This window comes from Kitasatospora sp. NPDC004289 (assembly GCF_053602875.1).
The window spans coordinates 1-96,989 of the sequence record NZ_JBSGEL010000031.1; the positions used below are offsets into that span (position 1 = coordinate 1).

The window sequence follows — 96,989 nt, forward strand, 5'->3', positions numbered from 1 at the left end:
TTTTTATCGGTGTGTCTGTCGGGTGGGGGGGGGGGGGGCGGGCCCCCCCCCCCCCCCGGGGCCCCCCCCCCCCCCCGGGGGGGCCCCCGCCGGGGAGGCCACGCGCCGAAGCGGCCGCCGAAGCGCCCGCCAGGGCTCCGACCCGGCCGGCGCCGGCCCAACCAGGGTGGGACCGGGAATCCCTGGCACCCCGTCAGCCGAGCCGCGATCATGGACCGCATGGACATGGACCGCCGCGAACTCGCCGACTTCCTCCGCCGCTGCCGTGAGCGGATCAACCCGCAGGACGTCGGTCTGCCGGCCGGCTCCCGGCGCCGCACCCCCGGGCTGCGGCGCGAGGAGGTCGTCCAGCTCGCCGGGATGTCCGCCGACTACTACATCCGGCTGGAGCAGGCCCGCAGCCCGCAGCCCTCGCCGCAGATCCTCGCCTCGCTGGCCCGGGCGCTGCGGCTGAGCGAGGACGAGCGCGACCACCTCTACCTGCTGGCCGGCCAGCGGCCGCCGGCCGGGCGCCAGTACGGCACCTTCATCCAGCCCGGGCTGCTCTACCTGCTCGACCAGCTCAAGGAGACCCCGGCCCAACTGCTCAGCGACCTGGGTGACGTGCTGGCCCAGAACGACATGGCCAGCGCCCTCTTCGGCACCGTCTGCTCGATCCGGGAGGACCAGCGGAACGTGGTCTGGCGCTGGTTCACCGACCCCACCGTCCGGGCCGCCTACCCGGCCGACGAGCACGACCGGCTCGGCCGGGTGCACGTCGCCGACCTGCGGGCGGCGGTGGCCCGCCGGGCCGGGGACGCGGCCTCGACCGCGCTGGTGCAGCGGCTCTCCGAGGCCAGCGAGGAGTTCCGCGAGCTCTGGGAGCTGCACGAGGTGGCCGTCCGGCGCACCAGCCGGATGCGGGTCGACCACCCGGCCATCGGGCCGATCAACCTCGACTGCCAGACCCTGCTCACACCCGGCGAGGACCAGCGACTGCTGATCTTCACGCCGCCGCCCGGAACGGCGGACATCAACCACCTGGAACTGCTGCGGGTGGTGGGGACGGAGCGGTTCAGCCCCGCCGGGTGACCCCGCGGCACCCTGCACGCCGTCACCGTCACCGTCGGCGCCATGAGCGGGGGTGGGGGTGCCGTGCACAGGGGCACCACGGGCGGTGGCGCCGGATCCCCGGGTGACGGCGTGCAGGGTGTCGCGGGTGCCGAGGACCGCGACGGCTCCGGCCCGGTCGGTGCGCAGGACGGTGGCCCCCAGTGCGGCGAGCTGGGCCACGGTCCGGGCCGACGGGTGGCCGTACGGGTTGCCCTCGCCGCAGGAGATCAGGGCCAGGCGGGGGTGCAGGGCGGCGGCCAACTCCCAGTCCTGATGGGCCGATCCGTGGTGCGCCACCTTGAGGACGTCCACCCGGGGCAGCTCGGCTCGGGCTCGCAGGGCGGCCTGGGCGGGCGGTTCGAGATCGCCGAGCAGGGCGATCCGCAGGGCCTCGGGCGGTTCGCCGACGGTGGCGAGCAGGGCGATGCTGGCGTTGTTCGCCCCCGGCGTGGCCGGGGTCAACGGCTCGACGGGCCAGAGCAGCTGCCAGGAGAGGCCGGGAGCAGCGGTGCGCCGCTCGTCCTGCCGTGCGGTCAGCACGGGCACCTGCGCGGCGGCGGCCCAGGCCAGCACCCGGGCCCGCTCGCCCGGCGGCGAGTCCAGGGTGGTCACCTGGAGGGCACCGACCGAGCGACCGCGCAGCACGCCCGGGAGCCCCTCGGCGTGATCCGCGTGGTAGTGACTGAGGATCAGCAACGGGACGGCCGTGACGCCGAGTTGGCGGAGGCACCGGTCGGCGGCCGTGGGATCGGGCCCGGCGTCCACCACCACCGCACTTCCGGGCTGTCCCGGCACCGGCAAGACGGTCATGTCGCCTTGTCCCACGTCGCACATGACGAAGCGCCAGCCCTCCGGGGGCCAGCCGGTGGCCATCCGCACCAGGGACGGCGGCCGGAGCAGGGCGAGCAGCAGAGCGGGCAGGAGCACCGCCGCGAGCAGGGTGCGGGGGCGGCTGCGGTGGCCGAACGGGCGGGCCGCCCAGACCAGGGCCAGTGTCGCCACCGCCAGCAGCAGGGACCCGAACAGGCCACCGGGCCAGTCGAGTTGGGCTCCCGGGAGGGCGGCGCCCCGCCGGGCCACGGCGGCCAGCCAGCCGGTCGGCACCGCGGCGAGGTCGGCCAGGAAGCGGGCCGGCGCCGGGGCCAGCGGTGCGAGGACGAGGGTCGCGAAGCCGAGCAGGGTGGCCGGTGCCACCGCCGCCTCGGCCAGCAGGTTGCACGGGATCGCGACCAGGCTGATCCGGGGCGCCAGCAGGATGGTGGCGGGGGCGCAGAGCGCCTGCGCCGCGGCGGTGGCGCCGACGGCCCCGGCCAGCCGCTCGGGCCAGCCCCGGGCCCGGAGCGCGGCCGTCCAGCGCGGGCCGAGGGTGAGCAGGCCGAGGGTGGCGAGCACGGAGAACAGGAAGCCGAAGGAGCGCGCCAGGTACGGGTCGACCAGCAGCAGGACCAGAACGGCGGAGGCGAGCGCGGGCAGCGCCTGCCGGGGGCGGCCGGTGGCCAGGGCGAGCAGGCCGACCAGACCGGTGGCGGCGGCCCGCAGGACGCTCGGCTCGGGTCGGCAGACCGTCACGAAGGCCAGCGTCAGGACGGCTCCGAGCAGGGCGGTGGTGCGCAGCGGGAGGCCGACGAGCCCGGCCAGCCCGCCCCGGCCGGAGGTGCTCACGGCGGCCGAGGCCCCGGTCAGGACGGCCAGCACGATGGCCAGGTTCGCTCCCGAAACGGCGGTCAGATGGCCGAGGTCGGTGGCCCGGAACGCCTCCACGAGCTCCGGCGGCAGCCGGGTGGTGTCGCCGACCACCAGGCCCGGGAGCAGCCCCCGGGCGTCGGTGGGCAGATGGTCGCTGGCGTCCCGCAGCCCGGCCCGCAACCGGGCCGCCACCCGCTGGGCGGCGCCGGGCCCCTCCAACAGCTGCGGCCGGCCCTGCACCACCAGGGCGGCCGCCGTGCTGCGGTACCCCTCGGCGGCGGGCAGCACCCTGGCCTGGGTGCGCAGCCGGGTGGACGGGACCACCTGCTGCCAGCCCCCGGCGTCCTGGGCGCGGACGATCAGGGTGACGGGGGTTCGGGTGCGGGTGCCGTCGGCCCGGTCGACGGTGGCCTCGACGACCAACAGGGCCTGGCCGGGCGTGGTGCCCCGGGCGTGTGAGGAGCGGGGCTCGGGATCGCCCGTCACCGTGAGCTCGACCGCGGTCAGGACGGGCGGGACGGCGGCGGAGGGGACGTGGCCCGGGTCGGCGGGAGCTGACGGGGCGTCCGTCGCGGCGGGCCCGGCCGCCCTGGCGGCCAGGGCGGGGATCGGACCGCGCTGGAGGTCGGCCGTGTGCAGGGTGGTGACGGCGGCCGCGGCCCCGGCGGCCAGCAGGACGGCGGCGAGCAGGGCACCGGCCCGGCGCGGGCTGCGCAGCGCGAGGACTGCGGCTCCGGCCAGGAGGAGTGCTCCCCCGAGCAGGTACGGCCGGTGGTCCGGACCGAGGCCCAGCACGGTGGCGGTGACCGCCCAGACCACCGCGGTGGGGAGCAGCAGGCGCAGATCGGGCGGCGGTGCGGCGGACTCCGTGGCGGTGCGGCGGGTGAGGGCGGCGGTTGTGGTGCTGGGCATCGGTTCACCTCCTCTGCCGGTGACGGTCAGTCAGCTGGGCTCGGCTGGTTGTGGGGGTGGCCGGCCGCACGCGGGCGGGCGGGCTCAGAGCGTGAGCAGGGCACGGAGGTCGGCGAACTTCCGCTCGCCGATCCCGCTGACCTCGCGCAGCTGGTCCAGGGAGCGGAACGGGCCGTGCTCCTGACGGTGCTGCAGGATCCGCTGGGCCAGGGTCGGGCCGACCCCGGGCAGGGCGTCCAGCTGCTCACGGGTGGCCTGGTTGATGCTGAGCGGGCCGACGGCGGGGGTGGCTCCCCCGGCCGGAAGACCGGCGCCGGCCGGGGCGCCGCCGACCAGGATCTGCTCGCCGTCGGTGAGCACCCGCGCCAGGTTGAGCCCGTCGGTCACGGTGTCCGGCAGCGGGCCGCCGGCCGAGGTGAGGGCATCCGCCACCCGGGCCCCGCTGGGCAGCGTACGGAGGCCGGGCCGGCGGACCTTGCCGGCGACGTCGACCACCACGGTCGGGCCCGTCGGCGGAGTAGGCGCCCCCGCACCCGACCCCGTACCCGACCCCGCGCCCGGCCGGACCGAGGACGGTGCGGAGGCGGCGACGACCGCTGCCACCGCAGGGACGGCGACCCGGCCGGGACGGCCGAGCCAGAAGTGCTGCACGGCGTAGCCGACGGCCAGCAGGAGCAGCACGGTCAGCCCGGCCACCGCCCGCCGGTCGAACAGCAGGACCCCCGGGAGCCGACGCCCGACCGCACCGGCGGCCCCGGGCGCGGCACCCTCCGGCCCGGCGCGCGGGCGCCCCTGACGCCCCGTCGCCCCACCTTCCCCTACGAGACCGCCCTCCCCCACCACCCTGCCGCCCCCGGCTGCCTCGCCCTCCCCTGGCGGCCCACCGCGCACGGACGCCGCCGACCGGGACGGCAGGGGCGTGTCCCAGGCTTCGGACCACACCGCCGTCGGAGAGTCCGCCCGCTCCTCCTCGGGATGCGGCCCCGGGGGCAGGAAGAGGTGGGCCACCCGGCCACGGACGGTCTCGGTGGTCTCGCGTCGGCGGGCCGCGCCCGGCGTCATCGTTCTCATGGCCAGGACCGTAGGCGCGGCCGCCGACCCCGTTGAGAGAGCGTCACCAGCCTGTGGAAAACCCGGGGTTGTGGACAACCGGGTTCCCTCGAACGAGGGAGTTTCAGCGCGGCGCGACCACCACTGCGAGCAGTCCGGGCCCGACGTGGGCACCGATCACCGCCCCCACCTCCAGCACCGTCAGCTCGCGCAGCCCGGGCACCCGGGCCCGGAGCCGCTCCGCCAGGGGCTCGGCCCGGTCGGCCGCGGCGAGGTGGTGCACGGTGATGTCCACCTCGTCCGCACCCGCGCGCTCCACGGCGATCTCCTCCAGCCGCGCGATCGCCCGCGAGGCCGTGCGGACCTTCTCCAAGGGCTCGATCCGGCCGCCCGACAGGTGCAGCAGCGGCTTGACGGAGAGCGCGGAGCCGAGCAGGGCCTGCGCCGCACCGATCCGGCCGCCCCGACGCAGGTACTCCAGGGTGTCCACGTAGAAGAATCCGCTGGTCCGCGCGGCCCGCCCGGAGGCCGCCGCGACCACCGCCGCGAGGTCGTCGGCCACATTCCCGGACGCCCCGGCCACGCCGGCCACCCCGGCCTCGCCCGCCGCCCCGGACGCCCCGTCCTGCAGCGCCGCGATCGCCTCCGCCGCCGCCAGCACCACGTGCCCGAGTGCCATCCCGACCAGTCGGCTGTCCACCACCTCCACCGGTAGCGGAGCCTCGGCGGCCGCCAGCCGGGCCGCCTCGACGGTGCCGGAGAGCTCGGCGGAGATGTGCACGGAGACGACGGCCTCGAAGCCCGCCTCGGCCGCCGCCCGGTAGGCCTCGGCGAAGGTCTCGGGGCTGGGCCGGGAGGTGGTGACGCGCTGCTTGGCCCGCAGGGCCTCGGCGACGTCCTTCGGGGAGATCTCCACGCCGTCCGCGAGCACCTCGTCCCCGACCACCACGCTCAGCGGGACCACCGCGATCCGGTGCCGGTCGACCGCCTCCTCGGGGAGGTAGGCCGTGGAGTCGGTCAGGAGGGCGATGCGGCGGGACATGAGGCGGAGGTTACTCCCCCCTCCCCGCCACGGACACCCGGGGGACGTCCGAACCCCTGGAGAGGGCCGCCGCGGAGGTCAGGACTTCCGCAGACGCTGTGTCAGGTCGACCGCCAGCCCGAGCAACTGCTCGGCGGTGGCCGGCCGGTCGTTGCTGATCGCCTTCCGCTCCGTCCCGGCCGCCTTGGCCGCCCCCGCCGCCCCGGCCGTCCCAGCAGAGGAGGCAGAGCGAGCCGAGGCCCCCGAGGACGGCCCTGCCGCATCCCAGTGCCGCAGCGCACCCGCCTCGGTCTCGCACTCGTCCGCGAGCCGCGCCAGCTCGTCGTCGGCGAAGCGCTGCATCCGGTCCTGGGCCGCCCACCGCATCGACTCGGCGGCGTGCGTGATCCGCTCGGCCCGCTCCCGCAGCGCGGGCAGCTTGTCGGCCACCCGCCCGGCGTCGGGCTCCAGCTCCAGCGCCTTCAACTCGCCGTCGAGCTCGGCCGCGTGGGCGTCCAGCCTGGTCAACAGCTGCAGGGACTCGGCGAGTTGGGAGTCCTCGGCGAGGCCGGCCGCGAGCACCTTGCGGGTGGAGTCGAGGGCGGTGCGCAGCGCGAGCCGGACGGCCGAGATCTGGCCAGGCGCCCCGGGCTTGGCGAAGGTCTTGGCCTTCAAGGTCGCGTTCTCGATGGCCCGTCGGGCGTTGGCCTCCTGCTGGGAGAGCTTCCGGGCGGCGGCCTTGCCGGCCTTCACCGCACCGACCGTGATCATGATCAGCAGCGCGACCACGAAGAGCACACCGAGGCCGACCACCACGCCGAGCGCGTCCATCACGAGCCACCTTCCGGGAGACCGACCGAGGGCTCCACAGTAACCGCACGGGTTGCCGTGGAGCCCTCGTCGTAGGGGTCCGTGAGGAGAGATCAGGGACAGCTCAGGGAAACCCCGAGGACCGGCCCCGATGGATCGTCAGCGTCAGCCGGTGACGATGTTGACCAGCTTCGGCGCCCGCGCGATCACCTTGCGCACCGGGGCGTCCCCGATCGCCGCGACCACGGCCGGGTCGGCCAGCGCCAGCGCCTCCAGCTCCGCGTCGGTGATGGCCGGGGCCACCTCCAGCCGGGCCCGGACCTTGCCCTTGATCTGGACCACGCAGGTGACGGTCTCGTCCACCACGTAGGCCGGGTCGGCCACCGGGTAGTCGACGTACGCCAGCGAGCCCTCGTGGCCCAGGCGGCGCCACAGCTCCTCGGCGATGTGCGGGGCCAGCGGGGCGATCATCAGCACCTGCTGCTCGGCCACCTGACGGGGCGTCGAGCCGCGCTTGACCAGGTGGTTGTTCAGCTCGATGGCCTTGGCCACCGCGGTGTTGAACCGCAGGCCCGCCATGTCGCCGCGGATGCCGTCGATGGTCTTGTGCAGCACCCGCAGGGTGGCCTCGTCGGCCTCCTCCTCGGTGACCACCAGCTCGCCGGTGGTCTCCGAGACGATGTTGCGCCACAGGCGCTGCAGGAAGCGGTACGAGCCGATCACCGCGCGGGTGTCCCACGGGCGGGAGACGTCCAGCGGGCCCATCGACATCTCGTACAGGCGCAGGGTGTCCGCGCCGTACTCGTCGGCGAAGTCGTCCGGTGCGATGGCGTTCTTCAGGGACTTGCCCATCTTGCCCGCCTCGCGGCGGACCTTCTCGCCCTCCCAGAAGAACTCGCCGTCGATCTCCTCGACCTCGGCCGCCGGCACCGGGAAGTCCCGGGCGTCGCGGTAGACGTCGGCGGTGATCATGCCCTGGTTGAACAGCTTGTGGAACGGCTCGACCGAGGAGACGTGGCCCAGGTCGTGCAGCACCTTGTGCCAGAAGCGCGCGTACAGCAGGTGCAGCACCGCGTGCTCGGCACCGCCGACGTACAGGTCGGCGCCGCCGCCCGGCTTCTGCTCGGTCGGGCCCAGCCAGTACTGCTCGTTGGCCGGGTCGACGACCTTCTCGCCGTTGGACGGGTCGATGTAGCGCAGCTCGTACCAGCAGGAACCCGCCCAGTTGGGCATGGTGTTGGTCTCGCGGCGGTACTTCTTCGGGCCGTCGCCCAGGTCCAGCTCGACGTTGACCCACTCCTCGTTCCGCGACAGCGGGGTCTTCGGCGAGGAGGTCGAGTCGTACGGGTCGTAGGTGTGCGGCGAGTAGTCCTCCACCTCGGGGACCTCGACCGGCAGCATCGACTCGGGCAGCGCGTGCATCACGCCGTCCTCGTCGTAGACGATCGGGAAGGGCTCGCCCCAGTACCGCTGGCGGCTGAACAGCCAGTCGCGCAGGCGGTAGTTGACGGTGCCCTCGCCGATGCCGCGCTCGGTCAGCCAGGCGGTGACGGCGGCCTTGGCCTCGACCACCGACAGGCCGTCCAGCGACAGGTCGCCGTGGGCGGAGTTGACGATCACCGAGTCGTAGCTGTCGAAGGACTCGTCCCACTCGGCCGGGTCCTCGGAGCGGCCGTCGGTGGGGCGCACCACGCAGCGCATCGGCAGGTCGAAGGCGCGGGCGAAGGCGAAGTCGCGGGAGTCGTGCGCCGGGACGGCCATGATCGCGCCGGTGCCGTAACCCATCAGCACGTAGTCGGCGATGAACACCGGGACCAGCGCGCCGCTGACCGGGTTGGTCGCGTAGGCACCGGTGAAGACGCCGGTCTTCACCTTGGCGTCGACCTGGCGCTCGACGTCGGACTTGGCGGCGGCCTCGGCCCGGTACTTGGCGACGGCCTCGGCGGGGGTGGCCGCGCCGCCCTTCCAGTCCTCGTGGGTGCCGGCCGGCCAGGCGTCCGGGACGATGCCGTCGACCAGCTCGTGCTCGGGCGCCAGCACCATGTAGGTGGCGCCGAACAGCGTGTCGGGGCGGGTGGTGAAGACGGTGATCTTGTCGCCGTCGATGCCGAACTCGACCCGGGCGCCCTCGGAGCGGCCGATCCAGTTGCGCTGCTGCAGCTTGATCGCCTCGGGCCAGTCCAGCAGGTCCAGGTCGGCGATCAGGCGGTCGGAGTACGCGGTGATCCGCATCATCCACTGGCGCAGGTTGGACTTGAAGACCGGGAAGTTGCCGCGCTCGGACTTGCCGTCGGCGGTGACCTCCTCGTTGGCCAGCACGGTGCCCAGGCCGGGGCACCAGTTGACCGGCACCTCCTTGGAGTACGCCAGCCGGTACTCGCCCAGCAGCTCGTCCCGCTCCGTGCCGGACAGCGACGCCCAGGCACGGCCACCCGGGACCTCGCGCTCGCCGGACTCGAACTGCGCGACCAGCTCGGCGATCGGACGGGCCTTCGCGGCCGCCTCGTCGTACCACGAGTCGAAGATCTGCAGGAAGATCCACTGGGTCCAGCGGTAGTACTCCGGGTCGATCGTGGCGATCGAGCGGCGGGAGTCGTGGCCCAGACCCAGGCGGCGCAGCTGGCGGCGCATGTTGTCCATGGCCGCCTCGGTGGTGATCCGGGGGTGCTGGCCGGTGGCGACGGCGTGCTGCTCGGCGGGCAGGCCGAAGGCGTCGTAGCCCAGGGTGTGCAGCACGTTGTGGCCGGTCATCCGCTGGTAGCGGGCGAACACGTCGGTGGCGATGTAGCCCAGCGGGTGGCCCACGTGCAGGCCCGCGCCCGAGGGGTACGGGAACATGTCCATGATGAAGCTGTGCGGCTTGGCGACCACGTCACCGGCCGACGGGTCGGCCAGGGTGCCGGCCGGGTTGGGGGCGTCGAACGTCCCCTCCTTCTCCCAGACGTCCTGCCAGCGGGACTCGATCTCGGCGGCCAGCGCGGCGCCGTAGCGGTAAGGCTCGGTGGCGGCGGCCTCGGCCGCGGCGGGGGTCGTCTCGCTCATGGTCCTTCGGGCTCCATCTGGGTCTCAGTGCGCGAACGGCGCGAACAGCCGGCTTCGGAAAACAAAAAAGCCCCTCGCAGGAGGGGACGCCACGCCGACTCCGGCCCTCGGGCCGACTCTGGTCAGCGCGGCCGGCTAAGAAGCAGGCGCACGGTTCGCATGGCCAACAGGGTACCGCACCGCCCAAGGGCGGCTGTCAAGGTATTCGCGGACGCTCCTGAGCACCCCTCGACCCACCGGAGGCCCGCTCAGGCCCGCCGAGGAACCCGTCACAGGCCCCTGGAGCACCCCTCAGGCCCGCTGGTCGAACTCCCGCAGCGCCCGCGCCACCCGGTCCGACTGCATGCCGGCCGCCAGCCGCCGGGCACCGTCGGCGGTGCGGGCCGCCTCCTCGTGGTCCCCGGTCCGGCGGTAGGACCCGGCCAGACGGACCATCAGCAGCGCCTTCGCCCGGGCCCGTTCGGGCGCCAGCACCGCCACCGCCCCGGCCAGCAGCCGCTGCGCCTGCTCGTGGTCGCCGAGGAAGAGGTGCGCCTCGCCGACCATCCCCTCCAGGTCGGCCCGCTCCTGGACCTGCCCCGGCTCCTCCTCCAGCGCCCGGAAGGCCCGCTCGGCCACCGCCTCGGCGCTGATCTGCTCGCCCTTGCGGCCGTGCGCGCGGGCGATCCGGCCGAGCTGGAGCGCCCGCTCACGGGGCGTCAGCACCTCGTCGGCGGCGCGCAGCGCGGTGGAGAGCATGGCGACCGGGTCCAGGCCCCGCCCGCCGGACGCGTAGGTGGCCTGCACCGCCAGGCAGCCGACCACGCTGACCCCGAGCCGCGGGTCCCCGCTGACGTGCGCGGCGCGCAGCGCGGCGACGAAGGCCCGCTGGGCGGCCGCGTCGTTGCCCAGGTCGTAGCTGGCCCAGCCGACCAGCCGGGCGGTGCGGCTGGCCGCCCCGTACAGCTCCCGGCCGAGCGCCTCGTCGTACGCGCCCAGCTCCAGCAGCTTGCCGATCACGTCCAGCTCGGCCCTGGCCAGGGTGAGGATCAGGCCGCCGCCGTACGCCCGCTCCAGTCGCTGCTGGCTCTCGTAGCCGAGCCGCAGGTCGGCCAGCTGCTCGGCGGCTATCCTCAGCGCGCCCTCGCCGCCGGTCAGTTCGGGCGGCGGCGAGGCCCAGTCCTTGGCGGCCTGGAGGAGCTCGTCGCCGCGGAACAGGTCGGTCAGCCGGACCGGGCCGGATTCGGCCCCGGCCTCGCGGAGCGCGGTCTGCGCGGTGTCGGCCGTCCACGGGTCGGTGAGCAGGCGGGGCGAGAGCGTCTTGGCTCCCCGGCCGCTGCCCATCCGGCCCCAGAGCTGTTCGTAGGTGACCGCGATGCCGAGCGCCCCGCCGAGCACCTCGCAGACCGTCTGGTCGTGCGGGCTGCGCGGCACCATGCCGCGGTCCCGCCACTTGTAGGGCGCGGTGGAGCTGATCGCCAGGCCGGCCGGGAGCACCGCGCTGACCTCGCGGGCCAGCCGCTCCGGGTTCCAGCCGAGCTGGTGCAGGATGCGCGCCAGCTCCTCGTTGCGTCTGCGCTCCAGGTCGGCCATGGCCCAGACGGTACCGGGCCGGTGTGGAGGTCGCGCCGCGATCGGGTAAACGGAAGAGGGCCCCTCCCGATCCCGGGAGGGGCCCTCTTCCTTCTGTGGAGCTACGGAGAATTGAACTCCGGACCTCTTGCATGCCATGCAAGCGCTCTACCAACTGAGCTACAGCCCCGCGTCTTTCCGGCGTTTCCCCCGGCGACACCCGTAACTTTACACGCTCTCCGGCCCAGTCCCAAAACGCTTTGCCGGGGGGCCACCGGAGCACGCAGAAGGCCGCCTCCCGGAGGGAGACGGCCTTCGTGTCGTTGTGGAGCTACGGAGAATTGAACTCCGGACCTCTTGCATGCCATGCAAGCGCTCTACCAACTGAGCTACAGCCCCGCGTGCCGCACGGACCTGACGGACCGTTCGATGCGGAGTGGAGCTACGGGGAATTGAACCCCGGACCTCTTGCATGCCATGCAAGCGCTCTACCAACTGAGCTACAGCCCCGCACCCGGAGGACTTCCCGCCTTCCTTCCGGTCGGCGTTCTTTCCTGCGAACGAGGAAGACTCTAGCTGGTCAGGGCCGGAACTGCGAAATCCGGCCCGGTCCGGGGCCCCTGCCTCAGGTCTCGTCGCCGATGACCGGCTGCGGCAGCGTGCCCGCGTTGTGCTCCAGCAGGCGCCAGCCGCGCACGCCCGGGCCGAGCACCGACCAACAGCAGTTGGAGAGCCCGCCGAACCGCTCCCACTGGGCCGGCTCCAGCTCGAGCAGCCGCCCGAGCATGGTGCGGATGGTGCCGCCGTGGCTGACCACCACCAGGGTGCCGTCCTCGGGCAGCTTCTCCACCGCCGCCAGCACCACCGGGACGGACCGGTCGGCCACCTCGGTGCTCAGCTCGCCGCCGCCGCGGCGGACCGGCTCGCCCATCGCCCAGGCCTGGTACTCCTCGGGGAAGCGCGCCTGGATCTCACTGTTCGTCAGGCCCTGCCACTGGCCCGCGTAGGTCTCCCGCAGGCCCTCGTGGTGGTCCACCGTCAGGCCGGTGACCTTGGAGAGCTCGGCGGCGGTGCGCCGGGCCCGCTTCAGGTCGGAGGAGATCAGCAGGTCGGGCTTGAGCCCGGCCAGCAGCTTGGCCGCCCGCTGCGCCTGGAAGACGCCCTGGTCGGTCAGCTCGATGTCGGTGCTGCCCTGGAAGCGGTTCTCGAGGTTCCAGGAGGTCTGGCCGTGCCGCCAGAAGACGATGCGCGGGCCCCGCGCCTTGCCGCTCAGCTCTCGTCCTCGGTGACCTCGGCGGCCTCGGCGTCACCGGTGGCGTTGCCGGCCAGGTCGGTCAGCACGCTCTCGGGCCGGTTGCGGGTGGCCAGCGCGTCCTCCGGGATGGGCAGCTCGGGGCAGTCCTTCCAGAGGCGGTCCAGCGAGTAGAAGGAGCGCTCCTCGGAGTGCTGGACGTGCACCACGATGTCCAGGTAGTCCAGCAGGATCCAGCGGCCCTCGCGCTCGCCCTCGCGGCGGACCGGCTTGATGTCCAGCTGCTCGCGCAGCTGGTCCTCGATCTCCTCGGCGATGGACTTCACCTGGCGGTCGTTGGCGGCCGAGGCGATCAGGAAGGCGTCGGTGATCGACAGCACCTCGCTGACGTCGAAGGCGATGATGTCGTGGGCCAGCTTGTCGGCGGCCGCCTGGGCGGCGACGTTGATCAGGTTCTGGCTGTGCTCGGTGGCAGTCACGTTGTACTTCCGGTCGGCTGTCTGGGATTCGCCTTCCAGGATCTCACGAACCGCCGCCGCCCCCGTGGGATAACCGGGGGCGGCGGCGGACCGCTACTGCTTGGGGGCCGTGAAGTCCTTGCCCAGCACGACCACCACGTCGGCGTTCTGGGTGCCGGTGACCTTCTTCACCGCGTCCTCCTTGAAGCCCAGCGCGGTGGCGAGCGACTTGGCGGCGGCCTGCTTGGCGTCGTCGGTGTAGCGGACCTCACTGGCCGGCTGGACCGGCGCCTTGGCCCCGGTCGGCAGCACCTCCAGGCCGCCGTTGGTGACCTGGATCGCGGCGGTGGTGGCGGCGTCGTCGCTGCCGCTGGCGTTGAGGATGCTGACCCGGGTGGTGGCGTCGGCCGCCTTGGCCTTGCTCACCGTGCCGCCCAGCACCTCCTTCACCTGGGCGCCGGCGGTGGCCTCGTCCAGGGTGCCGTCGGGCTGCACCTTGAGGGTGGAGACGGTCAGCTTGCCGCTCTGGTCGAGCTTGGCCAGCTGGGCCAGCACCCCGCCCAGGGCGGCCTCGGGCAGCGAGGGGTCGAGCACCGAACCGACCCGGCGGACGGTGTCCTGAGCGTCCTTCAGCTCGGTCGGCATCACCTTCAGCACCGCGTCCATGACCTGGCCGAAGCGGGCCAGCTGGGCCTCGGTGGCCTCGCCGGGCGCCTGGTAGGTGGCGTACGCGACGGCGGCCGGGCCGCTCAGCGTGACGTTCTTCCCGGCCGGGGCCAGCTCCTTGCCGTTGGCGTCCTTCACCACGGCGTTGGTGTCCACCTTGATGGAGCCGAGCTGGGCCACCATCCGGTCCAGGTACGGGGTGTCGAGGCGCCACGTCCCGGCGACCGGGGCGCCGAGCACGGTGGCCAGGCCCTCCCGGGTGGCGGCCGCGCCGAGCACGTCCATCGACTTGCCGAGCGGCTCGGTGGCGGAGTCACCGGTGCTGGGCAGCTTGAGGACGTCCGGCAGCAGCAGCACGCTGGCCTTCTGGCCGGACTGGTCGTTGACCAGCAGCGCGGTGGAGACCTTGCCCTGACGGTCCTTCAGGTGGAGCACGTTGACGGTCCGGCCGCCGGCCGCCTTGGCCGCGGCGCTGGAGCCGCCCAGGTCGCCCTTCCACCACAGGTAGCCCGCCGTGCCGCCGCCGGCCAGGGCCAGCACCAGCAGGGCGCCGATCGCCCGGGTGCGCAGCTTGCGGCGGCGCTCGTCCCGGCGCTCGGTGCGGGACTCGGCGAACTTCAGCCAGTCGATGACGTCCTCGGCCTGGTCCACCTCCTCGTCCACGAAGGTGAACTCACCCGTCGGGTAGTCCCGGTCGGCCTTGGGCGCGCCGGGCTTGGACGTCGCGGGCTGCGGCGCGGCGGGGCGGGCGGCGGCGGGCCGGGGCGCGACGGGCGGCGGCGCGGGCACGGGCTCGGGCTGCTGCGGCACCACGGGCGGCGGCGGGGCCACCGGCTGGACGGGGGCCGGCTGCTGCTGGGGCGGCTGGGCCTGCTGGTAGTACTGCTGCTGCTGGTACGGGTCCTGGACGTACGCCTGCTGCTGCCCGTAGCCGTCGTAGTACTGGGGCTGCTGCGGCTGCTGGGGCTGCTGGTAGTACTGCTGCTGGTACGGGTCCTGGACGTACGCCTGCTGCTGCTCCGGCTGGACGTACTGCGGCTGGCCGTAGGCGTCGTAGTAGACCTGCGGCTGCTGCTGGTACGGGTCCTGCGGGTACCACTCCTGCTGCCCGCCGCCCTGCTGCTCACCCGTCACGCCGTACCCCCTCGCGCGTACAGCTCCCGCTTGTGGATGTACCGGACGACACCGTCCGGGACGAGGTACCAGACCGGTGCGCCCTTGGCGACCCGGACCCGGCAGTCGGTGGAGGAGATGGCCAGTGCGGGCACCTCGACCAGGGAGACGCCGCCGGCCGGCAGGCCGGCGTCGGAGAGTATGTGGCCGGGCCGGGTGCAGCCGATGAAGTGGGCGAGCTCGAACAGCTCGTCGGAGGAGCGCCAGGAGATGATCTGGGCCAGCGCGTCGGCTCCGGTGATGAAGAACAGGTCCGCGTCGGGGTGCTGGGCCCGCAGGTCGCGCAGGGTGTCCACGGTGTAGGTGGGGCCCTCGCGGTCGATGTCGATCCGGCTGACCGAGAACTGCGGGTTCTCGGCGGTGGCGATGACCGTCATCAGGTAGCGGTCCTCGGCCGGGGTGACGTGCCGGTCGCTCTTCTGCCACGGTTGCCCGGTCGGCACGAAGACCACCTCGTCCAGGTGGAACGCGCTCGCCACCTCGCTCGCGGCGACCAGGTGCCCGTGGTGGATCGGGTCGAAGGTGCCGCCCATCACGCCGAGGCGCTTGCGTGCCCGCTCACCGGCGGCCTTGGCCTGCTGTCCCATGCCGCCACACCTTACGCGAAGCCCGTCGCGGCCGGGCAAGCCCGCCCGGCCGCGCGGAGCGCGCTGCCGCGGCTCAGCGGTCGCGGTTGAAGCGGGTGGTGATGTAGAGGAGGAGGAGCAGGATGAACAGGCCCGCGCCGCCGGTCAGGTACGGGCTCAGGCTCTCGTGGTTGCCGCCCTCGCTGCCGCCTTCGGCCAGCTGGGTCAGGAGGGGCAGTGCGATGTGGCTCATGGTCGGCAGGACCTTCTCGAGTCGGTGAGGGGGCCAGTGCGCGGGCCGGGGGCGGCCCACCGGCTCATCGTACGGGGCCCCTACGCGCAACCGCGCGCCGCCCCACCGCGTCTGACGCCTCGGCAGGAGGTCTCCGGCCGGGCGGACGGGAGGTCAGTTGTTCCGGTTGGCCCGGGCGATCGCCCAGCCGATCAGGCCGACGCCGACCACGCTGACCACCAGGATGATGCGCAGGAACAGGCCCGGGCCCGACTCGTTGGAGATCGGCGCGGCCAGCTGGGCAAGGGTGGCGGGGTTCATCGGGGGGTCTCTCCTCGGTCCGGGCGGCTCGACCCTCAGGGTAGACCCGCTTACGGCGCGGGACGGACGGCGGCCCCGGCGTAGGGTGGCCGACGGGGACGAGTACACGCAGACGGACGTTGGACCGACAGCAAGCGGGGGCCGGGCGAGAGCCGGTGCCGGCGACGACCCAGGAGGTACTCAGCAGATGACCGACATGACCAAGGACAGCACGCCGGACCGCCGCCGCCAGCGCTTCCCCGGGATCTCCACCCGGGCCTGGGAGCACCCGGCCGACCGGTCCGCCCTGGTCGCGCTCCGCAAGCTCACCGGCTTCGACGACGTGCTGAAGAAGCTGGCCGGACTGGTCTCCGAGCGCAGCGTCCGGCTGATGTTCCTGGCCACCGCGGTGAAGACCTCGGAGCGCCAGTTCCCCGAGCTGCACGCGATGGTGCGGGACGCGGCCTACGTGCTGGACCTGGACAAGGTGCCGGACCTGTACGTCACCCAGGACCCGACCGTGAACGCGATGTGCATCGGGATGGACACCCCGATCATCGTGCTCACCACCGGGCTGGTCGAGCTGCTGGACGCCGAGGAGCTGCGGGCCGTGATCGGCCACGAGGTCGGGCACGCGATGTCCGGCCACGCGGTCTACCGGACCATGCTGCTGATCCTCACCAACGTGGCCACCCGGATCGCCTGGATCCCGCTCGGGAACCTGGCCATCACCGCCGTGATCACCGCGCTCAAGGAGTGGTTCCGCAAGGCCGAACTCTCCTGCGACCGGGCCGGTCTGCTGGCCGGTCAGGACCTGCAGGCCTCGATGCGCGGGCTGATGAAGCTGGCCGGCGGCCACCACCTGGCCGAGATGAACGTGGACGCCTTCCTGGAGCAGGCCGAGGAGTACGAGAAGGCGGGCGACCTGCGGGACGGCGTCATCAAGCTGCTCCAGGTGCTGCCGCAGACCCACCCCTTCGCGGTCGTGCGGGCGGCCCAGCTGAAGAAGTGGTCGGAGAGCGACGAGTACCGCTCGATCCTGGCCGGGGCCTACCCGCGCCGGGCCGACGACCCGGACACCTCGGTCGGCGAGCAGTGGAAGGCGGCCGCCGAGTCGTACTCCAAGTCGGTCAAGGAGAGCAAGGACCCGCTGATGGGCCTGCTGCGGGACGTGGCCGGCGGCGTCGGCACGGTCGGCGGCAAGCTCCGGGACACCTTCACCGGCAAGCCCACCGCCGCCGGCGGCGCGGAGCGCTCCGACGGCGAGTGAACGCCCGGGCCCGGGGGCCGTCCGCCCCCGGGCCCGTCACCGCTTGAGCGGGGCGCAGAGCGTCCAGGCCGGCTGGGCGTGGTCGCCCGGATCGGTCGCCGGGGGCGGGACGGAGCCGCCTAGCAGCGGCTGGAGGTGGGCCGCCAGCCGGGTGCCGCAGGCGGTCGGCCCGGCCTGGAGCACCGAGTCCACGACCCGGACCCGGGAGGCGGCCAGGTCCGCCCGGTCCAGCTCGAAGCGGAGCGCCCGGCGGACGGTGTGCAGGGTGACCGGGCCGGAGGGCTCGTCCGCCGCGCGCAGCGCGTAGACGAAGGTGTGGTCGGTGCCGATCTCCAGCGTCCCGGCGTCCGCCTCGTCCACCCGCATCGCGCCGACGGCCTTGACCGTCTCGGTGGCCAGCGCCACCTCGGCCGGGTCGAAGCGGACCAGCCAGCCGGTCGCGGCGTGGTGCTGGTCGTCGCTGGGGGTGGCCAGGCTCTGGTCGAACTGGTCCTGCTCCCCCGCGGTGAGCAGCCGGCGGACCGCCTCGGTGCCGCCCCGGCCCGTCAGCACCGCCGGGTCGAGGGCCGAGACGGTCAGGTACTTCTCGACCACGGCCAGCGCCCGGGATACCTCGGCCTTGGTGAAGTGGGCGGTGGCCGAACCCCCGGGCGCGGCCAGCCCGGCCGCGCCGTCCCGGTAGTCGGCGGACAGCCCGGCGAACGGGGCCTGCCGGTCCGCCACCGGGGTGACGGCCGAACTCGGCACCAGGGCCACCAGGCTGACGGTCAGTTGGTTCCCGGTCGGCTGGGTCGCCCGGGGCTGCGGGGTGGAGAGCCCGAAGTACACCGCGGCCGCGAAGGCCACCACGATCACCAGCATCAGGGCCAGCGCCTGGCGGGGCAGGCTCCCCACCAGCCCGCGCCGGCGGACCGCCGACCGCCCGTACCCGCCGCCCATCCGCTCCCGGGCCGAGAGCTCCTGGATCCGGGCAGCCCGGACGAACGATTCGTCGAAGACGACGGACCGGTACTCGTCCTCGTTACCTGAACCACCGTCGGGCACACCCTCCGGAGGTTCGAGCGGGTCACCCATGATTCAAGGGTAGAGCGGGCGTTCGCGCGCCACGAGGGTCCGTGCGCAACTTCTTCGCGCCGGACGGCGAGGACGGGGCCGGACGGGATCAGCCGGTCAGCGAGACCGCCCTCGGCGGAGCCGGTACGGGGATGTCCGAGGGGCTGCTGGTGCCCGTCTCCGGGCGCCCCGCCGGGGCCTCCACGCCACCGGTGCCCCGGTAGATCGCGGCCACCGCGACGGCCACCACGCTGACGCCCATCACCACCGCGAGCACCCAGGCGATCGGCCGGTGCCAGCGCTGCTGGGCCACCGAACGGGCGGCCCCGGCCCGGCCCGGGTCGAAGCCGTCGGACCGCCAGCGGGAACGGCGGGCGGGGCGCGCGGGGGGAGCCCACGGGTCCCAGTAGCGCCGGTCGTCGTCCAGGCCGGCCGGATGCGGACGGAGCTCCAGCGGGAGCCCGCCGGCCTCCGGCAGCTCAGGGCCGCGCCCCAGGGTCAGCGTCTCGGGCTCGAACCTGGCCTCGGCGGCGGCCAGTCGCCGCTCCTCGGCACTCGGCTCGTGCACGGCGGCGGACCGGATGAATGCCTCGTCAAGGACCACGGTGGCGAACTCCTCGTCCGCTCCGCCGTGGTCGGCGCCGTCCGGGAACGGCGAGCCCCCCTGGTTCTCGGCCATGGCTTCAATGTATTACCGGCCGGGGGATTTGTCTGTGGCTATTCGCAGTTCGGGCGTCACGGACGGCCACGGCTGCGGCCGTCCGTGACGAGACGTCAGCCGTTGGCACCGCCCACGGTCGGAGTAGCCTCGCCCCGCACGTGCCCGTCACCGGTGACGACGTACTTGGTCGAGGTCAGCTCCGGCAGCCCCATCGGGCCGCGCGCGTGCAGCTTCTGGGTCGAGATGCCGATCTCGGCGCCGAAACCGAACTCACCCCCGTCGGTGAACCGCGTCGACGCGTTGACCGCCACCGTGGTGGAGTCCACCAGCTGGGTGAACCGGCGCGCCGCCGCCTGCGAGGTGGTCACGATCGCCTCGGTGTGGCCGGAGGACCAGCGCCGGATGTGCGCCACCGCCGCGTCCAGCGAGTCCACCACGGCGGCCGCGATGTCGTAGGAGAGGTACTCCGCTTCCCAGTCCTCCTCGGTGGCCGGCACCGCCGTCACCGCGGTGCCCTCGGCCGCCTTCAGCACCGCGTCGTCGCCGTGCACGGTGACGCCCGCCTCGGCCAGGGCGGCGAGGGCGAGCGGGAGGAAGGCGTCCGCCACGTCGCGGTGGACCAGCAGGGTCTCGGCGGAGTTGCAGACGCTGACCCGCTGGGCCTTGGAGTTGAGCAGGATGCCGACCGCCATCGCCAGGTCGGTCTCGGCGTCCACGTACACGTGGCAGTTGCCGGTGCCGGTCTCGATCACCGGGACGGTGGAGCCCTCCACCACGGTGCGGATCAGCGAGGCGCCGCCGCGCGGGATCAGCACGTCCACCAGACCGCGGGCCCGCATCAACTCCTGCACGGAGTCGCGGCTCTCGCCCGGGACGAGCTGGATCACGTCGGCGGGCAGGCCGGTGCTCTCCACCGCGTCGCGCAGGACCTCGGTGAGGGCGGTGTTGGAACGGTACGCGGAGGCCGAGCCGCGGAGCAGGACGGCGTTGCCGGACTTCAGGCAGAGGGCGGCGGCGTCCACCGTGACGTTCGGGCGGGCCTCGTAGATGATGCCCACCACGCCGAGCGGGACGCGGACCTGACGGACGTCCAGACCGTTCGGGAGCGTGTACCCGCGGACCACCTCGCCGACCGGGTCGGGCAGGCCCACCACACTGCGCACGTCGGCGGCGATGGCGGCGATCCGCTCGTCGGTGAGGGTCAGGCGGTCGATCACCGACTCGGCGGTGCCGGCCTCACGGGCGCGGGCGACGTCCTCGGCGTTGGCCGCGGTGATCTCCGCGCTGCGCGCGGTCAGGGCGTCGGCGATCGCCAGCAGCGCGGCGTCCTTCGCACGGCGCGGCAGTGGGGCGAGGACGGCGGCCGCCTCGCGTGCACGGCGCGCGACGGCGAGGACGGGGCTGGTGGTCTGGTCGCTGGTCATGGCGCAAGGGTAGCGACTGCCGTCACCGGGCCCGCCCGCCTTTCGAGCGGTGAGACGGACGCGACCGGGAGCGCGGGTTGCGCCCCGCAGGGGCGCGAGGAACTGCGCGCGGGGGAACGGCAGCACGTGCAACTGGCTGACGGCGGTTCAGTTGCAGGTGAGCCGCCTTCCGACTCGCGCAGTTCCCCGCGCCCCAGCGGCGCAGCCAGTACCAGCAGCCGCTACCAGGGATGCACTCCGCCGAGGTTGGGCGGGGGTCCGCCGAAGCCTTCGGCGATGCGTTTGTGGTAGGTGGGGCGGTCGATGACCTCGAGGCCGACGATCTCCCAGGGCGGGAGGTTGGCGGTGCTCTTGTGCTCGCCCCACAGGCGCAGGGCGATGGCCGCCGCGTCGTGCAGGTCGCGGGCCTGCTCCCAGTAGCGGATCTCCGCGTGGTCCGCCGCGTAACGGGCCGTCAGGAAGAAGGAGTGGTCGTGCGCCAGCTTCTCCAGCCCGGCGCGGAGCTCGGCGAGCGGGGTGACCCGCCCGGCGACGCTGAGCACGATGTGCCAGAGGCGGGCCTCGGGCGGCTCCGGCTCCTCGGTGCGCTCGGCCGCACCGGGCCGCAGGCGTCGTACGGGCGAACGCTGCTCGGCCACCCGTGCGGCGGCCTCGTCGCTGCCGCTCTCCCCTGCCCCGCCGTCGATGCTGGTCAGTCTCCGTCCCACCGGCGGCCTCCTGTTCGGCGACGTCGTGTCACGGCCGCCGCTGCGGCCCCCGGGCCCGGCCCGTCAGCCACGCAGGATGACCAGGTCGTCCCGGTGGACGACCTCGCGTTCGTACGCGGCACCGAGCTCCTGGGCCAGCTCCTTGGTGGACCGGCCGAGCAGACGGGGCAACTCCCTCGCATCAAAGTTGACCAGTCCACGGGCGACGATGTGGCCGTTTTCGCCAAGAAGGTCCACCGGATCACCCGCGGAGAACTCCCCGTCCACCCGGGTGACCCCGGCGGGCAACAGGGACTTGCCGCCCGAGACCACGGCCTCGACGGCACCGGGGTCGAGCTGGAGGGCGCCGCGCGGGGTGGAGGCGTGCTCCAGCCAGAGCAGGCGGTCGGCGGAGCGGCTGCCGGTGCGCAGGAAGAGGGTGCCGGTCTGACGGCCCGCCAGGGCGTCGGCGGCGTGCCGGGCGGCGGTGAGGACGACCGGGATCCCGGCGCCGGTGGCGATCCGGGCCGCCTCGACCTTGGTGACCATGCCGCCGGTGCCGACGCCGGCCTTGCCGGCGCTGCCGATCTCGATGCCGGCCAGGTCCCCGGGGCCGGCCACCTGCTCGATCCGGCTGGTGCCGGGCTTGCTGGGGTCGCCGTCGTAGAGGCCGTCCACGTCGGAGAGCAGGACCAGCAGGTCGGCCCGGACCAGGTGGGCGACCAGGGCGGCGAGGCGGTCGTTGTCGCCGAACTTGATCTCGGCGGTGGCGACGGTGTCGTTCTCGTTGACGATCGGCATCGCGCCCATCGCCAGCAGCTGGTCGAGGGTGCGGTAGGCGTTGCGGTAGTGGGCCCGGCGGCTGGCGTCCTCGGCGGTCAGCAGCACCTGGCCGACCCGCAGGCCGTAGCGGGCGAAGGAGGCGGTGTAGCGGGCCACCAGGAGGCCCTGGCCGACGCTGGCGGCGGCCTGCTGGCGGGCCAGGTCCTTGGGGCGCTTCTCCAGGCCGAGCGGGGCCAGGCCGGCCGCGATGGCGCCGGAGGAGACCAGCACGATCTCGGGGGCGTCGGGGCGGGTGCGGACCTTGGCGAGGGCGTCCACCAGGGCGTCCACCCGGTCGGCGTCCAGGCCGCCGGCCGCCGTGGTGAGCGAGGAGGAACCGACCTTGACGACGATCCTGCGTGCGGTGAGCACTTCCTGACGCAGTGTCCGGTCCGTCATCTGGCTGCCCTCCGCACGTGGTTCGACGGAGCGTAATCTACGCGATCACGACGGGGCCCCCGCACGCGATGTCACCCTGTGGGACGCGCGTGCGGGGGCCCTGACGGGACGTCAGTCCTCGTCGGAGTCCAGCTCCGGGCGCTTGCTGGAGAGCGCCTCGAAGGCGAGGTACTCCTCCTCCGCCGCGTCCCGGCCCTTCAGCTTGGCCCGGCGGCGGTCCACGGCCGGACGCTGGGTCTCCATCCGGTGGTCCTCGCCACGGCGGCCGAGCATCTCGGCGCCGGCGGCCATGGTGGGCTCCCAGTCGAAGACCACGGCGTTCTCGTCGGGCCCGATGATGACGGTGTCGCCCTCCTGGGCGCCGACCTTCCAGAGCCTGTCCTCGACGCCGAGGCGGGCCAGGCGGTCGGCCAGGTAGCCGACGGCCTCGTCGTTGGTGAAGTCGGTCTGGCGGACCCAGCGCTCGGGCTTGGAGCCGCGCACGCGGTAGGCGCCGTCCTCCTCCTCGACGGTGAAACCGGCGTCGTCCACCGCGGTCGGGCGGATGACGATCCGGGTGGGCTCCTCGACCGGCTTGGCCGCGCGGGCCTCGGCGACGATCTGGGCCATCGCGAAGCTCAGCTCGCGCAGGCCCTTGCGGGAGGCCGCGGAGACCTCGAAGACGCGGTAGCCGCGCTCCTCCAGGGAGGCCCGGGTGAGGTCGGCGATGTCCTGGCCGTCCGGCACGTCGGTCTTGTTGAGGGCGACCAGCCGCGGCCGGTCCTCCAGGCCGCCGTACTGGGCCAGCTCCTCCTCGATGGTCTCCAGGTCGGTGAGCGGGTCCCGGCCGGGCTCCAGGGTGGCGCAGTCCAGCACGTGCACCAGGACCGAGCAGCGCTCCACGTGGCGGAGGAACTCCAGGCCCAGGCCGCGGCCCTGGCTGGCGCCGGGGATCAGGCCGGGGACGTCGGCGACGGTGTAGACCGTCTCGCCGGCGGTGACCACGCCGAGGTTGGGGATCAGGGTGGTGAAGGGGTAGTCCGCGATCTTCGGGCGGGCCGCCGAGAGCACCGCGATCAGCGAGGACTTGCCGGCGCTCGGGTAGCCGACCAGGGCGACGTCGGCGACGGACTTGAGCTCCATCACGATGTCGCGGGCGTCACCGGGCTCGCCGAGCAGCGCGAAGCCGGGCGCCTTGCGGCGGGACGAGGCGAGCGCCGCGTTCCCCAGGCCGCCGCGGCCGCCGGCCGCGGCGACGAAGCTGGTGCCGTGGCCGACCAGGTCGGCGAGCACGTTGCCCTTCTTGTCCATCACCACGGTGCCGTCGGGCACCAGCAGCTCGAGGTCGCCGCCGGTGGCGCCGCTGCGGTGGCCGCCCGCGCCGGGCTTGCCGTTGGCGGCCTTGCGCTTGGGCGAGTGGTGGTACTCGAGCAGGGTGGTGACCTGGGCGTCGACGGTCAGGATGACGCTGCCGCCCTCACCGCCGTTGCCGCCGTCGGGTCCGCCGAGGGGCTTGAACTTCTCCCGGTGCACGGAGGCGCAGCCGTGGCCTCCGTTACCCGCGGCGACGTGCAGTTCGACGCGGTCCACGAAGGTGGTCATGAGGTGTGCCTCCAGCTATGGGGAAAAACAGTTGTCTGCTTCAAAGCATGGAGGGTGGACCGGATAATTCCGGTCCACCCTCCACGGAATCCGACGAGATGTCAGATTCAGGCCTCGACGGCCACGATGTTGACGACCTTGCGGCCGCGACGGTTGCCGAACTGGACCGCACCGGCGGTCAGCGCGAACAGGGTGTCGTCGCCACCGCGACCGACGCCCGCACCCGGGTGGAAGTGGGTGCCGCGCTGGCGGACGAGGATCTCGCCGGCGCTGACGACCTGGCCGCCGAAGCGCTTGACGCCGAGGCGCTGGGCGTTCGAGTCACGGCCGTTGCGGGTAGAGCTTGCGCCCTTCTTGTGTGCCATCTCGCTATCCCCTTACTTGCTGACGGAGTCGATGCTGGTGATCCGCACAGCGGTGTGCTGCTGGCGGTGGCCCTGGCGGCGACGGTAACCGGTCTTGTTCTTGTAGCGCAGGATGACGATCTTCTCGCCCTTGGTCTGGTCGACCACCTCGGCGTGAGCCTTCACGCCGGCGAGCACCCACGGGTCGGAGGTGACGGCGTCACCGTCGACGACCAGGATGGTCGAGAGCTCCACCGAGTCACCCGGCTTGGCGTCAACACGGTCAATCTCCAGCACGTCGCCGACGGCGACCTTGTGCTGGCGGCCGCCTGCGCGAACGATCGCGTACATGCGGTACCCCATTTCTAACTCGGTCGGAAACTCTCGATGCCAGCGCCTGGGTACGGACACAGGCGCCTCCCCCGGACCGGAGCCCGGGAGGTGATGTGCTCGGGAGCGTGGCGTAGACACGCCGAGGGTCAAGAATACGGACGGTCCACCACTTGGGCAAACCGGCCCCTACCGGGCCGGGGCGGTCGCGAACGACCGCCCCGGCACCAGGGCTTACTCGGCCGCCGAATCACCCTCGGCGGCCGCGGCCTTCTTGGCCGCCGCGCTGGTCCGCTTGGTGGCGGTCTTGCGGGCGGTGGTCTTCTTGGCCGCGGCGGCGGTGGTCTTCTTCGCTGCCGTGGTCTTCTTCGCGGCGGTCTTGCGGGCCGCGCGCTTCTTGGGCGCCGGCGCCTCCTCCTCGGCCGGGGCCTCGGGCTCGGCGGCCTCCGCGACGGGGGCCTCCTCGACCGGCGCCTCGGCGACCGGCTCGGTGGCGACCGGCTCGGCGACGACCTCGACGGTCTCGGCGACCGGCTCGGCCACCTCGACTGCCGGGGCCTCCGCAGCGGGCGCCCCGGCGGCCGACAGCGCGGCCTCCATGGCGGCCTCGGCGCGGGCCTGCAGCACCACGATCTCCGCACCGCCGGGGGTGCCCGCCGGAGCGGTCGCCTTCCGGACGGCCCGGCGGCGGGTGCGCCCGGCCGGAGCGGCCGGAGCGGCCGGGATCTCCACCAGGTCGACCGCCGGAGCGGCCACGGCCACCGGCTCCTCCTCGCGGAGGGTCACCAGGGGCTCCTCGCGGAGGGTGACCAGCGGCTCCTCGCGGAGCGTCACGATCACCGGCTCCTCCTCGACCGCGATCTCCAACTGCTCGCCGCCGGAGACGATTTCGAGGTCGTCGTGCTCGTGCTCGTGGGTCTCGACCGCCTGCGGCTCCTCGGCCGCGGCGCCGCCCTTGCCCCGGCGACGGCGCTTGGAGCCGCCCGCGGCGGCCTCACCGGCCGTGCCGACCGGGCCACCGCCGCCGCCCTGGGAGGTGGGCTGCTCCATGTGCACGATGACGCCGCGCCCGTTGCAGTGCACGCAGGGCTCGGAGAAGGACTCCAGCAGGCCCTGGCCGACCCGCTTGCGGGTCATCTGCACCAGGCCCAGCGAGGTGACCTCGGCCACCTGGTGCTTGGTCCGGTCCCGGCCGAGGCACTCCAGCAGGCGGCGCAGCACCAGGTCGCGGTTGGACTCCAGCACCATGTCGATGAAGTCGATCACGATGATGCCGCCGAGGTCGCGCAGCCGGAGCTGACGGACGATCTCCTCGGCCGCCTCGATGTTGTTCCGGGTGACGGTCTCCTCGAGGTTGCCGCCCTGGCCGACGAACTTGCCGGTGTTGACGTCGACCACGACCATCGCCTCGGTCCGGTCGATCACCAGCGAACCGCCGCTGGGCAGCCAGACCTTGCGGTCCAGCGCCTTCATCAGCTGCTCGTCGATCCGGTAGGTGGCGAACACGTCCACGTCGGAGGTCCACCGCTGCAGACGCTCCGTCAGGTCGGGCGCCACGTTGGAGACGTACTCGTGGATGGTGCTCCAGGCCTCGGCGCCGGAGACGATGACCTTGGAGAAGTCCTCGTTGAAGATGTCGCGGACGACCCGGACGGTCATGTCCGGCTCGCCGTAGAGCAGCGCCGGGGCGTTGCCGGAGGCGGCCTTCTTCTGGATCTCCTCCCACTGCGCCTGCAGGCGCTGCACGTCACGGGTCAGCTCGTCCTCGCTGGCGCCCTCGGCGGCGGTGCGCACGATCACGCCCGCGTCGTCCGGGACGATCTTCTTGAGGATCTGCTTGAGACGGGCGCGCTCGTTCTCCGGCAGCTTGCGGGAGATGCCGGTCATCGAGCCCTCGGGCACGTAGACCAGGTAGCGGCCGGGCAGCGAGATCTGGCTGGTCAGGCGGGCGCCCTTGTGGCCGATCGGGTCCTTGGAGACCTGCACCAGGACGGACTGGCCGGACTTGAGCACCGACTCGATCCGGCGCGGGCCGCCGTGGCCCATGGCACCGAAGTTGACCTCACCGGCGTAGAGCACCGCGTTGCGGCCCTTGCCGATGTCGACGAAGGCGGCCTCCATCGACGGCAGCACGTTCTGGACCTTGCCCAGGTAGACGTTGCCGACGTACGAGGTGGCCTGCTCCTTGTTGACGTAGTGCTCGACCAGCACGTTGTCCTCGAGCACGCCGATCTGGGTGCGCTGGCCGTTCTGACGGACCACCATGACCCGCTCGACCGACTCGCGGCGGGCCAGGAACTCGGCCTCGGTGATGATCGGCACCCGGCGGCGGCCCAGCTCGCGGCCCTCGCGGCGGCGCTGCTTCTTGGCCTCCAGGCGGGTGGAGCCCTTGATGGACTGCACCTCGTCCGGGTCGAACGACGGCTCGGCGGAGCGGCGGCGCGGCTCGCGCACCTTGACCACGGTGCGGACGCCGTCCTCGGTGGTCTCGGCGGCCGGCTCGGCGCCCGCCTCACCGCTGCGGCGGCGACGGCGGCGACGGCGGCGCGAGGAGGCCAGGCCACCGGCCAGGTCGTCGTCCTCGTCGCCCTCGGCGTCGGCGTCGGCCTCCTCCTCGGCGGCCGGCTCCTCGGCGGTCAGCTCGGTGGCCTCCGGCTCCTCGGCCTCACCGCGGCGGCGGCGACGGCCACCGCGACGGCGACGGCGGGACGGACGGTCGTCCTCCCACTCGTCCTGCTGCTCCTGGGGCGCCGTCAGCTCGGCGGGCTCCTCCTCGGCCGGGGCCTCGACCTGGACCGGCTCCTGACGGGCCGTCTCCTGCCGCACCGGCTCCTGACGGACCGGCTCGGGGCGGGCCTGCTCGCGGCGCGGCTGGGTCTGCACCCGGACCGCGCGGCGGTCGCGACGGCGGCGGCCGACGCCGCTGTACTCGTACTCGTCCTCCTCGGACTTCACGGTCACCGGGGCGGCCGGGGCCGCCGTGACGACGACGGCCTCCGGGACGGCGGCCGCGACGGCCGCGGGCTTCTCCGGGGCGACGTAGGGGGCGGGCTCCTGGAAGACCGGGGCCTGGAAGATCGCGGTGGACGGGCGGACCGCACGGCGGCGGGCGCGCGGCGGGGCGGCGTCCTCGACCACCGGCTGCGGCTCGGGCTCGACGACCGGGGCCTCGGCGACGGTCTCCTCGACCGCCTCCGGCTCCTCCTCCGGAGCCACCTCGGCGGCCGGCTCCACGACGGTCTCCTCGACCACCGGGGCGGCCTCGACCACGCGGCGGCGGCGGGTGCGGCGGGCCGGGGCGGCGGGCTCCTCGGCCACCGGCTCGGCGGCGGCCTCGGCCGGAGCCTCGACGGCGGCGGGCACGGCGGCCACGACTGCCTCGGCGGTCAGCGGCTCGGCGGCCGGCTTGGCCTCGGCGCGCTTGCGGGTGCGGCGGGCCTTGGGCTTCTCCTCGGCCACCGGCTCGGCGGCGGGGGCCTCGGCCGGGGCCTCGACCGCGGCGGGCTCGGTGGTGACCACCGGGGTGGCCTCCGGCGCACCGGCCGGGGACTCGGCGCGCTTGCGGGTGCGGCGGGCCCGGACCGGCTTCGCCTCGGCGACCGGCTCGGCCTGCTCGACCGCGGGGGCCTCGTGCGTCTCGGCCGGCAGCACCGTCTCGGCGGCCTCGGCGGCGGCGCCCTGCGGGGTGCCCGCCGGGCGGGACACGGCGCGGCGGCGACGACGCGGCGGGGCGGCGTCGGCCTCGGGCGCGTTCTGCTGTTCGCTGTTCTCGTTATCGAGCATGCGGGTGGATCTCCCGTCAGGCCCCCGGGCTCCGCATCCGGGCACGTCGCGACGCCGCCGGGCCGGCCGGGCCGCGGGTTCGCGGGCCCGACCGCCTGGGCGTCGCCGTGCGGACGCGAGGCCGCACAGGGGCTCGTAGTCTCGCTCGGCGCCCCGCACGGTGCGGGGTGTCGAAAGTCTTCTGGTACCGACCAGTCTTCTGTGGTTGTCCGGCCTGCGCCGTTGCCCCGTCCCGGATGGCTGCCGGAGGGGTCCTCGGGCCCACCACCCATCCGGGGTGGCGGGCCACAAGGGGCTGGCCTGCGTCGACGCCCGCCCCCCTGGGGAGCCGTGGCGGCCCGGAGCGGCAAGGCCCGGAAGCCGGGCCTGCCCTCCTCCCGCCAGGCGGACGCAGGTGCGCGCGGCCCGGCGGCCTCTAGCCGGCCGGGGCCGCGGCGCGGTCGAGCGCCAGCGGGTCGGTCACCGTGCCGGTCTCTGCGTCGAGCGGCCCCTGCGCCAGCCTGGTCACCTCAGCGGGGACCGGCGGCGCCAGGTCGGCCGTCGCACGGAGACCGGACAGAACGTCGTCGGGTCGTACGGCGGGTGTGGCGTGTCGTACTACCAGCCGCAGTATCGCACAGGGTCCGGCGCTACGAACATCGCGCGTACCGTCCGTACCGGTGTTGTTACCGTCGCCCACCTGCGGCGCAAGGAGCTCCAGCGCGGCCACCGCGCCGCGCGCGTCGAAGACCCGGATGCCGTTCTTCGTCTGGCGTTCGACCTCGACCCGCTCCTCGGCCAGGAACAGGGCGATCGCGCGGGCCGCCTCCTCGTCGGTGACCCGGTCCAGCCGGACCTTCCACTCGGAGGCCTCCAGGCGCTCCACGAAGTGCGGCGTGCGCACCTCGACGGCGTCGATCACGTCCAGGCCGGGCGGCAGCGACTCGTCGAGCTGCGCGCGCAGCGCCTCCGGGTCGCGGGCCTCGGCGAGGCCGATCTCCAGGTACTCCGCCTCGCTGGCCACCCCGGTCGGGGCGGCGTTGGCGTACGAGACCTTGGGGTGCGGGGTGAAACCCGCCGAATAGGCCATCGGGACCGCCGAACGGCGGAGCGCGCGCTCGAACGCCCGCTGGAAGTCACGGTGGCTGGTGAAGCGCAGACGGCCGCGCTTGGTGTAGCGGAGACGGATGCGCTGCACCGTCGGCGCGGGCGGCGGACCGTCGGGCGTGCGGCGTGCCAGGGCGCTCAGTCCTTAGTCAGTGGGTCGGGCCGGCCGCTCGCGTGATGGGCTCCGGCCGGACTTCTGTCAGCGTCAAGGGTACGGCCTGTGCCGCCCACCAGCGCCCGCCTGGCCTCCCGGGCCGCCTCCCGGACGGAGGACCAGGCCCGGCGCAGCTCGTCCTTGACGGGCCACCAGACCTCCTGGCGCACCCAGCGGCAGGGCCGCAGCACCGCGAACCGCCACAGCCGCCCGGCCAACCTCCAGGCCTGGCCCAGCAGTTGACCGACCGTCCGGAGCACCGGGGACAGCAGCACCCGCCAGAGCCATCCCAGCGGAATCACCAGCAGGTACCGCAGCAGCACGCCGAGGGCCCGGCCGAGGGCGTTCAGGACCGTGAGCAGACCGCGCAGCAGCCGGACCAGTCCGCGCAGGCAGGCGGCCAGCACCTCCACCAGCCCGTGCCAGATCGGGGTGAGCACCGAGCGCAGGAGCCAGCGGAGCGGGGCCGCCACCAAGGTCCGCCCGGTCCAGGCCACCGCGCGGCCGAGCAGGACCAGCCCGGCCCGGACGCCCCGGGCGGACAGCACCAGCCCGGCCCACAGGGCCCGGCCGAGCGGGGCCAGCACCGACTTCCCGAACCACTCCAGCGGGACCAGGAGCCCCCAGTACAGCAGCCAGGCCAGCGGCAGCAGCACACCGTTCCGGCCGAGCCAGAGCAGCCCCCGGCCACCGGCGACCAGCGCGGCGCCGAGCGCGAACAGCGCGACCACCAGGCCGCGCCCGGACGGACGGAGCACCCGGCGGCCGACCCAGCCGCCCGGCCGGACCAGCAGGGTCGCCCCGAGCCACCGCGCCGCGGCCGCCAGGGCCCGCCCACCCCGGACCAGCCCGTGGCCGGTCGCCACCAGAGCGGCCAGCAGCGCCCGCCCGACCGGGGCCAGCACCCGGGTGCCGAACCACAGCAGCGGGCGCAGCAGCAGCGTCCCGACCAGCCAGCCGATCGCCCGGCCCGCCGCCGTCAGGCACCACGCCACGCCCCGCGCGAACGGGCGCAGCACGTACGCGTCCAGCTGCCGGACGGTCCACGCCACGGCGCGTCCCACGGCCACCAGCCCGCGCCACAGCACCCGCAGCACGGCCGCCACGGCACGCCCGACCGGCGTCAGCAGGTACGCGTACAGCGCCTTGCCGGTCCAGCCGAGGGCGCGCCCGACCGGAGCGATCAGGTAGCTGTGGACCGCCCGGCCGGCCGAGGCCAGCGCGCGCGAGGCGGCGCGCCAGGCCAGCACCAGCAGCTCCCAGACGAAGCGGACCGGCACCACCACCGCGAACGCGAGGATCCTGGCGGGTATCCGCACCACCGCGACCAGGCAGCCCTCGGCCGGTCTGTCGTGCTCGTCCATGAACGGGCTCCCCCCGTGAAACGACCTGACGGTCCCTTCCGTGCAGCACGCACGGGAGGGACCGCCGGGTTCCTTGCCTGTGTTACGAGTTGACGACCGTGAGCGGCAGCAGCTTCTTGCCGGTGGGGCCGATCTGGATGTGGGTGTCCATCTGGGGGCAGACGCCGCAGTCGAAGCACGGGGTCCAACGGCAGTCGTCGACCTCGACCTCCTCCAGCGCGTCCTGCCAGTCCTCCCAGAGCCAGTCCTTGTCGAGGCCGCTGTCCAGGTGGTCCCAGGGCAGCACCTCCTCGTAGGTGCGCTCGCGGGTGGTGTACCAGTCCACGTCGACGCCGGTGCCGGCCAGGCCCTTCTCGGCGGCCGCCATCCAGCGGTCGAAGGAGAAGTGCTCGCGCCAGCCGTCGAAGCGGCCGCCGTCCTCGTAGACGGCGCGGATCACGGCGCCGATGCGGCGGTCACCGCGGGAGAGCAGGCCCTCGATGATGCCGGGCTTGCCGTCGTGGTAGCGGAAGCCGATGTTCTTGCCGTACTTGCGGTCGCCGCGGATCGAGTCGCGCAGCTTGGCCAGGCGGGCGTCGGTGGCCTCGGCGGAGAGCTGCGGGGCCCACTGGAACGGGGTGTGCGGCTTGGGCACGAAGCCACCGATGGAGACGGTGCAGCGGATGTCGTTCTGGCCGGTGACCTCGCGGCCCTTCTGGATCACGTTCTTGGCCATCACGCCGATCTGGAGCACGTCCTCGTCGGTCTCGGTGGGCAGGCCGCACATGAAGTACAGCTTCACCTGGCGCCAGCCGTTGCCGTACGCGGTGGAGACCGTACGGATCAGGTCCTCCTCCGAGACCATCTTGTTGATGACCTTGCGGATGCGCTCGGAGCCGCCCTCGGGGGCGAAGGTGAGGCCGGAGCGGCGACCGTTGCGGGTCAGCTCGTTGGCCAGGTCGATGTTGAAGGCGTCGACCCGGGTGGAGGGCAGCGAAAGGCCGATCTTGTCCTCGGTGTAGCGGTCGGCCAGGCCCTTGGCGATCTCGCCGATCTCGGTGTGGTCGGCGGAGGAGAGCGACAGCAGGCCGACCTCCTCGAAGCCGGTGGCCTTGAGGCCGCGCTCCACCATCTCGCCGATGCCGGTGATGCTTCGCTCCCGCACTGGGCGCGTGATCATGCCGGCCTGGCAGAAGCGGCAGCCGCGGGTGCAGCCGCGGAAGATCTCGACGGACATCCGCTCGTGCACCGTCTCGGCGAGCGGGACCAGCGGCTGCTTGGGGTACGGCCACTCGTCCAGGTCCATGACGGTGTGCTTGGAGACGCGCCACGGCACGCCCTCGCGGTTGGCCACCACGCGGGCGATCCGGCCGTCCTCCAGGTACTCCACGTCGTAGAACCGCGGCACGTAGAAGGCGCCGGTGCGGGCCAGCCGGAGCAGCACCTCGTCACGGCCGCCGGGGCGGCCCTCGGCCTTCCAGGCCCGGATGATCTCGTTCATGTCGAGCACGGCCTGCTCGCCGTCGCCGACCACCGCGACGTCGATGAAGTCCGCGATCGGCTCCGGGTTGAACGCCGCGTGGCCGCCGGCCAGGACGATCGGGTCGTCCAGGCCGCGGTCGGCCGCGAGCATCGGGATCCCGGCCAGGTCGAGCGCGGTCAGCATGTTGGTGTAGCCGAGCTCGGTGGAGAACGACAGGCCGAACACGTCGAAGGCGCGCACCGGGCGGTGGGCGTCGACCGTGAACTGCGGGACGCCGTGCTCGCGCATCAGCTTCTCGAGGTCCGGCCAGACGCTGTAGGTGCGCTCGGCGAGCACGCCCTCGCGCTCGTTGAGCACCTCGTACAGGATCATGACGCCCTGGTTGGGCAGGCCGACCTCGTAGGCGTCCGGGTACATCAGGGCCCAGCGGACGTCCGCCGAATCCCAGTCCTTGACGGTCGAGTTGAGCTCGCCGCCGACGTACTGGATCGGCTTCTGGACGTGCGGGAGGAGGGCCTCCAGGCGTGGGAAGACCGATTCGACTGACATGCGGTGAGCCCTTTGCGACGCGGAACGGGGTGACCCTTCAGGGTAGCCGAACCCGGATGCGTCAAGTTCCGCGCACGGAGTCGGTCAGATCCCTATCGGCCGCTGGGTGCGGACGCACTGGAGCAGGCCGACGCCGATCCAGACCGCGAACATCGAGGAGCCGCCGTAGGAGACGAACGGCAGCGGGATGCCCGCCACCGGCATGATGCCGAGGTTCATCCCGATGTTCTCGAAGGCCTGGAAGGCCAGCCAGGTGATCACGCCGGCCGACACGATCGTGCCGAACAGGTCGGTGGCCTGCCGGGCGATCTTGCAGGCCCGCCAGAGCACCACGCCGAGCAGCAGGATCAGCCCGAGCGCGCCGACGAAGCCGAGCTCCTCGCCGGCCACCGTGAAGACGAAGTCGGTCTGCTGCTCGGGGACGAACTGACCGGTGGTCTGGGTGCCCTTGAACAGGCCCATCCCGGTCAGACCGCCGGAGCCGATCGCGATCCGGGCCTGGGCGGTGTTGTAGCCCACACCGGCCGGGTCGAGCGCGGGGTTGGCGAAGGCGGCGAAGCGGTCGATCTGGTACTTGCTCAGCACGCCGAGCTGCCAGATCGCCACCGCCCCGCCGACGCCGGCGGTGATCAGGCCGAAGACCCACTTGTTGGCGGCGCCGGAGGCCAGCAGGATGCCCATGATCGCGACGCCCATCACCATCACCGAGCCGAGGTCCGGCATCAGCATGACGACCGCCATCGGGACGGCGGCCAGGCCGAGCGCCATCAGCACCGAGCGGTCCGAGGGGAAGGCCCGCTCCCCCGCGTCGACCTGGGCGGACAGCACCAGGGCCATCACCAGCACGATCGCCAGCTTGGCGAACTCGGCGGGCTGGATGGAGAAGCCGCCGCCGAACTGGATCCAGGCCTTGGCGCCGTTGATGGTGGAGCCGAGCGGGGTGAGCACGGCCATCAGCATCAGCAGGGTGATGACGTAGACGAAGGGCACGGCGGTGCGCAGGCGCCGACTCCCTATCAACACCACCACCACGAACAGGCCGAGACCGATCGCCAGGTTGGTGAGGTGACGGTAGAGGAAGTACTGCGGGTCCCCGTGGGTCAGCGAGTCGCGGCCCCGGGTCGCCGACCAGATCAGCAGCGAGGAGCCCAGCGAGAGCACCAGCGCGGCCAGGATCATCAGCCAGTCCAGCCGCCGCAGCGGGGAGTCCTTGGCCAGCGCCTTGCCGACCGCGCCGCGCCGCGGCGGGAACCCGTAGGAGCTGTAGGAGGTCATCAGCGGGTCCTCCGGACGGTCGGCTCCAGTGCGGGGAGGGCGAGCATCAGGGGCACCGTCGGCGGGGTCTTCGGCGCCGGGTCGAGGAAGGTCGCACCGGGCTCGAAGGAGACCGGCTTCACGGCGGTGCCGTCCGGGTTGAACTTGGGCAGCTCGCCCTGCGGCTTGGTGAGCAGGGCCTTGCCGGTGTCGATGTTGCCCTTGTCGTCCACGCCGTAGATGGCCTGGTAGATGCGGCGGACGGCGTCACCGGAGGCGCCGGAGCCGGTACCGGCCTGACTCATCGTCATGACCACCGCGTAGTCGCGGCTGTAGGTGGTCAGGTAGGAGGTGGTCTGCTTGCCGAAGACCTCGGCGGTGCCGGTCTTGGCGTGCAGCTCGATCTTGCCCTGCGGCCAGCCCGCGCCGGTGAACTTCCAGGCGGCGGAGCCCTGCTCGACGACGCCCTTGGTGGCCTCGTCGATGTACTGCAGGGTGCGGGCGTCGGTGGGGATCTTCCCGTCCTCGTGCGGGGCGATCTCCCGGACCAGGGTGCCGTCCGGGGCGACCACGGCCTTGGCCACGGTCGGCCGGTAGAGCGTGCCGCCGTTGGACAGCGCGGCGTAGATCCGGGCCATCTGGAGCGGCGTCACCAGGGTGTCGCCCTGGCCGATGGAGTAGTTGACCGCGTCACCGGCGCGCATCTGGTAGCCGTCGGCGCAGTTCTCCTTGGCCACCAGGGTGCCGTAGTCGTTGCCGCCGGACTGCGCCTGCTTGCACCAGGCGTCCTTGTTGGCGTCGTAGTACTCCTGCTTCCACTGGCGGTCCGGGATCCGGCCGGCCGCCTCGCTGGGCAGGTCGATGCCGGTCTTGGCGCCGAGGCCGAACTGCTTGGCGGTCTTGTAGAACCAGTCCTTGGCGTCCTTCTTCGGCTTGATCCCGCCGTCGGCCATCCACTGGTCGTAGGCCAGGCCGTAGAAGACCGTGTCGCAGGAGACCTCCAGGGCGCGGGCCAGGCTGATCGAGCCGTAGCCCTTGCTCTCGAAGTTCTTGAACTCGCGGCCGCCGAAGGTCAGCGAGCTGGGGCAGGCGTAGTTGCCGCTGAGCGAGTAGCCGGCCTGGGCGGCGGCCGCGGTGGAGACCACCTTGAAGGTGGAGCCGGGGGCGGACTGACCCTGTATGGCCCGGTTCAGCAGCGGGTAGTTGGACTCCTTGCTGGTGAGGGCCTGGTAGTCCTTGCCGGCGATGCCGCCGACCCAGAGGTTGGGGTCGTAGGTCGGGGCACTGGCCATGGCGACGATCCGGCCCGTGTGCACGTCCATCACCACGGCCGCACCGGAGTCGGCCTCGTAGTTGCGGTGGGTGTCCTTGTCGACCACCTTGCGGGCGTCGACCATGGCCTGGGCGAGGTTGTCCTCGACGGCCTTCTGCACCCGGGCGTCGATCGAGGTGACCAGGTTGTTGCCGGGCTGGGCCGGGGTCTTGCCGGCGCTGCCGATCACCCGGCCGAGGTTGTCCACCTCCAGCCGGTCGATGCCGGTGGTGCCGCGCAGGTCGTTGTCGTAGACGGACTCCAGGCCGGCCCGGCCGATCTGGTCGACGGGCAGGCGGCGCTCCCGGCCGGGCTTGTCCTTGGTCTTCTGCACCTCGTCGTCGGTGACGGGCGAGAGGTAGCCGAGCACCTGGGCCAGGTTGGCGCCCTCGACGCCGGTGTAGCGGCGCAGCGAGGTGGGCTGGGCGGTGACGCCGGGGAAGTCCTCGCGGCGTTCCATTATCTGCATCGCCTGCTGGGTGGTGGCCGCCTTGGTGACCGGGATCGGCTGGTACGGCGAGCCGTTCCAGCACGGCTGCGGCGTCTTGGCGTCGCAGAGCCGGACCTTGTCCTGGACGTCCTTGGCGGGCATCCCGAGCACGTCCGCGAGCCGGGCCAGCACGGCCTTGCCGCGGTCCTTCTGCTGGAGCAGCTCGGTACGGCTGACCGAGACCACCAGCTTGGCCTCGTTGCCGGCCAGGATGCGGCCGGAGGCGTCCAGGATCTCGCCGCGGACGGTCGGCTCGACCACCTCGCGGATGTGGTTGCCGGCCGCCTTCTCGGTGTACTCCTTGCCGGTGCGGATCTGGAGGTACCAGAGCCGCCCGCCGAGGGTGGCGAGCAGGGACAGCACCAGGACCTGGAGCACGATCAGACGGATCGTCACCCGCGGGGTGCGGCCGGTCTCCGGGATGTTGGTCACGGGTGGTCGCTCCTCACGGGCGCTTGGCGAGGCCGGGGATCCGCCGCTTCTTGCCGTAGCCCGGCAGTGCGGAGACCTCCCGGGTGGTCTTGTAGCGGGAGAGGGTGCCCAGGCCCGAGCTGTTGCCGTCCTCGGACTCGGTGATCACCGGGGCGCCGTCGAAGCGGCGGGCCAGGGCCATCACGGCGGGCACCACGAAGGGGGCCAGCAGCACGTCGTAGAGCAGCGCGCTGAACACCAGGCCGGTCAGGCCGACGTGCCGGGCCGCGGTGTCGCCGACCAGGGCACCGACCATCGCGTACAGCAGGGTGGAGGCGACCGCGGCGACCGCGACCACCAGCAGCGCGCTGAGCGCCGAGCGCTGGCGGCTGCCCTCGGGGCGGAGCAGGCCGGCCGCGTAGCCGAGCAGGCAGAGCACCAAGGCGTAGCGGCCGACGGCGTGGTCGGACGGCGGGGCCAGGTCGGCCAGCAGACCGGCCGCGAAGCCAATCACGCTGCCGCTGGTCGGGCCGTAGACCAGGGCGAGGCCGACCACCACCAGGAGCATCAGGTCCGGTGTGGCACCGGGCAGTTGGAGCCGTCCGAGCACGCTGACCTGGACCACCAGGGCCAGCATCAGCAGGACGGCGGGAAGCACGATCCGGTTGATCCGCATGGTCAGTTCCCCCCTGCGGTCGGGTTGGCGGGCTGGGCCGGCGGCAGCACGGCGTCGCGCGGGTCGGTGCGCGGCGGGACGACCACCACGCCGACCAGGTCGAGGCGGGTGAACTGCACGTACGGCTCGACCAGCACGGTCTTGGTGAGCTGGCCGGGGGTGGCCTCGACCTCGACCACCTTGCCGACCGGGACGCCGGGCACGAACGGGCGGCCGCTCTGCGAGCCGAAGGTGACCAGCCGGTCCCCCGGCTTGACCTGGGCCTTGCCGTTAAGCAGCGAGACCTTCATCGGGCCGGTGCCCTGGCCGTTGGCGAAGCCGATCTCGCCGCTGCCCTCCAGCCGGGTACCGGCGCTGAAGCCGGGGTCCGAGGCGAGCAGCACGGTGGCGGTGGTCGGCGCGATGGTGGTGATCCGGCCGACCAGGCCCTGGCCGTTGATCACGGTCATGTCCCGGGTCAGGCCGTCGTCGCTGCCGGCGTCGATGGTGATGGTCCAGGAGAAGGCCTGGGCCGCGCCGATCGCGATCACCTGGGCGGCCTTGACGGTGTATCCGCCGTTGCCCGCGGTGCGCAGCAGCTCGTCCAGCTGCTTGGTGCGGCCCGAGGCGGTGTCCGAGGAGGCGACCCGCTGGCGCAGCTCGGTGTTCTCCCGGGTGATCTGGTCCAGCCGGGCCTGGTGGGTGCCGGCGTCCCGGACGGCGCGGACGGTGCCCGCGACCGGGTCGACGGCACCGGCGGCCGCCCGCTCGACCGGGCCGAGCGCGCTCGCCGCGAACCGTCGGGCACCGCTGAGCGGAGAGCCCTCGCCGCCCTTGATGTCCACGGTGATCAGCGCGAACGCGACCGCCACCAGCAGGACGAGCAGTAGTCGGCTCTCTCGTGTGTCCCTCACGGTGCGGGAGCTGCCCTTCGGTGCCGGGCCCCCGGCCGCTGTGGACGGCTGAGGGCCCCTCAGTTGACTTGTCTGTTCGGATGCTTAACGACGGGGCTGGGCGTCGAGTACCTGCTGGAGCGCCTCGAACTCCTCGACGCACTTGCCGGAGCCGAGCGCGACCGAGTCCAGCGGGTTCTCCGCGATGTGGATCGGCATGCCGGTCTCCCGGCGCAGCCGCTCGTCCATGCCGCGCAGCAGGGCACCGCCGCCGGTGAGCACGATGCCGCGGTCCATCACGTCGCCCGCCAGCTCCGGCGGGCACTGGTCCAGGGTGGTCTTCACCGCGTCGATGATGGAGTTGACCGGCTCGTCGATCGCCTCGCGCACCTCGGCCGCGGAGATCACCACGGTCTTCGGCAGCCCGCTGACCAGGTCGCGGCCGCGGATCTCGGCGTGCTCGTCCTTCTCCCCTTCGAGGGCGAAGGCGGAGCCGATGCTCATCTTGATCTGCTCGGCGGAGCGCTCGCCCAGCAGGAGGCTGTACTCCTTCTTGATGTGCTGGACGATCGCGTTGTCCAGCTCGTCCCCGGCCACCCGGATGGACTGCGCGGTGACGATCCCGCCCAGCGAGATCACCGCGACCTCGGTGGTGCCGCCGCCGATGTCCACCACCATGTTGCCGGTGGCCTCGTGCACCGGGAGCCCGGCGCCGATCGCGGCCGCCATCGGCTCCTCGATGATGTGCACCTGGCGCGCGCCGGCCTGGGCGCTGGCCTCGATCACGGCGCGGCGCTCCACTCCGGTGATGCCGGAGGGCACGCAGACCACGACGCGCGGGCGGGCCAGGTAGCGGCGGCGGTGGATCTTCAGGATGAAGTACCGCAGCATCCGCTCGGTGATCTCGAAGTCGGCGATCACGCCGTCCTTCAGCGGGCGGATGGCGACGATGTTGCCCGGCGTGCGGCCGATCATCTTCTTCGCCTCGGAGCCCACCGCGAGGATGCCGCCGGTGTTGGTGTTCACCGCGACCACCGAGGGCTCGTTGAGCACGATTCCCTTGCCCCGGACGTAAACCAGCGTGTTGGCCGTGCCGAGGTCGATCGCCATGTCACGGCCGATGAACGACAGGTTGTTGCCCATGGGGTGTGTGGTGCCTTCCCGAGCTCGGATGCAGATGGCGGGGAGATGGGGGTGGGTGACGGCCGACGGCCGTACCGGGCCCGCGAATTGTGCTCCATCGTAGCCACGCCGGTCGTCACGGACTGCTCGGACTGCGAGGTACGGGATGCCGCCCATTCTCCGGCGGCCCGACGGCATCTCCGAGGATTGGGACGCCGTGTCGGGGCTCCGAGTTCCGTATATGAGGATCAAACGCCGATATTCACCCGACCGGTCCCGAGGGGGCCGGGACCGGTCGGGTGATGACCGTCCGTCAGGCGTGGGACGGGAAGAAGATCTTGATCTCGCGCTCGGCCGAGGCCTCGGAGTCGGAGGCGTGGATCAGGTTCTCGCGGGTGATGGTGGCGAAGTCACCGCGGATGGTGCCGGGGCCGGCCTGCAGCGGGTCGGTCGCGCCGGCGAGGGCCCGGACGCCCGGGATCACGTTCTCGCCCTGGACGATCAGGGCGATGGACGGGCCCGAGGTCATGAACTCCAGCAGCGGCTCGTAGAAGGGGCGGCCGACGTGCTCGGCGTAGTGCTCCTCCAGCGTCGCGCGGTCGAAGGTCCGCAGCTCGACGGCGGCGAGCCGCCAGCCGGCCTTGCGCTCGATCCGGCTGATGATCTCGCCGGCCAGGCCGCGCTTGACGGCGTCGGGCTTGAGCAGGACGAGAGTGCGCTGGGACACGGTACGGCTCCTGGGGACTAGGCGTCGGTCACCCAGCAGGTTACCTTGCGTGAACGTTCGCCAGATGGCCGGAGGGTGACCGCCCGGGGGAACGTGCGGCCGGGGGCGCGAGGAACTGCGCGCAGGGGAACGGCAGCACGTGCAACTGGCTGACGGAGCCTCAGTTGCAGGTGAGCCGCCTTCCGACTCGCGCAGTTCCCCGCGCCCCCGGGTCGCTGCCCTACCGAGCGTCAGCCGTCAAGCCGCGCGGGCCGCCTTGATCTCGTCGATCTTGCGGCCGTAGTGGACCGAGCACCACCAGAGGCCGGCGAAGACGACGCCGAGGCCGAACATGGTGGGGAGGATGAAGCCGCTGAGGATCAGTCCGATCTGCAGGGCCCAGCCGACCGCCACCGCGCCGGGGCGGGTGATCGCTCCGCAGAGCAGCACGCAGAGCAGCATCGCGACCCCGCTCACCGCCCAGACGGTGCCCGTCCCGACGTCGGAGAGCTGCATCGCGACCAGCGCCGCGAACATGATCAGCAGTGCCTCGCCGATCAGGGTGGAGGAGCAGAGGGTCCGCACGTCACTTCCTCCCGAGCAGGATGCGGGCCTCGCCGATGGTGATCACCGAGCCGGTGACGATGACGCCGGCGCCGCCGAGGTCCTCCTCCTCGGCCGCCGTGATCGCCGCCTCGATCGCGTCGTCGAGCCGGGGCTCGACCCGGACCCGGTCCTCGCCGAAGATCTCCACCGCGATCGCGGCGAGCTGGTCGACGGGGGTGGCGCGGTGGGTGGAGTTCTCGGTGATGACCACCTCGGCCAGGATCGGCTCGAAGGCTTCCAGGAAGCCGGAGGCGTCCTTGTCGCCGCTGGTGGCGATGACGCCGACCAGCTTGGAGAAGCCGAAGGACTCGCGGATCGCCTCGACGCTGGCCTGCGCGCCGTGCGGGTTGTGCGCGGCGTCCAGGATGACGGTGGGGCTGCGCCGGATGACCTCCAGGCGGCCGGGCGAGGAGACGCCGGAGAAGCCCTGGCGGACCTTGTCGATGTCGAGCCGGTCGCCGCCGGACTTGCCGCCGACGCCGAAGAAGGCCTCGACCGCGCAGAGCGCGAGCGCCGCGTTGTGGGCCTGGTAGGCGCCGTGCAGCGGAATGAAGATGTCCTCGTACTCGGCGCCGCCGATCCCACGGATCGTCACCATCTGCCCACCGACGGCCACCTCACGGCGGATCACGCCGAACTCCATGCCCTCGCGGGCCACGGTGGCGTCCACCTCGACGGCGCGGCGCAGGATCGCCTCGGCGGCGTCCAGCGGCTGCTGGGAGACCACGGCCAGGCCGCCGGTCTTGATGATGCCGGCCTTCTGGGTGCCGATCTCGCCGGTGGTGTTGCCGAGGCGGTCGGTGTGGTCCAGGCCGATGGGGGTGATGACGGAGACGGCGGCGTCGATGACGTTGGTGGCGTCCCAGGTGCCGCCCATGCCGACCTCGACCACCGCGACGTCGATCGGGGCGTCCGCGAAGGCCGCGTAGGCCATGCCGGTGAGCACCTCGAAGAAGGACATCGCGATGGGCTGCTGCTGGTCGACCATCTCGACGTAGGGCTCGATGTCCCGGTAGGTCTCGATGAACTTGTCGACGCTGATCGGCGCGCCGTCCAGGCTGATCCGCTCGGTCACCGACTCGACGTGCGGGCTGGTGTAGCGGCCGGTGCGCAGCTCGAAGGTGTTGAGCAGCTGCTCGATCATCCGGGCGGTGGAGGTCTTGCCGTTGGTCCCGGTGATGTGGATCGCCGGATAGGCCCGCTGGGGCTGCCCGAGGATGTCCATCAGCGCCCGCATCCGGTCGAGCGAGGGCTCGATCTTGTTCTCCGGCCAGCGCTTGGAGAGGGCGGTCTCGATCTCGCGCAGCTCGCCGTGGTGGTCGGCGGCGTCCGGGTTGCCGGGGCGGATCGTGTACGGGTTCTGCGGGGCCTTGTCGCTCACGCGGACAGTGTACGGAGCCCACACGGAGCTCGGAGCGGGTGAGGCCGGTCACCTTGCAAACATTTAGCAAAGTTGATGGTTACAGTGGAAAACTATGGCGGCCAATGATGATCACCATGGATTCGTAGTCGATCATCCGTTTGGAGCCCACCTTTGGACGTCCTGCGCTCCTTCTTCCTCGCCCACGAGGCCCAGGTGCTGTGGACCGCCCACCTCCTCTCCCTGGTGCTGCTGGCCTACATGGTCCTGGTCTTCGGCCGGTTCCTGCTCTACTGGGCCGGCTCCGCGCACGCCTTCCGGCGCAACCGCCCGGCCGAGCCGGGCGACCCGGGGGCGTTCGCGTGGCACCTGGTGATCCCCTGCCGGGACGAGGAGGCCGTGGTCCGGCAGACCCTGGACGGGCTGCGCCGCAGCGCGCCCGAGGCGCACCTGTGGGTGGTCGACGACGACAGCGAGGACCGCACCCGGGAGCTGGTGCTGGAGGCCGCCGGGCAGGACCCGCGGATCCACCTGGTGCAGCGCCGCCGGCCGGACGCCCGGATCGGCAAGGGCGCCGCGCTGAACGCGGCCTACCGGCAGATCACCGCCTGGCTGCCGGAGGGCACCGACCACGAGCGGGTGGTGCTCGGCGTGGTGGACGCGGACGGCGAACTGGAGCCCGGGGCGCTGGCGATGGTCGCCACCGACAAGGCGATGGGCCGTCAGGACACCGGCGCGGTGCAGATCGGCGTCCGGATGCGCAACGCCGACGACGAGCGCCCGCTGCCCGGCCGCGGCCGGATCGCCAACGGCTTCGCCCGCTACCTGGTGCGGATGCAGGACGTCGAGTTCCAGGCCAGCAACGCCGGGATGCAGCTGCTGCGCCGCCGCACCGGAAGCGTCGGCCTCGGCGGGAACGGCCAGTTCGTCCGGCTCTCCGCGCTGGACGCGCTGGCCGGGGACGAGCAGGCTCCGTGGCCCGAGCGGGCACTGCTGGAGGACTACGAGTCCGGCCTCGAACTGCGGCTGGCCGGCTACCGGCTGACGCACGTCCACGAGACCCGGGTCTCCCAGGAGGGCCTGGTCTCCGGCCGGCGCTTCCTCACCCAGCGGACCCGCTGGGCGCAGGGCAACATGCAGTGCCTGCGCTACACCTGGCGGGTCCTCAGGTCGCGGCACTACGGGCCCGCCGGCAAGGCCGAGGTGCTCTACACCTTCCTGCAGCCGGTGGTCGCCGTGCTGCTGGTGCTGCTCTTCCCGGTCTCGCTGGGCATCTCGCTGGCCACCCGGGTCTTCTACCCGGCGGACGCGCTGGCCTTCGAGGAGCGGTTCGGCCCGTGGATGGCGCTGGCCTTCCTGGTCGCCGCCCTGCCGCTGGTGCTCTGGGGCCTGTCCTACCGCCGCACCGCGTACCCCGACCGCAGCCGGCTGACCGGGCTGCTCTGGGGCATCGGCCTCTGGCTGTACACGTACCACATCTTCCTGGTGGCCACCCGGGCCGCCGTCCGGCTGCTGCTCGGCCGCAACGGCTGGGCCAAGACCCGGCGCAACGCCGAACGCACCGCCGCCGGCGCCCCCACCGCACTCGAAGCCTGACCGGCTCCATCCCGAACGGACCCCCCGTGACCACCTGCTCCCCCTCCCCCGCCCGGATCGCCGTCGTCCTCGGCACCCGCCCCGAGCTGGTCAAGCTCGCCCCGCTGATCCACGAGCTCGGACCGACGGCCCGCCTGGTGCACACCGGGCAGCACTGGGACGAGGCCATGTCCGGCCAGTTCCTGCGCGAACTCGACCTGCCCGAACCCGAATTGCTCTCCGGCGTGGGCGGCCGCCCGCGGGCCGGCCAGGTGGCCGCCGCGCTGGCCCAGCTGGAGACCGCGTTCACCGCCGAGCGCCCGGGCGCCGTGGTGGTGCAGGGCGACACCAACGCCACCCTGGCCGGGGCGCTGGCCGCCAACGCGCTGGGCATCCCGCTGGTGCACGTGGAGGCCGGGCTGCGCAGCCGCGACCGCGCGATGCCGGAGGAGCACAACCGGGTGATGGTCGACCACATCGCCGACCTGCTCTGCGCGGCCACCGAGGAGAACGCCGCCAACCTGCGCGCCGAGTCGGTCACCGGCGAGGCGATCGAGCTGACCGGCAACACCGTGGTCGAGGTGGTGGAGCGTCAGCTCCCGGACGCCGCGGCGCGGGCCGCACTGCTGGCCCGGTACGGCCTGACCGAGGACGCCTACGTGCTGGCCACCGTGCACCGGCCGGAGAACACCGACACCGCCGAGGCGCTCGGCGCCGTCCTCACCGAGCTGGACCGGATCGCCGCCGCCGGCACCGCCGTGCTCCTCCCGATGCACCCGCGCACCCGGTCCGCCGTGGAGCGCTTCGGCCTGGCGGCACTGCTGGCCCGGCTGACCGTCACCGAGCCGGTCGGGTACGGGGACTTCCTCGGCCTGGCCCGGCACGCCGCGCTGCTGGTCTCCGACTCGGGCGGGGTCCAGGAGGAGTGCACCGTGCTCAAGCGGCCGCTGCTGGTGGTCCGCCGCTCCACCGAGCGCCCCGAGGCGGTGGACGCGGGCTTCGCCGCCCTGGTGCCGCCCGGCCCGGAGCTCGGCACCCTGGCCGCCGCCTGGCTGGCCGACACCCCCGAGCGGCTGGCCCGGCTGGCCTCGACCCCGAGCCCGTACGGCGACGGCCTGGCCAGCGAGCGGATCGCCCGGCTCACCCTGGCGCTGGCCGGGCCCTTGACAGCCTGAGTGGTCTACTCCACCGTGTGTCCCACGTCACTGGTCCAGACCGGTGACCACTCCCTGCACTGCTCCGCACCATCCTCACTCCCCCACACGGAGATGGCATGCGCGCAAGAAGCACGGTGAACATCCTCCTGACCGCCCTGGTCGCCACGGCGCTCGCGGTGATCGGCCTGCTGCTGAGCTCCCCGGGCGCCCGGGCGGCGGACGTGGACCTGATCGTCAACGGCGGGCTGGAGAGCGGCGACCACCTCGCCCCGTGGAGCTGCTCCGCGGGGCAGGGTGCGACCGGCCAGACGCACAGCGGCAGTTACGCCCTGAAGGCCACCCCCTCGGCGGGCGACAACGCCCAGTGCACCCAACGGGTGACGGTCAAGCCCTCCTCCACCTACGTGCTGACCGCGTGGGTGAACGGGCCGTACGTCTACCTCGGCGCCACCGGCACCGGCTCCACCGACCCCAGCACCTGGACCAACTCGACCAGTTGGACCAAGCTCAGCACCACCTTCACCACCGGTGCCTCGACCACCTCGGTCACCGTCTACCTGCACGGCTGGTACGGCCAGGGCGCCTACCTCGCCGACGACATCTCACTGGTCGGTCCGGGCACCCCCTCGCCCAGCCCGTCCACCTCGGTCAGCCAGAGCCCCAGCCCCAGCCCGAGCACCTCGGCGAGCCCCAGCACCTCGGCCAGCCCCAGCCCCAGCCCCTCGCCCAGCGGTTCGCAGCCGCCCAACAAGCACCTGCTGACCGGCTACTGGCAGAACTTCGACAACGGCGCCACCGTCCAGCGGATCAGCGACGTGCCGGCCGCGTACGACATCATCGCGGTCTCCTTCGCCGACGCCACCGGCACGCCGGGCGGCATCTCCTTCACCCTCGACCCGGCACTGTCGAGCAAGCTCGGCGGGTACACCGCCGCGCAGTTCAAGGCCGACGTCGCCGCCAAGCGGGCGGCCGGCAAGAAGGTGATCGTCTCGGTCGGCGGCCAGAACGGCACGGTGGCGGTGAACAGTTCGTCCTCCGCGACCACCTTCGCCAACACCGCCGCCGCGGTGATCCAGGAGTACGGCTTCGACGGGATCGACATCGACCTCGAGAACGGGGTGAGCGCCACCTACATGGGCCAGGCACTGCACTCGCTGGCCGGCAAGGTCGGCAGCGGCTTCGTGCTGACCATGGCCCCGCAGACCATCGACATGCAGTCCACCGGCGCGGAGTACTTCAAGCTGGCGCTGAACGTGAAGGACATCCTCACCATCGTCAACATGCAGTACTACAACTCCGGCGCGATGCTCGGCTGCGACGGCCAGGTGTACTCGCAGGGCACCGTCAACTTCCTCACCGCGCTGGCCTGCATCCAGCTCAAGGGCGGCCTGGCACCGCGTCAGGTGGGCCTCGGCGTGCCGGCCTCGACCAGCGCGGCGGGCGGCGGCTACGTCAGCCCGAGCGTGGTCAACGCGGCGCTGGACTGCCTGGCCGCCGGCACCAACTGCGGCACCTTCAAGCCCGACACCAAGTGGCCCGGCATCGGCGGCGCGATGACCTGGTCGACCAACTGGGACGCCAAGGCGGGCGGCGGCATCGCCACCACCGTCGGCGGCCACCTGCACGCGATGCCGTAACCGGGGCGGCGTCAGCCCTGGCGCGGGATGCCCGTCCGGGCCCCGTGCCGGTGCCGCAGCTCGGTGACGATCTCGGTGAGCTCCCCCTCCGGCAGGAAGGGGAGCATCATCGCGACCGCCTGGAGCAGCCCGCCGAGCAGGAAGGTGGTGTCGGGGGTGGCGGCCACCAGGGCCCGGACGGTGACCACGTCCCCGGCATCCACCGCCTCCAACAGCTCGGCCACACCGACGAGTTCCTCCTCGGTGTCGACCTCGGAGGTGTCCTCGGGGGCCCGACGGGCGAGCGCGCGGAGCACCCGGTCGGCCACCTGCGGGGCGTACGCCTTGCGGACCGCCTCGGCGGCGATCCACGCCAGCAGGGTGGTCACCTCGCCCTCGGCGTTCTCCGCGAGCAGCAGCTCCAGCTCGTGGTCGAAGGCGAGTTGGTTGCCGTGCCGGAACGCGAGCAGGAGGGTGGCCGCCCTGGCTTTCGCCTCGGTCACCTGCTCCGTCGGCAATTCGTCGGCCAACTCCCTGGTCACCACCACGCCGTGCCCTCCCGTCAGTCGACTACCTCGCCTCGGAACACCCACTTACCGTACACAGTCGAACTGCAAACACCGCTTAACCCGCGCGCAAAACAAGCAGACCCGATCGGCCTACGCCATTTAAGGAATTCACTCAGGCACTCACCGCGAAGGTGCGGCGCAGCTCCTCGACCTCCTCGACGCACTTGCCGGAACCGACCACGACGCAGTCCAGCGGATTCTCCGCGACCCGCACCGGCAGGCCGGTCTCCCGGGCGATCCGCCGGTCCAGCCCGCGCAGCAGCGCGCCGCCGCCGGTCAGCACGATGCCCTGGCCCATCACGTCCCCGGCCAGCTCCGGCGGGCAGCGGTCCAGGGTGCGCTTCACCTCGGCGACGATCTCGGCCACCGGCTCCTCCACCGCCCCGCGGACCTGAGCCGCCGTCACCAGGGCGGTCCGGGGCAGCCCGAGCACCGTGTCCCGGCCGCGCACCTCCAGCTCGGACGGGCCCTCGAAGACCTCGTCCTCCTCGGCCGAGCCGATCGCCAGCTTGACCTCCTCGGCGGTGCGCTCGCCGATCAGCAGGCCGTGGTCCTTCTTCACCTGCTTGACGATCACCTCGTCCATCCGGTCCCCGGCCACCCGGATCGAGCCGGCCGCCACCATGCCGCCCATCGAGACCACGGCCACCTCGGTGGTGCCGCCGCCGATGTCCACCACCATCGAGCCGGTGGGCTCCTGCACCGGCAGTCCGGCCCCGATCGCGGCCGCCATCGGCTCCTGGATCAGGTGCACCGAGCGGGCCCCGGCACTGCCGACCGCCTCGATCACGGCGCGCCGCTCCACCCCGGTGATGCCGCTGGGGACGCAGACCACCACCCGGGGCCTGGCCCGGAACCAGCGGCCGCCGGACCCGGTGGCCTTGGCCATCAGGTGGCGCAGCAGGTGCCGGGTGCCCTCGAAGTCGGCTATCACGCCGTCCTGGAGGGGCCGGGAGGCGACCACGTCCTCCGGGGTGCGGCCGAGGGTCCGCTTGGCCTCGGCCCCGACGCTGAGCACCTCCCCGGTCTTCCGGTCCACCGCGATCACCGAGGGCTCGTTCAGCACGATTCCCTTGCCGCGGAGGTAGACCAGGGTGTTGGCCGTTCCGAGGTCGATCCCGATGTCCTGCCCACGCCCCTGCCGGGTACCCGTCATTGGCCGCCGCCTTCCCGCATTCCGAACTCTTCGTGCACGTCCGCCGCCGACCAGCGTACGTGAGGGAATTCGGCCGAACGGGTTGCCCGGGGGGACGCAATCCGACGGGCAATCAGTTCCCCTGCGGGAAAAGACGGAGCCCGGAAACGCCCGAGGGCCGCACCTCCGCCGGAAGCGGGGGTGCGGCCCTCGGGTGGTGCGGCGTCAGCTCGCGGGCAGCGAGGCCAGCTGAGCGGTGATCCGGACGATGTCGGCCTCGGCGGCCTCCTGACGACCCTTGATCTTGGCCACCACGTCGTCCGGCGCCTTGGCGAGGAAGCCCTCGTTGCCGAGCTTGGCGGCGCACTGCGCCTTCTCCTTCTCGGCGGCGGCCAGGTCCTTGGCGAGGCGCTTGCGCTCGGCCGCCACGTCGATGGTGCCGGAGAGGTCGAGCGCCACCGTGGCCCCGGCCACCGGCAGCGAGGCGGTGGCCGAGAAGCCCTCCTCGGGCGCGGTCAGCCGCAGCAGCGAGCGGATCGCGTCCTCGTGGGCGGTCAGCGCGGTGCCGTCCAGGTCGACCGTGGCGGGGACCTTCTGACCCGGCTTCAGGCCCTGGTCGGAGCGGAACCGGCGGACCTCGGTGACCACCTGCTGGAGCAGCGCCACCTCGGCCTCGGCGGCCGCGTCGCGGCGGGACGGGTCGGCCTTCGGCCACTCGGCCACCACCAGCGACTCGGCGCCGGTGAGGGTGGTCCAGAGCGCGTCGGTGACGAACGGCACGATCGGGTGCAGCAGGCGCAGCGTCACGTCCAGCACCTCGCCGAGCACCCGGCGGGCCGCGTCGGCCTGCGGGCCGCCCTTGGCCAGGGTGGTCTTGGAGAGCTCGACGTACCAGTCGAAGACCTCGTCCCAGGCGAAGTGGAACAGCGCGTCCGAGAGCTTGGCGAACTGGTAGTCCTCGTACAGCGCGTCGACCTCGGCGGTGACGGCCTGGAGCCGGGAGAGGATCCAGCGGTCGACCGCGGTCATCTCCTCCGGGGCGGGCAGCGGCCCGTCCACGGTAGCGCCGTTCATCAGCGCGAAGCGGGTGGCGTTCCAGATCTTGTTGCAGAAGTTCCGCGAGCCCTTGACCCAGTCCTCGCCGATCGGCACGTCGGCGCCCGGGTTGGCGCCGCCGGCCAGGGTGAAGCGGACCGCGTCGGCGCCGTAGGCGTCCATCCAGTCCAGCGGGTCGACGGCGTTCGGGTTCGACTTCGACATCTTCTTGCCGAACTCGTCACGGACCAGACCGGTCAGCGCGATGGTGTGGAACGGCGCCTGACCGTCCATCGCGTACAGGCCGAACATCATCATCCGGGCGACCCAGAAGAAGATGATGTCGTGGCCGGTCAGCAGGACGTCGGTCGGGTAGAACTTCTCCAGGTCCGGGGTCTGCTCCGGCCAGCCCAGCGTGGAGAACGGCCACAGGCCGGAGGAGAACCAGGTGTCCAGGACGTCCGGGTCCTGGTGCCAGCCCTCGCCGGCGGGCGGCTGCTCGTCGGGGCCGACGCAGATGACCTCGCCGTCCGGGCCGTACCAGACCGGGATGCGGTGACCCCACCAGAGCTGGCGCGAGATGCACCAGTCGTACATGTTGTCGACCCAGTCGAAGTAGCGGCGCTCCATCTCCTTCGGGTGGATCTGGACCCGGCCGTCGCGGACGGCGTCGCCGGCGGCCTGCGCCAGCGGGTCGACCTTGACCCACCACTGCAGCGACAGGCGCGGCTCGACGATGGTGTGGCAGCGGGAGCAGTGGCCGACCGCGTGCATGTACGGGCGCTTCTCGGCGACGATCCGGCCCTGCTCGCGCAGCGCGCCGACCACGGCCGAGCGGGCCTCCAGCCGGTCCAGGCCGAGGAAGGGGCCGTGCACGGTGATGACGCCGTGGTCGTCCATCACGGTGAGGTTCGGCAGGCCGTGGCGCTGGCCGATGGCGAAGTCGTTGGGGTCGTGCGCCGGGGTCACCTTGACGGCGCCGGTGCCGAACTCCGGGTCGACGTGCTCGTCCGCGACGACCGGGATCTCACGGTCCGTCAGCGGCAGCTTGACGGTGCGGCCGATCAGGTGGGCGTAGCGCTCGTCGGACGGGTGGACGGCCACCGCGGTGTCGCCCAGCAGGGTCTCGGCGCGGGTGGTGGCGACCACGATCGAGTCGTCCCCGTCGCCGTAGCGGATCGAGACCAGCTCGCCGGCCTCGTCCTCGTGCTCCACCTCGATGTCGGAGAGCGCGGTGAGGCAGCGCGGGCACCAGTTGATGATGCGCTCGGCGCGGTAGATCAGACCGTCGTCGAAGAGCTTCTTGAAGATGGTCTGGACGGCCTTGGAGAGGCCCTCGTCCATGGTGAAGCGCTCGCGGGACCAGTCCACGCCGTCGCCGAGGCGGCGCATCTGGCCGAGGATCTTGCCGCCGTAGTTCTCCTTCCACTCCCAGACCTTCTCGACGAAGGCCTCGCGGCCCAGGTCGTGGCGGGAGAGGCCGGACTCGGCGAGCTGCTGCTCGACCTTGTTCTGGGTGGCGATGCCGGCGTGGTCCATGCCCGGCAGCCAGAGCGACTCGTAGCCCTGCATCCGCTTGCGGCGGGTCAGGGCGTCCATCAGGGTGTGCTGGAAGGCGTGGCCCAGGTGCAGCGCACCGGTGACGTTCGGCGGCGGGATGACGATGGTGTAGGCGGGCTTGTCGCTCTTCGCGTCGGCGGTGAAGTAACCGCGCTCCACCCAGCGCTCGTACAGCTCGCCCTCTACCTCCGCCGGGGCGTAGGTCGTCGGGAGGGTGGCTGCGTTGTCCCCGTCGAAGGTGCCGGGGCGCTGGTTCGTGGTGTCGGTCACGACGCACAGTTTACGTAAACCGGGAGACCGCTCACGACCGCCTTTCCGCCCGGCACCCGGACGGGGGGCGGCGAACACCCATGCGGTACCGTGCCCTACTCACCGTTGGAACGCCGCCGGGGGCGGCGATAGGGGGAGTACTGATGTACGGACCACCGCAGGACCAGCCGCAGCAACCGTACGGCCAGCCTCCGCAGTTCGGCGCACCGCAGCCCCCCTACGGTCAGCCGCAGGCACAGCCGCAGCCCCCGTACGGCCAGCCCGCCCCGCCTCCGCCGCCCGGCTACGGCTACCCGCAGGCGCCCCAACAGCAGCCTCCCGCACCGCAGTTCGGCGCACCGCAGCCCCCGTACGGCCAGCCCCAGCCGCAGCCCCAGGGGTACGGCTACCCGCAGGCGCAGCCGCAGCCCCAGCCCTACGGCCAGCCCGGCTACGGGCAGCCGCAGTTCGGCCAGCCGGTGCCGGCCCCGCCGAAGAACAACGCCCCCGCCATCGTGATCGGCGTCCTGGTCGGCGCCCTGGTGCTCGGCGGTGGCGGCTACGCGGCCTGGAAGGCCACCCAGGACGACACCACGACCTCCTCCTCCACCGGCGGCTCCTCGGGCGGCAGCTCCGGCAGCTCCGGCAGCTCCGGCAGCTCCGGCAAGAGCTCGGCCGGCAAGTACAAGCTGGCCGCCCCGCCGACCCTGCCCGGCGGCTACGTGCTGAAGTCCAGCAAGGACGCCCCGGCCGGCTCGGCGGTGGCCGGCGCCAGCTACGAGGGCGGCCTGCTGGCCAGCTACAACAAGGGCAAGGACCTGATGGACACCATCACCATCGGCGGCTCCTGGGGCAAGGTCGACAACCCCAAGGAGATCATCAAGCAGGTCAACACCCAGATGACCACCACCGGCAAGCTCAGCTGGAAGACCCCGCTGGCGGAGGTCCCGGCCGAGGACACCAAGGACAAGGGCGGCTACCTGTCCTGCGGCGTGGCCACCGCCAGCACCGTGGACATCCCGATCTGCGTCTGGGCGAACCACTCCGGCTTCGGCTCGGTGACCTTCAGCAAGCTCAGCCTGACCGGCTCCACCAGCGCGATCAGCCCGTCCGAGGCCGCCTCGCAGAGCCGCGGCATCCGGGACGCCATGATGGCCCCCAAGTAGGCACCCCGCGCACGGCGGAGACAAGCGGCGGCCCCCGTCCTCACCGAGGAGGACGGGGGCCGCCGTGTCGTGACCGGGCGTCAGGCGCTCTTGTCGCGCCGCTCGCGCTTGATCATGTCGCGCGGGACCAGCGTCGGGATGGCGTGCTTGGAGACCACGTCACCGGTGACCACCACGCGGGCGACGTCCTGACGGGACGGCACCTCGTACATCACCGACATCAGCACCTCCTCCATGATGGCCCGCAGGCCACGGGCGCCGGTGCCGCGCAGGATCGCCTGGTCCGCGATGGCCTCCAGCGCGTCGCGGCTGAACTCCAGCTCCACGCCGTCGAGTTCGAAGAGCTTGCGGTACTGCTTCACCAGCGCGTTCTTCGGCTCGGTGAGGATCTGCAGCAGCGCCTCGCGGTCGAGGTTGTGCACGCTGGTGATCACCGGGAGGCGGCCGATGAACTCGGGGATCATGCCGAACTTGACCAAGTCCTCCGGCATCACCTGGCGGAAGTGGTCACTGGCGTCCGACTCGCGCTTGGATCGGATCGTGGCCCCGAAGCCGATGCCCTTGGCACCGGCCCGGCCCTCGATGATCCGCTCCAGGCCGGCGAACGCACCGCCGACGATGAACAGGACGTTGGTGGTGTCGATCTGGATGAACTCCTGGTGCGGGTGCTTGCGCCCGCCCTGCGGCGGCACGCTCGCGGTGGTGCCCTCCAGGATCTTCAGCAGCGCCTGCTGCACGCCCTCGCCGGAGACGTCCCGGGTGATCGACGGGTTCTCGCTCTTGCGGGCCACCTTGTCGATCTCGTCGATGTAGATGATCCCGGTCTCGGCCTTCTTGACGTCGTAGTCGGCCGCCTGGATGAGCTTCAGCAGGATGTTCTCGACGTCCTCGCCGACGTAGCCCGCCTCGGTCAGGGCGGTGGCGTCGGCGATCGCGAACGGCACGTTCAGCATCCGGGCCAGCGTCTGCGCCAGCAGGGTCTTGCCGGAGCCCGTCGGGCCCAGCAGCAGGATGTTGGACTTGGCCAGCTCGATCGCGTCCTCGCGGCCGTTCCCACCGCTGCGCCCGGCCTCGCCGGCCTGGACGCGCTTGTAGTGGTTGTAGACCGCGACCGAGAGCGACTTCTTGGCGATGTCCTGGCCGACCACGTACTGGTCGAGGAACTCGTAGATCTCGCGGGGCTTCGGGAGCTCCTCGAACCGCACCTCGGAGGTCTCGGCGAGCTCCTCCTCGATGATCTCGTTGCACAGGTCGATGCACTCGTCGCAGATGTACACGCCTGGCCCGGCGATGAGCTTCTTCACCTGCTTCTGGGACTTGCCGCAGAACGAGCACTTGAGCAGGTCGCCACCGTCTCCGATGCGTGCCACGAGGTGCTTCCCCTTCGCCAGGGGCCCCGCGGGGGTCCGGGGCCTGGTGCTGTGAGGCGATCCTGACCGCGCAGCGGCGGCCGGTCTCGCTAATCCGACGGTACTCTGCCGAGCCGGTAATTCCGCCGTCTTCGACAGGTCTGCCGTACGCCCTGGGCGAATTGATACCGAACAGATGCCGTCGAAGGAAGGGGCGGGACACGGCGGACCGCCGTGCCCCGCCCCAGGAGCCACAGGGGGCTCAGGAGGTCAGCGAGGACTTCCGGGTGGAGATGATCTGGTCGATCAGGCCGTACTCGAGGGCCTCCTCGGCCGTAAGGATCTTGTCCCGCTCGATGTCGTCGCGGACCTGCTCGACCGGCTTGTTGGAGTGCTTGGAGAGCATCTCCTCCAGCTGCTCGCGCATCCGGAAGATCTCCTTGGCCTGGATCTCCAGGTCGGAGACCTGGCCGCGGCCGGTCTCGGTGTACGGCTGGTGGATCAGGATGCGGGCGTTCGGCAGTGCCATCCGCTTGCCGGGGGTGCCCGCGGCCAGCAGCACGGCCGCCGCGGAGGCCGCCTGGCCCATGCAGACGGTGGTGATGTCCGGCTTCACGTACTGCATGGTGTCGTAGATCGCGGTGAGCGCCGTGAAGGAGCCGCCGGGCGAGTTGATGTACATCTGGATCTCGCGGTCCGGGTCCATCGACTCCAGGCAGAGCAGCTGCGCCATGATGTCGTTGGCCGAGACGTCGTCCACCTGGGAGCCGAGGAAGATGATGCGCTCCTCGAACAGCTTGGCGTACGGGTCGTACTCGCGGATGCCCTGCGAGGTGCGCTCGACGAAGCGCGGAACGATGTAACGGCCCTCGGCCCGGGGGGCGGTGAGCTCGGTGCGCGCGTTGTACATGGGGGGTGTGTCCTCCGAAGCGTGACGGTCGGTTGGGTCTGGCTGCCGGTGCCGGATCAGGCGCCGGTGCCGCCGCCGCCGGGAACGTCCGCGGCGCTGTGCATGATCGAGTCGATCAGGCCGTACTCCTTGGCCTCCTCCGGGGTGAACCAGCGGTCCCGGTCGGAGTCCGCGGTGACCCGCTCGAAGGACTGGCCGCTGTGCGCGGCGATCAGCTCGGACATCCGCTTCTTGGTGCGGAGCAGCTGCTCGGCCTGGATCTTGATGTCGGTGGCGGAGCCGCCGAGGCCGGCCGAGGGCTGGTGCATCAGGATGTTGGCGTTCGGCAGCGAGAAGCGCTTGCCCTTGGCACCGGCCGTCAGCAGGAACTGGCCCATCGAGGCCGCCATGCCCATCGCGATGGTGACCACGTCGTTCTTGATGTACTGCATGGTGTCGTAGATCGCCATGCCCGCCGTGATCGAGCCGCCCGGCGAGTTGATGTACAGGTAGATGTCCTTCTCCGGGTCCGCGGCCAGGAGGAGGAGCTGGGCGGTGATCTTGTTGGCGATGTCGTCGTCGACCTGCTGGCCGAGGAAGATGATGCGCTCGTTGAGCAGCCGGTTGTAGACCTGGTCCCCCAGGCCGCCGAGCACGTCACCAGCGGCGGCGTGCGGCGCCATCAGGCCAGGCATCTGCATCTGCGGGAACGTCACTTAGCCACCTGCTCAGTCGAATTGTCGCTGTCTATGGACCCTAACGCGCAGGCCCCTCCTCCGAATCCCCCGCGCGGAACTGTTCGCTGTGAGCGCAGGGTCCGGAAGCGGTTACGGGAACGGCCCGGACCCCCCTGACGGGGTGTCCGGGCCGTTCTCTGACCGTGGGTCAGACCGTGGTGCGGGAAGCGCCGGAGGCTCAGGCCTCGGTGGTCTCCGCCGACTCCTCGGTCTCCTCGTCGTCCTCGAAGGAGACGACCTCACCGTTGGTGTCGGTGACCTTGGCCTGCTCGACGACCAGGGCCAGCGCCTTGCCCCGGGCGACCTCGCCGACCAGCAGCGGGACCTGGTTGGCCTGGACGACCTGCTGGGCGAACTGGTCCGGGGTCATGCCGGAGCCGGCCGCGCGGCGGACCAGGTGCTCGGTGAGCTCGTCCTGGTTGACGCCCAGCTTCTCCTTGTCGACGATCTCGTCGAGCACGAACTGGGTCTTGATGCCCTTCTTGGCCTGCTCCTCGGTCTCCTTGGAGTAGTCCTCGAGGGACTTGTCCTGGGTGGCGAGGTAGGTCTCGAGGGTGAGGCCCATCGGCTCGAGCTGGTGGTGCTCGAGGTTGTGCTTGCGGGTCTCGACCTCGTCCTTGAGGAGCTTCTCCGGGTACTCCATCTCGACCAGCTTCAGCAGCTCGTCGAGGACCCGCTCCTGGGCCTGGGTGGCCTGGTCGAACTCACGCATGCGCTCCAGGCGCTTGCGGGAGTCGGCCTTCAGGTCCTCCAGGGTGTCGAACTCGCTCGCCAGCTGCGCGAACTCGTCGTCCAGCTCCGGGAGTTCCTTCTCCTGGACGGTGGTGACGGTGACGGTCACCTCGGAGCTCTTGCCGGCCTGGGTGCCGCCCTTGAGCTCGGTGGTGAAGGTCTTGGTCTCGCCGGCCGAGAGGCCGACGACGGCCTCGTCGATGCCGTCCAGCAGGCGGCCCGAGCCGATCTCGTAGCTGACGCCGGTGGCGGTGCCGTCCTCCGGCACCTCACCGTCGACCTTGGCCTCCAGGTCGACGATCACGACGTCGCCCTCGGCGGCGGCGCGCTCGACGTCCTTGACCGAGGAGAAGCGCTCGCGCAGCTGCTCCAGGGACTTCTCCACGTCGGCGTCCTCGACCACGATCGGGTCGACGGTCACCTCGATGCCGGCGAAGTCGGGCAGGGTGATCTCCGGGCGGACGTCGACCTCGGCCACGAAGGTGAGGTCACCACCGTCGGCCAGGTTCTCGACGCCCTGGATGTCGGTGATCTCGGGCTGGCCGAGGACCTCGATCTTGCCCTCGTCGACGGCCTGCGTGTAGAAGCGCGGCAGCGCGTCGTTGACGGCCTCCTCCAGCACGGCGGCGCGACCGAAGCGCTGGTCGATCACCTTGGCCGGAATCTTGCCCTTGCGGAAGCCCGGGACAGAGACCTGCGAGTTGATCTTCTTGTAGGCCGCGTCGAGGCTCGGCTTGAGCTCCTCGAAAGGCACCTCGACGGTGAGTCGAACCCGGGTCGGGTTCAGAGTCTCGACGGCGCTCTTCACGGTTGGGTCTCCTATGGGCTTGCGGTCAGGTTGTCTCCGCCGTTGCCGGCCGGCGGGCCGGGCGCGGTGCGGGCGAGACGGGCGATGGGCGGTTGGAGCTGCATCTCCCGTACAAGGGGGTGGACGGTGAGCTTGACTCCTCGCCCTCGGGCGGTTGACCTGCACGGATCTGCGCAGGGACTACCGCCAGCCGCCCATCCTACCGGTAGCACGAAAGGCGGACGCCAGGGTGCTGCCACACGGATGACGGGACCCCGCGCGAGGACCCCCGGACGGCCCCCGGGACGCCAACAGGGCCCCGCCTTCGGACGAGACCCTGCCGCACTGTCGGGGTGGCCGGATTCGAACCGACGGCCTTCCGCTCCCAAAGCGGACGCGCTACCAAACTGCGCCACACCCCGTGGTGCCGAGAGGAAGCGTACACGCCACCCCACACCCCCACGGCCGTTCCCACGGGCGGCCGTTGACGGTCCCGGCGGGCGGCCCCGACGTGCCGGAGCGTCAAAGCGGTGTGCGAGCAGGCGACCCGACCAGGTACGCTGACCCTGTCCTCGGGACCGCAGCACGCGGCCACGGGGCGTCCTGTGCGGGTGTAGCTCAATGGTAGAGCCCCAGTCTTCCAAACTGGTCACGCGAGTTCGATTCTCGTCACCCGCTCCGCGAAAGGCTCCGGCCCCCGGTCACTGACCGGGGGCCGGAGCCTTTCTGACGTCGTCTCAGTCTTCTCAGACGTTGACGCCGTGGGCGCGCAGGTACGCGACCGGGTCGACGTCGGAGCCGTAGGAGGCGCCGGTGCGGACCTCGAAGTGCAGGTGCGGGCCGGTCACGTTGCCGGTGGCACCCGAGAGGCCGATCTGCTGGCCGGCCGAGACGGTCTGGCCGGCCGAGACGCCGATCGAGGAGAGGTGGGCGTACTCGGAGTACTTGCCGTCCGCGTGACGGATGACGACCTCGTTGCCGTAGGCGCCGCCGTTGCCGGCCTTGACCACGGTGCCCGAGGTGATGGCCTTCACACTGGTGCCGGTGGAGGCGCGGAAGTCCACACCGGTGTGGTAGCCGCTGGACCAGCTGGAGCCGGAGGCGTGGTACGCGGTGGAGGTGCCGCCGCTGACCGGGGCCACGTAACCGCCGGAGGCGACGGTGGTGGAGGTCTCAGCCTTGGGCGCGGCGGCCTTCGGGGCGGCGGCCTTGGGCGCGGCGGCCTTCGGAGCCGCGGCCTGCGGGGCGGCGGCCTTGGGGGTCGCGGCCTTCGGGGCCGGGGTGGAGGCCTTGGAGCGCGAGGCCTTGGTGGTGTCCGCGGACTCGGTGCTCTTGGACTGCTGCTGCGGGGCCGGGGTCTGGGCCGGCGCCGGGGCGGCGACCGCTGCCGTACCCGCGAGCGAGAGGTTCTGGCCCGGGTAGATCAGGTTCGGGTTGCCGCCGATGACGGACCGGTTGTCCTGGTAGAGCTTCTGCCAGCCGCCCTCGACCTGCTGGGCGGAGGCGATCTTCGAGAGGGTGTCGCCGCTGACGACCTGGTAGGCCTTGGCCTCGGCGGCCGGGGCGGCGGCCGGAGCCTGGGCGGGCGCGGCGGCCGGGGCGGACTCGGCCACCACGGCGGTGACGGCGGCGGCCTCGGGGGCGGCGGCCGGGGTGTGGCTCTGGTGCGCGCTGGCGGCGCTGACCGGGACGGCGAACGCGGCGCCGACCACACCGGTGGCGACCGCGATGCGGGTCAGACGGGACAGCTGGACGCGACGGTGCTTGCCCATGGGGCTTTCCTCTCCGACGCCTGTGAGGTGAGCTGTCGGGTTCGGGCTGGAGATGCCCGGCCGCTGGCGCGGCTTCACCCCTAGCCGGACCGGCGTACCGGTACGGCGACTTACCTGTGGGTCCCCCACTCCTGCCATGGCTGTGCTTGTTCGAGGCTCCGGATGGTGGCAGGACTCGGCGTTCCACCCGGTGGGCCCGTCCGGTCGATCCGCCGGACTGGATCCGCAGCTAAGCCCATCGCCCCGGCCGCTGGCAACCCCGGGTTGAACGATCAACGACGATCGGGCGGGACCAAAGTCACTCCGGGCCGGGGACTTCGGCCCTTGGCGGCCATGATCGCTGACCCTGGGCCGATCCTCCGTGCACGCAGGGTGTCGAATGCGACGGTCCGGGTACGGCCCTGCGCGCTCCGTCGGCAGGCGCCGTGACACCGGTCACGCCAGGCCGATACGCTCGCCGTTCGAGGTTCCCGTTCGAGAACAGAGCGCCGCCGTCCGGGCGGCACCGAGGAGATCCGCCCGTGCCCCACGAGGAGCGGCTGGCCGTCATCCGACGCGGAGTGGTCCGCGAGATGGCCCGCCTGGGCCTGGAGTTCACCGTGGACGGTGCGGTGGTCCGGGGGCCCGGCACCACCGCCGTGGCGGTCCGCGACCACGCCGAGCGGGGCACCACCGGCCACGTCGACCTCGGCTACGTCCTCCAGCTCGGCCGGGGCGACGGTCCGGTGGTCTGGGACTGCGCGGCGGGCTTCGGCGGCGACGACGCCGAGCAGCTCGACAACGCGGTGATGATCTGGGCCGGCACCACCGCCACCGCCGTGCTCCAACTCCTGGACGGCGGGCACGCGTTCAGCACTCCCGAGTTCCCCGGCTGGCGGGTGGTGCAGAGCCCGGCGGCCACCTTCGGCACCGGCTCGGAGCTGCTCGCCGACTGGCTCGCGGAGCAGCACTCCTCCCCCGCGCTGGCCGCCGCCGTGCTGCCGGAGCTGGTGCCCGGCCAGGTCAACGGCGTGAAGCTGTTCTTCGGCGGCAAGGCCGGCCACGACGTGGCCGAGGTGCGGGTGAACGGCCGGGTCAGCAGCGCGGCCTCGCGGGCCCTGCGCGCACAGGACTGGCCGCGCGGCGAACGGCTCTGCTGGGCGCGGCTGTTCCTGGTGTTCGCGCCCGAGCCCGAGGCACCGCCGGAGCGCGCGGCGGCGCCCGCACCACCGCGCGGAAGACTCGCGCGCTGGTGGCGGGGACGGCGCTGACCCACCGTCAGGCGGGCCCGCGACCGGACGCCTCCCGGCCGGGCTGGCCGGGGTGGCGGCTGCTCAGCTGGCGACCGAGGAGATGGTCTGCGCGAGCTGGCTGAGGAAGTCCTGGATCGGCTTGGCCGCCGTGGACTGGCTCAGCATGAAGCCGAAGAGCGCGGCGATGATGGCATGGCTGGTCTTCAACTGCTTGTTGCGGATGAAGATCACGCAGATGATGCCGAACAGGACCAGGGCTGAGACGGAGAAGGCCACCCGGACTCACTTCCTCTTTCTACGTAGCGAGTTTCGTGGCGGGCCCAATCCCCCGAGCAATCCCCCGGACCCCCCGAGAACCGACCGTCCCACCCGGACTCAGTGTGGTCGTTCGTGCGGACTGCGTAAAGGACTTGCCGTGAGCAGGCCCCGAAGATCCTGCGATGTGAGACGAATTTCCGCCGACCGAGACGATAGCCGAGCAGGCCTGACGGTCCGTCGGCAGGGCCGCCCCAACTGGCACTTGGCGGCTCCGGGCGGTCCTAGATCCACTTTCCGGACTATGCCCCAGGAATGGCCGAAGATCGGCGTCGGGACTTGACAGTCGGTCAGCCCCGCCAGAGCAGCAGGACCGCGCGGTCGTCGTTGACGTCCTTGGCCACCGACTCGATGAGCTTCACCGCCGAGCCGCGGCCGCCGAGTTGGGCGAACGGGGCGCCCCCGACCAGCCGGTCCGCCTCGCCCATCAGCCGGTCCATGCCCTCGGTGAGGTCACGGCCGGGCACCTCCACCATGCCGTCGGTGCAGAGCATCAGCACGTCGCCGCGGTCCAACCGGCCGCGCACGCCCTCGAACTTGGCGCCGTCGTACACCCCGAGCAGCCCGCCCTCGGGGGCCTCCATCACGTCCCAGCGGCCGGTGCCGGCGTGCCGCTGCATGCCGGGCAGGTGGCCGGCCGAGAGCAGCTCGTACTCGCCGGTGTCCAGGTCGAGCACCAGGTGGACGGCGGTGGCGAAGCCCTCGTCCCAGTCCTGGCGGAGCAGGTAGCCGTTGGCCGCGGGCAGGAACTCGTGCGCCGGGAGCGAGCCCAGCAGGCCGCCGAACGCACCGGAGAGCAGCAGGGCGCGCGAACCGGCGTCCATGCCCTTGCCGGAGACGTCCGCCAGCACCACCTCCAGCACCCGGCGGCCCGGCCCGGTGCGGGCCGCCACCACGAAGTCGCCCGAGAAGGACTGGCCGCCGGCCGGGCGCAGCGCCATGTCCGCCGACCAGCCCTCGGGCAGCGGGGGCACCCGGCTCTGCACCCGCAGCCGCTCGCGCAGGTCGAACAGCATCGAGCCGCCGCCCCGCCAGGGCACCCCGACCCGGCTGCGGAACTGGGCGAGCAGCAGACCGGCCACCCCGACCGCACCGACCACCAGCGCGGCACCGGGGGTCACGCCGAAGACGTAGGTGTCCGGGTGGTCGCTGGCCACCCGCTCCCCGGTGTGGATCAGCGACTCGGTGGAGAGCCCGAGCGCGGCGGCCGCGTAGAGCAGCACCAGGGTGCCCGGCCGCAGCAGCAGCGCCCCGGCCAGGATCGGCAGCACCAGTGCGGTGGGCGGGGCCCAGGCCGGGATCAGCACGTTGAGCAGCACCAGCAGCGGGACGGCGGCGAACAGCACCCCGAAGGCCAGCCAGTCGGCGGCGTCCCCGCGGAAGTGGTCCACGGCGGTCCGGCGCAGCACTCGGCGGGCCCGGTACAGCCTGCCGCGCAACCGGGCCGTCCACGGGCCGTCGGCCGCCGCTGCGGCCTGGCCCGTGCCAGTCGTCCGGGGCTCGGAGCCCGGCGTGCTGCCAGCCATGGGCCTTGACCTTATCCACCGGCACCCGGTGCCGTCGACGGGTGGGGCGGCGCCGGGCGCGTTCACGGGTGAGGGTTCAGCGGGTTTCGGCCGTGCGGACGGTGTGGGTCCGGTGTGGGCCCGGCGGGCACGCGACGGCGGCGCGGCGGCGGCGCGAAGGGGACCCCCGTCGAATGTCGGTCGCGCACGACGGATGCTCGGTGATAGCTCTTGGCATATGACCGCACACCGTACGACTTCTGACGACATGCCAGGTGACGCCCTGGACTTCCGCCCGCTCGCCGCCGAGGACTGGGACCGCTGGTACCGGAACCTGGAGGTGGCCTTCGGCGGGTCCGAGGACTTCCCCGAGGACCGGGAGCTGTGGCGGGAGCTGACCGAACTGGACCGCTCGGTCGGGGTCTGGGACGGCGACCACCCGGTGGGCGGCGCCAGCGCGTTCAGCTTCCGGATGGCCGTCCCCGGCGGTGCCGTGGTCCCGGCCGCCGGCGTCACCATGGTCGGCGTGCTGCCCACCCACCGGCGGCGGGGCGTCCTCAGCAGGCTGATGCGCGACCAGCTCGACGAGGTCCGGCGGCGCGGCGAGGCACTGGCGGTGCTGACCGCCTCGGAGTCGCTCATCTACGGACGCTTCGGCTACGGCCTCGGCACCTGGCGGATGGGGGTCACCGTGCCCCGACGGGTCGGGCTGCGGGCCCCGGTGGACCGTTCGGTACGGCTGCGGTTGGTGGCACCGGAGTCGGTGGTGGCGGCCTGCGAGGAGCTGTACGCGGAACTGGTCCCGCACCGGCCCGGCATGCTGGCCCGTCAGCCCGGCTGGGAGAAGCTGCCGTTGAAGGACCCCGCCGGCGGGCGGGAGGGCGCCTCGCCGCTGCAGTGCGTGGTGGCCGAGGACCGGGCGAGCGGGCAGCTGCTGGGCTACGCCCGGTACGCCGTCGCGATGGACTGGAACGTCTCGGACATCGCCGACGGCACCGTCCGGGTCCGCGACCTGGAGGCCCGGACGCCGGGCGTCCGCGCGGCGCTGGTCGAGTTCCTGCTGGGCCTGGACCTGACCGGGCGGGTGCGGTTCCGCAGCCGCCCGGTGGACGACGCGCTGCTGCACCTGGTGGACGATCCGCGGCGGCTGGAGCCGCAGTTGGTCGACTCGATGTACGTGCGGCTGGTGGAGCTCGGGGCGGCGCTGGAGCAGCGCGGGTACGCGGCGCCGGTGGACGTGGTGCTGGAGGTGTCCGACGCGTTCTGTCCGTGGAACGCCGGGCGGTGGCGGCTGCACTCGGACGGGCCCGGCAAGGGCGCGAGCTGCGTCCGCACCGAGGCGGCGGCCGACCTGGCGCTCGACGTCCGGGAGTTGGGGGCGGCCTACCTCGGCGGCGTCCGGCTCACGGCGCTGGCCGCGGCGGGCCTGGTCTCCGAACTGCGGGACGGCGCCCTGACCGAGGCGACGCGGGCCTTCGCCTCGGACGTCGCCCCCTGGCTGCCGCACGGCTTCTAGCGGGCACCGGAAGGCAGCGACCCAGGGGCGCGAGGAACTGCGCGAATCGGAAGGCGGCTCACCGGCAACTGAAGCTCCGTCAGCCAGTTGCCGGTGCTGCCGTTCCCCTGCGCGCAGTTCCCCGCGCCCCCGGTGTGACCACTCTCGTCAGCCAGGTGCGCCGATCAGCCCTGGGGGTGGTGGGCCGGGATCGGGGGGAGTTCGCCGGTGGTCTCGTAGTCGGCGAGCATCTCGATGCGGCGGGTGTGGCGCTCGGCGCCGCTGTAGGGGGTGTTGAGGAAGACCTCGACGAAGCGGGTGGACTCCTCGACGGTGTGCATCCGGCCGCCGATGCTGATGACGTTGGCGTTGTTGTGCTCGCGGCCGAGCTCGGCGGTCTGCTCGCTCCAGGCGAGCGCCGCGCGCACGCCCTTCACCTTGTTGGCGGCGATCGCCTCGCCGTTGCCCGAGCCGCCGATGACGACGCCGAGCGCCTCGGGGTCGGCGGCGGTCCGCTCGGCCGCCCGGAGGCAGAACGGCGGGTAGTCGTCCTCGGCGTCGTAGACGTGCGGGCCGCAGTCGACCGGCTCGTGGCCGTTCTCCTGGAGCCACTTCACGAGGTGGTTCTTGAGGTCGTATCCGGCATGGTCGGAACCCAGGTACACGCGCATGCGTAAGAGTGTGGCATGCGCGTGTGCCCGGGCCGCCGCCGGTCCGCCGGCTCAGGAGTCGCGTCGCAGCAGCTTCCAGGCCAGCGGCAGCGCGCCCATGGCCAGCAGGACCTTCAGGCCGTCGCCCACCAGGTAGGGGTAGAGCCCGAGTTCGGCCGCGCGGGCCAGCGGGACGCCGAGCGAGAGGGCCAGGTACGGGACGCCGACGGCGTAGATGGCGAGGCTGCCGAGGACCATCGCGCCGGCGGTGCGCAGCGGGCTGCGGTCCGCGCCGCGGCGGGCCAGGGCGCCGACCAGTGCGGCGGCCAGCACGAAGCCGATCACGTAACCGAGGCTGGGCATGGCGAAGCCCGAGCTGCCCTCGGCGAACCAGGGCATGCCCGCCATGCCGGCCAGCAGGTAGAGGCCGAGCGAGGCGACGCCGCGGCGGGTGCCGAGCGCGGTGCCGACCAGCAGGGCGGCGAAGGTCTGGCCGGTGACGGGCACGGGAGAACCGGGGACCGGGACGGAGAGCTGGGCGGCCAGGCCGGTGAGGGCGGCGCCGCCGGCGACCAGGGCGAGCTCGCGGGCCTGGGCGCCGAGACGGGTGGCGGCCTGCGGGAGCAGGTCGGCGAGGACCGGGGTGCGGCCGGGGAGGGTGGTGGCGGTGGCCATCGGCGGGCTCCTGTCACTGAGGTGGGGTGATCACTTAGGAACCTATGCCGACGGAACGGCGCGGACCGGCGTCGGAACCGGCCAAGGGTGGACGGTGGTGCTTGTCGGAACCGTCCTGACTACGACGATCGGTGTAGGCGTTCGCTCACTTTCGGTCAGGAAGATGTCCGGATCGCGGTCTTCGGGGCGCGCGTATTGGCATGTCCAGAAGACCTACCGAATAGTGGACGGATCGTCCCGTAATCCGTACACACGTCTGGACCCACCCTGATGCCCACCCCCTCCTCCCCGCCGACGGTGGAGCCCACCGAGTCCGGCTCGGGCGCCACGCCGACCGGCCAGCTCTCGCACGGCCTGAAGCAGCGTCACCTCTCGATGATCGCGCTCGGCGGAGTGATCGGCGCCGGGCTCTTCGTCGGCTCGGGCGCGGGCATCGCGGCCGCCGGCCCCTCCATCGTGCTGGCCTTCGCGCTCTCCGGCCTGCTGGTCATGCTGGTCATGCGGATGCTCGGCGAGATGTCCGCCGCCCGCCCGGCCAGCGGCTCCTTCTCGGTGCACGCCGAGCGGGAGATCGGCCCCTGGGCCGGACTGACGGTCGGTTGGATGTTCTGGACGCTGCTGTGCGTCGGCGTCGCGGTCGAGGCGATCGGCGCCGCCGGGATCATGGTCAAGTGGTTCCCCGGCTCGCCCAGCTGGGTCTGGGTCGCGCTCTTCATGGCCTTCTTCTGCGCCACCAACCTGGCCGCGGTGAAGAACTTCGGCGAGTTCGAGTTCTGGTTCGCCGCCGTCAAGGTGCTGGCGATCACCGCCTTCCTGGTGATCGGCGTGCTCGCCATCTGCGGCCTGCTGCCCGGCACTTCGGCCCCCGGCACCGCCAACCTCACCGGCCAGGGCGGCTTCTTCCCGAACGGCGCCAGCGGCCTGGTCACCGGCCTGCTCGCCTCGGTCTTCGCCTACGGCGGCCTGGAGACCGTCACCATCGCCGCCGCCGAGTCCGAGGACCCCCGGCGCAGCGTGGCCACCGCGGTGCGCACCGCGATGTGGCGGATCGCCCTCTTCTACGTCGGCTCGATGGCGGTCATCGTCACGCTGGTGCCGTGGAACGACCCCGAGGTGGTCGCCAGCGGCCCGTACGTCGCGGTGCTCGACGCGATCGGCTTCCCGGCGGCCGGGCAGGTCATGAACGTGGTGGTGCTGATCGCCCTGCTGTCGGCCATGAACGCCAACATCTACGGGGCCTCGCGGATGGTGTTCTCGCTGGTGCAGCGCGGGCAGGGGCCCAAGGCGCTGGCCCGGGTGCACGGCGGGGTGCCGCGGATCGCGGTGCTGGCCTCGTCCGCGTTCGGGTTCTTCGCGGTGCTGCTCAGCTTCTGGTGGCCGGAGACGATCTTCGCCTGGCTGCTGAACATGGTCGGCGCGGCGGTGCTCGTGGTGTGGGGGTTCATCGCGGTGGCGCAGCTGCGGATGCGGCGCCGGCTGGAGCGGGAGGCCCCGGAGCTGCTCACCGTCCGGATGTGGGCCTTCCCGTACCTGACCTGGGTCGCCCTCGCGGGGGTCGTCGCGGTGCTCGGCCTGATGACCCTGGACGCCGACAACCGCACCCAGCTCTACTTCACGGCCGGCCTCGCGGTGGTCCTCTCGGTCATCGGCCTGGTGAAGCAACGGACGACCGCGCGGTAGTACGTGATGCCGGGGGCGCGGGGAACTGCGCGAACCGGGAGGCGGCCCACCTGCAACTGACTCACCGTCAGCCAGTTGCAGGTGCTGCCTTTCCAGCCCGCGCAGTTCCCCGCGCCCCTGGGGCCTTCGGCCCTGGGGCACGCGGCTCCGGGGCCGGAGGCCCCAGGGCGTGCAGCGGTTACTCGAAGGACGGGCCTGCGGTGCGGGTGCGCTTGATCTCGTAGAAGCCCGGGGTGGCGGCGACCAGGACGGTGCCGTCCCAGAGGCGGGCGGCGGCCTCGCCGCGGGGGGTGGGGGTGACCACCGGGCCGAAGAAGGCGACGCGGTCGCCGTCGGGGCCGTCGACGGCGATGACCGGGGTGCCGACGTCCTCGCCGACCAGGCCGATGCCCTCCGCGTGGGAGGCCCGCAGGGCGTTGTCGTACTCGGTGGAGTCGGCGGCGTCGGCCAGCTCCGCCGGGAGGCCGGCGGCGAGCAGGGCGGCCTCGATGGTGGCGCGCTCGTTGGGCAGGCCCTGGTTGTGGAAGCGGGTGCCCATCTCGGTGTAGAGGGGGCCGAGGACCTTGTCGCCGTGCTGCTGGGCGGCGGCGATCAGGACGCGGACCGGGCCCCAGGCCTTGTCCAGGAACTCGCGGTACTGCTCGGGGAGGTCGCGGCCCTCGTTGAGGACGGCGAGGCTCATCACGTGCCAGCGGGTCTCGACCGGGCGGAGCTGCTCCACCTCGAGCATCCAGCGGGAGGTCATCCAGGCCCAGGGGCAGCCCGGGTCGAACCAGAAGTCGGCGATCTTCTTGGAGTCGGCGGTCGTCACGGAGGCATCCTTCGCGGGTTCGGGGGCAGTTCCAACCTGACGCAACACGACGGGGTACCTCACTGATTCCGCCAGTCTGTGCAATGGCACAGCGGCGCGGCCGTGAAAGGATGCCCCCGGGGACGACCCCCCACCCTCACCGTACGAGCGAGACAAAGGAGTACCGCCCGTGCCGGGCAAGAACCTGAGCCGCGAGGAAGCCCAGCAGCGGGCCGCGATCCTCTCCGTGGACGGCTACCGCGTCCACCTCGATGTCACCTCCGCCGTCGACCCGGCGGCCGCGACCTTCCGGTCCACCTCCACCATCGCCTTCCGGTGCTCCGAGCCCGGTGCGGCGAGCTTCGCCGACCTGCTGGCGCCGGCGGTCCGCTCCGTCACCCTGAACGGGACCGCGCTGGACCCGGCCGAGGTCTTCGACGGGACCCGGGTGCGACTGGCGGGGCTGGCCGCCGAGAACCTGCTGGTGGTGGAGGCGGACTGCGCCTACAGCCGCACCGGCGAGGGCCTGCACCGCTTCGTCGACCCGGTGGACGGCGAGACGTACCTCTACACGCACTACGAGCCGGCCGACGCCCGGCGGGTGTTCGCCAACTTCGAACAGCCCGACCTGAAGGCCCCGTTCACCTTCACGGTGACCGCCCCGGCCGCCTGGGACGTGTACGCCAACGCGGTGCACACCGAGGTCACCGAGGACGGTGCCGCGCGCACCTGGGAGTTCGCGCCGACCCGGCCGATCTCCACCTACCTGACCGCCGTGGTGGCCGGGCCGTACCACGTCGAACGGGACCACTACAGCCGGGAGTTGAAGGACGGCTCGACGCTGGAGATCCCGCTCGCGGCCACCTGCCGCAAGTCGCTGGCCAAGTACTTCGACGCGGACGAGATCTTCACCGTCACCAAGCAGGGCCTGGACTTCTTCCACACCGAGTTCGACTACCCGTACCCGTTCGGGAAGTACGACCAGTGCTTCGTGCCGGAGTACAACATCGGCGCGATGGAGAACCCGGGCTGCGTGACCTTCCGGGAGGAGTTCGTCTTCCGGTCGAAGGTCACCGAGGCCGCGTACGAGGGCCGGGCCAACGTCATCCTGCACGAGATGGCGCACATGTGGTTCGGCGACCTGGTCACCATGAAGTGGTGGGACGACCTCTGGCTGAAGGAGTCCTTCGCGGACTTCATGGGCTCCTACGGCCTGATCGGCGCGGGCACCAAGTACACCGCCGCCTGGATCACCTTCGCCAACCGGCGCAAGGCCTGGGCGTACCGGCAGGACCAGTTCCCGACCACCCACCCGATCACGGCCGACATCCGTGACCTGGAGGACGCCAAGCTCAACTTCGACGGCATCACCTACGCCAAGGGCGCCTCGGTGCTCAAACAGCTGGTGGCGTACGTCGGCGCGGACGCCTTCTTCGAGGGCGCCCGCCAGTACTTCAAGCGGCACGCCTTCGGGAACACGGTGCTGGACGACCTGCTGGTGGCGCTGGAGGAGACCAGCGGACGGGACCTCAGGTCCTGGGCCGCCGCCTGGCTGCAGACCTCCGGGGTGAACGTCCTCACCCCGCAGCTGACCGTGGACGCCGAGGGCCGGATCACCGAGCTGGCCGTGCTCCAGGACGGCGAGCCGTCCCGCCCGCACCGGATCGCGGTCGGCCTCTACGAGCGCGACACCGACGGCGCGCTGGTGCGCACCGAGCGGGTCGAGCTGGACGTCACCGGCGCCCGCACCGTGGTGGACAGGCTGGCCGGCAAGCCGCGCCCGGCGCTGGTGCTGCTGAACGACGACGACCTGACGTACTGCAAGGTCCGCTTCGACGACCGCTCGCTGGCCACCCTGCGCGAGGGCCTGGGCGAGATCTCCGCGCCGCTGAGCCGGGCCCTGGCCTGGTCCGCGGTCTGGAACCTGACCCGGGACGGGCTGATGCCGACCCGCGACTACCTGGACCTGGTGGACCGCTTCGCCGGGACCGAGTCGGACATCGGCGTGCTGCAGTCGCTGCACCAGCAGTCCCGGGCGGCGCTCGACCTGTACGCCGCGCCGGAGCACCGGGGCGAGGGCGAGCGTCTGCTGGCCGCCTGCGCGCTGCGCGAGCTGCGCGCCGCCGAGCCGGGCAGTGACCACCAGCTGGCCTGGGCCCGCTTCCTGGCGCAGACCGCCGACGGGGCCGAGCACCTGCAGCTGATCGAGGGCCTGCTGGCCGGCAGCGCCCGGATCGACGGGCTGACGGTGGACCAGGAGCTGCGCTGGTCGCTCTGGTTGGCGCTGGCCTCGGCCGGCCGGGCCACCGCGGAGCAGCTCGACGGCGAGCTGGAGCTGGACAACACCGCCAGCGGCCGCCAGCACCTGACGCACTGTCTGGCCGCGCTGCCCACCCCGGGGGCCAAGGCCACCGCGTGGGCCGCCGTGATGGACTCCGACGAGCTGCCCAACGCCCTGGTCGAGGCCCAGATCGCGGGCTTCGCGCAGGCCGGGCAGCGGGAGCTGACCGCCGGGTACGCCGCCCCCTACTTCGAGGTGATCGAGGAGGTCTGGGCGCAGCGCTCGATCGAGATCGCGATGCGGATCGTGAGCGGCTTCTTCCCGCGCTTCCAGACCGACGAGGCCACCCTGGCCGCGACCGACGCCTGGCTGGCCGGGCACCCGCAGGCCGCTCCGGCGCTGCGCCGCCTGGTCCTGGAGTGCCGGGACGACCTGGCCCGCGCCCTGCGGGCGCAGGCCGCCGACCGGGCCTAGCCGCTGGGGCTGTCTCCTCGGCGGGGTCAGATCGGGCCGCGTCGTCGGGGTGCGTGGCTCGGCGCCGCCGAGGAGGGAGTCCATGCGGAGCATCGGCGACCGACGAGAAGGTGGCGAGGTGCGTGCCCCGGCGACGCGGCCCTGGCCCTGTCGAGGAGACAGCCCCGAGCACGCCGAGGGGCCCGGTCCTTCCCGGACCGGGCCCCTCGGGTGTCGTTCGCGACTACTTCAGGGTGGCCGAGGTCAGACCGGCCTGCACCTGGCGCTGGAAGGAGAGGTACACCACCAGCACCGGCAGCATGGCGATCGTCATGCCGGCGAACAGGGCCGGGGCGTCGCTCTTGTAGCCGGACTGCAGGGCCAGGTTGACCAGGCCCTGGGCCAGCATCGAGTGGTCGGCCTCACCGGCGGTGGTGGGCTGCATCAGGGTGACCGGAAGGATGTACTGGTTCCACTGGCCCAGGATGTTGAAGATGCCGACGCTGATCAGGCCCGGCTTCGCCATCGGCACCATGACCTGGAAGAACGCCCGGGTGTGCGAGCAGCCGTCCAGCATCGCGGCCTCGTGCACCGCGCCCGGCAGGGTGCGGAAGAACGAGTACATGAAGAACACGGTGAACGGCAGCGAGTACGCGACGTACACCAGGATCAGGCCGGCGTAGCTGTTCAGGCCCAGGTACGGCGAGATCTCGCCGAGGTTGCGGACCATGAAGAACAGCGGCACCAGGGCCAGGTAGACCGGGAACATCGAGCCGGCCACGAAGAAGTAGTAGATGACCCGGTTGCCCTTGAACTCGTACCGGGCCAGCACGTAGGCGGCCATCGAGCCGAGCAGCATGGTCAGGGTGACCGAGCCCGCCAGCACGATCAGCGTGTTCACGAAGAACCCGCCGATGCCCTTCTCCCAGGCCCGGCCGAAGGCGTCGAAGCCGAAGGACTCGGGCCAGCTCCAGGCGGAGCCGTTGATCTGGGCGTCGGTCTTGAAGGAGCCGAGCACCACCCAGGCCAGCGGCAGGACGATCAGGACCGCCCAGACGGCCAGGAAGCCGTGCGAGAAGACGTTGAGGACACCGCCCTCCTCGCCGAAGCGCTTGCCGCGGTCCGGGGCGGCCTGGCCGCCGGTGCGGGTCTGACCGGGAACCTTCGCGGTCTTGTCGAGAGTCGCCATCACAGGTCCCCGCTCAGTACTCGATCTTGTCGCGCTTGGTGGCCCAGAGCGAGACGACGGTCAGGATCAGCGTGAAGAAGAAGATCACCACGCCCATGGCGCAGGCGTAGCCCGCTTCGCCGTTGCGCAGGAAGCTGCGCATCAGGTAGGTCGAGATCAGCTCGGAGTGGTGGTCGGGGCCACCGCCGAAGTAGGCGCCGGGGGTGATCGAGGCGACCAGGGCGAAGGCGTCCATGGCGACGATCGCCAGGTAGACCCAGGCGGTCTGGACCGTCTCCCAGAGCAGCGGGAGGGTGATCCGGAAGAAGGTCTGACCGCGCTTGGCGCCGTCCAGCAGGGCGGCCTCGTAGATGTCCTTCGGGATGGACTGCATGGAGGCCGAGAACAGCACCAGGTAGAAGCCGACGCCGGACCAGACCAGCACCGCGAGCACGCACCACATGACCATGTCCGGGTCGGACAGCCACTGCACCGGGTCGGTGGCGGTGGCCAGGCCCAGCTTGATCAGGATGCCGTTGGCCAGGCCGCTCTGGTCGGTGCGGTAGACCGCGCCCCAGAGCACCGCGAGGATCGCGATGGAGAGCACCTGCGGGAAGAAGAAGACCACCTTGTAGAAGCCGGCCCCCTTCACGCCCTGGACGCCGCCGGTGCCGCCCTTGCCACCGACGTTGAGCATGAAGGCGAAGAACAGCGCGATCAGGATCGTCACGACGGGCAGCAGCACCAGCAGCATCAGGTTGTGCCACAGGGCGTTGCCGAAGACCTCATCACCGAAGAGCTTCGTGTAGTTGTCCAGGCCGACGAAGTTCATCTCCTGGCTCGCCCCTGACCAGTCGGTCAGGGAGTATCCGAAGGTCTGCGCGTACGGCCAGAGCACGAGGCCCACGTACAGCAGGATCGGAAGAAAGAGGAACCCCACGATGAAGGGGTACTTGCCGTGACGCATGGTCACTTCTCCTGTCCGTCAGGCGGACGCCCCGGGGGCGGTTCGGGTCCCCCGGGGCGCTGTGGTGATACCGACCGGTCAGGCGGTCTTGTTCTTGGTGGCCGACTCCTTGGCGCGCTTGATCCACTCCGCCGGAGTGATGCGCTTGGCCATCAGCTCGCCCGAGGCGTTCTGCAGGTCCTCGTCGAACTTGGAGGCGGTGTTCGGGTACTGGAAGTTGAAGGTGTTGTCGCCGGCGGCCTTCAGCGCGACCACGGTCGAGGCGGTGCCCGGCTTGAGCTTGACCTCGGGGCCGACGCCGTCCTTGAGGCAGGTGAGGCTGTTGGCGGTCTGGGCGAAACTCGCCGAGGCCTCCTTGGTCAGCATCTTGCGCAGGAACTCCAGGCCACCGGCCACGTTCTTGGCCTTGGACGGGACGATGAAGGGCTCACCGGAACCGGCGCGCATGGCCTCGAAGGGCAGCTTGTCGCCCGGCAGCGACGGCATCGTCAGGAACTTCATGTCGAAGTCGGCCGGGGTGGTCGGCAGCTGCTCGTTCTCCAGCCAGGAGCCGGAGGGGATGAAGGCGGCCTTGTACTGGTTCCACGCGGTCTGCGACTCGGTGTGGGTCATGCCGTTGGTGCCGGGGAGCAGGAAGTCCTTGTCGACGATCTGGAAGAACGCGTCGACCACGGTCTTGACGGCCGGGTCGTCCCAGGCGGCGGCGTCGAGGGCGTCGATCCGCTTCATGAGGTCCAGGCCGCCCTGCTTGGCGATCATGTCCATCATGACGACGTTGATGTAGTACGGGTACTTGCCCTGGTGGGCGACCGGGGCGATGCCCTTGGCCTTGATCTGCTCGCACAGGGTGATGAACTCGGCCCAGGTCTTCGGGGCGGTCCAGCCGTTGTCCTTGAAGAGCTTGCCGGAGTACCAGAAGCCCCAGACGGTGTAGACGTAGGACAGGTTGTAGACCTTGCCCTTGACCGTGCCGGACTCGATGGTGCCGGGCATCAGCACGTCGCGGATCTTCTTCGACGGGTCGTCGATGTACGGCGAGTCCAGCAGCGGGGCCAGGTCGGTGAGCTGGTTGGACTCGGCGAGGACGTCCAGCTTCATCTGCTTGGCGCCCGAGTCGTCGATGACGTCCGGCGGGGAGCCGGCGTTGAAGCGCGGCTGCAGCTTGCCGGTGATGTCCTTGTCGGCCTGGTGGTTGATCTTGGCGCCCGGGAACTGCTTCGAGTACATCGCCTCGAAGGCCTTGGCGTACTCGTTGCCGTAACCACCGTCGAAGATGAAGACCTCGAGGCCGTCGGCCTCCTTGACGCCGAACGGGTTCTTGGCGTCGGACAGGTTGAAGCCGCCGGCCGCCTTGGCGCCCTTGTCGGCGCTGCCGCCGGTGCCACCGGCACAGGCGGTGAGCAGCGAGCCGCTGCCTGCCGCGAGCACGGCCACCGCGGCGGCGCGCTTGAACAGATCACGACGGTTGTACTCGGTTGCAGAGCCCATGAGTGCCCTAACCCCTCGGTGTCCAGAAGATGCGTGCAGGAGCTGACGGACCGTCAATTCCTGTCGGGTGAGGCGCGCCTAGCGGCCAAGGGGCCGGTCAGAGGCGGTTTCCGTGATGCGCAAAGGTATAGTCCACTGTTCATCTGGCGGCAATAGCCGGACTGCCCGATGTGACTCGTGGGAGCCAAAGCGTTGTCGGCGGTGCAGCATGTGCAATGTGCAGGGAGCCTGCATATTTGCCCGGTAACCCCGTCGGCAAGCAGAAATCTAGCGCGCTTGTGTTCGTTTGAACATAGAAATGCGCAGCTTCGCGCATCACAGAACAGTGACGCGCGAAGCCGCGCAGATGGGCATCCGGACCCGGGATGACGCTACGTCAGTACTTCATGCCCTTGTCAAGGGCCTTCACCAGAGTGCCCTGGGCGTCGTCGTGGTCCAGCGCCCAGGCCATCACGCCGCCCAGGCCGGTGAGCCGGGAGTAGGCGGCCTTGGCGGTCAGCACCTCGGGGGTGTCGAAGGTGTAGAAGGTGTTCCCGTCGTACTTCCAGCTGACGCCCGAGCGCCAGTCGGTGTGCACGGCGCCCGGCAGGCCCTTCAGGTCCTTGTACGCCACGTCGCCGCCGGAGGCGGTGGCGGGCTGGAACAGGCCGTCGCCCTTGGGGCCGGGCTGCACCCCGGTCCAGGTGTGCGAGTAGAACGGCACCCCGACCACCGTCTGCCGGGCCGGCAGGCCCTTGTCGAGGTAGTGCCGGACGGCCTTGTCCGCGCTGCGCTGGACCGGCGCGGGGTCGCCCTTCACCGCGAACAGCGGGGCCTGGTTGTTGGTCGGCCCCTTGCCCTCCCACGGACCGTGCAGGTCGTAGGTCATCAGGTTCAGCCAGTCCACCGACTTGGCCACCTGCGGCAGCTCCAGCCGGTCGGCCACCTTGTCGTTGGCCGCGACGGCCGCGGTGAGCAGGTAGTGCTTGCGGGACTTCTTTCCCAGCTCGTCCAGCTGGCGCCGGAACTCGGCCATCAGCAGGGTGAAGTTGCGGCCGTCCTCGGGGCGCGAGACGTTCCCCGGGTCGCCGTCGCCGCCCGGGTACTCCCAGTCGATGTCGATGCCGTCGAAGACGCCCAGGCCCGAGCCCGGGCCGCCCTCGGCGGAGCCCAGCTGCGGCAGGTTCCCCCTGACGTAGAGGTCCAGGCAGGAGGAGACGAAGGCCTTGCGCGAGGCGTCGGTCAGCGCGGCGTCCGAGAAGTACTTGGACCAGGTCCAGCCGCCGAGCGAGATCACGGCCTTCAGCTGGGGGTTCTTGGCCTTGAGCTTGCGCAGCTGGTTGAACGAGCCCTTGAGCGGCTGGGCGTCCGCGTCGGCCACCCCGTCCACCGACTCCTCGGCGCCGACCGGGCGCTGGTAGTCCGCCCAGGCGTCGCCGACGCCGGCCTCGTTGGCCTCGAAGCACTTGCCCTCGGCGCTGACGTTGCCGAAGGCGTAGTTGACGACGGTGAGCTTGCCGGCCTGGCCGGAGGTCTGGACGTTCTTGAACGAGAAGCCGGAGTAGACGCCCCACTGGGTGAAGTAGCCGACCCGCTGGCCCTTCAGCTGCGGTGTGCGGTCCGCGTCGTGGGCGTACGCGGCGGTGGGGGCGAGGACGGCGGCCGCCGTGACGGCCGCGAGCAGTGCAGAGGTTCGCCTGGGCATATGGGGGACCCAATCTCTGAAACAGCGTCAAATGGTCTGGACCAAGTGCTGCTTGAGAGGTGTAGTCCATTGCGGGCGAACGCACAAGGGGCCCGGACCGCGCGTGCGGTCCGGGCCCCTCGCGTTCAGCTTCGTCAGCCGTTGATCAGGCTACGGAGGACGTACTGCAGGATGCCGCCGTTGCGGTAGTAGTCCGCCTCACCGGGGGTGTCGATGCGGACGACCGCGTCGAACTCCACGTCCCCGGCCTTGACCTTGACGGTCTTCGGGGTGCGGCCCTCGTTGAGCTCGGTCACACCGGTGAAGGAGAAGGTCTCCTCGCCGGTGAGGCCGAGGGACTCGGCGTTCTGGCCCTCCGGGAACTGCAGCGGGAGGACGCCCATGCCGATCAGGTTCGAGCGGTGGATGCGCTCGTAGGACTCGGCGATGACGGCCTTGACGCCGAGCAGCGCGGTGCCCTTGGCGGCCCAGTCGCGGGACGAGCCCGAGCCGTACTCCTTGCCCGCCAGGACGACCAGCGGGATGCCGGCGGCCTGGTAGTTCTGCGAGGCGTCGTAGATGAACGACACCGGCGCGTCGGCCTGGGTGAAGTCGCGGGTGTAGCCGCCCTCGGTGCCCTCGGCGATCTGGTTCCGCAGGCGGATGTTGGCGAAGGTGCCGCGGATCATCACCTCGTGGTTGCCACGGCGGGAACCGTACGAGTTGAAGTCGCGCTTCTCCACGCCGTTCTCGGTGAGGTACTGCGCGGCCGGGGTGCCCGGCTTGATGTTGCCGGCCGGGGAGATGTGGTCGGTGGTGACCGAGTCGCCCAGCTTGGCCAGGACGCGGGCGCCGGCGATGTCGCTCACCGGGCTCGGGGTCTTGGCCATGCCCTCGAAGTACGGGGGCTTGCGGACGTAGGTGGACTCGGCGTCCCACTCGAAGGTGTTGCCGGTCGGGACCGGGAGCGACTGCCAGCGGTGGTCGCCGGCGAAGACGTCCTGGTAGCCGTTGGCGAACATCTCCTCGTCGATGGAGCCGGCGACGGTGTCGGCGACCTCCTGCTCGGACGGCCAGATGTCGGCGAGGAAGACGTCGTTGCCGTCGGCGTCCTGGCCCAGCGCGTCGCGGGTGATGTCGACGTTCATGTTGCCGGCGAGGGCGTAGGCGACCACCAGCGGCGGGGAGGCCAGGTAGTTCATCTTGACGTCCGGGTTGATCCGGCCCTCGAAGTTGCGGTTGCCCGAGAGCACCGAGACGACCGCGAGGTCGGACTCGTTCACCGCGGCGGAGACCTCCTCGGGCAGCGGGCCCGAGTTGCCGATGCAGGTGACGCAGCCGTAGCCGACCAGGTTGAAGCCCAGCTTCTCCATGTAGGGGAGGACGCCGGCCTTCTCGTAGTAGTCCATGACGACCTTGGACCCGGGGGCCAGGGTGGTCTTGACCCACGGCTTGACCGTGAGGCCCTTCTCGACGGCCTTCTTCGCCAGCAGGGCGGCGCCCAGCATGACGGAGGGGTTCGAGGTGTTGGTGCAGGAGGTGATCGAGGCGATCACGACCGCGCCGTTGTCGATCTGGTACTCGGACCCGTCGGGGGCGGTCACCGCGGTCGGCTTGCTGGCCTCGGCGGAGTACGCCGGGAGGGCCTCGGCGAACTTGCCGGCGGCCTCGGCCAGGATCACGCGGTCCTGCGGGCGCTTCGGGCCGGAGATCGACGGGACGACGGTGGAGACGTCCAGCTCGAGGTACTCGGAGTAGACCGGCTCGTGGGCCGGGTTGTGCCAGAGGCCCTGCTCCTTGGCGTACGCCTCGACCAGGGCGAGCTGCTGCTCGTCGCGGCCGGTGAGCTTCAGGTAGTTGATGGTCTCGGCGTCGATCGGGAAGATCGCACAGGTCGAGCCGAACTCCGGCGACATGTTGCCGATGGTGGCGCGGTTGGCCAGCGGGATGGAGCCGATGCCGTCGCCGTAGAACTCGACGAACTTGCCGACCACACCGTGCTTGCGCAGCATCTCGGTGATGGTGAGCACCAGGTCGGTGGCGGTGGTGCCGGCCGGCAGCTCGCCGGTCAGCTTGAAGCCGACCACGCGCGGGATCAGCATGGAGACCGGCTGGCCGAGCATCGCGGCCTCGGCCTCGATGCCGCCGACGCCCCAGCCCAGCACGCCCAGGCCGTTGACCATGGTGGTGTGCGAGTCGGTGCCGACGCAGGTGTCGGGGTACGCCTGGCCGCCGCGGACCATGACAGTGCGGGCCAGGTGCTCGATGTTGACCTGGTGCACGATGCCGGTGCCGGGCGGGACGACCTTGAACTCGTCGAACGCGGTCTGGCCCCAGCGCAGGAACTGGTAGCGCTCCTTGTTGCGGCCGTACTCGATCTCGACGTTCTGGACGAAGGCGTCCGGGGTGCCGAACTTGTCCGCGATGACGGAGTGGTCGATGACCAGCTCGGCCGGGGCGAGCGGGTTGATCTTCGCCGGGTCGCCGCCCAGCTCCTTCACGGCCTCGCGCATGGTGGCCAGGTCGACCACGCAGGGCACGCCGGTGAAGTCCTGCATGATCACGCGGGCCGGGGTGAACTGGATCTCCTGGCTCGGCTGGGCGTTCTCGTCCCAGTTGCCGAGCGCGCGGATGTGGTCGGCGGTGATGTTCGCGCCGTCCTCCGTGCGGAGCAGGTTCTCCAGCAGGACCTTGAGGCTGTACGGCAGCCGCTCGGAACCCTCGACGGCGGAGAGCTTGAAGATCTCGTACGACTCGTCGCCCACCTGCAGCGAGCTGCGGGCGTCGAAGCTGTTCGCGGACACGACTGACTCCTTCTGGTCCTTCTGGATCCACCCGGTGGTAAGGTGACCCTAACTTGGGCCTGGCCGCCACCTTGGGAGGCGTACGCCTCTCGGCAAGTATCTTGACGTCAAGATAGACCCTAGCGCGGAGTTATCTCGATGTCGAGATAAACCATAGTGCATGGGTGCGCCGTCTCCACGTCAGGCATGCCCCTATCTGACAGCCGTCCTTGAGCACCTGTCCAAAGTTCCGCTCGGACCGCCCTCACACAACATCAGGTCACCTTCGCCGGAGCCGTAACGCGGCCCGGGCGCTCGCGCGTCTGGGTATCGGCTGCCTCGCACCGGGCGGGGCCGGTACGGGGGAGGCGCCTTGCTCGGGAGCAGCCGGCGGTCCGAGAAGAGACTGCGGGAGTTCGAGGAGTTCGCCCAGCACAGGGGCGGCGCGCTGTTCCGCACCGCGTTGCTGCTCTGCGGCGACTGGCACCTCGCGGAGGACCTGACCCAGACCGCGCTGGCGCGCATCCACGCCTCCTGGGGCCGGGTCCGCCGGGCCGACTCCCCCGAGGCGTACGCGCGCAGCGTCCTGATGCGCTGCTTCCTGTCGCACCGTCGGCTCAAGCGGTCCGGCGAACGGCCCTCGCTCGGCGAGCTGCCCGAACCGCCCGCCGCACCGGACGGCGACCCGGCCCTGCGGGTCACCCTCCTCGCCGCCCTGGCCCAACTCCCGCCGCGGGACCGCGCCGTGCTGGTGCTCCGGTACTGGGAGGACCGCAGCGTCGAGGAGACCGCCGCCGAGCTGCAGCTCCGGCCGGGCGCCGTCCGCAGCCAGTGCCTGCGGGCGCTGGGGCGACTGCGCACCGCGCTCGGGCCGCTCGACCAGCTCTCCGCGCCGTGAACCGGGGCGTCGACCGGGACGTCAGCCGGGGCGGCGGCAGCCGTGTCCGCACCGCATTCGACCAGTCCGATCCGAGGGGATGTCAGATGGAACCGAAGGACGTGCAGAAGGTGTTCGGCGACGCGGTGGGGGACGCCGCGCCGGACCTGGGGCCGCTGATCGCCGGGGCGGCGCGGGAAGGGGCGGCGCTCCGGAGGCGGCGGGCCTTCGGGGTGGCCGGCGCCACGGCGGTCGTGGCGGTGTTGGCCGTCGGCGGGGCGCTGACCGTCACCCCGGGGCCGGGCGAGCCCGCCGACGGAACCCGCGTGGCGTTGACGGCGGCCAGTGGCAGTACCCCGGCGACCGCCACCGGACAGGTCCCGCTCACCGGACAGGCGGCCGTCCTGAACCTGGCCCGGCTGCTCCCCGTCGCACTGACGCACGGCGACTACACCGGGCGGGACCTCCTGCCCGGCACGGCCCAGCCCGAGGCCCGCGGGGAGCTCACCGTCCGGACCGACGCGGGCACCGCCCGGATCGGGATGACCCTGACCCCGGACTTCTCCCCCACCGCCGGGAAGCCGGGGGTGCCGGGTACCGACGGCGACATCTTCGACTGTGCGAACCGTGGGCCCCAGCTCGTCTGCCGGAGCTCCACCCGGCCGGACGGCAGCCGGCTGCTGGTGTGGGAGAGCCGGGTCGGTGAGGACGTGCAGCGTGGCGCCGACCTGCTGCGCGCCGACCGCGTGCGGGTTTCCGCATCCAGCAACAGCGTGATGGACCGTCAGCGGGAGAAGCGGCTCGCGGGACCGCCGATGAGTCTGGAGCAGTTGGAGGCGGTCGTGCTCAGCCCGTCCTGGACCACCACGATCAGCGCGGAGCAGGCCGCGCGGGCGGCCGCCGAGATCAAGGTGTACACCGACGGCCGGGCGACCCTCGCCCCGAAGGCCGGCTGAGGCCCTCCCGCCCGGGGGCGTCGGCGGGCCCCTCGTACGGGTGACTTCGGCGGGTCCCGGTGAGTGCGGGGCGGCGCGGAGCGGGATCACCTGGCAGCTTGGGGGCGGACGTCCGCCCCGAGAGCCGAGAGGCCCCGCCATGCCCGCCGCCCCCGCCCTGGCCGCGCTCGCGCTGCTGCCCGCCACCGTCCTGCCGTGCACCACGGTGGAGGCGGCCTTCGACCGGCCGGACGGGATCGTGCCCGCCACCGCCGTGAGCTTCGCGCCGGAGGCCGTGCCCTACGGCGCCGCCGTGCGGGTGGTGGTGGAGCGCGCCGGCGGCACCACCACCGTGTCCGTGGAGGTGGACGGGCTGACGCCCGGTCACACCTATCCCGTGCACGCGCACGTGCGGGGCTGCGGCACCGTGCCCGGCGACGCGGGCCCGCACTACCAGGACCGGGCCGACCCGGTGCAGCCCTCCACCGACCCGGCCTACGCCAACGACCGCAACGAGCTCTGGCTCACCCTGCGCACCGACGACCACGGCCGGGCGGCGGCCCGCTCCACCGTGGCCTGGGAGTTCCGCCCGGGCGGGGCCGGGTCGCTGGTGCTGCACGCCGGGCAGGACGGGCAGGGGCACTCGCTGGCGCAGCGGGTGGGCTGCGTCAACGTGGACTTCTGACGCTCCCCACCCGCCTGCCCTTCTGCCCGCCTGCCCTTCTGCCCTGCCGCCCGTCCTGCCGCCCGTCCCGAAAGGGCGTCAGGAGCCGAGGGTGGCCACCAGGACGGCCTTGATGGTGTGGAGGCGGTTCTCCGACTGGTCGAAGATCACCGAGTGGTGGGACTCGAAGACCTCGTCGGTGACCTCCAGCTCGGACATGCCGGTGGCCGCGTGGATCTGCCGGCCGACCTCGGTGCCCAGGTCGTGGAAGGCCGGGAGGCAGTGCAGGAACTTGACCTTCGGGTTCCCGGTGGCCTTGATGGTGTCCATCGAGACCTGGTACGGCTTCAGCAGCTCGACCCGCTCGGCCCAGACCTCCTTGGGCTCGCCCATCGAGACCCAGACGTCGGTGTAGAGGAAGTCGGCCCCGGCCACGCCCGCCGCCACGTCCTCGGTGAGGGTGATCCGGGCCCCGCTGGCCCCGGCCAGCTCCCGGGCCGCCTGCTGCACCTCCTCACTCGGCCAGAGCTGCTTGGGCGCGACGATCCGGATGTCCATCCCGAGCAGGGCGCCGGTGACGAGCAGGGAGTTCCCCATGTTGAAGCGGGCGTCACCGAGGTAGACCAGGGTGGTCCGCTCCAGCGGCTCGGTGGTGTGCTCGGTGATGGTCAGCACGTCGGCCAGCGCCTGGGTCGGGTGCCACTCGTCGGTCAGGCCGTTCCACACCGGGACGCCGGCGAACTCGGCCAGCTCCTCGACCAGCACCTGGCCGTGGCCCCGGTACTGGATGCCGTCGAACATCCGGCCCAGCACCCGGGCGGTGTCCTTGATCGACTCCTTGTGGCCGAGCTGCGAGCCGGAGGGGTCGAGGTAGGTAGTGGTGGCCCCCTGGTCGTGGGCGGCCACCTCGAAGGCGCAACGGGTGCGGGTGGAGGTCTTCTCGAAGACCAGCGCGATGTTCTTGCCGACCAGGCGGCGCTGCTCCGTCCCCGCGTACTTGGCGGCCTTGAGCTGGGCGGACAGGTCGATCAGGAAGCGGAACTCCTGAGCGGTGAAGTCCAGCTCCTTGAGGAAGTGCCGGTTACGGAGGTTGAAGGCCATGCCGGGCTCCTGGGTTGCTGCGGGGACAGTGAGATGGGAAGTGTATACGACTCCCTGAATTTCTATGCATCGATGGAGAGGTGAGTCCGGGCCGGGGCCACCACCCGTGACGGCGGTGGCCCCGACGGACCGTCAGAGCCGGGGGTCGACCGGCTCCGACTCCAGCGCGAGGACGGCGAAGACCGCCTCGTGCACCCGCCAGAGCGGCTCCCCCGCCGCCAGGCGGTCCAGCGCCTCCAGGCCGAGCGCGTACTCGCGCAGGGCCAGCGAGCGCTTGTGGCCGAGCGAGCGCTGACGCAGCTGGTCGAGGTGCTCGGTGTAGTCCGGGCCGTAGATGATCCGCAGGTACTCCCGGCCGCGGACCTTGACGCCGGGCTGGACCAGGCGGCCGCCACCGGCGGTCTCCCCCGGGCCGGCCCCGGCGTCCTCGGTCCGCTGCCCGTCCTCGGCCCGCTGCCCGTCCTCGTCCGCGCGGGGGCGGCCGTCGCCGCGGACCAGGGAGGCCAGCGGCTTCACCACCATGCCCTCGCCGCCGGCGGCGGTCAGCTCCTCCCACCAGGCGGTGCCGGCCGCGACCGAGGCCTCGTCGGCGGTGTCCACCAGCAGACGGCCGGTGTGCCGCAGGACCGGGGCGTCCTGGTCGTCCGCCTCGACCAGGCGGTCGATCCAGGCCAGGTGCCGGTCGTGCGGGAGGGTGGCGAGGTTGGCCCCCTCCGCCGCCAGCACCTGGAAGGGGGCCAGCCGCAGACCGGTGAGCCCCTCCGTCGGCCAGCAGTAGCGGCGGTAGGACTCGACGAAGGCCTCGGCGTCCGCCGCGCGCCGCCGCTGACGGGCGGTCAGCCCGGCCAGCGGCAGGCCACGGGCCTCCCCCGCCTCCAGGGCGGCGATCACCTGCGGCAGCGCCGAACCGGCGGCCGCGCCGACTGCCGCGTACTGACGGCGCAGCAGCTCGACGGCCTTGAGCGACCAGGGCATCAGCTCGGCGTCCAGCAGCAGCCAGTCGGTCGCCAGCTCCTCGAACAGCCCGGCCCGCTCGGCCGCCGTGCGCAGGCGGTCGAGCACCGCGCCGGTCAGCTCCTCGTCGGCCAGGAAGGCCCGGCCCGTCCTGGTCCAGATCGCGCCGGGGCCCTCGACCCCGAAGCGCTTCTCCAGCGCCGCCCCGTCCCGGGCGAGCAGCACCACGGCCCGCGAGCCCATGTGCTTCTCCTCGCAGACCACCTGCCGGACGCCGGCCGAGCGGTAGGCGGCGAAGGCCTCGTCGGGGTGCTCCAGGTAGCCCTCCCGGCGGGAGGTGGCGACCGGTGCCATGGTCGGCGGCAGGTAGGCGAGCAGCCGCGGGTCGAGCGCGAAGCGGCTCATCACCTCCAGTGCGGCGGCCGCGTTCTCCTCCCGGACCGAGACCCGGCCGTGGTGGGCGGTCTCCACCACCCGACGGCCCGTCACGTCCGCCAGGTCGAGCGGGCGTCCCTCCCGGGCGCCCGGGGCGTCGGTGCGCATCGGGCGCACCGGGGCGTACCACTCCTGCTCGGCCGGGACGGAGACGACCTCCCGCTCCGGGTAGCGCAGCGCGGTCAGGCTGCCGCCGAAGACGCAGCCGGTGTCCAGGCAGATGGTGTTGTTGAGGAAGCTCGCGGTCGGCACCGGGGTGTGGCCGTAGACCACCAGAGCCTTGCCCCGGTACTCCTCCGCCCACGGGTAGCGGACCGGCAGGCCGTACTCGTCGGTCTCGCCGGTGGTGTCGCCGTACAGGGCGTGCGAGCGGACCCGGCCGGAGTTGCGGCCGTGGTACTTCTCCGGCAGACCGGCGTGGCAGACCACCAGCCGGCCCTCGTCCAGCAGGTAGTGGCTGACCAGGCCGCGCATGAAGGCCCGCGCCTCGGCGCGGAACTCCTCGGTCTCCTCCGCCAGCTGGTCGATGCTCTCCTGGAGGCCGTAGGAGACGGTGACCTTGCGGCCGTCCATCCAGCGGCCGAGCTTGTTCTCGTGGTTGCCGGGCACGCAGAGCGCGTGGCCCGCGCCGACCATGCCCATCACCAGGCGGAGCACGCCCGGGCTGTCCGGGCCGCGGTCGACCAGGTCGCCGACGAAGACGGCGGTCCGGTCCTCGGGGTGGACGGCGTCCACCGGGCGGCCCTGCCCGTCCCGGGAGAGCCGGTAGCCGAGGGTGGTGAGCAGGGTCTCCAGCTCGGAGCGGCAGCCGTGGACGTCACCGATGACGTCGAACGGGCCGCTGAGGTGCCGCAGGTCGTTGTAGCGCTTCTCGGTGCGGATCTCGGCCGCCTCGACCTCCGCCTCGCCGCGCAGGACGTGCACCTTGCGGAAGCCCTCGCGCTCCAGCCCGCGCAGCGAGCGGCGCAGCTCGCGCTGCTGACGGGGGATCACGTGCGCGGGCAGCTGCCGGTCCGGGCGGGTGCGGTTGCGCTCGGCGCAGACGCCCTCCGGCACGTCCAGCACGATGGCGATCGGCAGGACGTCGTGGTCCCGGGCGATCTTGATCAGCTGGCGGCGCGCCTCGGCCTGGACGTTGGTGGCGTCCACCACGGTGCGGCGGCCGGCCGCCAGCCGCTTGCCGACGATGTAGTGGAGCACGTCGAAGGCGTCGGCCGAGGCGGACTGGTCGTTCTCGTCGTCGGCGACCAGACCCCGGCAGAAGTCCGAGGAGACCACCTCGGTCGGGCGGAAGTGGCGGCGGGCGAAGGTCGACTTGCCGGAGCCACTGGAGCCGATCAGGACCACCAGCGAGACGTCGGTGACCGGGAGGGAGCGGACGCGCGGCTGCTCGTCATCGGGGGTGTCGGTGCGGTTCTGGGTGGTCATCAGGCAGCGCTCCTCTCGTGGGAGTCGGTGGTGGTCGGTGCGGCGTCGTCGCGGCGGAACAGGGCGAGCTGGGTCGGCGCGCCGACCTCCTCGTCCAGCGGACCCACCGGGCGGACGGTGACGGTGTACCCGTAGTCGGCGGCCACCCTCCCGGCCCAGGCCAGGAACTCCGCCCTGTCCCACTCGAAGCGGTGGTCGGCGTGCCGGACGTGGCCGGCCGGCAGCGTCTCCCAGCGGACGTTGTACTCGACGTTCGGCGTGGTCACCACGACCGCGCCGGGGCGGGCCGCGCCGAACACCGCGTACTCCAGCGCGGGCAGCCGGGGCAGGTCGAGGTGCTCGATCACCTCGGAGAGGACCGCCGCGTCGTAGCCCTTCAGCCGGGCGTCGGTGTAGGTGAGCGCGCCCTGGACCAGCCCGACCCGGGCGGCCTGACGCTCCGACATCCGGTCCAGCCGGAGCTTGCGGGCCGCCGCCGACAGGGCACGGGAGGACACGTCCACCCCGAGCACCTCGGTGACCGCCGGGTCCTTGAGCAGCTCGGCCACCAACTCGCCCTGGCCGCAGCCGAGGTCGAGCACCCGGGCCGCACCGGTCTCGCGCAGGGCGGCCAGGATCGCCTCCCTGCGCAGCACCGCCAGGCCGACCGGCTTGGCGCTCTCCTCCGGCGAACCCGAAACCTCGGAGGCGTCTGCGGTGCCGGCCCCCTCCGGGCCGTCGTCCACCGCGTTGTCGAGCTCCTCCGCCTCGCGGTCGTCCGCCTCGGCCAGCCGGGCCAGCTCCAGGCGCTCCATCGCCATCCTGGTCAGCGACCAGCGGCGGGCCAGGTACCGACGGGTGATCAGGCCGAGCTCCGGGTGGGCCCCGAGCCAGCCCTCGCCCGCCGCGAGCAGCTTGTCCACCTCGTCGGGAGCGACCCAGTAGTGCTTCGAGCCGTCCAGCACCGGCAGCAGCACGTACAGCTGCTGGAGCGCGTCGGCCAGCCGCAGCTCCGCCGTCAGCTCCACCCGGACGTAGCGGGACGCGCCCCACTCCGGGAAGGCCTCGTCCAGCGGGACCGCCTCCGCCTCGACCTGCCAGCCGAGCGGCTCGAACAGGCGGCGCACCATGGCCGGGCCACCGCCCTCGCCCGCGCCGTTGGCCGGCACGGCGGGCAGCGCGATCCGCAGCGGCCGGGGCTGCTCGGCCAGGCCGGGGCGCAGCTCGCAGACGCCCTTCATCGCCGTCCGGAAGACCGTGCGCAGCGCGACCGCGAGCAGCGAGGAGGCGGCGTAGGGGCGGTCGTTGACGTACTGGGCCAGGGCGAAGTCGGGCGACCCCGAGCGGCCCTTGCCGCGGCCCTTGCGGACCAGCGCGACCGGGTCGACGTCCAGCAGCATCACCGCCGTGCACGACCGCTCGCCCGCTTCTGGGTAGAAGACGTGGGCCTCGCCGTGCGACGTCGAGAACTGCTGCACCTTGTCGGGGTGCTTGTGGAGCAGAAAGCCCAGGTCGGAAGCCGGGCGTTCGGCCGTTCCTGTGGTGGAGATCGAGATGAACACCCGTCCGAGTATCGCCGAGGCCCGGCCGGGCCGACACCGGGTTTTCCCCGGTGACCAGCGGGGACGCACGACCTGTCCGGTCGGTGAGCGTGTTCGTCAGGGCGGGGGGCGATTCGTTAACGTGCTCGATGTGACTGCTGAAACCTCCACCCTCGCAAGCGGTGCCCTCGCCGTCGGTCTGGCGACCGTCGCCGAGGACGGCACCATCCTCGACACCTGGTACCCGGCCCCGGAGCTGGCCGACGCCCCCGGCCCGTCCGGGACCGTCCGGCTGACCGCCGAGGAGGCCGACACCGCCCTCGGCCAGGGCGCGGCCGAGGCGCTGCGCACCGACGCCCGCCGCGGCGTCGAGGTGATCGCGGTGCGCACCACCATCTCCTCGCTGGACGAGAAGCCGGTGGACGCGCACGACGCGTACCTGCGCCTGCACCTGCTGAGCCACCGTCTGGTCAAGCCGCACGGCCAGAACCTGGACGGCATCTTCGGCCTGCTGGCCAACGTCGCCTGGACCAGCATCGGCCCGGTGCCGGTGGACCTGGTCGAGCGCGCCCGGCTCGCCGTCCGCGCGCAGGGCGGGCAGCTGGCCGTGTACGGGATCGACAAGTTCCCCCGGATGACCGACTACGTGGCGCCGAGCGGCGTCCGGATCGCCCACGCGGACCGTGTCCGCCTCGGCGCGCACCTGGCCGTCGGCACCACCGTGATGCACGAGGGCTTCGTCAACTTCAACGCCGGCACCCTGGGCACCTCGATGGTGGAGGGCCGGATCAGCGCGGGCGTCGTGGTCGGCGACCACAGCGACATCGGCGGCGGCGCCTCGATCATGGGCACCCTGTCGGGCGGCGGCAAGCAGGTCGTCTCGGTCGGCGAGCGCTGCCTGCTCGGCGCCAACGCCGGCATCGGCATCTCGCTGGGCAGCGACTGCGTGGTGGAGGCCGGTCTGTACGTGACCGCCGGCACCCGCGTCACCACCCCGGACGGCAAGGTCGCCAAGGCGGTCGAGCTCTCCGGCCAGGACAACCTGCTGTTCCGTCGCAACTCGCAGACCGGTGCGGTCGAGGTGATCGCGCGGTCCGGCTCGTGGGGCGGCCTCAACGCCGAGCTGCACGCGCACAACTGACCTCCGGTCAGGATCGGCCGCCGACGGGCGCGGCACCGGGACTCCCGGTGCCGCGCCCGCGTCGTCCCCGAGCGCGTCGTTCCCGACCTCGCCGTCCCCGACCCCGGCAGCCGGCCCCCGGTAGCCGAGCGGCGGGCCCGGCCGCAAACCGGGATCACCCCTGGGGCTGACCGCGGGCGGGTGTTGGACCTCTACGAGTGGTCTGCGGTGACCGGGCTCCGGCCGGGTTCGTTGGACCCGCGGGGCCGCTTGCCCGAGCGGTGGCCCCGCCACCGACATCCGTCGGGTCACACCGCACTACCGAGCTGAAGGGGTCCGCTCATGTCCGAGCCCTGGTCCGAGGCACCCACCGCACCACAGCAGACCACGCCCGCCCCGGCCGCAGCGCCGATGAGCCTGCTGGAGCAGATGCAGCGGCTGCTGGCCGACCTGAACGCCGACCTCGCCGGACTGGACGCCGATCTGCAGTCCTCCGCCGACCGCGCCGAGGCCCGCCGCCGACCGGACGACCTCTCGACGGACGCCGCCGCCCGGGGCTGACCGTCGCGCGCCGCGACCGGCGGCCCCAGCGGTACGACCAAGGTCGGCACCCCCTGGCTCCCCGTCGGTCCGGCCCCGCCGTCCCCCGCCGGACCACCGATCGCGCGCACCGGGCCGGGCTCCGACTCCGACACCAGCTCCGACGCCAGCTCCGGCTCCGACGCCGCCCCTGGCTCCGGCACCTCCCCCGGGGACACCGCGCCCGTGGCCACCGCGTCCACCGGACCGGCCGCACCCACCCCCACCGGGCCCGAGGACTCCGGCATCCGGCGACGGACCGCCCGGAGCAGCTCGGCCACCGTGTCCTTGCACTCGGCCCCGGCGTCCACCCCGTCGATGCAGCGCCAGTAGAGGCCCTCCTCGTCCGCCCCGCAGGCCAGCACCACCAGCGCCTCGGCCATCTCGTGGAGCAGCAGCGCCAGCTCGGTGAGCACCGGCCCCGCCTCGCCCAGTTCGTCCAGCCGGGAGGCCCGCCCGTTCCCTCCCCAGTCCGCCCGGTGCCACTCCTGGTCCCCGCCCGACTGGTCCCCTCCCGAACGGTCCCCGCCGGCCCGGGCACCGCCCTCGGCCGGCCCCGGCAGCTCCAGGCAGCCGACCGCGTGCGCGCCGGCATCGCAGAGCAGCTGCCCGAGCGGGGCCAGCTCGCCGTCCCCCTGGCCGGCGATGCCGGCCCCGACCGCCTCGGTGAGCAGGGCCGCCTGCCAGGCCTCCGCCAGCACGTCCGGCACGCTCCTGGCCTCCGCCAGGGCGTGCCGAGTGGTCTTGATCAATCGCAGCGCGTCCATCCCGGCCGCTCCCCTCGCTCACGTGGGACCGCACCGCCGTGGCTGACGGTGCGTCACGCGGCAAGACTGCGACGGGCGGCGGCCACACGGCCGGAAGTCGCCCGGCCCTGTGGACAACCGCCCCCTGTGGACAACGCGTGTCACCCGCACGAGCGACCACGAGCGTCCACGGGCGACCACGGGCGGCCTCGGGCCCCCGCGCTCAGACCGGGAAGCGGACCTCGTTGCGCTCGATCTTCGCCGCGAGCGCGGCCGCCGGATCCACGCCGACGGCGCTGCAGAACTGGAGCAGGTAGGCGAGCACATCGGCCACCTCGTCCCGGACCCGGTGCGCGCGCTCCGGCTCGGCCATCACCGTCTCGGCCTGTTCGGGCGTCAACCACTGGAAGATCTCCAGCAGTTCGCCCGCCTCCACGGTGAGCGCGGCGGCCAGGTTCTTCGGGGTGTGGAAGGGCCCCCAGCCCCGCGCCGCCGCGAAGTCGGCGAGCCGCTGCTGGAGCTCGTCCAGGGTGTTGTCGGTCGTCATGCGAACAGGTCTACCCCATCGCCGCCGCGTCGGCGCCGCCGCGGGCCGACTGCGCGGGCACCCGGGCCGCCTCCGGCCGGAGCACGCTGTGTCCGCTGGCCGGATCCCGCCGGCACTCGACGAGCGACACCTCCTCGCCCGCCTCCCGGGCCGGGCCCGGGTCCTGCACCGCGGCGAGCAGCCTGACGTCCTCCTTGGCACACACCTCCTTGGCCAGCCGCAGCAGCGCGACCACCTGCTCGGGCGCCAGACCCGCCGACAGGTCCTCCGCCAGCACGGTGAGCTGACGGTGCGCCGACGGCACCTCGCCCGCCGGGTCCACGTCCAGCACTCCGGCGCCGGTGAGCAGCACGGCGGCGAAGGCCAGCAGCCGCAGCATGCCGTCGGAGGCCTGGTCGGCGCTGGTCCGGCCGAGCACCCCCTCGTCGAAGACGGCCATCAGCTCCTCCCGGGAGTCCGGGCCGCGGCGGCTGACGTCCAGGCCCAGCAGCGGGTGCGGGGCGGCCTGCTGGACGGCCTTCAGCAGCCGCCCGTACCGGCGGGTGCACTCCTGCCGGATCCGCGCCAGGACGGCGGAGACGTTGGCGGCCGTGCCGAGCAGCCGTGCCTCGGGCTCGTACCCGGACCAGTCCCGCATCAGCGCGGGCACCGGGTGCATCGGGAACACCTCGCGCAGGGCGGTGAGCAGCTGCTCCGCGGCGGCCAGCACCCTGCGCTCGCCGGCCGAGGACCCGGCCACCCGGAGCGGGATCTGAGCGGTGATCAGGCTCTCGCTGGGGAACGGCGCCCGGATGTCGCCCTGCCGGGTGTCGTTGTGCCAGGTGACGTTGACCTTGCCGTGCGCCACGTCCTGCTCCCCGGTCTCCACCAGGGTCCGCCCCGCGCAGGTCAGCCACTCCCGGGCGACCCGGACCGGCCCGTCGGTGCGGACCACCAGCTCCAGGCGGATCGGGCCGTCGGCGGAGCGGACGGTGCAGCCCAGGATGATCGCGTTCCGGCCGTGCGGGACGCAGCCCAGCATGCCGCCCCTGATCGGCAGCGCGAGCGGGCCGGAGGCGCAGCCGGTGCCGTCCAACGAGGGGCCGATCGGTTCGCCGAGGGCGAGCCGGGAGAGGGCGGCCAGCGCGTCCAGCGCGTTCGACTTGCCGACCCCGGACGGCCCGTGCAGCACCGTCAGCGGGGCGAGCGGCAGGGTGGTGCGGCGGTACGACTTGAAGGAGGTGAGGCGCAGCTCCTCCACCGTGGGGCGGAGCACGGGGCGGACGGCGGGTGTCGGGAGAACGTCGCTGGTCACCCGGGGGACGTTAGCCGTCGGCCGGCGCACAGAAACGTGCCTGCTCCGGAGGTTCATCCCAACGGGTCCGCCGCGCGGGACGGGCGTCGGTCCGTGATATGCGCAGGCCGGAGGGGGTGCCGACGGTGCCGACGTGACAGCGGTGACAGCGGTGACGGGCCGTCAGGAGCGGAAGCGGCGGAAGCCGTCAGCGGTAGGTGGTGAGCAGCACCGAGCCGGTCACCTCGACCGGGTCCGGCAGCCCGGCCAGGGCGGCGGCGAGCTCCTCCCGGTCGGTGTGCCAGGCGTTCGGGCCCATCGCCACCACGGCCTCCGCCTCCGCCCGCCCGAGCCGGAGGGTGAACTCGACCTCGGTGCGGTCGGTGCGGGTGAACCAGGGGCTGAGCTTCTCCTCGGTGCGGCGTTCCTTCTCCTCGTCCACCGAGAGGAGGCCCAACGCGGCCACCAGCTCCCCGAGGTGACGGGAGGTCGGGGTGACCAGCAGCAGCCGGCCGCCGGGCCGGAGCACCCGGCGCATCTCGGGGCCGTTGCGCGGCGCGAAGACGTTGAGCAGCAGCTCGGCGGACCGGTCCTGGAGCGGAAGGGGGCGCCAGGCATCGCAGACCAGCGCGCCGATCCGCGGGTGCGCCTTGGCCGCGCGCCGCAGGGCGTACTTGGAGATGTCGAGCGCCGCGCCCACCCCGCCGGCCCGTTCCAGCACGTGCGCCAGGTAGTGCCCGGTGCCCGCGCCGAGGTCGGCGATCAGGCCGTCGACCGGCCCCTCCCCGGCGGCGGCCACCGCCAGCGCGTCCGCGATCGGCCGGTAGTGCCCGGCCGACAGGAACCCGCTCCGGGCGGCGACCATCTCGGCGGTGTCGCCCGTGCCGGTGTGCGCGTCACCGGCCAGCAGGCTGACGTAGCCCTGCTTGGCCTGGTCGAAGCCGTGCCCCGACGCACAGCGCAGGGTCCGCCCGTCCAGGGCGAGCGGCCGGGCGCAGTGCGGGCAGGCCAGGTACTGCTCGATGTCCTGCAGCAACGTCGGTGGTCCTCGCCGGTCCGGGGGTGGGCCACCAGCTTACTGAGGGCTCAGTCGGCTTCGCCCTCGCCGTCGTCGTCGCCGCTGACCTCTTCGTCCTCGGGGTCCTCGACGATCCAGCCGGCCAGCCGCTCGGAGACGCCGCTGACGCTCAGCTTGCCCTCCCGGATCGCCCGGGCCAGGCTGCGCACCTCGCGCGCGGTGGTGGCCACGTTGCAGCCGCTGGCCACCAGGTAGGAGTACGCGACGGCGGTCGCGAACAGTTCGTTGGTCCGCTCCAGCGCGGGGACGCGGATCAGCTGGTGCATCAGGGCCGCGGCGCGGTCCTGCGGTTCGGGGTAGACGGTGATGTCGAATATCTCGGCCTGGTGCCGGGCGACGGCGGCGAGCAGGGATCCGTAGTCGGTCACCTGGGGGTCGCCCGGGGTGTACTGCTCGGCGGTCATGAGCAGCCAGGACAGGTCTACCTCAAGTTTCAACGGCGCACGTCCTGGAGCTCGGAGCCGGCGAACTCGGCGAGGAAGGCGCTCTCGTACTCCTTCATGAACTGGGCCGCGGTGTCGACGAACAGCCGACCGGCCTCGCCCATGTCCTGGCGCACGAGCCGTTCGATGTACTGGTTCATGCTGATCCCCTGCTGCTCGGCCCGCTCGCGGGCGATCTCGGCGGTCGTGGCATCCACCCTGACGTTCAGCTGCTTCTTGGTCATGCTTCACGCTAGCGCCGATGTGCTAGCACAACAAGGGCGCATTCCGGCCGCCTCACTCCTGTACCCGCGCGCGGGGCGCTTACCCCCTCCGACGGACCGGCCGCTCCGCTCAGGGCATCGGCAGGTCGTGTCCGCCGACCCGGCAGCACCACACCGCCCGACCGTCCGTCAGTCCCGGGTGCAGGCCCGCCCCGTGGTCCCGGCAGACCGGCCAGACCCTCAGGTGGACGTGGGCGACGAAGGTCTGGACGGCGTCCGCGACGGTTACCTTCGCCTCCTCCAGGCCCAGCGCGCGGACCTGCTCGCCGAACAGGCCGACCGAGCCGATCGGGTCGAAGTCGCACTCCGCCTCGACCTCCGGCCGCAGGTCGTCGAGCGGGAGCCCGAGGTCCCGCTCGGCCGCCGCGCGCAGTGCCGCCAGGGCGGTTTCGGCCAGCGCGGCGCGGCGCTCCAGCATCAGCTCGGGCAGGTACGGCGGCGCGACCTCACCGTGCGCGTCCCGGACGGCGCGCAGCCAGGCCAGCGCGTCGTCGGACAGCCAGGCCGGGTCCAGGTCCAGCTCCGGTTCCCCGGCGAGCACGGCCAGCCAGGTGTGGAAGGGGTCGTTCCCGCTCGTCGTCACGCCGGGCAACGCTAACGGGGGTCAGTGCGGGTCGCCCTCGATTTTCCCGGCCAGGGCCCGGGCAGTGGGCGGGAGTTCGCGCCACTGCCGGGTGAGCAGGACGAGCGCGAGGGCCAGGTAGACGTAGCTGAGGACCAGCCGGTCGTTCTCGCCGGGGAGGACGAACTGCACCACGAACAGCGCGAAGAGCAGGCCCGCCTTCCACGGCAGGAAGCGCAGGTCCAGCAGCAGGACGACGGCCAGCACGGTCTGGGCCGCCGTCAGCAGCACCTCGTCCACCTGACGCTCCACCAGCGGGAGCGCCCAGCTGCCGCCGCCCGCCGCGTAGGCGAGCGGGAGGCAGGCGATCAGCAGGGTCCACTGGTTGACCTTGCTGGAGAGCAGGGCGCCGAGCCCGTCGTCGCCGCGCAGCCGCCAGGCGAAGACCACCGCGACGATCAGCTCGGGGGCCTCCGAGGCCAGCGGGGCCAGCCACTGCACCAGCAGGAAGCGGTCGATGCCGAGCGAGGCGCCGGCGTCGACCAGCGAGGTGGCGAAGGGCTCGGCGCAGGCGAAGACCACGGCGGCCGCGACCGCGAACACCAGCACCGTGGTGGGACGCCTGCGCCGGGCCGGGAGGGCGGCCAACCGGGCCGGGACGCCGATCAGTTCCTCCTCGTCCGTCTCGCTGCAGCGGCCGATCCGGTAGAGGTAGCAGGCGTACCAGACGATCAGCACGACGCCGACCAGCCAGGAGATCTCCCTGGTCAGCGGCATCAGGAAGGCGAAGACGGCGGCCGCACCGAGGAACGCGACGTCGATCCGGCGGTGTTCGCGCAGGCTCACGCCGGGGCGCACGCCCGCCCGCCGGGCCGCGAAGTACGCGGCGAGCGCCACCATCGGCCACCCCACGCCGACCAGCAGCCGGTTCGCGCCGGTCATGTTGGCTGCGGCGTAGGCGGCGTACTCCGGCTTGGAGCCCGCCGTGTACGCGAACCAGAGGTCCACGGCGTACTCGGGCAGGACAGCGATGAACGCCAGCAGCGCCAGCGCCAGCGGCCCCGCGATGTCGGCCCGGGCGGTCTCGGCCGCCCACATCAGCAGCAGCGCGGCCGAGAGCACCCCGAGCCCGAACAGCACCATCCCGGGCACCGGATCCAGGTGCACCCCGGCCAGCCGCAGCACCACCGCGGGGGCGGCCCCGAGGACAACGGCACCACGGGCGGCGGCTCGCCGGTCACCGTTCCATCCGCCCCGCGGACCGGGCCAGACCGTCGGCCGCCGCGCCGCAGCGAGCGGCCAGTTCGGTGATCCGCTCCCGGAACGCCTCCGCCTGCGGGCCCTCCCAGCCCAGTGCGGCGACGGCCTTCAGCAGCCGCTCCTCGTGCTCGCGCAGGGTGGTGGCGTGCAGGCGCAGCCCGGCGACCGGCGCGGACGGCTGCGGACGGCGGGCGGCGGGGAACTCGGTCACGGTCGGCTCCAGGGGGCGAAGGCGTTGGTCACGCCGTCGAGGGCGTCGGCGAGTTCGGGGTGGTGCCGGAGCAGGACCGTCACCATGGTGCTGCGGTCGATCCAGCGCAGGCCCTCGGGGGTGTAGACCTCGGGGCGGTAGTCGGTGGTGAAGAAGCGGTCGCTCTTCAGCCGCCGGCTGGCCATCAGCACGAAGATCCGGAACAGCGAGTCGCTGAAGCCGAATCCGGCCGGGCGCGGCTCGGCGAGGTTCCCGACCAGGGTGTCCACCAGGTCCAGCCGGCCCTGGTACACCTCCTCCAGCAGCTTGCTGTCGGCCTGGTGACCGCCCGTCAGCTCCTCGAAGGAGGTGACGGGGCGCTTGCGCAGCATCTGCCGGTAGGCGTTGTAGCGCGGGATGCCGCGCTCGCGGTCGCGCAGCACGTCCACCGTCCCGAGGTCCAGGTGCTCCCCGGTGAGCCGGGCGAGGTCGCGCAGCCCGTCGGGGTGGTTGTGGAGCACCAGGGCGCCGGGGTGGGCCGTGCCGAAGGAGTAGAAGAGGTCGCTCATCCCGTACTGGTCCACCGAGCTGCGGGTGGTGGCGCCCTGCATGTCGTCGAGGCCGATGCGGTGCCGGACGCCGCCGCCGCGGTGGTCGCGGACGGTCAGCTCGTCGGGGATCAGCGGGTGCAGCCGGTAGGCCGAGACGAACTCCTCGGTCATCGAGAACGGCGCCGCGTGGTGCTCGGTCGGCGAGCCGAGGATGCCGCTGAGCATCTCCCCCTTGCCGATCCGGCCGAACCGCCGGCTCACCCAACGGGGCAGCACGCCGTACCAGTTGGCGTTCATCGCCCGGTGCAGCACCGGGGTGTCGAGGATGCCCGGGGTCCACTCCACCGTGTGGATCTTCGCCATCAGCGCGGTGTTCACCAAGCGGGCGGTGTGGAACAGGCGTTCGTCGTCCCAGGCCGGATGGTGCGCGCGCAGGTGGTCGCAGATCGCGTTGTGCTCCTTGGCGAACAGGGTGTGCAGCAGCGACAGTCCGGCCCAGTAGTCGCCGTTCATCCCGGTGGCGTCCAGGCAGCCCATCCCTGGCCGCGGGTCGACCGGCAGCCGGCCCCCGGGAAGCGCCATCCGGCCGTCCTCACCGGTGCGCAGCGAGCGGCAGGTGGCCTCGTCGGAGCCGTAGACCTGCGAGCCGTCCCACCAGTGGGTGAGGGTGTTCTCGTAGGTGGGCGGCGCGCCGGGCGTGGTGTGCGCCAGCGGGTCCGGGCGGGTGCGCTTGACCCGCATCGGGCAGGCGGCCCAGTCGTCGTCGTCCGCCAGCGGGACGGTGAACGGCTCGGCCTCCGCGTTGTCGCCGTGGTTCGCCCAGCCGTGGTTCTCGAACTGGATCCAGGCGGCCGCCAGCAGGTTGAGGCTGCGGGCCGGGACGAAGGAGCGGCGGGCCAGCAGCTGCCGGCTGACCTCCCGTGGGCTGGGGGTCATCAACTCCCGCTCGCTGCCCGGGTGGCAGAGCTCCAGCGGGGCGTTGCGGTCGAGCCGGGTGCCGGCCCGTCCCATGTCCTCGTCGTACGGGTCGTAGCCGGAGCCGTCGTAGGAGCGGTACGGCGCCAGGGTCGCGCTCGGGCGGCGCGGCCGCTCGCCGCCCGCGCCGTAGGTGTCGTGCAGGTTGTGCCGGCGCAGCTCGTCGCGGATCACCTTGAGGTTCAACAGGCCGATGGGGGTCGGCAGTTGATGCCACTCCCGACTCCGGTTGACCCGGGCGAAGACCGCCGATCCCAGGCGCTCCAGGGCGCCGGGCGGGCCGTAGGCCGGGCCTGCGGCCGAGGGTGCCCGCGGCGCGGGCGGCGGCGCGGTCGGCGGCACGGTCGGCGGCACCTGGCGGGCCGCGGGGAGGACGGCAGCGGCGGGCTCGCTGCGGGGCGTACTGGTCTCGGTCATCGCGGTCCCTCAGCGGTCGTAGAGCGAGAAGAGGCGGTTGCCGGTCACCCGGCCCCGGTACGGCGCCAGTTCGGCGTCCACGTGGGCGGCGGCCTCCGTGGCCTCGAACTCCAGGTTGTGCGCGTAGCGCTCGGCGGCGTGGCAGAGCGGGAAGGCCCGGGTGTCGTCGACCCAGGTGTACTCGGTGAACCCGGCCGGCAGCGCGTACGGCGACAGGGCCGAACGGCCTTCCAGGCTGGGCACGATGTCGTGCTCGTTGACCAGCGAGAAGACCTTGGTCCTGGGGTCGGCCGGGCGCTTGGCGTCGATCGGGGAGCCGATCGCCACCACGTGGGTGACGGTGTAGACGGCGGTCAGGTCCCGGTTCCCGGCCAGGTTCATCGCGGTGACGCCGCCCTGGCTGTGGCCGACCAGGGCGAGTTCGGCGCCGGACGGGATGAACGAGCGCAGCGCCTTCGCCACCGCCCGCGCGTACGGCGAGTCGGGGCGGCCCACGGCGTTGAAGGCACCCACCAGGTCCTGCGGGCTGTCGGCGTTGAAGCTCCGTGCCATGCCCGCGAGTTGGACCACGTAGCGGAGCACCCCGTCCGGCCCGGTCACCTGCTGCACCAGCAGGGTGCCGCCGGTGCCGATCAGGTCGATGTTGCGCACGTAGCCGGTGATGGTGCCGGTGGTGTCCAGGCCGGCGGCCAGCGCGGCGTCCGGCACCAGCGGCTCGGCCCGGCCGGGCCCCCGGTCGAAGAACTCCCAGAAGCCGGCGCCGAGTCCGAGCAGCGGTTCGGCGGTCATCGCCTTCCCGGTCGCGACCTGCCAGCCGGCCCCGTCGTTGAGCGGGTTCTCGTCGGTGAGCGCGTTCCAGGCCAGGATGTCGGCGAAGGAGGGCGCCAGCATCGCGAAGGCGTGCTCGGCGCCGTCGCTCTCCAGCAGGGACCTGAAGATCCGGACGGCGTCGCGCTGCCGGTCCTGCTCGATCGCGGCCAGGATGCGGCTGGTGGACGGGTTCTCCAGCAGCTCCGGGTGGGTGACGGCGGCCGCCCGGATCCGCGCCTTCAGCCCGGCCACCGCCAGACTGACCGCCAGGCTCTCCCGGCTGGTGAACACGCCGGCCAACCAGGCCGCCCGCGGCAGCGGGCCGCGCCCGCGCGGCGCCCAGCCGAGGCCGGCCGGATCGGTGAGGGTCCGCAGCAGACCGCGCCAGGCACCCCGGCGCACGGCCTCCGGCGCACGGGCGCCCAGCGTCAGCTCGGAGACGTACGCGGCGGCCTCGCCCACCGCCTCGGCGGCCTCGGCGAGTTCGCGGCACAGGTGGTGCAGGGTGGCGACGTCCGGCTCGGTGGCCAGCGTGTGGGGCATGGGGATCGGATCCTCCCGACAAGGGACAGGGACGGTGCGCGGGGGACGTGAGTGGCTACACCGGGGGCGCGGGGAACTGCGCGCGGGGGAACGGCAGCACCGGCAACTGACTGACGGCGGTTCAGTTGCCGGTGAGCCGCCTTCCGACCCGCGCAGTTCCTCGCGCCCCCGGTGGCGAAGCCACGTGCGCCCACGGGATCACCACTAGCGCGGGACGAGGCCGAGCCGGAGGGTGGTGAGGTCGACCGAGCCGGGCAGGGGGCGGTGGGCGTCGAGGAGGGGGCGGCGGGCGGTGACGCGGTGGCCGCGCAGGACCTCGGCGACCAGGGCGGTGAGCACCAGCAGCCCCAGGTCCGCCCCCGGGCAGCGCCCCCCGCCGTGGCTGAACGGGGCCATCACCGGGTCGAGTTCGGCCCCGGGCACCAGCCACCGCGCCGGGACGAACAGGTCCGCCCCCCGCACCTGCTCCGGGTCGCGCTGGTGGAAGGCCGCGGGCAGCAGCAGCGTCGTCCCGGCCGGGTGCCTGACGCCCCGCCAGGTGGTCTCGGCCCGCGTCACCCGCACCAGGTCCGGCACCAGCGGGAACAGCCGCAACGCCTCCCGCACGCAGGCCCGCACCCGCGGCAGCCCGGCCCCGGCCGGGCCCCCGGCCGGGCC

The 96,989-nt window shown here is 72.4% G+C and carries 78 protein-coding genes, 5 tRNA genes, 1 pseudogene and 1 riboswitch; of the genes and pseudogenes, 15 read left to right on the forward strand and 69 right to left on the reverse strand.

Annotated elements, in window-relative coordinates; genetic code table 11:
• Nucleotides 1-225: 225 nt before the first annotated feature.
• On the forward strand, nucleotides 226-1,071 hold the full coding sequence (locus ACWEPF_RS21490; RefSeq protein WP_452173837.1) for a helix-turn-helix transcriptional regulator: 846 nt from the start codon (nucleotides 226-228) through the stop codon (nucleotides 1,069-1,071).
• A 642-nt stretch (nucleotides 1,072-1,713) separates the two neighbouring features.
• Here ACWEPF_RS21490 and ACWEPF_RS21495 read toward each other — a convergent pair.
• The 15 genes and pseudogenes from ACWEPF_RS21495 to ACWEPF_RS21565 all read right to left on the reverse strand — a co-directional run.
• Nucleotides 1,714-3,690: pseudogene (locus ACWEPF_RS21495) on the reverse strand (ComEC/Rec2 family competence protein); the annotation flags it as partial.
• A gap of 84 nt (nucleotides 3,691-3,774) precedes the next feature.
• Nucleotides 3,775-4,761, reverse strand: coding sequence for a helix-hairpin-helix domain-containing protein (locus tag ACWEPF_RS21500; RefSeq protein WP_452173795.1), 987 nt, complete (start codon nucleotides 4,759-4,761; stop codon nucleotides 3,775-3,777).
• A 103-nt stretch (nucleotides 4,762-4,864) separates the two neighbouring features.
• Complete coding sequence (locus tag ACWEPF_RS21505; RefSeq protein ID WP_452173796.1) at nucleotides 4,865-5,782, reverse strand: DegV family protein; 918 nt, start codon at nucleotides 5,780-5,782, stop codon at nucleotides 4,865-4,867.
• A 78-nt stretch (nucleotides 5,783-5,860) separates the two neighbouring features.
• Entirely contained in the window at nucleotides 5,861-6,592 is a 732-nt protein-coding gene (locus ACWEPF_RS21510; protein ID WP_452173797.1) for a hypothetical protein, read from the reverse strand.
• A gap of 144 nt (nucleotides 6,593-6,736) precedes the next feature.
• A complete protein-coding gene (gene leuS / locus ACWEPF_RS21515; protein WP_345282409.1) occupies nucleotides 6,737-9,613 on the reverse strand; it encodes a leucine--tRNA ligase in 2,877 nt (958 codons plus the stop codon).
• Between the two features lie 291 nt (nucleotides 9,614-9,904).
• Complete coding sequence (locus tag ACWEPF_RS21520; protein ID WP_452173798.1) at nucleotides 9,905-11,185, reverse strand: hypothetical protein; 1,281 nt, start codon at nucleotides 11,183-11,185, stop codon at nucleotides 9,905-9,907.
• 96 nt (nucleotides 11,186-11,281) lie between these two features.
• A tRNA-Ala gene (locus tag ACWEPF_RS21525) sits at nucleotides 11,282-11,354 on the reverse strand.
• A gap of 136 nt (nucleotides 11,355-11,490) precedes the next feature.
• Nucleotides 11,491-11,563, reverse strand: a tRNA-Ala gene (locus ACWEPF_RS21530).
• Nucleotides 11,564-11,601: 38 nt separating this feature from the next.
• Nucleotides 11,602-11,674, reverse strand: a tRNA-Ala gene (locus ACWEPF_RS21535).
• Between the two features lie 115 nt (nucleotides 11,675-11,789).
• Complete coding sequence (locus ACWEPF_RS21540; protein ID WP_345282494.1) at nucleotides 11,790-12,437, reverse strand: histidine phosphatase family protein; 648 nt, start codon at nucleotides 12,435-12,437, stop codon at nucleotides 11,790-11,792.
• Nucleotides 12,434-12,895 (reverse strand): ribosome silencing factor, encoded by a 462-nt coding sequence (gene rsfS / locus ACWEPF_RS21545; protein WP_452173799.1) that lies wholly within the window; start codon nucleotides 12,893-12,895, stop codon nucleotides 12,434-12,436. The genes ACWEPF_RS21540 and rsfS overlap by 4 nt, the downstream gene beginning before the upstream one ends.
• Before the next feature lie 93 nt (nucleotides 12,896-12,988).
• A complete protein-coding gene (locus ACWEPF_RS21550; RefSeq protein WP_452173800.1) occupies nucleotides 12,989-14,674 on the reverse strand; it encodes a LytR C-terminal domain-containing protein in 1,686 nt (561 codons plus the stop codon).
• Nucleotides 14,671-15,300, reverse strand: coding sequence for a nicotinate-nucleotide adenylyltransferase (nadD, locus tag ACWEPF_RS21555; RefSeq protein ID WP_345282401.1), 630 nt, complete (start codon nucleotides 15,298-15,300; stop codon nucleotides 14,671-14,673). Before nadD ends, ACWEPF_RS21550 begins: the two co-directional genes overlap by 4 nt.
• A gap of 73 nt (nucleotides 15,301-15,373) precedes the next feature.
• Complete coding sequence (locus tag ACWEPF_RS21560; protein ID WP_345282399.1) at nucleotides 15,374-15,532, reverse strand: hypothetical protein; 159 nt, start codon at nucleotides 15,530-15,532, stop codon at nucleotides 15,374-15,376.
• A gap of 153 nt (nucleotides 15,533-15,685) precedes the next feature.
• Entirely contained in the window at nucleotides 15,686-15,832 is a 147-nt protein-coding gene (locus ACWEPF_RS21565; protein ID WP_345282397.1) for a hypothetical protein, read from the reverse strand.
• A 187-nt stretch (nucleotides 15,833-16,019) separates the two neighbouring features.
• Between ACWEPF_RS21565 and ACWEPF_RS21570 the strand changes: the two genes are divergently transcribed.
• Complete coding sequence (locus ACWEPF_RS21570; protein WP_452173801.1) at nucleotides 16,020-17,081, forward strand: M48 family metallopeptidase; 1,062 nt, start codon at nucleotides 16,020-16,022, stop codon at nucleotides 17,079-17,081.
• A gap of 36 nt (nucleotides 17,082-17,117) precedes the next feature.
• Here ACWEPF_RS21570 and ACWEPF_RS21575 read toward each other — a convergent pair whose 3' ends face one another.
• The 20 genes from ACWEPF_RS21575 to folC form a co-directional block, all read right to left on the reverse strand.
• Nucleotides 17,118-18,155, reverse strand: coding sequence for an SCO2583 family membrane protein (locus ACWEPF_RS21575; protein WP_452173802.1), 1,038 nt, complete (start codon nucleotides 18,153-18,155; stop codon nucleotides 17,118-17,120).
• Nucleotides 18,156-18,243: 88 nt separating this feature from the next.
• The gene (locus tag ACWEPF_RS21580) at nucleotides 18,244-18,813 is read right to left on the reverse strand and encodes an SCO2584 family spore wall biosynthesis protein (protein WP_345282392.1); all 570 of its coding nucleotides are present in this window, start codon (nucleotides 18,811-18,813) and stop codon (nucleotides 18,244-18,246) included.
• Nucleotides 18,814-18,908: 95 nt separating this feature from the next.
• Nucleotides 18,909-20,219 (reverse strand): glutamate-5-semialdehyde dehydrogenase, encoded by a 1,311-nt coding sequence (locus tag ACWEPF_RS21585; RefSeq protein ID WP_345282390.1) that lies wholly within the window; start codon nucleotides 20,217-20,219, stop codon nucleotides 18,909-18,911.
• A 221-nt stretch (nucleotides 20,220-20,440) separates the two neighbouring features.
• Nucleotides 20,441-20,926 carry a hypothetical protein gene (locus tag ACWEPF_RS21590; protein WP_345282388.1) on the reverse strand — a complete coding sequence of 162 codons (486 nt, stop codon included), beginning with the start codon at nucleotides 20,924-20,926 and terminating at the stop codon, nucleotides 20,441-20,443.
• Between the two features lie 63 nt (nucleotides 20,927-20,989).
• A complete protein-coding gene (proB, locus tag ACWEPF_RS21595) occupies nucleotides 20,990-22,126 on the reverse strand; it encodes a glutamate 5-kinase (protein ID WP_345282386.1) in 1,137 nt (378 codons plus the stop codon).
• Nucleotides 22,127-22,237: 111 nt separating this feature from the next.
• Nucleotides 22,238-23,707: a GTPase ObgE gene (gene obgE / locus ACWEPF_RS21600; RefSeq protein ID WP_452173803.1), complete on the reverse strand. Its 1,470-nt coding sequence runs from the start codon at nucleotides 23,705-23,707 to the stop codon at nucleotides 22,238-22,240.
• Between the two features lie 107 nt (nucleotides 23,708-23,814).
• Complete coding sequence (rpmA, locus tag ACWEPF_RS21605; protein WP_030058248.1) at nucleotides 23,815-24,072, reverse strand: 50S ribosomal protein L27; 258 nt, start codon at nucleotides 24,070-24,072, stop codon at nucleotides 23,815-23,817.
• Nucleotides 24,073-24,084: 12 nt separating this feature from the next.
• Complete coding sequence (gene rplU, locus ACWEPF_RS21610; RefSeq protein ID WP_345282382.1) at nucleotides 24,085-24,402, reverse strand: 50S ribosomal protein L21; 318 nt, start codon at nucleotides 24,400-24,402, stop codon at nucleotides 24,085-24,087.
• 213 nt (nucleotides 24,403-24,615) lie between these two features.
• Nucleotides 24,616-28,164 (reverse strand): Rne/Rng family ribonuclease, encoded by a 3,549-nt coding sequence (locus ACWEPF_RS21615; protein WP_452173804.1) that lies wholly within the window; start codon nucleotides 28,162-28,164, stop codon nucleotides 24,616-24,618.
• Between the two features lie 415 nt (nucleotides 28,165-28,579).
• Complete coding sequence (locus ACWEPF_RS21620) at nucleotides 28,580-29,341, reverse strand: TIGR03936 family radical SAM-associated protein (protein ID WP_449795515.1); 762 nt, start codon at nucleotides 29,339-29,341, stop codon at nucleotides 28,580-28,582.
• A 47-nt stretch (nucleotides 29,342-29,388) separates the two neighbouring features.
• Nucleotides 29,389-30,768, reverse strand: coding sequence for a hypothetical protein (locus tag ACWEPF_RS21625; protein WP_452173805.1), 1,380 nt, complete (start codon nucleotides 30,766-30,768; stop codon nucleotides 29,389-29,391).
• A gap of 82 nt (nucleotides 30,769-30,850) precedes the next feature.
• The gene (locus ACWEPF_RS21630; RefSeq protein ID WP_345282374.1) at nucleotides 30,851-32,779 is read right to left on the reverse strand and encodes a TIGR03960 family B12-binding radical SAM protein; all 1,929 of its coding nucleotides are present in this window, start codon (nucleotides 32,777-32,779) and stop codon (nucleotides 30,851-30,853) included.
• An 84-nt stretch (nucleotides 32,780-32,863) separates the two neighbouring features.
• Nucleotides 32,864-34,054 carry a rod shape-determining protein RodA gene (gene rodA / locus ACWEPF_RS21635; RefSeq protein ID WP_345282372.1) on the reverse strand — a complete coding sequence of 397 codons (1,191 nt, stop codon included), beginning with the start codon at nucleotides 34,052-34,054 and terminating at the stop codon, nucleotides 32,864-32,866.
• A complete protein-coding gene (gene mrdA, locus ACWEPF_RS21640) occupies nucleotides 34,054-36,267 on the reverse strand; it encodes a penicillin-binding protein 2 (RefSeq protein WP_452173806.1) in 2,214 nt (737 codons plus the stop codon). Before mrdA ends, rodA begins: the two co-directional genes overlap by 1 nt.
• Before the next feature lie 13 nt (nucleotides 36,268-36,280).
• Nucleotides 36,281-36,922, reverse strand: a complete 642-nt coding sequence (gene mreD / locus ACWEPF_RS21645; protein ID WP_345282368.1) for a rod shape-determining protein MreD — start codon at nucleotides 36,920-36,922, stop codon at nucleotides 36,281-36,283.
• Between the two features lie 2 nt (nucleotides 36,923-36,924).
• On the reverse strand, nucleotides 36,925-37,815 hold the full coding sequence (gene mreC / locus ACWEPF_RS21650; protein ID WP_345282366.1) for a rod shape-determining protein MreC: 891 nt from the start codon (nucleotides 37,813-37,815) through the stop codon (nucleotides 36,925-36,927).
• A gap of 84 nt (nucleotides 37,816-37,899) precedes the next feature.
• Nucleotides 37,900-38,925: a rod shape-determining protein gene (locus ACWEPF_RS21655; RefSeq protein WP_345282492.1), complete on the reverse strand. Its 1,026-nt coding sequence runs from the start codon at nucleotides 38,923-38,925 to the stop codon at nucleotides 37,900-37,902.
• A gap of 304 nt (nucleotides 38,926-39,229) precedes the next feature.
• Complete coding sequence (ndk, locus tag ACWEPF_RS21660; protein ID WP_345282364.1) at nucleotides 39,230-39,643, reverse strand: nucleoside-diphosphate kinase; 414 nt, start codon at nucleotides 39,641-39,643, stop codon at nucleotides 39,230-39,232.
• Between the two features lie 237 nt (nucleotides 39,644-39,880).
• Complete coding sequence (locus tag ACWEPF_RS21665) at nucleotides 39,881-40,207, reverse strand: DUF4233 domain-containing protein (RefSeq protein WP_452173807.1); 327 nt, start codon at nucleotides 40,205-40,207, stop codon at nucleotides 39,881-39,883.
• Nucleotide 40,208: 1 nt separating this feature from the next.
• Nucleotides 40,209-41,609 (reverse strand): bifunctional tetrahydrofolate synthase/dihydrofolate synthase, encoded by a 1,401-nt coding sequence (gene folC / locus ACWEPF_RS21670; protein ID WP_380149973.1) that lies wholly within the window; start codon nucleotides 41,607-41,609, stop codon nucleotides 40,209-40,211.
• 153 nt (nucleotides 41,610-41,762) lie between these two features.
• Between folC and ACWEPF_RS21675 the strand changes: the two genes are divergently transcribed.
• From ACWEPF_RS21675 to ACWEPF_RS21685, 3 genes are all read left to right on the forward strand, one after another.
• Entirely contained in the window at nucleotides 41,763-43,184 is a 1,422-nt protein-coding gene (locus ACWEPF_RS21675) for a glycosyltransferase family 2 protein (RefSeq protein WP_452173808.1), read from the forward strand.
• A 26-nt stretch (nucleotides 43,185-43,210) separates the two neighbouring features.
• Nucleotides 43,211-44,338, forward strand: coding sequence for a non-hydrolyzing UDP-N-acetylglucosamine 2-epimerase (gene wecB, locus ACWEPF_RS21680; RefSeq protein ID WP_449795518.1), 1,128 nt, complete (start codon nucleotides 43,211-43,213; stop codon nucleotides 44,336-44,338).
• Between the two features lie 98 nt (nucleotides 44,339-44,436).
• A complete protein-coding gene (locus ACWEPF_RS21685) occupies nucleotides 44,437-45,957 on the forward strand; it encodes a chitinase (protein ID WP_345282358.1) in 1,521 nt (506 codons plus the stop codon).
• Nucleotides 45,958-45,968: 11 nt separating this feature from the next.
• Here the strand turns inward: ACWEPF_RS21685 and ACWEPF_RS21690 are convergent, their stop codons facing one another.
• The 3 genes from ACWEPF_RS21690 to ACWEPF_RS21700 form a co-directional block, all read right to left on the reverse strand.
• Nucleotides 45,969-46,484 (reverse strand): hypothetical protein, encoded by a 516-nt coding sequence (locus ACWEPF_RS21690; RefSeq protein WP_345282356.1) that lies wholly within the window; start codon nucleotides 46,482-46,484, stop codon nucleotides 45,969-45,971.
• A gap of 133 nt (nucleotides 46,485-46,617) precedes the next feature.
• Nucleotides 46,618-47,661: a rod shape-determining protein MreB gene (gene mreB, locus ACWEPF_RS21695; protein ID WP_452173809.1), complete on the reverse strand. Its 1,044-nt coding sequence runs from the start codon at nucleotides 47,659-47,661 to the stop codon at nucleotides 46,618-46,620.
• Between the two features lie 204 nt (nucleotides 47,662-47,865).
• Nucleotides 47,866-50,505 (reverse strand): valine--tRNA ligase, encoded by a 2,640-nt coding sequence (locus tag ACWEPF_RS21700; protein ID WP_452173810.1) that lies wholly within the window; start codon nucleotides 50,503-50,505, stop codon nucleotides 47,866-47,868.
• A 143-nt stretch (nucleotides 50,506-50,648) separates the two neighbouring features.
• On the opposite strand from ACWEPF_RS21700, the gene ACWEPF_RS21705 reads away from it, so the two are divergent.
• Complete coding sequence (locus ACWEPF_RS21705) at nucleotides 50,649-51,650, forward strand: hypothetical protein (RefSeq protein ID WP_452173811.1); 1,002 nt, start codon at nucleotides 50,649-50,651, stop codon at nucleotides 51,648-51,650.
• 80 nt (nucleotides 51,651-51,730) lie between these two features.
• Here ACWEPF_RS21705 and clpX read toward each other — a convergent pair whose 3' ends face one another.
• The 5 genes from clpX to ACWEPF_RS21730 all read right to left on the reverse strand — a co-directional run bounded on the left by clpX (nucleotide 51,731) and on the right by ACWEPF_RS21730 (nucleotide 56,566).
• Entirely contained in the window at nucleotides 51,731-53,020 is a 1,290-nt protein-coding gene (clpX, locus tag ACWEPF_RS21710; protein ID WP_345289180.1) for an ATP-dependent Clp protease ATP-binding subunit ClpX, read from the reverse strand.
• A gap of 241 nt (nucleotides 53,021-53,261) precedes the next feature.
• A complete protein-coding gene (locus ACWEPF_RS21715; protein ID WP_345289179.1) occupies nucleotides 53,262-53,909 on the reverse strand; it encodes an ATP-dependent Clp protease proteolytic subunit in 648 nt (215 codons plus the stop codon).
• Between the two features lie 56 nt (nucleotides 53,910-53,965).
• Nucleotides 53,966-54,583 carry an ATP-dependent Clp protease proteolytic subunit gene (locus ACWEPF_RS21720; protein WP_380149994.1) on the reverse strand — a complete coding sequence of 206 codons (618 nt, stop codon included), beginning with the start codon at nucleotides 54,581-54,583 and terminating at the stop codon, nucleotides 53,966-53,968.
• 220 nt (nucleotides 54,584-54,803) lie between these two features.
• The gene (gene tig / locus ACWEPF_RS21725) at nucleotides 54,804-56,165 is read right to left on the reverse strand and encodes a trigger factor (protein WP_345289178.1); all 1,362 of its coding nucleotides are present in this window, start codon (nucleotides 56,163-56,165) and stop codon (nucleotides 54,804-54,806) included.
• Nucleotides 56,166-56,492: 327 nt separating this feature from the next.
• Nucleotides 56,493-56,566 (reverse strand) — tRNA-Pro (locus tag ACWEPF_RS21730).
• Between the two features lie 185 nt (nucleotides 56,567-56,751).
• On the opposite strand from ACWEPF_RS21730, the gene ACWEPF_RS21735 reads away from it, so the two are divergent.
• Nucleotides 56,752-56,822, forward strand: a tRNA-Gly gene (locus ACWEPF_RS21735).
• A 68-nt stretch (nucleotides 56,823-56,890) separates the two neighbouring features.
• On the opposite strand, the gene ACWEPF_RS21740 is transcribed toward ACWEPF_RS21735, so the two are convergent.
• A complete protein-coding gene (locus tag ACWEPF_RS21740) occupies nucleotides 56,891-57,916 on the reverse strand; it encodes a M23 family metallopeptidase (RefSeq protein WP_452173812.1) in 1,026 nt (341 codons plus the stop codon).
• 2 nt (nucleotides 57,917-57,918) lie between these two features.
• A riboswitch (cyclic di-AMP (ydaO/yuaA leader) is annotated at nucleotides 57,919-58,068 on the reverse strand.
• Nucleotides 58,069-58,437: 369 nt separating this feature from the next.
• Between ACWEPF_RS21740 and ACWEPF_RS21745 the strand changes: the two genes are divergently transcribed.
• Nucleotides 58,438-59,166, forward strand: a complete 729-nt coding sequence (locus ACWEPF_RS21745; protein WP_452173813.1) for a DUF6348 family protein — start codon at nucleotides 58,438-58,440, stop codon at nucleotides 59,164-59,166.
• Nucleotides 59,167-59,229: 63 nt separating this feature from the next.
• Here ACWEPF_RS21745 and ACWEPF_RS21750 read toward each other — a convergent pair whose 3' ends face one another.
• On the reverse strand, nucleotides 59,230-59,424 hold the full coding sequence (locus ACWEPF_RS21750) for a hypothetical protein (RefSeq protein ID WP_345289174.1): 195 nt from the start codon (nucleotides 59,422-59,424) through the stop codon (nucleotides 59,230-59,232).
• 329 nt (nucleotides 59,425-59,753) lie between these two features.
• Entirely contained in the window at nucleotides 59,754-60,989 is a 1,236-nt protein-coding gene (locus tag ACWEPF_RS21755) for a PP2C family protein-serine/threonine phosphatase (RefSeq protein WP_380149972.1), read from the reverse strand.
• A 247-nt stretch (nucleotides 60,990-61,236) separates the two neighbouring features.
• Between ACWEPF_RS21755 and ACWEPF_RS21760 the strand changes: the two genes are divergently transcribed.
• Entirely contained in the window at nucleotides 61,237-62,484 is a 1,248-nt protein-coding gene (locus tag ACWEPF_RS21760) for a GNAT family N-acetyltransferase (protein WP_452173814.1), read from the forward strand.
• Between the two features lie 164 nt (nucleotides 62,485-62,648).
• Here the strand turns inward: ACWEPF_RS21760 and ACWEPF_RS21765 are convergent, their stop codons facing one another.
• Nucleotides 62,649-63,134: a ribose-5-phosphate isomerase gene (locus ACWEPF_RS21765; protein ID WP_345289172.1), complete on the reverse strand. Its 486-nt coding sequence runs from the start codon at nucleotides 63,132-63,134 to the stop codon at nucleotides 62,649-62,651.
• 51 nt (nucleotides 63,135-63,185) lie between these two features.
• Entirely contained in the window at nucleotides 63,186-63,788 is a 603-nt protein-coding gene (locus ACWEPF_RS21770; RefSeq protein WP_449795524.1) for a biotin transporter BioY, read from the reverse strand.
• A gap of 270 nt (nucleotides 63,789-64,058) precedes the next feature.
• On the opposite strand from ACWEPF_RS21770, the gene ACWEPF_RS21775 reads away from it, so the two are divergent.
• Nucleotides 64,059-65,468: an amino acid permease gene (locus ACWEPF_RS21775; protein ID WP_452173815.1), complete on the forward strand. Its 1,410-nt coding sequence runs from the start codon at nucleotides 64,059-64,061 to the stop codon at nucleotides 65,466-65,468.
• Nucleotides 65,469-65,646: 178 nt separating this feature from the next.
• Here the strand turns inward: ACWEPF_RS21775 and ACWEPF_RS21780 are convergent, their stop codons facing one another.
• Nucleotides 65,647-66,279, reverse strand: coding sequence for a mycothiol-dependent nitroreductase Rv2466c family protein (locus tag ACWEPF_RS21780; RefSeq protein WP_452173816.1), 633 nt, complete (start codon nucleotides 66,277-66,279; stop codon nucleotides 65,647-65,649).
• A 169-nt stretch (nucleotides 66,280-66,448) separates the two neighbouring features.
• On the opposite strand from ACWEPF_RS21780, the gene pepN reads away from it, so the two are divergent.
• Complete coding sequence (pepN, locus tag ACWEPF_RS21785) at nucleotides 66,449-69,013, forward strand: aminopeptidase N (protein ID WP_452173817.1); 2,565 nt, start codon at nucleotides 66,449-66,451, stop codon at nucleotides 69,011-69,013.
• A gap of 223 nt (nucleotides 69,014-69,236) precedes the next feature.
• Here the strand turns inward: pepN and ACWEPF_RS21790 are convergent, their stop codons facing one another.
• From ACWEPF_RS21790 to acnA, 5 genes are all read right to left on the reverse strand, one after another.
• Nucleotides 69,237-70,181, reverse strand: coding sequence for a carbohydrate ABC transporter permease (locus tag ACWEPF_RS21790; RefSeq protein WP_452173818.1), 945 nt, complete (start codon nucleotides 70,179-70,181; stop codon nucleotides 69,237-69,239).
• Nucleotides 70,182-70,194: 13 nt separating this feature from the next.
• Nucleotides 70,195-71,127 carry a carbohydrate ABC transporter permease gene (locus tag ACWEPF_RS21795; protein WP_345290902.1) on the reverse strand — a complete coding sequence of 311 codons (933 nt, stop codon included), beginning with the start codon at nucleotides 71,125-71,127 and terminating at the stop codon, nucleotides 70,195-70,197.
• Nucleotides 71,128-71,205: 78 nt separating this feature from the next.
• Nucleotides 71,206-72,615: an N-acetylglucosamine/diacetylchitobiose ABC transporter substrate-binding protein gene (gene ngcE, locus ACWEPF_RS21800; protein ID WP_452173819.1), complete on the reverse strand. Its 1,410-nt coding sequence runs from the start codon at nucleotides 72,613-72,615 to the stop codon at nucleotides 71,206-71,208.
• 376 nt (nucleotides 72,616-72,991) lie between these two features.
• Complete coding sequence (locus ACWEPF_RS21805) at nucleotides 72,992-74,299, reverse strand: glycoside hydrolase family 18 protein (RefSeq protein WP_452173820.1); 1,308 nt, start codon at nucleotides 74,297-74,299, stop codon at nucleotides 72,992-72,994.
• A gap of 134 nt (nucleotides 74,300-74,433) precedes the next feature.
• Nucleotides 74,434-77,082, reverse strand: a complete 2,649-nt coding sequence (gene acnA, locus ACWEPF_RS21810; RefSeq protein ID WP_452173821.1) for an aconitate hydratase AcnA — start codon at nucleotides 77,080-77,082, stop codon at nucleotides 74,434-74,436.
• A 352-nt stretch (nucleotides 77,083-77,434) separates the two neighbouring features.
• Between acnA and ACWEPF_RS21815 the strand changes: the two genes are divergently transcribed.
• The 3 genes from ACWEPF_RS21815 (at nucleotide 77,435) to ACWEPF_RS21825 (ending at nucleotide 79,558) form a co-directional block, all read left to right on the forward strand.
• Nucleotides 77,435-77,959: a SigE family RNA polymerase sigma factor gene (locus ACWEPF_RS21815; protein WP_345290898.1), complete on the forward strand. Its 525-nt coding sequence runs from the start codon at nucleotides 77,435-77,437 to the stop codon at nucleotides 77,957-77,959.
• A gap of 86 nt (nucleotides 77,960-78,045) precedes the next feature.
• Complete coding sequence (locus ACWEPF_RS21820; RefSeq protein WP_452173822.1) at nucleotides 78,046-78,894, forward strand: hypothetical protein; 849 nt, start codon at nucleotides 78,046-78,048, stop codon at nucleotides 78,892-78,894.
• 139 nt (nucleotides 78,895-79,033) lie between these two features.
• Nucleotides 79,034-79,558 carry a superoxide dismutase family protein gene (locus ACWEPF_RS21825; protein ID WP_452173823.1) on the forward strand — a complete coding sequence of 175 codons (525 nt, stop codon included), beginning with the start codon at nucleotides 79,034-79,036 and terminating at the stop codon, nucleotides 79,556-79,558.
• 78 nt (nucleotides 79,559-79,636) lie between these two features.
• Here the strand turns inward: ACWEPF_RS21825 and argF are convergent, their stop codons facing one another.
• From argF to ACWEPF_RS21840, 3 genes are all read right to left on the reverse strand, one after another.
• Nucleotides 79,637-80,638: an ornithine carbamoyltransferase gene (argF, locus tag ACWEPF_RS21830; protein WP_452173824.1), complete on the reverse strand. Its 1,002-nt coding sequence runs from the start codon at nucleotides 80,636-80,638 to the stop codon at nucleotides 79,637-79,639.
• A 132-nt stretch (nucleotides 80,639-80,770) separates the two neighbouring features.
• The gene (locus ACWEPF_RS21835; RefSeq protein WP_452173825.1) at nucleotides 80,771-83,455 is read right to left on the reverse strand and encodes a polynucleotide kinase-phosphatase; all 2,685 of its coding nucleotides are present in this window, start codon (nucleotides 83,453-83,455) and stop codon (nucleotides 80,771-80,773) included.
• The gene (locus tag ACWEPF_RS21840; RefSeq protein WP_452173826.1) at nucleotides 83,455-84,996 is read right to left on the reverse strand and encodes a 3' terminal RNA ribose 2'-O-methyltransferase Hen1; all 1,542 of its coding nucleotides are present in this window, start codon (nucleotides 84,994-84,996) and stop codon (nucleotides 83,455-83,457) included. The genes ACWEPF_RS21835 and ACWEPF_RS21840 overlap by 1 nt, the downstream gene beginning before the upstream one ends.
• Before the next feature lie 130 nt (nucleotides 84,997-85,126).
• Here ACWEPF_RS21840 and dapD point away from each other — a divergent pair, with 130 nt between their 5' ends.
• Nucleotides 85,127-86,116 (forward strand): 2,3,4,5-tetrahydropyridine-2,6-dicarboxylate N-succinyltransferase, encoded by a 990-nt coding sequence (dapD, locus tag ACWEPF_RS21845; RefSeq protein WP_452173827.1) that lies wholly within the window; start codon nucleotides 85,127-85,129, stop codon nucleotides 86,114-86,116.
• Between the two features lie 287 nt (nucleotides 86,117-86,403).
• Here dapD and ACWEPF_RS21850 read toward each other — a convergent pair whose 3' ends face one another.
• The 12 genes from ACWEPF_RS21850 to ACWEPF_RS21905 form a co-directional block, all read right to left on the reverse strand.
• Entirely contained in the window at nucleotides 86,404-87,441 is a 1,038-nt protein-coding gene (locus ACWEPF_RS21850; protein ID WP_452173828.1) for a DUF6099 family protein, read from the reverse strand.
• Between the two features lie 202 nt (nucleotides 87,442-87,643).
• Nucleotides 87,644-87,967 (reverse strand): nucleotide pyrophosphohydrolase, encoded by a 324-nt coding sequence (locus ACWEPF_RS21855; RefSeq protein ID WP_345290890.1) that lies wholly within the window; start codon nucleotides 87,965-87,967, stop codon nucleotides 87,644-87,646.
• A gap of 10 nt (nucleotides 87,968-87,977) precedes the next feature.
• The gene (locus tag ACWEPF_RS21860) at nucleotides 87,978-89,261 is read right to left on the reverse strand and encodes an AAA family ATPase (RefSeq protein WP_452173829.1); all 1,284 of its coding nucleotides are present in this window, start codon (nucleotides 89,259-89,261) and stop codon (nucleotides 87,978-87,980) included.
• Between the two features lie 187 nt (nucleotides 89,262-89,448).
• A complete protein-coding gene (locus ACWEPF_RS21865; RefSeq protein WP_452173830.1) occupies nucleotides 89,449-90,276 on the reverse strand; it encodes a putative RNA methyltransferase in 828 nt (275 codons plus the stop codon).
• 50 nt (nucleotides 90,277-90,326) lie between these two features.
• Nucleotides 90,327-90,755, reverse strand: a complete 429-nt coding sequence (locus tag ACWEPF_RS21870) for a fic family toxin-antitoxin system, toxin component (RefSeq protein WP_345290887.1) — start codon at nucleotides 90,753-90,755, stop codon at nucleotides 90,327-90,329.
• Nucleotides 90,752-90,985, reverse strand: a complete 234-nt coding sequence (locus ACWEPF_RS21875) for a toxin-antitoxin system HicB family antitoxin (RefSeq protein WP_345290886.1) — start codon at nucleotides 90,983-90,985, stop codon at nucleotides 90,752-90,754. The genes ACWEPF_RS21870 and ACWEPF_RS21875 overlap by 4 nt, the downstream gene beginning before the upstream one ends.
• A 109-nt stretch (nucleotides 90,986-91,094) precedes the next feature.
• On the reverse strand, nucleotides 91,095-91,607 hold the full coding sequence (locus ACWEPF_RS21880) for a hypothetical protein (RefSeq protein WP_452173831.1): 513 nt from the start codon (nucleotides 91,605-91,607) through the stop codon (nucleotides 91,095-91,097).
• Between the two features lie 21 nt (nucleotides 91,608-91,628).
• The gene (locus tag ACWEPF_RS21885) at nucleotides 91,629-92,774 is read right to left on the reverse strand and encodes a hypothetical protein (protein WP_452173832.1); all 1,146 of its coding nucleotides are present in this window, start codon (nucleotides 92,772-92,774) and stop codon (nucleotides 91,629-91,631) included.
• Between the two features lie 49 nt (nucleotides 92,775-92,823).
• On the reverse strand, nucleotides 92,824-93,057 hold the full coding sequence (locus tag ACWEPF_RS21890; RefSeq protein ID WP_452173833.1) for a hypothetical protein: 234 nt from the start codon (nucleotides 93,055-93,057) through the stop codon (nucleotides 92,824-92,826).
• Complete coding sequence (locus tag ACWEPF_RS21895) at nucleotides 93,054-94,979, reverse strand: peroxidase family protein (RefSeq protein ID WP_452173834.1); 1,926 nt, start codon at nucleotides 94,977-94,979, stop codon at nucleotides 93,054-93,056. Before ACWEPF_RS21895 ends, ACWEPF_RS21890 begins: the two co-directional genes overlap by 4 nt.
• A gap of 9 nt (nucleotides 94,980-94,988) precedes the next feature.
• Nucleotides 94,989-96,332 (reverse strand): hypothetical protein, encoded by a 1,344-nt coding sequence (locus ACWEPF_RS21900; RefSeq protein ID WP_452173835.1) that lies wholly within the window; start codon nucleotides 96,330-96,332, stop codon nucleotides 94,989-94,991.
• 204 nt (nucleotides 96,333-96,536) lie between these two features.
• Nucleotides 96,537-96,989: cytochrome P450 (locus ACWEPF_RS21905; RefSeq protein ID WP_452173836.1), on the reverse strand; the 453-nt coding region annotated here is incomplete at its 5' end.

Bases quoted from the DNA above. Each gene is read 5' to 3' on its own strand.
- ACWEPF_RS21490 (WP_452173837.1), top strand. From the start codon at position 226: ATGGACCGCCGCGAACTCGCCGACTTCCTCCGCCGCTGCCGTGAGCGG.
- ACWEPF_RS21500 (WP_452173795.1), bottom strand. From the start codon at position 4,761: ATGAGAACGATGACGCCGGGCGCGGCCCGCCGACGCGAGACCACCGAG.
- ACWEPF_RS21505 (WP_452173796.1), bottom strand. From the start codon at position 5,782: ATGTCCCGCCGCATCGCCCTCCTGACCGACTCCACGGCCTACCTCCCC.
- ACWEPF_RS21510 (WP_452173797.1), bottom strand. From the start codon at position 6,592: ATGGACGCGCTCGGCGTGGTGGTCGGCCTCGGTGTGCTCTTCGTGGTC.
- leuS (WP_345282409.1), bottom strand. From the start codon at position 9,613: ATGAGCGAGACGACCCCCGCCGCGGCCGAGGCCGCCGCCACCGAGCCT.
- ACWEPF_RS21520 (WP_452173798.1), bottom strand. From the start codon at position 11,185: ATGGCCGACCTGGAGCGCAGACGCAACGAGGAGCTGGCGCGCATCCTG.
- nadD (WP_345282401.1), bottom strand. From the start codon at position 15,300: ATGGGACAGCAGGCCAAGGCCGCCGGTGAGCGGGCACGCAAGCGCCTC.
- ACWEPF_RS21560 (WP_345282399.1), bottom strand. From the start codon at position 15,532: ATGAGCCACATCGCACTGCCCCTCCTGACCCAGCTGGCCGAAGGCGGC.
- ACWEPF_RS21565 (WP_345282397.1), bottom strand. From the start codon at position 15,832: ATGAACCCCGCCACCCTTGCCCAGCTGGCCGCGCCGATCTCCAACGAG.
- ACWEPF_RS21570 (WP_452173801.1), top strand. From the start codon at position 16,020: ATGACCGACATGACCAAGGACAGCACGCCGGACCGCCGCCGCCAGCGC.
- ACWEPF_RS21575 (WP_452173802.1), bottom strand. From the start codon at position 18,155: ATGGGTGACCCGCTCGAACCTCCGGAGGGTGTGCCCGACGGTGGTTCA.
- ACWEPF_RS21580 (WP_345282392.1), bottom strand. From the start codon at position 18,813: ATGGCCGAGAACCAGGGGGGCTCGCCGTTCCCGGACGGCGCCGACCAC.
- ACWEPF_RS21585 (WP_345282390.1), bottom strand. From the start codon at position 20,219: ATGACCAGCGACCAGACCACCAGCCCCGTCCTCGCCGTCGCGCGCCGT.
- proB (WP_345282386.1), bottom strand. From the start codon at position 22,126: ATGACGGACCGGACACTGCGTCAGGAAGTGCTCACCGCACGCAGGATC.
- obgE (WP_452173803.1), bottom strand. From the start codon at position 23,707: ATGACCACCTTCGTGGACCGCGTCGAACTGCACGTCGCCGCGGGTAAC.
- rpmA (WP_030058248.1), bottom strand. From the start codon at position 24,072: ATGGCACACAAGAAGGGCGCAAGCTCTACCCGCAACGGCCGTGACTCG.
- rplU (WP_345282382.1), bottom strand. From the start codon at position 24,402: ATGTACGCGATCGTTCGCGCAGGCGGCCGCCAGCACAAGGTCGCCGTC.
- ACWEPF_RS21615 (WP_452173804.1), bottom strand. From the start codon at position 28,164: ATGCTCGATAACGAGAACAGCGAACAGCAGAACGCGCCCGAGGCCGAC.
- ACWEPF_RS21625 (WP_452173805.1), bottom strand. From the start codon at position 30,768: ATGGACGAGCACGACAGACCGGCCGAGGGCTGCCTGGTCGCGGTGGTG.
- ACWEPF_RS21630 (WP_345282374.1), bottom strand. From the start codon at position 32,779: ATGTCAGTCGAATCGGTCTTCCCACGCCTGGAGGCCCTCCTCCCGCAC.
- rodA (WP_345282372.1), bottom strand. From the start codon at position 34,054: ATGACCTCCTACAGCTCCTACGGGTTCCCGCCGCGGCGCGGCGCGGTC.
- mreD (WP_345282368.1), bottom strand. From the start codon at position 36,922: ATGCGGATCAACCGGATCGTGCTTCCCGCCGTCCTGCTGATGCTGGCC.
- ACWEPF_RS21685 (WP_345282358.1), top strand. From the start codon at position 44,437: ATGCGCGCAAGAAGCACGGTGAACATCCTCCTGACCGCCCTGGTCGCC.
- mreB (WP_452173809.1), bottom strand. From the start codon at position 47,661: ATGACGGGTACCCGGCAGGGGCGTGGGCAGGACATCGGGATCGACCTC.
- ACWEPF_RS21705 (WP_452173811.1), top strand. From the start codon at position 50,649: ATGTACGGACCACCGCAGGACCAGCCGCAGCAACCGTACGGCCAGCCT.
- ACWEPF_RS21715 (WP_345289179.1), bottom strand. From the start codon at position 53,909: ATGTACAACGCGCGCACCGAGCTCACCGCCCCCCGGGCCGAGGGCCGT.
- ACWEPF_RS21720 (WP_380149994.1), bottom strand. From the start codon at position 54,583: ATGCCTGGCCTGATGGCGCCGCACGCCGCCGCTGGTGACGTGCTCGGC.
- ACWEPF_RS21740 (WP_452173812.1), bottom strand. From the start codon at position 57,916: ATGGGCAAGCACCGTCGCGTCCAGCTGTCCCGTCTGACCCGCATCGCG.
- ACWEPF_RS21755 (WP_380149972.1), bottom strand. From the start codon at position 60,989: ATGGCTGGCAGCACGCCGGGCTCCGAGCCCCGGACGACTGGCACGGGC.
- ACWEPF_RS21760 (WP_452173814.1), top strand. From the start codon at position 61,237: ATGCCAGGTGACGCCCTGGACTTCCGCCCGCTCGCCGCCGAGGACTGG.
- ACWEPF_RS21765 (WP_345289172.1), bottom strand. From the start codon at position 63,134: ATGCGCGTGTACCTGGGTTCCGACCATGCCGGATACGACCTCAAGAAC.
- ACWEPF_RS21770 (WP_449795524.1), bottom strand. From the start codon at position 63,788: ATGGCCACCGCCACCACCCTCCCCGGCCGCACCCCGGTCCTCGCCGAC.
- ACWEPF_RS21775 (WP_452173815.1), top strand. From the start codon at position 64,059: ATGCCCACCCCCTCCTCCCCGCCGACGGTGGAGCCCACCGAGTCCGGC.
- ACWEPF_RS21790 (WP_452173818.1), bottom strand. From the start codon at position 70,181: ATGGCGACTCTCGACAAGACCGCGAAGGTTCCCGGTCAGACCCGCACC.
- ACWEPF_RS21795 (WP_345290902.1), bottom strand. From the start codon at position 71,127: ATGCGTCACGGCAAGTACCCCTTCATCGTGGGGTTCCTCTTTCTTCCG.
- ngcE (WP_452173819.1), bottom strand. From the start codon at position 72,615: ATGGGCTCTGCAACCGAGTACAACCGTCGTGATCTGTTCAAGCGCGCC.
- ACWEPF_RS21805 (WP_452173820.1), bottom strand. From the start codon at position 74,299: ATGCCCAGGCGAACCTCTGCACTGCTCGCGGCCGTCACGGCGGCCGCC.
- ACWEPF_RS21820 (WP_452173822.1), top strand. From the start codon at position 78,046: ATGGAACCGAAGGACGTGCAGAAGGTGTTCGGCGACGCGGTGGGGGAC.
- ACWEPF_RS21825 (WP_452173823.1), top strand. From the start codon at position 79,034: ATGCCCGCCGCCCCCGCCCTGGCCGCGCTCGCGCTGCTGCCCGCCACC.
- argF (WP_452173824.1), bottom strand. From the start codon at position 80,638: ATGGCCTTCAACCTCCGTAACCGGCACTTCCTCAAGGAGCTGGACTTC.
- ACWEPF_RS21835 (WP_452173825.1), bottom strand. From the start codon at position 83,455: ATGACCACCCAGAACCGCACCGACACCCCCGATGACGAGCAGCCGCGC.
- ACWEPF_RS21850 (WP_452173828.1), bottom strand. From the start codon at position 87,441: ATGGACGCGCTGCGATTGATCAAGACCACTCGGCACGCCCTGGCGGAG.
- ACWEPF_RS21855 (WP_345290890.1), bottom strand. From the start codon at position 87,967: ATGACGACCGACAACACCCTGGACGAGCTCCAGCAGCGGCTCGCCGAC.
- ACWEPF_RS21875 (WP_345290886.1), bottom strand. From the start codon at position 90,985: ATGACCAAGAAGCAGCTGAACGTCAGGGTGGATGCCACGACCGCCGAG.
- ACWEPF_RS21895 (WP_452173834.1), bottom strand. From the start codon at position 94,979: ATGACCGAGACCAGTACGCCCCGCAGCGAGCCCGCCGCTGCCGTCCTC.
- ACWEPF_RS21900 (WP_452173835.1), bottom strand. From the start codon at position 96,332: ATGCCCCACACGCTGGCCACCGAGCCGGACGTCGCCACCCTGCACCAC.